The 113,807-nt window shown below is 61.9% G+C and carries 101 protein-coding genes, 1 tRNA gene and 2 pseudogenes (2 of these 104 cut by a window edge); 62 read left to right on the forward strand and 42 right to left on the reverse strand.

The features are described from left to right. The 3 genes in view from ELH03_RS17990 to ELH03_RS18000 are tightly spaced (each overlapping or abutting the next) and all read right to left on the reverse strand, a layout consistent with a single transcriptional unit that may run on beyond the window. Window positions 1–586, reverse strand: the beginning of a protein-coding gene (locus ELH03_RS17990) for a chemotaxis protein CheA (RefSeq protein ID WP_130766557.1). The gene continues 1,457 nt to the left of window position 1, outside the view; only the first 586 of its 2,043 coding nucleotides appear in the window; its start codon is at window positions 584–586; the stop codon falls past the left edge of the window. Then, on the reverse strand, window positions 583–951 hold the full coding sequence (locus ELH03_RS17995; RefSeq protein ID WP_128402892.1) for a response regulator: 369 nt from the start codon (window positions 949–951) through the stop codon (window positions 583–585). Before ELH03_RS17995 ends, ELH03_RS17990 begins: the two co-directional genes overlap by 4 nt. Further along, window positions 948–1,277 carry an STAS domain-containing protein gene (locus ELH03_RS18000; protein WP_130766558.1) on the reverse strand — a complete coding sequence of 110 codons (330 nt, stop codon included), beginning with the start codon at window positions 1,275–1,277 and terminating at the stop codon, window positions 948–950. The genes ELH03_RS17995 and ELH03_RS18000 overlap by 4 nt, the downstream gene beginning before the upstream one ends. 339 nt (window positions 1,278–1,616) lie before the next feature. Between ELH03_RS18000 and ELH03_RS18005 the strand changes: the two genes are divergently transcribed. Beyond that, entirely contained in the window at window positions 1,617–3,359 is a 1,743-nt protein-coding gene (locus ELH03_RS18005) for a methyl-accepting chemotaxis protein (RefSeq protein WP_130766559.1), read from the forward strand. Window positions 3,360–3,374: 15 nt separating this feature from the next. On the opposite strand, the gene ELH03_RS18010 is transcribed toward ELH03_RS18005, so the two are convergent. Continuing rightward, the gene (locus ELH03_RS18010; protein WP_130766560.1) at window positions 3,375–4,457 is read right to left on the reverse strand and encodes a tetratricopeptide repeat protein; all 1,083 of its coding nucleotides are present in this window, start codon (window positions 4,455–4,457) and stop codon (window positions 3,375–3,377) included. 10 nt (window positions 4,458–4,467) lie between these two features. Next, entirely contained in the window at window positions 4,468–5,121 is a 654-nt protein-coding gene (locus ELH03_RS18015; RefSeq protein WP_128402888.1) for a thiamine phosphate synthase, read from the reverse strand. A gap of 107 nt (window positions 5,122–5,228) precedes the next feature. On the opposite strand from ELH03_RS18015, the gene ELH03_RS18020 reads away from it, so the two are divergent. Together ELH03_RS18020 and ELH03_RS18025 are read left to right on the forward strand one after the other, a co-directional pair. Next, window positions 5,229–5,993, forward strand: coding sequence for a sulfite exporter TauE/SafE family protein (locus ELH03_RS18020; protein WP_027683166.1), 765 nt, complete (start codon window positions 5,229–5,231; stop codon window positions 5,991–5,993). A 67-nt stretch (window positions 5,994–6,060) separates the two neighbouring features. Continuing rightward, window positions 6,061–6,321: an ArsR/SmtB family transcription factor gene (locus tag ELH03_RS18025; protein WP_003542830.1), complete on the forward strand. Its 261-nt coding sequence runs from the start codon at window positions 6,061–6,063 to the stop codon at window positions 6,319–6,321. 206 nt (window positions 6,322–6,527) lie between these two features. Here ELH03_RS18025 and ELH03_RS18030 read toward each other — a convergent pair whose 3' ends face one another. Next, the gene (locus ELH03_RS18030) at window positions 6,528–6,701 is read right to left on the reverse strand and encodes a YdcH family protein (protein WP_003542831.1); all 174 of its coding nucleotides are present in this window, start codon (window positions 6,699–6,701) and stop codon (window positions 6,528–6,530) included. 228 nt (window positions 6,702–6,929) lie between these two features. Here ELH03_RS18030 and ELH03_RS18035 point away from each other — a divergent pair, with 228 nt between their 5' ends. From ELH03_RS18035 to ELH03_RS18060, 6 genes are all read left to right on the forward strand, one after another. Beyond that, window positions 6,930–7,133, forward strand: coding sequence for a YdcH family protein (locus tag ELH03_RS18035; protein ID WP_017968168.1), 204 nt, complete (start codon window positions 6,930–6,932; stop codon window positions 7,131–7,133). An 18-nt stretch (window positions 7,134–7,151) separates the two neighbouring features. Then, window positions 7,152–7,646, forward strand: a complete 495-nt coding sequence (gene purE / locus ELH03_RS18040) for a 5-(carboxyamino)imidazole ribonucleotide mutase (RefSeq protein ID WP_011653459.1) — start codon at window positions 7,152–7,154, stop codon at window positions 7,644–7,646. Beyond that, entirely contained in the window at window positions 7,643–8,719 is a 1,077-nt protein-coding gene (locus tag ELH03_RS18045) for a 5-(carboxyamino)imidazole ribonucleotide synthase (protein ID WP_130766561.1), read from the forward strand. Before purE ends, ELH03_RS18045 begins: the two co-directional genes overlap by 4 nt. A 163-nt stretch (window positions 8,720–8,882) precedes the next feature. After that, window positions 8,883–9,008, forward strand: coding sequence for a type B 50S ribosomal protein L36 (gene ykgO, locus ELH03_RS18050; RefSeq protein ID WP_003566454.1), 126 nt, complete (start codon window positions 8,883–8,885; stop codon window positions 9,006–9,008). 112 nt (window positions 9,009–9,120) lie between these two features. After that, window positions 9,121–9,756, forward strand: coding sequence for a tetratricopeptide repeat protein (locus ELH03_RS18055; protein ID WP_128402886.1), 636 nt, complete (start codon window positions 9,121–9,123; stop codon window positions 9,754–9,756). 121 nt (window positions 9,757–9,877) lie between these two features. Continuing rightward, window positions 9,878–10,927, forward strand: a complete 1,050-nt coding sequence (locus ELH03_RS18060; protein WP_128402885.1) for an alpha/beta fold hydrolase — start codon at window positions 9,878–9,880, stop codon at window positions 10,925–10,927. Here ELH03_RS18060 and ELH03_RS18065 read toward each other — a convergent pair. Both ELH03_RS18065 and ELH03_RS18070 read right to left on the reverse strand, forming a co-directional pair. Further along, window positions 10,879–11,682, reverse strand: a complete 804-nt coding sequence (locus ELH03_RS18065) for an SDR family oxidoreductase (RefSeq protein WP_130766562.1) — start codon at window positions 11,680–11,682, stop codon at window positions 10,879–10,881. The genes ELH03_RS18060 and ELH03_RS18065 overlap by 49 nt on opposite strands. Beyond that, a complete protein-coding gene (locus ELH03_RS18070) occupies window positions 11,679–12,008 on the reverse strand; it encodes a nuclear transport factor 2 family protein (protein ID WP_128402883.1) in 330 nt (109 codons plus the stop codon). Before ELH03_RS18070 ends, ELH03_RS18065 begins: the two co-directional genes overlap by 4 nt. 104 nt (window positions 12,009–12,112) lie before the next feature. On the opposite strand from ELH03_RS18070, the gene ELH03_RS18075 reads away from it, so the two are divergent. Next, window positions 12,113–12,478, forward strand: a complete 366-nt coding sequence (locus ELH03_RS18075) for a winged helix-turn-helix transcriptional regulator (protein WP_064651160.1) — start codon at window positions 12,113–12,115, stop codon at window positions 12,476–12,478. A 71-nt stretch (window positions 12,479–12,549) separates the two neighbouring features. On the opposite strand, the gene ELH03_RS18080 is transcribed toward ELH03_RS18075, so the two are convergent. Then, on the reverse strand, window positions 12,550–13,266 hold the full coding sequence (locus tag ELH03_RS18080; protein WP_130659297.1) for an SDR family oxidoreductase: 717 nt from the start codon (window positions 13,264–13,266) through the stop codon (window positions 12,550–12,552). A 116-nt stretch (window positions 13,267–13,382) separates the two neighbouring features. Here ELH03_RS18080 and ELH03_RS18085 point away from each other — a divergent pair, with 116 nt between their 5' ends. The 3 genes from ELH03_RS18085 to ELH03_RS18095 all read left to right on the forward strand — a co-directional run bounded on the left by ELH03_RS18085 (window position 13,383) and on the right by ELH03_RS18095 (window position 17,246). Continuing rightward, window positions 13,383–14,240, forward strand: a complete 858-nt coding sequence (locus ELH03_RS18085; RefSeq protein ID WP_130766563.1) for a helix-turn-helix transcriptional regulator — start codon at window positions 13,383–13,385, stop codon at window positions 14,238–14,240. A gap of 138 nt (window positions 14,241–14,378) precedes the next feature. Then, complete coding sequence (gene ggt / locus ELH03_RS18090) at window positions 14,379–16,115, forward strand: gamma-glutamyltransferase (RefSeq protein ID WP_130766564.1); 1,737 nt, start codon at window positions 14,379–14,381, stop codon at window positions 16,113–16,115. A 156-nt stretch (window positions 16,116–16,271) separates the two neighbouring features. Further along, the gene (locus ELH03_RS18095) at window positions 16,272–17,246 is read left to right on the forward strand and encodes a threonine ammonia-lyase (RefSeq protein WP_128402879.1); all 975 of its coding nucleotides are present in this window, start codon (window positions 16,272–16,274) and stop codon (window positions 17,244–17,246) included. A gap of 66 nt (window positions 17,247–17,312) precedes the next feature. Here ELH03_RS18095 and ELH03_RS18100 read toward each other — a convergent pair whose 3' ends face one another. After that, entirely contained in the window at window positions 17,313–18,110 is a 798-nt protein-coding gene (locus tag ELH03_RS18100) for an SDR family NAD(P)-dependent oxidoreductase (RefSeq protein WP_128412031.1), read from the reverse strand. A gap of 125 nt (window positions 18,111–18,235) precedes the next feature. On the opposite strand from ELH03_RS18100, the gene ELH03_RS18105 reads away from it, so the two are divergent. Beyond that, the gene (locus ELH03_RS18105; RefSeq protein ID WP_128402877.1) at window positions 18,236–19,183 is read left to right on the forward strand and encodes a GlxA family transcriptional regulator; all 948 of its coding nucleotides are present in this window, start codon (window positions 18,236–18,238) and stop codon (window positions 19,181–19,183) included. 38 nt (window positions 19,184–19,221) lie between these two features. On the opposite strand, the gene ELH03_RS18110 is transcribed toward ELH03_RS18105, so the two are convergent. Both ELH03_RS18110 and ELH03_RS18115 read right to left on the reverse strand, forming a co-directional pair. Then, on the reverse strand, window positions 19,222–20,028 hold the full coding sequence (locus ELH03_RS18110) for a phytanoyl-CoA dioxygenase family protein (RefSeq protein WP_128402876.1): 807 nt from the start codon (window positions 20,026–20,028) through the stop codon (window positions 19,222–19,224). Between the two features lie 230 nt (window positions 20,029–20,258). After that, window positions 20,259–21,155 (reverse strand): LysR substrate-binding domain-containing protein, encoded by an 897-nt coding sequence (locus ELH03_RS18115; RefSeq protein WP_128402875.1) that lies wholly within the window; start codon window positions 21,153–21,155, stop codon window positions 20,259–20,261. 117 nt (window positions 21,156–21,272) lie between these two features. Between ELH03_RS18115 and ELH03_RS18120 the strand changes: the two genes are divergently transcribed. Genes ELH03_RS18120 through ELH03_RS18130 form a run of 3 tightly spaced genes read left to right on the forward strand, consistent with a single transcriptional unit; the run spans window position 21,273 to window position 22,647 of the window. Continuing rightward, on the forward strand, window positions 21,273–21,692 hold the full coding sequence (locus ELH03_RS18120; RefSeq protein WP_128412033.1) for a tautomerase family protein: 420 nt from the start codon (window positions 21,273–21,275) through the stop codon (window positions 21,690–21,692). Next, window positions 21,689–22,093: a cupin domain-containing protein gene (locus tag ELH03_RS18125; protein WP_130766565.1), complete on the forward strand. Its 405-nt coding sequence runs from the start codon at window positions 21,689–21,691 to the stop codon at window positions 22,091–22,093. Before ELH03_RS18120 ends, ELH03_RS18125 begins: the two co-directional genes overlap by 4 nt. After that, entirely contained in the window at window positions 22,090–22,647 is a 558-nt protein-coding gene (locus ELH03_RS18130) for a DUF4865 family protein (protein WP_130766566.1), read from the forward strand. The genes ELH03_RS18125 and ELH03_RS18130 overlap by 4 nt, the downstream gene beginning before the upstream one ends. A gap of 2 nt (window positions 22,648–22,649) precedes the next feature. Here ELH03_RS18130 and ELH03_RS18135 read toward each other — a convergent pair whose 3' ends face one another. The 3 genes from ELH03_RS18135 to ELH03_RS18145 all read right to left on the reverse strand — a co-directional run bounded on the left by ELH03_RS18135 (window position 22,650) and on the right by ELH03_RS18145 (window position 25,349). Beyond that, window positions 22,650–23,285 carry a LysE family translocator gene (locus ELH03_RS18135; RefSeq protein ID WP_130766567.1) on the reverse strand — a complete coding sequence of 212 codons (636 nt, stop codon included), beginning with the start codon at window positions 23,283–23,285 and terminating at the stop codon, window positions 22,650–22,652. Window positions 23,286–23,424: 139 nt separating this feature from the next. After that, complete coding sequence (pyk, locus tag ELH03_RS18140) at window positions 23,425–24,864, reverse strand: pyruvate kinase (RefSeq protein ID WP_018243516.1); 1,440 nt, start codon at window positions 24,862–24,864, stop codon at window positions 23,425–23,427. Beyond that, complete coding sequence (locus ELH03_RS18145; RefSeq protein ID WP_018481077.1) at window positions 24,864–25,349, reverse strand: DUF1036 domain-containing protein; 486 nt, start codon at window positions 25,347–25,349, stop codon at window positions 24,864–24,866. The genes pyk and ELH03_RS18145 overlap by 1 nt, the downstream gene beginning before the upstream one ends. A gap of 200 nt (window positions 25,350–25,549) precedes the next feature. Between ELH03_RS18145 and ELH03_RS18150 the strand changes: the two genes are divergently transcribed. The 3 genes from ELH03_RS18150 (at window position 25,550) to ELH03_RS18160 (ending at window position 27,031) form a co-directional block, all read left to right on the forward strand. After that, window positions 25,550–26,338, forward strand: a complete 789-nt coding sequence (locus tag ELH03_RS18150) for an N-formylglutamate amidohydrolase (protein ID WP_130659601.1) — start codon at window positions 25,550–25,552, stop codon at window positions 26,336–26,338. 32 nt (window positions 26,339–26,370) lie between these two features. Beyond that, a complete protein-coding gene (locus ELH03_RS18155) occupies window positions 26,371–26,676 on the forward strand; it encodes a DUF1244 domain-containing protein (protein WP_128402870.1) in 306 nt (101 codons plus the stop codon). A 91-nt stretch (window positions 26,677–26,767) separates the two neighbouring features. Further along, window positions 26,768–27,031: a DUF2312 domain-containing protein gene (locus ELH03_RS18160; protein ID WP_008533181.1), complete on the forward strand. Its 264-nt coding sequence runs from the start codon at window positions 26,768–26,770 to the stop codon at window positions 27,029–27,031. Between the two features lie 240 nt (window positions 27,032–27,271). Here ELH03_RS18160 and ELH03_RS18165 read toward each other — a convergent pair whose 3' ends face one another. Together ELH03_RS18165 and ELH03_RS18170 are read right to left on the reverse strand one after the other, a co-directional pair. After that, the gene (locus tag ELH03_RS18165) at window positions 27,272–29,134 is read right to left on the reverse strand and encodes a peptidoglycan L,D-endopeptidase MepK (RefSeq protein ID WP_128412037.1); all 1,863 of its coding nucleotides are present in this window, start codon (window positions 29,132–29,134) and stop codon (window positions 27,272–27,274) included. A 178-nt stretch (window positions 29,135–29,312) separates the two neighbouring features. Then, entirely contained in the window at window positions 29,313–30,857 is a 1,545-nt protein-coding gene (locus ELH03_RS18170) for a sigma-54-dependent transcriptional regulator (protein ID WP_018243519.1), read from the reverse strand. Between the two features lie 310 nt (window positions 30,858–31,167). Here ELH03_RS18170 and ELH03_RS18180 point away from each other — a divergent pair, with 310 nt between their 5' ends. The 12 genes and pseudogenes from ELH03_RS18180 (at window position 31,168) to ELH03_RS18235 (ending at window position 43,074) form a co-directional block, all read left to right on the forward strand. Next, window positions 31,168–33,024: a M3 family oligoendopeptidase gene (locus tag ELH03_RS18180; RefSeq protein ID WP_128402868.1), complete on the forward strand. Its 1,857-nt coding sequence runs from the start codon at window positions 31,168–31,170 to the stop codon at window positions 33,022–33,024. A 91-nt stretch (window positions 33,025–33,115) separates the two neighbouring features. After that, a complete protein-coding gene (locus ELH03_RS18185; RefSeq protein WP_128402867.1) occupies window positions 33,116–34,276 on the forward strand; it encodes an aminodeoxychorismate synthase component I in 1,161 nt (386 codons plus the stop codon). Beyond that, complete coding sequence (locus ELH03_RS18190; protein ID WP_128402866.1) at window positions 34,273–34,902, forward strand: aminotransferase class IV family protein; 630 nt, start codon at window positions 34,273–34,275, stop codon at window positions 34,900–34,902. Before ELH03_RS18185 ends, ELH03_RS18190 begins: the two co-directional genes overlap by 4 nt. Before the next feature lie 2 nt (window positions 34,903–34,904). Further along, window positions 34,905–35,096, forward strand: a pseudogene (locus ELH03_RS18195) (YciI family protein); the annotation flags it as partial. Window positions 35,097–35,135: 39 nt separating this feature from the next. Next, entirely contained in the window at window positions 35,136–35,501 is a 366-nt protein-coding gene (locus ELH03_RS18200; RefSeq protein WP_128402864.1) for a nuclear transport factor 2 family protein, read from the forward strand. Window positions 35,502–35,696: 195 nt separating this feature from the next. Further along, the gene (locus tag ELH03_RS18205) at window positions 35,697–37,148 is read left to right on the forward strand and encodes a homospermidine synthase (protein ID WP_128402863.1); all 1,452 of its coding nucleotides are present in this window, start codon (window positions 35,697–35,699) and stop codon (window positions 37,146–37,148) included. A gap of 171 nt (window positions 37,149–37,319) precedes the next feature. Next, window positions 37,320–37,688 (forward strand): outer membrane lipoprotein Omp10, encoded by a 369-nt coding sequence (gene omp10 / locus ELH03_RS18210; protein ID WP_018243526.1) that lies wholly within the window; start codon window positions 37,320–37,322, stop codon window positions 37,686–37,688. A gap of 27 nt (window positions 37,689–37,715) precedes the next feature. Then, on the forward strand, window positions 37,716–38,036 hold the full coding sequence (locus ELH03_RS18215) for a hypothetical protein (RefSeq protein ID WP_130766568.1): 321 nt from the start codon (window positions 37,716–37,718) through the stop codon (window positions 38,034–38,036). A 174-nt stretch (window positions 38,037–38,210) separates the two neighbouring features. Further along, the gene (locus ELH03_RS18220) at window positions 38,211–40,127 is read left to right on the forward strand and encodes a bifunctional metallophosphatase/5'-nucleotidase (RefSeq protein ID WP_128402861.1); all 1,917 of its coding nucleotides are present in this window, start codon (window positions 38,211–38,213) and stop codon (window positions 40,125–40,127) included. Between the two features lie 126 nt (window positions 40,128–40,253). Continuing rightward, the gene (gene hemH, locus ELH03_RS18225; RefSeq protein ID WP_128402860.1) at window positions 40,254–41,288 is read left to right on the forward strand and encodes a ferrochelatase; all 1,035 of its coding nucleotides are present in this window, start codon (window positions 40,254–40,256) and stop codon (window positions 41,286–41,288) included. A gap of 286 nt (window positions 41,289–41,574) precedes the next feature. Further along, window positions 41,575–42,615, forward strand: a complete 1,041-nt coding sequence (locus tag ELH03_RS18230; RefSeq protein WP_011653489.1) for an SPFH domain-containing protein — start codon at window positions 41,575–41,577, stop codon at window positions 42,613–42,615. Between the two features lie 3 nt (window positions 42,616–42,618). Next, window positions 42,619–43,074, forward strand: a complete 456-nt coding sequence (locus tag ELH03_RS18235; RefSeq protein ID WP_003542867.1) for an NfeD family protein — start codon at window positions 42,619–42,621, stop codon at window positions 43,072–43,074. A gap of 28 nt (window positions 43,075–43,102) precedes the next feature. Here the strand turns inward: ELH03_RS18235 and ELH03_RS18240 are convergent, their stop codons facing one another. After that, window positions 43,103–44,098, reverse strand: a complete 996-nt coding sequence (locus ELH03_RS18240) for a KpsF/GutQ family sugar-phosphate isomerase (RefSeq protein ID WP_130766569.1) — start codon at window positions 44,096–44,098, stop codon at window positions 43,103–43,105. 143 nt (window positions 44,099–44,241) lie between these two features. Here ELH03_RS18240 and ELH03_RS18245 point away from each other — a divergent pair, with 143 nt between their 5' ends. Continuing rightward, window positions 44,242–45,783, forward strand: a complete 1,542-nt coding sequence (locus ELH03_RS18245) for an outer membrane beta-barrel protein (RefSeq protein WP_130659303.1) — start codon at window positions 44,242–44,244, stop codon at window positions 45,781–45,783. A 424-nt stretch (window positions 45,784–46,207) separates the two neighbouring features. Here the strand turns inward: ELH03_RS18245 and galU are convergent, their stop codons facing one another. After that, a complete protein-coding gene (gene galU, locus ELH03_RS18260) occupies window positions 46,208–47,095 on the reverse strand; it encodes a UTP--glucose-1-phosphate uridylyltransferase GalU (RefSeq protein ID WP_018072820.1) in 888 nt (295 codons plus the stop codon). 204 nt (window positions 47,096–47,299) lie between these two features. Here galU and ELH03_RS18265 point away from each other — a divergent pair, with 204 nt between their 5' ends. Both ELH03_RS18265 and ELH03_RS18270 read left to right on the forward strand, forming a co-directional pair. Then, entirely contained in the window at window positions 47,300–48,523 is a 1,224-nt protein-coding gene (locus tag ELH03_RS18265) for a lytic murein transglycosylase (protein ID WP_128402857.1), read from the forward strand. Window positions 48,524–48,697: 174 nt separating this feature from the next. Continuing rightward, the gene (locus ELH03_RS18270) at window positions 48,698–49,933 is read left to right on the forward strand and encodes an SGNH/GDSL hydrolase family protein (RefSeq protein WP_197727762.1); all 1,236 of its coding nucleotides are present in this window, start codon (window positions 48,698–48,700) and stop codon (window positions 49,931–49,933) included. Window positions 49,934–50,077: 144 nt separating this feature from the next. Here the strand turns inward: ELH03_RS18270 and ELH03_RS18275 are convergent, their stop codons facing one another. From ELH03_RS18275 to gltB, 3 genes are all read right to left on the reverse strand, one after another. Then, window positions 50,078–50,710 (reverse strand): hypothetical protein, encoded by a 633-nt coding sequence (locus ELH03_RS18275; protein WP_130766570.1) that lies wholly within the window; start codon window positions 50,708–50,710, stop codon window positions 50,078–50,080. Between the two features lie 267 nt (window positions 50,711–50,977). Continuing rightward, window positions 50,978–52,432: a glutamate synthase subunit beta gene (locus ELH03_RS18280; RefSeq protein WP_128402854.1), complete on the reverse strand. Its 1,455-nt coding sequence runs from the start codon at window positions 52,430–52,432 to the stop codon at window positions 50,978–50,980. Window positions 52,433–52,659: 227 nt separating this feature from the next. Further along, entirely contained in the window at window positions 52,660–57,384 is a 4,725-nt protein-coding gene (gltB, locus tag ELH03_RS18285) for a glutamate synthase large subunit (RefSeq protein WP_197730000.1), read from the reverse strand. A gap of 538 nt (window positions 57,385–57,922) precedes the next feature. On the opposite strand from gltB, the gene ELH03_RS18290 reads away from it, so the two are divergent. Beyond that, window positions 57,923–58,975, forward strand: coding sequence for a threonine aldolase family protein (locus ELH03_RS18290; RefSeq protein ID WP_128402853.1), 1,053 nt, complete (start codon window positions 57,923–57,925; stop codon window positions 58,973–58,975). Window positions 58,976–59,030: 55 nt separating this feature from the next. On the opposite strand, the gene ELH03_RS18295 is transcribed toward ELH03_RS18290, so the two are convergent. Continuing rightward, window positions 59,031–59,885: a LysR substrate-binding domain-containing protein gene (locus ELH03_RS18295; protein ID WP_128402852.1), complete on the reverse strand. Its 855-nt coding sequence runs from the start codon at window positions 59,883–59,885 to the stop codon at window positions 59,031–59,033. A gap of 45 nt (window positions 59,886–59,930) precedes the next feature. Between ELH03_RS18295 and ELH03_RS18300 the strand changes: the two genes are divergently transcribed. Then, window positions 59,931–60,980 carry a bile acid:sodium symporter family protein gene (locus ELH03_RS18300; protein ID WP_130806773.1) on the forward strand — a complete coding sequence of 350 codons (1,050 nt, stop codon included), beginning with the start codon at window positions 59,931–59,933 and terminating at the stop codon, window positions 60,978–60,980. 164 nt (window positions 60,981–61,144) lie between these two features. Here ELH03_RS18300 and ELH03_RS18305 read toward each other — a convergent pair whose 3' ends face one another. Beyond that, complete coding sequence (locus ELH03_RS18305) at window positions 61,145–61,615, reverse strand: Hsp20 family protein (RefSeq protein ID WP_018072811.1); 471 nt, start codon at window positions 61,613–61,615, stop codon at window positions 61,145–61,147. 518 nt (window positions 61,616–62,133) lie between these two features. Between ELH03_RS18305 and ELH03_RS18310 the strand changes: the two genes are divergently transcribed. Continuing rightward, window positions 62,134–63,108 carry an alpha/beta fold hydrolase gene (locus ELH03_RS18310; protein ID WP_130659307.1) on the forward strand — a complete coding sequence of 325 codons (975 nt, stop codon included), beginning with the start codon at window positions 62,134–62,136 and terminating at the stop codon, window positions 63,106–63,108. A 44-nt stretch (window positions 63,109–63,152) separates the two neighbouring features. On the opposite strand, the gene hisN is transcribed toward ELH03_RS18310, so the two are convergent. Beyond that, entirely contained in the window at window positions 63,153–63,926 is a 774-nt protein-coding gene (gene hisN, locus ELH03_RS18315) for a histidinol-phosphatase (protein ID WP_128402849.1), read from the reverse strand. 276 nt (window positions 63,927–64,202) lie between these two features. After that, the gene (locus ELH03_RS18320; RefSeq protein WP_027682907.1) at window positions 64,203–65,084 is read right to left on the reverse strand and encodes an N-formylglutamate amidohydrolase; all 882 of its coding nucleotides are present in this window, start codon (window positions 65,082–65,084) and stop codon (window positions 64,203–64,205) included. Between the two features lie 187 nt (window positions 65,085–65,271). Between ELH03_RS18320 and cpdR1 the strand changes: the two genes are divergently transcribed. The 5 genes and pseudogenes from cpdR1 to ELH03_RS18345 all read left to right on the forward strand — a co-directional run bounded on the left by cpdR1 (window position 65,272) and on the right by ELH03_RS18345 (window position 68,656). Next, on the forward strand, window positions 65,272–65,634 hold the full coding sequence (cpdR1, locus tag ELH03_RS18325; RefSeq protein WP_003542883.1) for a response regulator CpdR1: 363 nt from the start codon (window positions 65,272–65,274) through the stop codon (window positions 65,632–65,634). Window positions 65,635–65,718: 84 nt separating this feature from the next. Next, a tRNA-Val gene (locus tag ELH03_RS18330) sits at window positions 65,719–65,793 on the forward strand. A 186-nt stretch (window positions 65,794–65,979) separates the two neighbouring features. Then, a pseudogene (locus tag ELH03_RS38650) lies at window positions 65,980–66,175 on the forward strand (hypothetical protein). Between the two features lie 500 nt (window positions 66,176–66,675). Next, window positions 66,676–67,716 (forward strand): porin, encoded by a 1,041-nt coding sequence (locus ELH03_RS18340; protein ID WP_128402848.1) that lies wholly within the window; start codon window positions 66,676–66,678, stop codon window positions 67,714–67,716. A 445-nt stretch (window positions 67,717–68,161) separates the two neighbouring features. After that, a complete protein-coding gene (locus tag ELH03_RS18345) occupies window positions 68,162–68,656 on the forward strand; it encodes a hypothetical protein (RefSeq protein ID WP_105007354.1) in 495 nt (164 codons plus the stop codon). Between the two features lie 6 nt (window positions 68,657–68,662). Here the strand turns inward: ELH03_RS18345 and ELH03_RS18350 are convergent, their stop codons facing one another. Next, entirely contained in the window at window positions 68,663–69,388 is a 726-nt protein-coding gene (locus tag ELH03_RS18350; protein ID WP_128402846.1) for a hypothetical protein, read from the reverse strand. 233 nt (window positions 69,389–69,621) lie between these two features. On the opposite strand from ELH03_RS18350, the gene ELH03_RS18355 reads away from it, so the two are divergent. Continuing rightward, on the forward strand, window positions 69,622–70,134 hold the full coding sequence (locus tag ELH03_RS18355; RefSeq protein ID WP_128402845.1) for an MgtC/SapB family protein: 513 nt from the start codon (window positions 69,622–69,624) through the stop codon (window positions 70,132–70,134). A 54-nt stretch (window positions 70,135–70,188) separates the two neighbouring features. Here ELH03_RS18355 and ELH03_RS37475 read toward each other — a convergent pair whose 3' ends face one another. Both ELH03_RS37475 and ELH03_RS18360 read right to left on the reverse strand, forming a co-directional pair. After that, entirely contained in the window at window positions 70,189–70,365 is a 177-nt protein-coding gene (locus tag ELH03_RS37475) for a hypothetical protein (protein ID WP_164902099.1), read from the reverse strand. 61 nt (window positions 70,366–70,426) lie between these two features. Continuing rightward, entirely contained in the window at window positions 70,427–70,657 is a 231-nt protein-coding gene (locus tag ELH03_RS18360; protein WP_105007357.1) for a hypothetical protein, read from the reverse strand. Between the two features lie 353 nt (window positions 70,658–71,010). On the opposite strand from ELH03_RS18360, the gene ELH03_RS18365 reads away from it, so the two are divergent. Continuing rightward, entirely contained in the window at window positions 71,011–72,102 is a 1,092-nt protein-coding gene (locus tag ELH03_RS18365; RefSeq protein WP_128412709.1) for a DUF475 domain-containing protein, read from the forward strand. 2 nt (window positions 72,103–72,104) lie between these two features. Beyond that, window positions 72,105–72,353, forward strand: a complete 249-nt coding sequence (locus ELH03_RS37480) for a hypothetical protein (protein ID WP_164902113.1) — start codon at window positions 72,105–72,107, stop codon at window positions 72,351–72,353. A gap of 280 nt (window positions 72,354–72,633) precedes the next feature. Here ELH03_RS37480 and ELH03_RS18370 read toward each other — a convergent pair whose 3' ends face one another. From ELH03_RS18370 to ELH03_RS18395, 6 genes are all read right to left on the reverse strand, one after another. After that, window positions 72,634–74,151: a tripartite tricarboxylate transporter permease gene (locus ELH03_RS18370; protein WP_128403374.1), complete on the reverse strand. Its 1,518-nt coding sequence runs from the start codon at window positions 74,149–74,151 to the stop codon at window positions 72,634–72,636. Between the two features lie 88 nt (window positions 74,152–74,239). After that, complete coding sequence (locus ELH03_RS18375; RefSeq protein ID WP_018072799.1) at window positions 74,240–74,731, reverse strand: tripartite tricarboxylate transporter TctB family protein; 492 nt, start codon at window positions 74,729–74,731, stop codon at window positions 74,240–74,242. Continuing rightward, window positions 74,728–75,672 (reverse strand): Bug family tripartite tricarboxylate transporter substrate binding protein, encoded by a 945-nt coding sequence (locus tag ELH03_RS18380; protein WP_018483552.1) that lies wholly within the window; start codon window positions 75,670–75,672, stop codon window positions 74,728–74,730. Before ELH03_RS18380 ends, ELH03_RS18375 begins: the two co-directional genes overlap by 4 nt. Window positions 75,673–75,924: 252 nt before the next feature. After that, window positions 75,925–76,971 carry an ABC transporter substrate-binding protein gene (locus ELH03_RS18385; protein ID WP_128403373.1) on the reverse strand — a complete coding sequence of 349 codons (1,047 nt, stop codon included), beginning with the start codon at window positions 76,969–76,971 and terminating at the stop codon, window positions 75,925–75,927. Between the two features lie 95 nt (window positions 76,972–77,066). Next, window positions 77,067–77,579: a GNAT family N-acetyltransferase gene (locus tag ELH03_RS18390; protein WP_128403372.1), complete on the reverse strand. Its 513-nt coding sequence runs from the start codon at window positions 77,577–77,579 to the stop codon at window positions 77,067–77,069. A gap of 67 nt (window positions 77,580–77,646) precedes the next feature. Continuing rightward, the gene (locus tag ELH03_RS18395) at window positions 77,647–78,516 is read right to left on the reverse strand and encodes an ornithine carbamoyltransferase (protein WP_128403371.1); all 870 of its coding nucleotides are present in this window, start codon (window positions 78,514–78,516) and stop codon (window positions 77,647–77,649) included. Window positions 78,517–78,952: 436 nt separating this feature from the next. On the opposite strand from ELH03_RS18395, the gene ELH03_RS18400 reads away from it, so the two are divergent. The 14 genes from ELH03_RS18400 (at window position 78,953) to ELH03_RS18465 (ending at window position 102,965) form a co-directional block, all read left to right on the forward strand. Further along, entirely contained in the window at window positions 78,953–80,821 is a 1,869-nt protein-coding gene (locus tag ELH03_RS18400; protein ID WP_128403370.1) for an adenylate/guanylate cyclase domain-containing protein, read from the forward strand. Window positions 80,822–80,916: 95 nt separating this feature from the next. After that, complete coding sequence (locus ELH03_RS18405; protein WP_128403369.1) at window positions 80,917–81,594, forward strand: response regulator; 678 nt, start codon at window positions 80,917–80,919, stop codon at window positions 81,592–81,594. Then, window positions 81,591–82,973 (forward strand): sensor histidine kinase, encoded by a 1,383-nt coding sequence (locus tag ELH03_RS18410; RefSeq protein ID WP_128403368.1) that lies wholly within the window; start codon window positions 81,591–81,593, stop codon window positions 82,971–82,973. Before ELH03_RS18405 ends, ELH03_RS18410 begins: the two co-directional genes overlap by 4 nt. A 103-nt stretch (window positions 82,974–83,076) precedes the next feature. Next, window positions 83,077–86,403: a transglutaminase family protein gene (locus ELH03_RS18415; protein WP_128403367.1), complete on the forward strand. Its 3,327-nt coding sequence runs from the start codon at window positions 83,077–83,079 to the stop codon at window positions 86,401–86,403. 39 nt (window positions 86,404–86,442) lie between these two features. Beyond that, window positions 86,443–88,860 carry a circularly permuted type 2 ATP-grasp protein gene (locus ELH03_RS18420; protein ID WP_128403366.1) on the forward strand — a complete coding sequence of 806 codons (2,418 nt, stop codon included), beginning with the start codon at window positions 86,443–86,445 and terminating at the stop codon, window positions 88,858–88,860. 5 nt (window positions 88,861–88,865) lie between these two features. Next, a complete protein-coding gene (locus tag ELH03_RS18425; RefSeq protein WP_128412444.1) occupies window positions 88,866–89,744 on the forward strand; it encodes a transglutaminase family protein in 879 nt (292 codons plus the stop codon). Window positions 89,745–89,860: 116 nt separating this feature from the next. Then, window positions 89,861–91,084, forward strand: coding sequence for a TadE/TadG family type IV pilus assembly protein (locus tag ELH03_RS18430; protein ID WP_128412452.1), 1,224 nt, complete (start codon window positions 89,861–89,863; stop codon window positions 91,082–91,084). 277 nt (window positions 91,085–91,361) lie between these two features. Next, window positions 91,362–93,824, forward strand: a complete 2,463-nt coding sequence (locus ELH03_RS18435; RefSeq protein WP_018243566.1) for a glycogen/starch/alpha-glucan phosphorylase — start codon at window positions 91,362–91,364, stop codon at window positions 93,822–93,824. Then, the gene (gene glgB / locus ELH03_RS18440) at window positions 93,821–96,028 is read left to right on the forward strand and encodes a 1,4-alpha-glucan branching protein GlgB (RefSeq protein ID WP_128403363.1); all 2,208 of its coding nucleotides are present in this window, start codon (window positions 93,821–93,823) and stop codon (window positions 96,026–96,028) included. The genes ELH03_RS18435 and glgB overlap by 4 nt, the downstream gene beginning before the upstream one ends. Window positions 96,029–96,047: 19 nt before the next feature. Further along, entirely contained in the window at window positions 96,048–97,310 is a 1,263-nt protein-coding gene (gene glgC / locus ELH03_RS18445) for a glucose-1-phosphate adenylyltransferase (protein WP_018497547.1), read from the forward strand. 3 nt (window positions 97,311–97,313) lie between these two features. Continuing rightward, on the forward strand, window positions 97,314–98,756 hold the full coding sequence (gene glgA / locus ELH03_RS18450) for a glycogen synthase GlgA (protein ID WP_128403361.1): 1,443 nt from the start codon (window positions 97,314–97,316) through the stop codon (window positions 98,754–98,756). 6 nt (window positions 98,757–98,762) lie between these two features. Beyond that, window positions 98,763–100,394: an alpha-D-glucose phosphate-specific phosphoglucomutase gene (locus ELH03_RS18455; protein ID WP_128403360.1), complete on the forward strand. Its 1,632-nt coding sequence runs from the start codon at window positions 98,763–98,765 to the stop codon at window positions 100,392–100,394. 12 nt (window positions 100,395–100,406) lie between these two features. After that, complete coding sequence (gene glgX, locus ELH03_RS18460; protein WP_128412445.1) at window positions 100,407–102,386, forward strand: glycogen debranching protein GlgX; 1,980 nt, start codon at window positions 100,407–100,409, stop codon at window positions 102,384–102,386. Window positions 102,387–102,476: 90 nt separating this feature from the next. After that, window positions 102,477–102,965, forward strand: coding sequence for a MaoC family dehydratase (locus ELH03_RS18465; RefSeq protein ID WP_033179655.1), 489 nt, complete (start codon window positions 102,477–102,479; stop codon window positions 102,963–102,965). A gap of 15 nt (window positions 102,966–102,980) precedes the next feature. On the opposite strand, the gene ELH03_RS18470 is transcribed toward ELH03_RS18465, so the two are convergent. The 6 genes from ELH03_RS18470 to ELH03_RS18495 are packed head-to-tail and all read right to left on the reverse strand — an operon-like array spanning window position 102,981 to window position 108,964. Then, a complete protein-coding gene (locus ELH03_RS18470) occupies window positions 102,981–103,379 on the reverse strand; it encodes a VOC family protein (RefSeq protein ID WP_130766572.1) in 399 nt (132 codons plus the stop codon). Window positions 103,380–103,424: 45 nt separating this feature from the next. Next, on the reverse strand, window positions 103,425–103,973 hold the full coding sequence (locus ELH03_RS18475) for a sarcosine oxidase subunit gamma (protein WP_128403358.1): 549 nt from the start codon (window positions 103,971–103,973) through the stop codon (window positions 103,425–103,427). Next, a complete protein-coding gene (locus ELH03_RS18480; protein ID WP_128403357.1) occupies window positions 103,966–106,959 on the reverse strand; it encodes a sarcosine oxidase subunit alpha in 2,994 nt (997 codons plus the stop codon). The genes ELH03_RS18475 and ELH03_RS18480 overlap by 8 nt, the downstream gene beginning before the upstream one ends. Continuing rightward, a complete protein-coding gene (locus ELH03_RS18485; RefSeq protein WP_128403356.1) occupies window positions 106,956–107,297 on the reverse strand; it encodes a sarcosine oxidase subunit delta in 342 nt (113 codons plus the stop codon). Before ELH03_RS18485 ends, ELH03_RS18480 begins: the two co-directional genes overlap by 4 nt. Before the next feature lie 12 nt (window positions 107,298–107,309). Continuing rightward, a complete protein-coding gene (locus ELH03_RS18490) occupies window positions 107,310–107,711 on the reverse strand; it encodes a hypothetical protein (RefSeq protein ID WP_128403355.1) in 402 nt (133 codons plus the stop codon). Beyond that, window positions 107,711–108,964, reverse strand: a complete 1,254-nt coding sequence (locus tag ELH03_RS18495) for a sarcosine oxidase subunit beta family protein (RefSeq protein WP_018243577.1) — start codon at window positions 108,962–108,964, stop codon at window positions 107,711–107,713. Before ELH03_RS18495 ends, ELH03_RS18490 begins: the two co-directional genes overlap by 1 nt. A 253-nt stretch (window positions 108,965–109,217) precedes the next feature. On the opposite strand from ELH03_RS18495, the gene ELH03_RS18500 reads away from it, so the two are divergent. Beyond that, window positions 109,218–110,255: a FecR family protein gene (locus tag ELH03_RS18500; protein ID WP_130766573.1), complete on the forward strand. Its 1,038-nt coding sequence runs from the start codon at window positions 109,218–109,220 to the stop codon at window positions 110,253–110,255. Between the two features lie 5 nt (window positions 110,256–110,260). Here the strand turns inward: ELH03_RS18500 and ELH03_RS18505 are convergent, their stop codons facing one another. After that, complete coding sequence (locus tag ELH03_RS18505; RefSeq protein WP_130766574.1) at window positions 110,261–112,432, reverse strand: CHASE2 domain-containing protein; 2,172 nt, start codon at window positions 112,430–112,432, stop codon at window positions 110,261–110,263. 275 nt (window positions 112,433–112,707) lie between these two features. Between ELH03_RS18505 and ELH03_RS18510 the strand changes: the two genes are divergently transcribed. Next, window positions 112,708–113,807 carry the 5' portion of an adenylate/guanylate cyclase domain-containing protein gene (locus ELH03_RS18510; protein ID WP_128412448.1) on the forward strand. The gene runs 502 nt beyond the window's last position, so 1,100 of the gene's 1,602 nt are visible here — the first part of the coding sequence; its start codon is at window positions 112,708–112,710; its stop codon lies beyond the right edge, outside the window.

Raw genomic sequence — 113,807 nt, forward strand, 5'->3', positions numbered from 1 at the left:
CGAGGGGCGGAATGGCCGAGGTATTGGCGTGCACGCTGCATTCGCCGAGATCGCGCAGCTCGTCCAGCAGGCCGAGCGGGTTGGTGCCGTTGGCCATCGAATTGGCGGGCAGGCTGAAGCGGATGCGCCAGCTGTTCTTCTTCTTCGCCGGCGCCTCGCGCCCGGCCGCAGTCGTAGGAACAGCGGCGGGCGCTGCTGCAGCCGCCGCTTGCTTGCCGCCGACGGCAGCCTGCAACTGCGCCAGAAGCTTATGCCCGGTATCGCCGTAGTCGGCGTCCGGCTGGTCGACGAGGGCACGCATATGGTCCTGGGCGGCGAGAACGGCGGCGACGAGTTCACTGGTCGCCGCGACCTCGCCCTTGCGGACGCGGTCGAAGGCTGTTTCGCAATGATGGGTGAAGGCGGCGAGCGCCTCGAAACCGAACATCGCGCCGGAACCCTTGAGCGTGTGGAGCCCGCGGAACACGGCGTCGACGAGATCCTTGTTGTCGAGCTGGTGGGTCAGGTCGAGAAGACCGGCCTCGATCGCTTCGAGGCATTCGGCAGCTTCCGTGCGGAATACGGCGACCGGATCGAGCGTACTCATCGTCCGAGAACCTTCTTCACGATCTTCACCAGACTTTCCGGGTCGAACGGCTTGGTCAGCCAGCCCGTCGCGCCGGCGGCCTTGGCGCGCGCCTTGAGGTCGGCGTCCGATTCCGTCGTCAGGAAGATGATCGGAACGCCGGCCTGCGCCGGCAGCTTGCGCAGTTCCTCGATCATCGTCAGCCCGTCCATCACAGGCATGTTCAGATCGGTCACGATCAGATCGAAGTTGCTGCCCTTGGCGGTCGCGAGGCCCTCTGCCCCATTGACCGCCTCGGTGACGCTATAGCCGGCATTGGTCAGCGTGACCTTGGTGGTCAGACGAATGCTGGCGGAATCGTCGACGGTCAGGATATTTGCACTCATAACGTCACCTCTTTATGCAACCAGAAATTTGCGTCTTCTTGATCGAAGGATTCGATGAAACCTGCGCGTTCAAGTACCTTCAAGACCGAGCCATTGGCCGGAGAAGAAAGCTTGAATGTCTTTCCCCTGGTCTTTGCTTGACGACGCGAGGATTCGATAAGTTGAATGAAACTCAGATCCGCTTCCGCACCTTCTGGAATGCTGACAATGATTGTATCACGGCTATGAAATTCATAATTAAACTTGGAATATAGTTCGGTCACGTTACGGATGCTGAGCACGTCTGGCAAATTTATAGATTCGTAATATTGTTTCTGAGTATCCAATGCAGCCTCCTGGGCCAGTAAATACTTGACGACCCTAAAAGGACTCTCACGGCAGCGTTAATGCGGGGTAAACAGCGGTTGTAGGAAACTGCCGTATAGCGCATTCCGCGACTCCCAATTCTCATCCGGGATAAGTTGTATTTTTTTCTCAAAATTTAGAAATAAATAAAATAAAAACAATATGTTGAATCATCAAGGCGAGCGTTGGGCTTTCACCGACACGCCATCAACATCTTTCGTTAATCACAACGCTGGCGAGTCCGGCGCGTTTACCGGACGTTTCCATCCTGCCCGTAAAAATAGAGTCGAATTGCCTGGATTTTAAGAAAAGGTATAAAAGTGGCACACGCTCTGGTATCGCCGAACGCTGCAGCCTACACATCAGGACGGGACATCAGCCAGACCCTGGAATCCGCCCGCGGCCAGGTCGAGGAACGTTTCCTCGAAGGCGGCACCGTGCTGCTGTCGGTGATGGATGTCCTCAACCGCTTGCTGAACTCGCTCGAGAGTGTCACCACGACGCTCGACAACAAGGAGGCGAGCGACACCAGCGCCGATCTCCGCGCCACGGTCGAGAGCCTGACGGCGCTGCCGGTCACCGAGGAAAACCGCCAGCAGGCGCTCGTCTCGCTGGCGCATACCGGCAGGGAGCTGCGCAAGCACGTCTCCGACATGCAGGAAACGATGCGTTATCTCAGAACCTTCGCCGTGACCGTGAAGATCACCGGTGCCGGCCTTGCCGAATTCGCCGGCTTCGCCCAGGAGATCCTGGAGCGCATCTATTCCGGCACCGATGAGGTCAACCGTTTCGCCACGCATCTCGACAGTCTCGATAAGGAGGTCAAGCTCGCCACCTCCTTTGGCGCCAGCGTTTCCAAGGGTTATGCCGATACCGTTCCGGCCGTCGCCGGAGCCCTGCGCGATGATGCCGCCAAGATCGCCCAACATCGCAAGGATCTCGGCGTCATCGCCCGCGAGGTCGGCGCGATTGCGCGCGCCGTCCAAAGCAAGGTCGCCTCGACGCTATCTGCCCTGCAGATCGGCGATATCACCCGCCAGCGTATCGAGCATGTACAGGCCACCTTTTCGCTGCTTGAGGATTTCTTTGCCGGCGAGGATGGCGCCAGACTCGACGCCGGCGCCCGTCAGCGCCTCCAGAACGTCATTCACCATCTGACCGCAGCGCAGATGAGCGACATGTGCGCAAATTTCCAGCGGGATTCTGAGAACGTCGTCAAGACGATCGCGAGTTTCGACCACGACATGCGAGAGATCCTCAAGCTGCGCGATCAGATGAGCGGTCAAAGCGACGAGGCCGGCGGCAACTTCATGCGCGCGCTGGAATCCAGCGTTTCAGCCGCCCACGAAATCGTCAAACAGGTCGACACCGCAAGCCGCCAGGCCGATCAGGTGAGCCAGTCGACGATCGGCACGGCCGCCAAGCTCTCCGAAGCGATCGGCAACATCCGCGCCGTCAAGACCGACATTCACTATATGGCTTTGAATACCAACCTGCGCTGCAGCCGCCTCGGCGAGGAAGGCAAGTCGATCAACGTCGTCACCGCCGAGCTGCGCATCTTCGCCGGCAAGCTCGACGATTCCGCTGACGCCATCGTCACCGGTCTGCCGGCGCTCGAAGCCGCGGCCGGGCGCGTCGCCCCCGCCACGGATGCCGGAGCCGGCGGCCTGGGGGAAAGCCTGACGTCGGCCGTGGTCAACATCCGCACTGCAGCCAACGTGATGGAAAACGAGTTGAAGGTGCTCGCCGAGAACGGTCGCGAGGTCGCCACCAAGATCAGCCTCCTGATCGGCAAACTCGATTTCCAGCATGATCTCGGCGAAGTCCTTGCCGGCTGCGCCGATCTGCTCGAAGGCGTCGCCGGCACCGATATCGCCGATATCTCCGATCTCACCGAGACGATCGCGCCGCTCGACCGCAAGATCTTCAAGCACTACACGATGGTCCAGGAACGCAACATTCATCGCGGCATCATTCCGGCGAGCGAGGACAGCGCGCCCGCTCCCGCCGAGACCGCCAAAGCCGAAAACGACGAGGATCTTTTCGCCGACGCGCTTTTCTAAGTTAGGATAGGGTCGCTATCGCCGCCGGAACTTGTTGGCGGCTTCGATCGCCGCCTTCTGCTGGTCGTCCTCAATGCCGAGATAGAAATCCTCGAGCGACGGATCGGCAAGCCCGGCACGCCGAGACAGCACGTACCACTTCGCCGCTTCGATCGGATTGGGCGGCGTGCCGATGGCGTTGATGTAGAGATGAGCGAGCTTGTTCTGCGCGGCGACATTACCGCCATTGGCGGCAAGTTTCAGCCATTCGAAACCCTTGACGTAATCCTTCGGCCCACCGACGCCGTTGACCAGCCAGATGCCGAGATCGAGCTGGGCGGTGTCGAAGCCGGCGCGCGCCGCACGTGCCATCCATTCGCGCGCGAGCTGCTTCTTTTCCTCAGGCAGGTCCTTCAGCGTCGCATAGATCTGCGCCACGGCATATTGCGAATCGGCAATTCCCTGCTCGGCCGATTTCTCGTAGAACGGCAGCGCAAGCTTCAGTCCCTTCTCGCCGGGATTGTCGGCGATGAGAAGCTGCGCCCAGTTGAATTCCGCCGAAGGATTGCCGCCCTCGGCCGCCTTGCGCATGTAGTCGTCGGCCTTGACCTTGTCACGCGGCACGCCCTCACCTTCCATCAGGATCAACGCATATTTGAACATCGCCGCCGCATCGCCGCCTTCGGCCGCCTTGCCGTACCAGAAGGCAGCATTCTTCACGTCCTTCTTGACGCCGAGACCCTGCGAGAGGATTTCGCCGATCAGCGTCTGCGCCGCCGGATCGCCGAGCTGGGCGCGCGGCAGCGCCTTGTCCATTGCCGTCAGATAATAACCGCGCTGGAAGGCGCCGTAGGCTTCGTCGATCGGCCCCTTATAATCCTTCTCCGGCGGCAGATCCGGCAGCTTCGCGCCCATGCGGTCGAACACACCGACGCCATCGGAGGGCCCCACGTCCGGGCCGGAGGGCCGGTCGGTGCGGAAAGTCGAAGCCGGCGCCGTGCCCGGCTGGCTGATGACGCTGTCCGGCGCCTGCGCCAAGGCGACATTCGGCCCGGCCGCAACGAGGGCGGCCGTGCTGGCAAGGATATATTTCAAAAGGCGGGCGGGCGGGATCGGCATGAGCGCGATTTCAATCCTCAAACCGTGGCGCTTTTTCGTCAAGCAACGCATTGATTTCGGCGACGACTGACGGCGCCCGGGCGGGCTCGCCGAAGACCGCCAGCCGCAGCGCCACGAACTCCGCTCCAGTTTCGGCGACGGCGAGCGCCGAGGCCGGATCAGTGCCGCCCATGACGATGCAGGGGATCTCGATCATCGAGGCCCACCATTCGCCGAGCGCAAGGTTCTTCGGATGCGCCTCCGGCTTGATATCGCCGTCGAGCTTGCCGAAGAAGATATAGTCCGGCCTGACTTCGCCGATCTCCAGCGCATGGTGCCGGTCGGCCGCGTTGCCACCGCCGACGATCAGCTTCGGCGCATGTTTGTCGATCGCTTCCGAAAGCGCCCCGGCATTGCTGGAAAGGTGCAGACCATCGGCCTTTGCCCGGCCTGCGACACGGCTGTCACCTGCAATCAACGCGGCTGCTCCAGCATTCTGGATCAGCGGCACCAGCTTTTCGGCATGTTTCTGGAAGGTGCCGTCGTCGAGCCCGTATTGCGGCACGATCACCGAGGCGACATCGCCGCCCTTCAGCGCATCGGCGACGATCTTTGCCTGTTCGTCGGCATCGGCGATATCAGGCACGATGAGCACAAGGCGGCAGCGATTTTCCGGTTCGGTCATGAGGTCTTTCCGTTTCCGGCGAATTCCCCTTCGAAATGAGAGATCCGCACTCGTTTTGTGTGAGTAGTTCCGTTAGACGAGGCTTGCAAGAGGAGGACGTCGAAAGCATGCCGCAGGATTTGTCATTCTACTACGCCGCCGTGCCCGCCGTTCTGCTGGTGGGCCTCGCAAAGGGTGGCATGGGCGACGCTTTGTCGCTGATCGGCCTGCCCTTCCTCGCCCTCGTCGTCTCACCGGTCGAGGCGGCGGCCATCCTGCTGCCGATCCTGGTCTTCATGGACATGATCTCGCTCGTCATCTGGCGCAAACATGGCGACTGGGCGACGTTGAAGATCATGCTGCCTGGCGCCATCTTCGGCATCGCGCTGGGCTGGGCGACCTCGGCCCTGGTTCCGGGCAACATGCTGCGCATCGTCATCGGCGCGGTGACCATCCTCTTTTGCCTGCGCTATTTCTGGAACAATTTCGGCCCGGGCGCCGGCAAGGTGATCCCACCGCGCGGCCAGCGGCCGGTGGCCGCCAGCCTCTGGGGGACATTTTCCGGTTACGGCAGCTTCGTCGCCCATGCCGGCGGTGCGCCCTTTCAGATCTATGCCCTACCGCTCAAATTGCAGCCACGCGAATATACCGGCACCAGCGTGCGCTTCTTCGCGATCCTCAACGCCATCAAGCTGATCCCCTATTTCGCGCTCGGCCAGCTCGACACCCAGAACCTTGCGACCTCCGCGACGCTTCTGCCCTTTGCCCCGCTCGCCACCATCGCCGGCGCCTGGTGCGTGCGCCGCATGAGGCCACAGATCTTCTATCCTTTCATGTATGCGATGGCGCTGATCGCCGCCTTTCTGATCGTGCGCGAGGGCCTTGGCTGGTAGAAACCACGGCACGCTGCAATGCACAATTTCCTTGCTGGCGCGGCCGGTTTGACGTAGCGTTCCCGCCATGTCGAACACGGACCCTTTCTCTGCGATTGCCGATCCGAACCGGCGGTTTCTGCTGGAGGAATTGCGTCGCGCGCCACGGACGGTCAATGAGCTCGCCGAAGGCCTGCCGATCAGCCGCCCTGCTGTTTCGCAGCATCTGAAGGCGCTACTCGACAGCAATCTCGTCTCCGTGACCTCGGAAGGCACCAAACGTATCTATACGGTCAACAACCGCGGCTTCGACAAGCTCAATTTGTGGCTGGATCAGTTCTGGGCCTGATGCATGTTCCCATGAGATCTGGGGACATGATGCGAATCATAAGAACGCGATGTGAGACGTGGCGGACCCAAAAGCGCCAGCCACGATGCCGGATGCATCGGACTGGCGCAAATCTGGTGTCAAATCACCGGTTCTTGCTAATTTTTGGCGGAATGGATGGATTTACCTTGTTGCGCAAGATGATCGCCCGGCGACCCTTGGGAAGATTAGTGGACGGATGACTTAAGACGCTGAATCTCGTCCTTGATGCGCAGCTTGCGGCGCTTGCATTCGGCAAGTTCCGTATCGGAAATAGAGGGAGATGTTCTGAGCGCGTGCAACTCCTCCTCGAGAGCAACATGCTTTTTCTGGAGTGACTCAAGATGAGCTTGAACAGTCATATGACCCTTCCTTCCTCTTTACCCTCCCCGGCCATCATCGTCGGGGATCAAGGTGTCAACGGCCGGACTGTGACATATTTTTGAAGGCTTGTCGAAGGCCAAAAGATGGAGACTGGATGGCAATTTCATGATCAAGACTAACTAGCCGTTACCTGTATTTGGTGATAGGAGCTTGCGGAAATCATCGGCAGATCGGACAAGGTCCAGGGACGGTAACGGGGAATGCATATGGCCGATCAGGAACAGGCGGAAATCAGGCTCACTGTGGCGCGTCTGCGTCAGGAGCACGAGGATTTCGACGCCGCGATCAACGCCATGATCCAGACCGGATGCGATGCTCTGCGGATCCAGCGTATGAAAAAGAAAAAGCTCGTCATCAAGGACAGGCTCTCCAAGCTGGAAGATCAGATCATCCCTGACATCATCGCCTGAGAGGGAATAGCAGCAACGATGACAGACAGACCACCCGTCGCCATCATCATGGGCAGCCAGTCCGACTGGGAGACCATGAAAAACGCCGCCGACACGTTGGAGGCGCTAGAAATCCCTTATGATGCGCGCATCATTTCGGCGCACCGCACAGTGGACCGGTTGGTCAATTTCGCCAAGGGCGCACGCGCGGAGGGCTTCAAGGTCATCATCGCCGGCGCCGGCGGCGCTGCCCACCTGCCGGGCATGACCGCCGCGATGACACCGCTGCCGGTTTTCGGCGTGCCGGTCCAGTCGAAAGCCCTGTCCGGCCAGGACAGCCTCCTTTCCATCGTGCAGATGCCGGCCGGTATACCTGTGGGCACGCTCGCCATCGGCAAGGCCGGCGCGGTCAACGCCGCCCTTCTCGCCGCCGCCGTGCTCGCCCTTTCCGACGAAGAAATTGCCGACCGGCTCGACGAATGGCGCGAGCGCCAGAGTGCTGCCGTCGCCGAATACCCGATGGACGACCTATGACGGCAAGAACGATCGGCATTATCGGCGGCGGCCAGCTCGGCCGCATGCTGGCGATTGCCGCCGCCCGGTTGAATTTTCGCACGGTCATCCTCGAGCCGCAGGCGGACTGCCCGGCCGCCCAGCTCGCCAACCGGCAGATTACCGCCGCCTACGACGATCCGGCGGCACTGGCTGAACTCGCCGATATCTGCGATGTCGTTACCTACGAATTCGAAAACGTGCCCGTCACAGCCGCCGAAAGGCTCTCGGCGAGCGTATCGGTCTATCCGCCACCGAAGGCGCTGGAAGCCGCCCAGGACCGCCTTGTCGAAAAGCATTTTCTCAATGACTGCGGCATATCAACCGCCCGCTTCCACGCGATCGACAGCCAGGCCGATCTCGAGACGGCACTGAAGGATTTCGGCGGCCAGGGCGTGCTGAAGACCCGCCGTCTCGGTTATGACGGCAAGGGCCAGAAGGTTTTCCGCTCGGCCAGCGACAGCCCGGATGGCGCCTATGCCGCGCTCGGCGGCGTGCCGCTCATCCTCGAAAGTTTCGTCGCTTTCGAGCGCGAGGTCTCGATCATCGCCGCGCGCGCCACCGACGGGACGGTCGTCTGCTTCGATCCCGCCGAGAATGTGCACCGCAACGGTATCCTCCACACCTCGACGGTTCCCGCCGCGATCTCTGTAGCGACGGCGGACGCCGCGCGCCAATCGGCCGAAAAGATCCTTGCCGCGTTGAACTATGTCGGCGTCATCGGCATCGAATTCTTCGTGCTTGCCGATGGCGGCCTGATCGCCAACGAGATGGCGCCGCGTGTGCACAACTCCGGTCACTGGACGGAAGCCGCCTGCGTCGTCAGCCAGTTCGAGCAGCATATCCGGGCCGTCGCCGGCCTGCCGCTCGGCAGTGCCGAGCGCCATTCCGACTGCATCCTGCAGAACCTGATCGGCGACGATATCCTTGCCGTTCCCGACTGGTTGCGGCGCCCCGACACGCTGGTTCATCTCTATGGCAAGACCGAGTGGCGCCCCGGCCGCAAGATGGGTCATGTCACCACCTTGACGCCGAAATCGCTGGTTTTGGCCTGAGAAAACACCCTTGTGCCTTTGGAAAAACACCTTCATGTGGTTGACACGGAAAAGGTGACGAGTTATCTGCTCCCCACCTAAACAGCGCGCCCGATGGCGCGCTTTTGATTGTTAAAGATACGGGCGAATGTGAATTCCCCCATAGAGATCGCGGATCAGAAAAATGAAGATCAAGAATTCGCTCAAGTCGCTCAAGGCTCGTCACCGTGACAACCGTCTGGTTCGCCGCAAGGGCCGCATCTACATCATCAACAAGCTGAACCCGCGCTTCAAGGCTCGTCAGGGCTGATTTCGCGCGGCCGGATCGCCTTGCCGCGTGAGCTTGCGCCGGCAGATATATCCGGTGGGTCGCTGCGGCGATCACGTCAAATTTGTTTGATCTTCGGCGTTGGCGGGCTAATATGTCCGCCATGCGCTTTTTTGCTTTGACGTCAGCGGCACTGCCGCTCGCCCTCATCCTGCTCACCTCCCCCTTTTCGGCCGCCGCCGCGGAAAACCCGGCTGCCGCCACGAAAAAGGATGTCATCGTCGAGCAGACGGATGTCAACGGTTCGCCCAAGCAGCACCTCGACCAGCTCTTCAGCCAGTTGAAGCGTGAACGCGACCCCGACAAGGCCAGTGGCATCGCCAATGAAATCCGCATGGAATGGAACGATTCTGGCAGTGCCACCGTCAATCTGCTGATGCAGTGGGCCGACAAGGCGATCGAGGAAAAGCGCAATCCCGCTGCCCTCGATTTCCTCGATGAGGCGATCGCGCTGAAACCCGATTATGCCGAAAGCTGGAACCGCCGCGCCACGCTGAATTTCGTCATGGGCAATTACCGCAAGTCGATGTCCGACATTGAACGTGTGCTCGATCTCGAGCCGCGCCATTTCGGCGCGCTCTCCGGCATGGCAGCGATCCTCAGCAATTCCGGCAACGACCAGCTGACCTTGAAGGCTTGGGAGCGTTTCCTCGATGTCTATCCCGCCGAACGCACCGCGCAGGAACAGGTCAACATGCTTGCAGAAAAACTCGCCGGCAATCGCACCTGATTCCCGGGCTAATATCTTGACGTCGGATCGTGCCGCGCAATTTAAAGCATGGAATCCAGAGGGAACGATGTAGCGGTTTGTCCGCCCGCAGGTCATCCCGCAATTGTCGTTCGTTGAGATCATGCTTGCAGAAGTTTCCGCTCTTCTCGCCCCGCTCGCCGCCGCCATCGGTTACTCATCCTATAAGGCGCGGCAATTCGAACAGGCTTATCCGAATATCGGCGAACTGACGGATGTCGGCGGCTACCGCATGAATGCCGTCCACATCGAGCGTCCCGAAAATGCGGATCTTCCGGCATTGGTCTTCATTCACGGCGCCAGCGGCAACCTGCTCGATCAGGTCGTCGCCTTCCGCGCCGCACTCGAAGGCCGGGCAGAAATGCTGTTCGTCGATCGTCCCGGCCATGGTTATTCCGAGCGCGGCGGCCCCGAGAACGCCGTCCCCTCCGGCCAGGCCGATGCGATCGCCAGGCTGATGGAAAAGCGCGGTATCGAAAAGGCGATCATCGTCGGCCATTCCTTCGGCGGCGCGATCACCGCCGCCTTCGGCCTGCGCCATCCTGACAAGACCGCCGGTCTGCTCTTCCTCGCGCCGGCCACCCATCCCTGGCCGGGCGGCATCGACTGGTATTATCATGTCGCGACCGTGCCGGTCCTCGGCTGGCTCTTCAACCATGCGATCGTCGTGCCGCTCGGGCTGAGCCGGCTGGAGCGCGGCACGCTGAACGTCTTCCGTCCCAATCCGCGCCCGGCCGATTACATTGAAAAAACCGGTCCGTCGCTCGTATTGCGCCCCAGCGCCTTCCAAAACAACGCCGCCGATTTCAAACGTCTGCTCGCCTATGTGAGGGAGCAGTCGCTGCTCTATTCGCAGATCACCGCTCCGACCGTCATCATAACAGGCGACAGCGACGAGATCGTCTGGGAACACTTGCACTCGCGCGGCCTTGCCCGCGATATATCAGGCTCAGAACTCATCACCGTCAGCGGCGTCGGCCACAAGCCGGATTATCTCGCGACCGACGTCGCCATCGCCGCCATGGAGAAGATTGCCGGCAAGCCGCGCGACCTGCAAGCGATCGCCCGCAGGGCCGAAGAGAGGCTTGCCGCCTCTTCACGCGATCAGACGGTCGGAACCGTACCGCCGTCGATCGTATATTCGGCGCCGTGAATGAAGGCCGCACGCGGCGACGCCAGAAAAGCAACAAGTTCGGCCACGCCGTCGGGGCGCCCCGGCTTGCCGAGCGGAATGCCGCCGAGCGAATCCATCAACATTTGCCGGCCGCCCTCCTCATCTGTGCCCGCCTCGTCGGCGATGCGCTGGATCAACGCCGTGGCTGCCTTCGTTTCGATAAAGCCCGGTGCGATAGTATTTACTCTGACGCCCTTCGGTCCAACCTCCTTCGATAGCCCCTTGCTGTAATTCGAAAGCGCCGCTTTCGCCGCCGCATAGGCAAGTGTCGCCTCGTAGAGCGGCAGCCGCCTCTGGATCGACGATACATGGATGATGACGCCATGGCCGCGCTCGATCATGCCGGGCAGAAAGGCCCGGTCGAGTCGCACCGGCGTCAGCAGGTTGGCGGCGATATCCGCCTGCCAATGTTCGTCGGCAAGGGCTGCAAAGCCACCGCTCGGCGCCGACGATCCGCCGACATTATTGATAAGGATATCAAGCCCGCCGAATGCCTCGAACACCCGTTGGACGAGGGTCTTAACGCCGGCAGTGGTGCTGATGTCGGCTTGCACGAACAGATCAGGCGCCTGACCCTCCGGCAGCGACGAACGCGCCGTCGTCGCGACCTGGCCGCCGGCCGCCGAAAGGCGAGCAACGATCGCCTCGCCCATGCCCTTGGTGCCGCCGGTGACGAGAATGCGCTTGCCGGAAAATTCGTTCGGCTCGAAGGGGAATCCTGGAGCGATCGTCATGCGCCGATCTCCAGATGAATGATGGACTGGTCGTCGAGCGTGAAGTGATAATGAAGCGTTGCCGGGCTGCCTGGAAAATTGCCAGCCACGAGAGCGGAGACGATCGGCTGAGTCTCCGTCCCGGCCAGACCGGTAACCTCGACAGTCACGCCGTATTTGCGCGTCGTCTTTTCCATCCAGCCGCGGATCGCCGCATGGCCGTGCATGTCCTCGCCCTCGTCGCGCACATCTGCGTCCTCGCCAAAGGTCGAAAGCATGCCATTTATGTCCTTGCGGTTCTTCGCAGCGAAATAGGTCGCCAGCGGTTTCGGGAGTTCTATAGTCATGAAAGATCCTCTCTTCTTGCCTTGGAAAGAGGATGGCGATAGGCTTACGAAATAACAAGAACCTACAAAAAAGTGCGGTACTTACCAAAAAGTAAGGTAGTCGGATGACACCCTATTCCGCCGCGACCGGCGTCGAAAACGTGCTGAAAATTCTGGAGGGACGCTGGAAGCTGATCATTCTCTTCCACCTCTTCGGCGGCAAGACCCTGCGCTTCTCCGATCTAGAACGGGCCATTCCGGCGATTTCGCAGAAGATGCTGATCCAGCAGCTCCGGCAGATGGAGGCGGACGGCATCATCCGCCGTATCGTTCATCATCAGGTGCCGCCCAAAGTCGAATATTGTCTGACCGATTGGGGCCAGGCGCTCTGCCCGGCGCTCGATGCGCTGCTGAAATGGGCGGCACTTAAGGACCGTGATCTCTCCGGCATGGAATTTCCCGCCGACGAAACCATCGGCGGGACCGTTTGAACCCTGTTCCAAATTAAATAGTTAGAGCGTGATGTTGTCCGAAGACGGCTCGCACTTTTCGGCATCATGCGCTAGGCGCTGAGACGCACACCGCCGTCGCAGGTGATGACATGGCCGCTCATGAAGCCGTTTCCGATCAGGAAGGCAATCGCCTCCGCAATATCCTCCGGCCTGCCGACACGGCCGACCGGCGTGCGGCCGGCGAAATCCGCAAAGACGCTGCTGCGCTGCTCGGGCGGCAGGAAACTCCACCACGGCGTATCGACGACCCCAGGTGAAACGCCGTTGACACGCAGCGGCTTCAACTCGGCGGCAAGCACCGGCACCATCGCCTCGATGCCGGCATTGACGGCCGCAAGTCCAGCCGTGCCAGGCATCGCCGCCTGCGCGCTGACCGCCGAAACGAAGGTGATGCTGCCGCCCGGCTGCAGCAGCGGCAGTGCCGCCTGGGCTGCCGCGGCATGCGGGATGAGCTTGGTCTGAAACCCGGCAAGCAGATCCGCCATGTCGAGCGTCGCGAAGGGTCCGGCGCCGTGACCGCTGCCCATCGCCAGCACGAGATGACCGAATGCGCCGATCCCGGCAAAAGCCTCCCCGAGGCCGGAAAGCTCCGCCGCATCGAGCACGAGGCTGCGGAGCTCGCCGTCGAGCGATGCCGTCGCCGCGGCAAGCTTTTCGCTGTCGCGGCCCGCAATGGTGACCGTATATCCCTGTTCCAAAAGTAATTTCGCCGTGGCAAGGCCGATGCCGGAAGAACCGCCGATGACGACCACATGCTGCAAAGACATGATGCTGCTCCTAGAATTGATCGAGCCGCAGGCGCTTCAACAACCTGCGACGCCGGCATCATGCGCGGCCCGGAAACGGCAAACAGTTCCGGTTTTATCCTGGTATCAATACTGATATGATCCCCGCCATGGACCAGAGATCCGACACATTCGAAGCCCGCCGCCGTGAATTGGCAGCCTTCCTGCGCTCCCGTCGCGAGCGGCTGACGCCCTCCGAGGTTGGCCTGCCGGAGGGGTTTCGCCGGCGCACGCCGGGTCTTCGCCGCGAGGAGCTCGCCATGCTCGCCGGCGTCGGCACCACCTGGTACACCTGGCTGGAACAGGGCCGTGACATCAGGCCCTCCATACAGGTGCTCAACGCCCTTGCCGATGCGCTGCGCCTCGACGAGGCCGAACGCCGGCATCTCTTCACCCTCAACAATCGCCATGCGCCGCAGGCAGTCTCGTCCGCACCCGAATGCGTCGACGAGCCGCTGCAACGCATGCTCGCCAACCTGACCCACCAACCGGCCTATGTGCTTGGCCGCCGGTGGGACGTGCTCGCCTGGAACCGTGCCGCCGAGGTGCTGTTCGGCGGTTACGACACGCTCGACCGCGACGAGCGCAATACCATGCATCGCCTCTTTGCCGACCCCGCGCATCGCAAGCTGCTCGTCGACTGGGAGGCGGTTGCCCGCGTCTCGCTGGCGATGTTTCGCGCCGACAGCGCGCGTTATGCCGGCGATCCGGATTTCGAGCGGCTGATCGCGCTGCTGAAACAGGCAAGCGCTGAATTTCGTGACTGGTGGCAGCGCCACGAGGTCGTCAATCCGCTGTCCGGCATCAAGCGCATCGACCATCCCGTCAAGGGCCGCATGTCCTTCGAACATACCGGCCTGACACTGACCAGTCGGCCGGAGATGAAGCTCATCGTCTATACGCCGCTCGATGACGACGACACCAACCGGAAACTCGCCGAACTCCTCACGCTTTAGGTTCTGTTTTTACGCATATCGTCGTCGCAAAACCGCTGCACACTTTTGCGCGACATGTTTTAAAGCCACCCCCCTGCATTGCCTCAGGCTGTCGCAGTCCCATATGTTTTTTCATCATTGTCCATAGGAGGGGAAATCATGGGCCGCCTGTATATCGGGACGATCTCCGTCATATCAGCATTGTCGCTGAGTTTTACCTCGGCTTTCGCCGCCTCGCCTGCGCCCGTCGAAGCCGAGCACGGCATGGTCGTCACCGCCCAGCATCTGGCGACCGATGTCGGCGTCGAGGTACTGAAAAGCGGCGGCAATGCCGTCGATGCAGCGGTCGCCGTCGGTTATGCATTGGCAGTCGTCTATCCCTCGGCCGGCAATCTCGGCGGCGGCGGCTTCATGACCATCCGCTTGAAGGACGGTACCAAGACCTTCCTCGATTTTCGCGAACGCGCACCGCTTGCCGCAGCGAAGACCATGTATCTCGATGCCAAGGGCGATATCGTGCCACGCGCCAGCCTCGACGGGTATCTCGCCGTCGGCGTGCCGGGCTCCGTCATGGGCTTCGAGACCGCGCGCGAGAAATACGGCACCAAATCGCGCCAGGATCTGATCGCGCCGGCACTTCGCTTCGCTAAAGAGGGTTTCACGCTGGAACAGGGCGACGCCGCAAGTTTTGCCAGCAATGCCAAGCGCCTCGCCAAGGATGAGGCGGCGGCAAAGATATTCCTTAAACCGGACGGCAAACCCTATGCATCCGGCGAAAAACTCCAGCAGCCAGACCTTGCTTCGGTCCTGGCAGACATCTCCGAAAAAGGCCCCGACGCCTTCTACAAGGCCGCGCCCGCTGAGGCGATCGTCAAGGCGAGCCAGGCCAAAGGCGGTATCCTTGCCAAAGAGGACTTCGAGCAATATGCCGTGCGCGAATTGAAGCCGATCGAGTGCAATTACCGCGGCTACGACATCATCTCCTCGCCGCCGCCTTCCTCCGGCGGCGTGATCATCTGCGAGATCCTCAACGTTCTCGAAGGCTATCCGCTCTCCTATCTCGGCTATAACTCGGCCGAAACCGTGCACATTATGGTCGAGGCGATGCGCTACGCCTATGTCGACCGCAACGCAGCACTCGGCGATCCCGATTTTGTCGAGAACCCGGTCGCCAAGCTTCTCGACAAGAAATATGCCTTGGAGACTGCCGCCAAGATCGACCCCTACAAGGCCGGCACCTCGACGAACCTGAAACCGCTCGGCGGCAAGGAAAGCACCGAGACGACGCATTATTCGATCATCGACGACGAGGGCAATGCGGTTGCCGTCACCTATACGCTGAACGGCTCCTTCGGCGCCGGCGTCGTGGCACCCAGCACGGGCGTCCTGCTCAACAACGAGATGGACGATTTCACCTCCAAGCCCGGCGTGCCGAACCTCTACGGACTGGTGCAGGGCGAAGCCAATGCCATCGCGCCGAAGAAGACGCCGCTCTCCTCGATGAGCCCGACCATCGTCACCCGGGACGGCAAGCCCTTCATGGTGATCGGCAGCCCCGGCGGCTCGCGCATCATCACCATCACGTTGGAAGCGATCCTTAACGTCGTCGATTTCGGCATGGATATCAGTCAGGCGGTCAACGCCCCGCGTCTCCACCACCAATGGCAGCCCGACAAGGTCTTTCTCGAACCCTATGCGCTTTCGCCCGATACCGAAAAGACGCTTGCCGCCATGGGCTACAGTTTCGATGGCGGCAATGACGCGCCGCAATGGGGCCAGGCCGCCGGCATCCTCGTCGGCGGCAAAAGCCTTGCTGCCATCGCAAAAGGCGGCGGCGCCCGCTACAACGGCGCCATGGATAGCCGCGCAGCGGAAGGGTCGGCAAGCGGCTACTGACGCTTCGGGGATCGCCTGATCAAACAGTCGGCGGAAGCGCAACGCGGCTCGAGAAGCAGCGGTGGCACCATTCATGTCACGGTGACAAAGTCGCCGTTCACAATTGGCTTGCCGCGCCCTATGCATGGGCGAACCCGCAAGCAGAAAGATTCCCCAATGGCCAGCATTGAAATGATTGTCGCAGCTCGCGCCCGTCTGCGCGGTCATGCAAGGCGCACGCCGCTTCTCTCCTCCCCTTTCCTCGATGAGATCGCCGGCCGGCGTCTGTTCGTGAAAGCGGAATGCCTGCAGCATTCCGGCTCGTTCAAGTTTCGCGGCGGCTGGTCGGCCGTCTCCGGCCTCGATGCTGCGGTACGCTCGAAAGGCGTCATCGCCTTCTCCTCCGGCAACCACGCCCAAGGCGTTGCGCTTGCGGCCAAGCTGCACAATATCCCTTCCGTCATCATCATGCCGAGCGATGCGCCGAAGCTGAAGATCGCCAACACCCGCGCCTTCGGCGCTGAAGTGGTGCTCTACGACCGCGTCAACGAGGATCGCGACGAGATCGGCGCGAGGCTTTCGGCCGAGCGCGGCCTGACGCTGATCAAGCCCTTCGACGAACCGCTTGTCATCGCCGGTCAGGGCACGACCGGTCTCGAAATCTCCGAGCAGGCTGGGGAGGAAGGCGTGACATCAGCCGAAGTCCTCGTTCCCTGCGGCGGAGGCGGGTTGACCTCCGGCATCGCGCTCGCCCTTGAAGCCAGCGCTCCCGGCTTTCGTGTCCGCCCCTGCGAGCCCAAGGATTTCGACGACACCACCCGCTCGCTTGCCTCCGGCAAGATCGAACGCAACGCGGCGGTATCGGGCTCGATCTGCGATGCGATCGTCACGCCGCAGCCCGGCAACATCACCTTCCCGATCCTCAAGCGCCTCGCCGGCGCCGGCATCGTCGTCACCGACGAGGAGGCGCTACGCGCCATGGCGCTGGCCTTCACGCGGTTGAAGATCGTCGTCGAGCCCGGAGGCGCGGTGGCACTTGCCGCCGCCCTCTTCCATGGCGATGCTCTGGAAAGCGACACGGTCATCGCCGTCACCTCGGGCGGCAATGTCGATTCCGATATCTTCGCCATGGCTCTGGAACGGTTCGGCTGAATATCGTGCAAGTGAACGCCATCGACCATCCGCAGCAGAGCCGCGGATGGTTTCTATCTGTGATCGTTATGCGATCTCGTAGCGTTTCGCCGGCGCGGTGCGAGATAGGTTCGGCATCAGTGCCTGGCGCGCGTGCTCGTAAGCGGCAAGCTGGCCGGCATCTTCGAGCGACGGGATCGTCGCGAACTCGCCCTGCTCGAGGCCTGCAAGCGACGCATCGACCATGTTTTCCGCCGACATCACGATCTCATTCGGCAGATGCTCGACCGGCGTGCCGGCGATGTCCCAGAATTCCGTCGCAGTGGCGCCAGGCAGCACGGCCTGGATGCGGATGTTCTTCTCCGCCAGCTCATGCTTCAGCGACTGGCTGAAGGCGAGCACGAAGGCTTTCGTACCGCCATAGACGCCGTTCAGGAGCTCCGGCGCGATCGCGACAATGGACGCAATATTGATTATCGTGCCGCCGCCACGCGTGACGAAGCCGGGAACTGCGGCATAGGTCAGCCGCATCAGTGCTGTGACGTTGAGCTCGATCATCTCCTGCATCTTGTCGACATCGGCCGCAAGCAGCGGTGCCGTTCCGCCGACGCCGGCATTGTTGACGAGAAGCGTGATGCTCCGGTCTTCCTTCAGCACGCCTTCGATGCGGGCAAGATCGGCCTTGTCGCCGAGGTCGGCCGCCACAGTCTCGACCGTTCGGCCGGTCTCATCAGTCAGCCGGCTTGCCAGTGCCTTCAGCCGCTTACCGTTGCGGGCGACAATAATGAGGTCGTAGCCCTGCTTTGCCAGCCTGTGGGCATAGATTGCGCCGATGCCCGAGGATGCGCCGGTTACCAGCGCCGTGCCCTTATGTTCCTGTGTCATGATCCGTCTCCTTGCATGCGCCGGCCCGATGCCTTGCGCTTGAGGAGAGTCTTACGCCCGATTGCGAATGTCCTAAATGTCATATATACCACCTTTCAGGACATCCTCTTTTCAGGACGATGGTCATGCAGCAAATCGGCTTTCTTCTCTATCCCGGCTTCCAGATCATGAGCCTCGCTGCCGTCTCGGCCTTCGAGTTCACCAATGTCGAACTCGAGGAAAAGGTTTACGAGGTCCGCTATCTCTCCGAACACGGCGGGCCGATTGCCAATTCGCTTGGCATGGTGATGGAGACGGAGCCCTTTGGGGACCCGGCGGCCCTCGACACGCTGATCGTGGCGGGAGCGCCCGGTATCAGACTGCCGAATGCGGCGGAAACCGACTTCGTTCGCGCCGCCCTGCCCGCCACACGTCGCCTGGCGTCGATCTGCACCGGCGCCTTCTTCCTTGCCGAAGCCGGCATCCTCGACGGCCGCCGCGCAACGACGCACTGGTATGTCTCCCGCGAGCTGCAAAGCCGCTATCCCAAGATAAAGATAGAAGAGGACCGGATCTTCATCATCGACGGTTCGGTCTGGACATCGGCTGGCATGACGGCCGGGATCGATCTGGCACTTGCCATGGTCGAGAAGGACCACGGCATTGAAGTCGCCCGCGCCGTGGCCCGAATGCTTGTCGTCTATCACCGCCGTTCCGGCGGCCAGTCGCAATTTTCCGCGCTGCTGGAGCTGGAACCGAAATCCGACCGCATCCAGAAGGCGCTCGACTTTGCCCGCGGCAATCTGAAATCGCAGCTTTCGGTCGAAGAACTGGCGGAAGCAGCCCATCTCAGCCCCCGCCAGTTCAGCCGAGCTTTCCGCGCCGAAACCGGGCAGTCACCGGCCAAGGCCGTGGAAAATCTCAGGCTCGAAGCCGCCCGGCTGATGATGGAGCAGAGTCGCCATCCGATTGACGTCGTCGCCGACGAGACCGGCTTTGCCGACCGCGAGCGTATGCGCCGCGCTTTCCTGCGCGCCTTTGGCCAGCCGCCGCAGGCAATACGCCGCAACGCCCAGCAAGAACTGCAAAGGTGAGCACCCAGCCTGCGACGGCAGGGTGCTTTCTGTCCTCGCTACTGTTGTTGAAGCGCCCGGCGGATCGCGATCTCGACCGGCGAATAGGCGCCGTCCTCCCGTTCGAGCCGGAGAGGTTCAGAAGGCGCAAGGCCGGGCTGCGCCATGAAGCGCGGCTGCCTGCCGCGATGCATCTGCGCTGCATGGATGACGAACGGATGGCACAGATAGACCGTGCCCGCCGGACCTGTCGCTAACGCCAGCGGCCGGTTTTCTCCGACATGCTCCAGCCAGAGATGCGCCATCCCCGCTGCCCCCGCCGGGGCCAGAAGACGGGCGATATCGTTGTGCGAACCGACGCGGATGCGGGTCGGCGCATCCTCTTCCCCGACATCCGAGAACAGGAAGAGCATCAGCAACGCCCGCCCGCGCGAGGTGATGTTCACCCGCCAGGCGGAAAAGTCCCGTTGCTCGTTCGGATCGGAACCCTCGTCGGAAAAGCTGAGGTCGACATGCCAGCCGGCATCACCGGGATCATCGGGATGGGGGAAGCGCACGGGAAAACTGCCAAGCCCACCGCGCGGCTCCCAGCGACCGGTGCCGACGAGCTGATCGAAGGCCGAATGCAATACCGGCGTGTTGACGGCTTTCTCGAAAGGTCCGCCGCCATAACCGGCAAGCCGCACGACGGGCTGCGTCCACGTGCTTGGATCATCCGCAGCGAAGGGAATGTCACGCCACATGATGACACGGGCTTCCTCGGCCAATGCGCGGGGAAAAGCGTCGTCGATCCTGACGAAACCGTCCTCGATGAATCGCTCGATCTGCGCAGCACTCAGTGCCGGCGGGTTAACATCTGATGTCATGAAATATCTCTCTATCGCCAAACCTGCCGGCTCTTTCCTTGGCCAGATGCAGGGTGGTTACATCCACGGCAACGCACCAGCCACGAAGGGCTGGTCAGCGGCCGCATCTTCTGATGCCCGAAGGCAGAGCCTTAGAGGCTCAAGAAGAAGACCGAAGCGATATTGAGGGTGAACATCTTCATAGCGGTTCGAGGCTACAGGCTTGCGCCCGAGGGGTCAATGCGGAGATGTCAAGCCAACACCTCGCGCACCGCGCCATGCACCGACTGAAGCACGAGCTCGGCAAGCCGGGCCGCAGCCGGTTGCGGTTCGGCTTCCGCCCGATGCAGGACCAGACCGAGCTTCGGCAAATCCGGCAGGCCGATTGTCTCCGGCGCGAGCGGCCGGACCTTCGCCGGCAGGCCGATCGGCGTGCGGATGGTGAGACCGAGGCCTGCCGCGGTCGCGGCCCAGAGACCGCCGAGACTGGGACTGACGAAGGCGAGCCGCCAGGAGATGCCCGCCTCATCAAGTGCCTTGGTCGCTGCACTCCGCAGCAGGCACGGCGCCTCCAGCGAAGCGAGCGGCATCGGCTCGCCGCTTGCGGCTTGCCAGCCCGGCTGCCCCTCGGCAGGTCCGATCCAGCGCATCGGCACTTCGCCGATCCGCTCGCAATGCGCCGTCAGCGTGCCATCGCTCCAGGCAAGCGCCAGATCGAGCTTGCCTGAGGTGACGCGCTCGAGAAGTTCGGCATTGCGCACCACCCGCGCCTCGATCCGGACCTTCGGATGGGCTCGCGCGAAGCGGCCGAGCACATCAGGCAGCAGGGTCTCGCCGAAGTCCTCCTGCAGGCCGAGCCGCACCCAGCCTTCCAGCTCGACGCTGTGCACGGCCGCAGCCGCCTCGTCGTTGAGCTCCAGCAGCCGCCTGGCATAACCGAGCATCGTCTCGCCGGCATCGGTCAGCGCCAGCCCGCGACCCGCCTTGCGGAAGATCGGCGTGCCCGCTTGTTCCTCCAGCCTCTTCAGCTGCGCACTCACTGCCGAGGTCGAACGCCCGAGCCGCTCGGCCGCCTTGGCGAAATTACCGAGCTCCATGCCGGTCGAAAAGGTTCGAAGCACATCGAGATCGAAGATCGTCCGTCGCATTGCATAATCCCATTTTTCAGGATCATTAATCCATAAAATTCTGATTTTCGGCATCATCGTGCCGTGCGATGGTTCTGCTGTCAAGGTCGACGGACGGCCTGAACCATGGAGATCCCGATGCCCTTCGTTCGCATTTCCCTTCGCAGAGGCAAGTCGCCGGACTACCTCATGGCGCTGGCCGACAACATCCAGCGCGCTCTGGTCGAGACCTTCGACGTGCCTGAAAACGACCGCTTCCAGACCATTCACCAGCATGACGAGCCCGAGCTGATCTTCGACCGCAGCTATCTCGCCGGCCCGCGCTCGGACGACTTCGTCTATATTTCGATCACGATCGGCAGGCCTCGCACCGGCGAGATGAAAGCGGCGCTCTATCGGCGGCTCGCCGATCTCCTGGCGCAATCGCCGGGCCTCCGGCCTGAGGATGTGATGATCGTCATCAGCACCAGCGCACCGGAAGACTGGTCCTTCGGCGACGGCATTGCCCAGATGACCGACCCAGACTGGCGGCTTCGTGTGGCTGGAGGCCGGCAATGAGCGCTTCGAACCCGAAGACCATGACCATCAGGCGGCCCGGCAACGCAATCCGCTCGCCGGAGGGCGTCGCGACTGCGCCCTTCTGGGTCGAGATGCTGCTCGAAGGCAGCGCCGATGGCGAGAACACCGCAATGCGCGCCGCGCTCGATCCCGGCACCATCACCCGCTGGCACACCCACCCCATGGGTCAGCTGCTTTATGTGCTTTCGGGCCATGGGTTGGCGCAGAACGAGGGTGGCCCGATCGAAGCATTGCGTGCCGGCGATGCCGTCTGGTTTGCGCCCGGCGAGCGTCACTGGCATGGCGCGGCCGATGACAGCCCCTTCAGCTATATCAGCGTCCAGCCGACGGAAAACGGCATCGTCGTCGAATGGCTGCAACCGGTGGAGGGACAGTCATGATCACCATGCAGTACAGCTTCACCCTGCCCGCCGATTACGACATGTCGATCATCGACCGCCGCATTCGCGACAAGGGTCCGTTGCTCGACGGCTTTCTCAATCTCGGTTTCAAAGCCTATCTCAGCACCCGCAAGGGAGAGTTCGGCAGCCATGACAATCTCTATGCGCCCTTCTATCTCTGGCAGAGGCCGGAAGGAGCAAGCGACTTCCTCTGCGGCCCAGGTTTCGAGGCTCTCACCAGAGCCTTCGGCTGGCCACAGGTGAGGACCTGGATCGTCTGGCAGGCAGAAATCTCGCCTGATATCGCCTCAGCCAAGTTCGCCACACGCGATGTCCTGCAGACAAAGCCTTATGCGCCGCTCGCCGACATCCGCCGCGCCGAAAGCGCGCAGGCTGGAGCCGACGTAGAGACAGGCAACGCACTCGCCTCCGTCTCCGGCTTCGAACCGACGACCTGGACGCGGGTGCGCTTCAGACTGTGGCGAGAAATTCCCGAGATCGGCGAGCACACGCAGGCCTATCGCGTCGGCCACCTATCCCTGCCTCAACCCTGAACTCAGACGGTTGCCCGGCGATACAAGGCCAGCGAGCCGGCAAGCGCCAGCAGCGCGCCACCGCAGGCCCGCTCCAGCCACATGGCGCCTGAGGTCTTGAGGAAACGTACCGCCTGCGAACCGAAGAAGGCGTAGCCGAACATGATGAGGAAATCGAGCACGGCAAAGACGAGCGCAAGCAGCGCATATTGCGTTGCCTGCGGCAGGGTCGGATCGATGAACTGCGGCAGGAAGGCCGAGAAGAACAGGTAGCCCTTCGGATTGGTCGCCGCGACCATGAAACTCTTCAGTCCGATCGAGAAGGGCGAAGTCGCGCCCGCAGGCGCTCCGGACTTCAACGCCGCATCGATCGTGCCCTTCGAACGCAGCAGCATGATGCCGAGAAAGGCGAGATAGGCGGCACCCGCCCATTTCAGCATCGAGAACCAGAATTCCGATGCAGCGAGCAGCGCACCGAGCCCGATCGCGACGGCGCCGATCAGCACGAAATCGGACAGCACCGCGCCGATCATGCCGGCAACTGCGCGGCGCAGGCCATGCCGAGAACCATTGGTCAGCGCAAGCAGCACTGTTGGCCCCGGCGTCGCGATGCCGACAAAGGAAACGACTGCAAAAGCCAGAAGCGTGACGATATCCATGATGCTCCTCCGAACCCAGAGCATGTCCTGCTCCAGGGACCGAAACTTGCACGCGTCGCCAAGCTTGGCAATGCCGGTTCGTCAACGAAAAAACCCGCCGCCTCTTCAGGCAGCGGGTTTTCGAAGGGATGCGATTGGATCAGACGCCGCTCTGGCCGTCAGAGCCGATATAGGCAATGCGGATCATATTAGTGGCACCGGGCGTGCCGAGCGGCACGCCGGCCGAGATGATGATGCGATCGCCCGGCTTGCCGAAGCCTTCGTCCGCGACGATGCGGCAGGCACGGTTGACCATGTCGTCGAGATCGGTCGCGTCATGGGTGACAACGCAATGCAGGCCCCAGACGACAGCAAGGCGGCGTGCCGTCTTGATGATCGGCGACAGCGCCAGGATCGGCACCTGCGGACGCTCACGCGAGGCACGAAGGCCTGTCGTACCCGACGAGGTGTAACAGACGATCGCCGACAGCTTCAGCGTCTCGGCGATCTGACGGGCAGCAAGCGAGATTGCATCGGCACCGGTCGCTTCCGGCTGGGCACGCTGGGCATAGATGATGCCGGGATAATGCGGCTCGCGCTCGATGGCAGTGGCAATCGACGCCATCGTCGCGACAGCTTCGACGGGATAGTCGCCCGAGGCCGACTCGGCCGAGAGCATGACGGCATCCGCACCTTCGAAGACGGCGGTCGCGACGTCGGAAACTTCGGCGCGTGTCGGCACCGGCGCTGAGATCATCGATTCCAGCATCTGTGTGGCGACGACCACCGGCTTGCCCGAACGGCGGCAGGCACGGATCAGCTGCTTCTGGATGCCGGGAACCGATTCGAGCGGCATTTCGACGCCGAGATCGCCGCGGGCGACCATCAATGCGTCGGAAAGCTCGATGATTTCCTCGATGCGCTCGAGAGCCTGCGGCTTTTCGATCTTCGACATCAGGCCGACACGGCCACGGGCGATCTTGCGCACTTCGGCAAGGTCGTCGGGACGCTGGACGAAGGAAAGCGCCACCCAGTCGACATCGTCGGTGGCGAGCACGGCGTCGAGGTCGGCGCGGTCCTTATCCGTCAATGCGCCGACGCCGAGCAGCGTATCGGGAAGGCTGACACCCTTGCGGTCGGAGATGCGCGTGCCCGAAATAACAGTGGTGACGATGCTCTTGCCGTCGCATTTTTCTGCGCGCAGGGCGAGCTTGCCGTCATCGATCAACAGACGGTGGCCGGGCTGCACCGACTCCAGGATTTCGGGGTGCGGCAGATAGACGCGGTTCTGGTCGCCGAGCGCTTCGTTGTTGTCGAGCGTGAAGGTCTGGCCGGGCTTCAGGTCCACCTTGCTGTCGACGAACTTGCCGACACGCAGTTTCGGTCCCTGCAGGTCGGCGAGAATGCCAATCGGCCGGCCGGAGCGCGCCTCGACCGAGCGAATGCGCTGGATAAGCGTACGCATCAGGTCGTGGCTCGCATGGCTCATATTGATGCGGAAGACATCGGCACCGGCCTGGTGCAGCTTCTCGATCATCGATTCCTCGGAGGAGGCTGGCCCGAGGGTGGCGAGGATTTTAACTTTGCGATTACGCTTCATCAATTCTGGCTTTCTTGCGTCCCTGGGGTGTCGGAGAGCTGAACCATCCAGCTACCCTGGCGGCCCGTATCATATTCCTTGAATCCCATCTTCTGGTAACCGCGGGCATAACAATCCTGCACACCCGTGATCTTGAATTCGTTTTCCGCCACGCACATCTGCACGTCACCCGTCCATCGTCCTCCCCGGGCGGCGTCCTCTGCGTAGAGGTAGTAATAGCGCGACTGCAATTCTCCCTCGATCAGCGTGGCGCAGGTCGTTGCCGGCACCTGCCACCAGCCCTCGGTCACCCAGCCATCCTTGGCCCGATATCCAATCGCGACGCCGACGAGATTCTGCGTTCCGTTGCAGACGCGAAAATCGGCGCGTGCGGCATCTGCAATGAAAAACGGCATGGCGGCTGCAAAAGCGAACAGAGCGAGACGGACCAGCGGTCCGGACCGCGTGAGGAAACTTGGCGCGGCTTGGATCAACACGGCTCCCAAATAGCTCCACGGTTATTCGTATCCGTGTCTTCTTGCGCCGCCGTCAAGCGAAAGTCAACGCAATGCTAATCGATTATATTTCCTTTCATAACCCCCGTCGAGGGTCCGGCTCAACCTCTCCCCGCCTGCCGCGCTTGAACCTGCCGCAGGCGCATGCGATCACTGCGCCCGACGGCGCAATGACAAACGGCAATTCCCTGATGGACGACTTCCAATCCTTCGAAATCCTATCCGGCAAACATGACAAAGGCATGGTGATCCTCGCAGATCACGCGATGAACCGCCTTCCCGCACGATATGGCCGGCTCGGACTGCCCGACGCGGCCTTCGCCCGCCACATTGCCTATGACATCGGCATCGAGGGCCTGACGCGGCAGCTCTCGGCAAAACTCGGCGTTCCCGCCGTGCTCGGCGGCTTTTCGCGCCTGCTGATCGACCCGAACCGCGGCGAAGACGATCCGACGCTGATCATGAAAATATCAGACGGCGCCGTCATATCAGGCAATCATCCGATCACGCCGCAGGAATGGGACTACCGCATCGAAACCTTCCATCGCCCCTATCACGACGCCGTGGCCGCAACGATCGACAGGGTGGCGAATACCACCGGCAGGGCGCCGCTTGTGCTGTCGCTGCACTCCTTCACCCCGGCCTGGAAAGGTATTCCCCGTCCCTGGCACGCCGCCGTGCTCTGGGATAGCGACCATCGCGCCGTCGGCCCGCTGCTCGACATGCTGCGCGCCGATCCCGATCTCGCCGTCGGCGACAACGAACCCTATGACGGCGCGCTGAAGGGCGATACCATGTACCGCCACTGCATGATCACAGGCATTCCGCATGCGCTGCTCGAGGTGCGCCAGGATCTGATCGGAGACGAAACCGGCATATCGGCGTGGGCCGAACGCCTGGGGCCGATCTTTGCGGCGATGAATGCCGATCCCGCCTTGCACGGATACGATGTTCACCTGTCGCGCACCGGTCCCTATTGAAAGCCGGCCCCTATTGAAAGAGAGGAAGCGAGATGACCGAGCTCAGCAAGGAACAACAGACCGAATTCGAAGCTGCCGCCTTCCGCCGCCTCGTCGCACATCTTCGCGAACGCAGCGACGTACAGAACATCGATCTGATGAATCTGGCCGGCTTCTGCCGCAACTGCCTGTCGAACTGGTATCGCGAAGCCGCCGAGGCCGAAGGTGTCCCGGTGACCAGGGACGAATCGCGCGAGATGGTCTATGGCATGCCCTATGAGGATTGGAAGAATCTTCACCAGAACGAGGCCTCGCCTGTGCAAAAGGCTGCTTTTGAACTGAACAATCCACACAAATAGCTTGGCTGGCCGCGAACAGGCTTGACCATGACGCCGCTTCGCGGCAGTCACTGGCATCCAAAATTGATCACCGAAAAATCAGGAGAACACGATGTCTGATGCTCATGGCGTCGCCCGCGATCAGCTTCGCGCTTTCATCGAGCGCATTGAACGGCTGGAAGAAGAAAAGAAGACCATCGCCGACGACATCAAGGACGTCTATGGCGAAGCCAAGGGAATGGGCTTCGATACCAAGATCCTGAAGAAGGTCGTGGCGCTGCGCAAGAAGGACGAGCAGGAGCGCATGGAAGAGGAAGCAATCCTCGACACCTACCTGCACGCGCTCGGCATGATCGAGGCGCCGCCGGAAGGCTGATCCACCGACATCGCCGATATCGACAAGCCGCCGAGCCTTTCGGCGGCTTTTCTTTTGCGCAGGATGCGCCGGGCTGCTGCATAATTCCTTAAATCGGAATCGATTTAAGGAATTATGCAGCGTCCTTTGCGCGTCTAAAAGAGGCGCGGCGCTGTAAACAACCACCTCGCCGGATCGAAACAGCAAAAAGAAAAACCGCCGGATCGCTCTGGCGGTTTCGATATTCCGTAATCGGCAGGCTCAGTTCGTGTTGAACTTGCGCACTTCCATGAAGTTCACAGCCGTGCCGCTGAAGCGGGCCGGGTCGACCGAAGCGGTCTTGATGTTGAAGCCCTCGGCATAGACGGCGGTCGGCTGGGCGCGCATCGTCTGGCTGACGAAGCGCGGCGCCTTGACCTGCTTGGAGGCCATTTCCAGGCGGGCATTGGTAAGGGCCCACTGCGAAATCATCTTTTCCGTCAGCTTCGGCTCGGTGCGTACCGTCGTGCGGCTGGCATCCGCTGCCGCGGCTTCCTTCTGCGTCGGGCGACCACCCTTGGCGGGAAGCCCCTGTGCCACCGCGCTTTCGGCCGCCGGTTCGTCAAAGCTGTCGCCAAAGCTTGCCGATTTGGTCATCGGCGCCAATGCGGCGAGCTCGAGCGGCGGCTTTGCGGCAGGCGTCTTTTGCGTCATCGCAGCGTTGATCGCCTGCTCCACCGTGACCGGCGGCGCCTTCGACGCGATCTGGCTTTCCCCTTCGTTCCGCTGCTGGTCGAGCGCGTCGGCCACGGCAGGAGACAGTGCGTCCTGATCGGCTTCGTCGGCCTCTGCCTCCGGATCGGCATCGGCCGCAGCAAGAAGGTTCTCGGCAACGGAAGGGCGCTCGATCGGCGTCGGAACCGGCAGTCTATTCGCGCCCGTCAGCACGGGATCGGTCGACGCGACCTCGGCGTCGCCAGGCGCGCGGCGCTGGCCGAGAAGCGAGGGAACCGGAATGCTGTAGGCGCTAAGATCGGCGAACTGCTGCGGCTGAGCCTGATCGGCTGGAAGGGCCGCCGCGAGAGCCTGCTGTGCAGCATTACCCGAAGGCGGCGCTACGAGCGCACTCGCCACTTCGCTGCCCGCCTGCTGGTTGCTAAATGCCGGGCGAACCTGCGGCACCGGCGCATTCAGATCGGCGACTTCGGTCGGCTTCGGCTCAGCAAGAGCAGGCTCGGCAGGAGCAGGCTCGGCCTTCGGCGGCGTCGCCTTGGCGATTGCAACAGGCGTAGAATCGTCCGACTCGTCTTCCTGCTCATCCGCTCCGCCGCCAAAGAGCGCGGCAAACAGCGTCTTGTGCTTCGGCGCCTCCGATTCGGAAGCGCTGGCGATCTGGATCTGCGTGCCGCTGGCGCGGCGCTTATAGTCGGCCATCGCCTGCTGGTAGCCCGGCAGCGGCTTGCCATCGGCCGGAATATGGATGGTGTTGCCGTTCGGGAAGAGCCGGACGAGCTCGTCGCGGCTCATGCGCGGCCAGGCGCGAACCCCGCCGACATCCATATGCACGAAGGGCGAGCCCGACTTCGGATAAAAGCCGACGCCGCCGACCTGCATCTTCATGCCGATGCCACGCAACGTCGCCAGCTTGACGTCGGGAATGAAGAAGTCCATCGCCTTGCCAAGCATATGCTGGCTCTTTTCGGCGACACCGGAATTGCGCGAGCGGCCGCGCAGCATCTCGTTGGTTCCCGGCGAACGGAAACCGCAGACGACGTTGATGTAGTCCCTCGAACCACTCTGGCGATAGACTTCCCAGATCAGGTCGAACAGGCGCGGATCCATCTTCGTTGGCTGGTTCTTGCGCCAGTCGCGCAGGAAGCGGTTCAGCTGCTCCAGACCCTTGGGGTCGAACTTGCCATTCCGCTTGTAAGTGATGACGGCTTTTTCGCCGGTATGAATGAAATAGAGCTTGAGGCTGCGGGTGTCGCCCGCTGCCTGCGAAGGCGTACCAACGAATACCGGTGAGGAAACCGCGAGCGCAAGAAGGGCGGCCGCTACCGTCCTTATTGCCTTTCCGCAAATGTCGGCGCACAACAAACGCCAGCTCAAGCGCGAAGGCTTGGAATTCCCATTCAGATTCGGCAACTCGATCCCCGTCAGACAGACAATGTCCCGTACTGTCTCAGATGACTGTCAAATGCGGTCACACGATGGCAAAAATGCCACACATGATCAACCTTTTCTTTACATAGTGAACGCACCACTAACAAGTGGTTTATGACTAGTAACAAAACGTGGTTGCCTTAATCTTAATGAAAAGCGCTTAAGCCGCATCTTTCTGGGGATTGTCAGGGTCTATGCCGTAATCCTTGAGCTTGCGATAAAGTGTGGATCGGCCGATGCCAAGCTTGCGCGCTACTTGACTCATCTGTCCGCGATAGAATTTGAGTGCGAATCGGATAAGTTCCTCCTCGACATCGGCAAGCCTACGCACGTCTCCGGCAGGATTGACGCTGGCGATTGCGTTTTCCGAGACCTCGGACAGGCGGTGGTGCACCTCTCCCGACATCGACGCCCTGAAGTCCTCGCCATAGCCATTGTCGGGATCGAGGCCGGTATTGTCGGCAACGAGCGCCAGATGATCCACCACGTCATATTCCGGAAGCTGGGCGGCGATCTGCGGGAAATCAGCCTCGGTCAGCTCCGGCCCTTCGGCCAGAACGACCGCGCGGAAGATCGCGTTTTCGAGCTGGCGGATATTGCCCGGCCAGTCATAAGCCGTCAGCAAAGCCAGCGTGCCGGCATTCACCGTCATGCGGCGGCCACTTTTCTGCTCGCTGGAAAAGCGGTCGGCAAAGACGCGCACCAGATGCGGAATGTCTTCCTTGCGTTTGCGCAGCGCCGGAATGGTGATCGGGAAGACGTTGAGGCGATAATAGAGATCCTCGCGGAAATGGCCGTTCTTGACTTCCTCGATCAGATCCTTGTTGGTCGCCGAGATCAGTCGGACGTTGACCTTGTGTGCGGTGCGTGCACCGACGGTCTCGATCTCGCCCTGCTGCACGGCGCGCAAGAGCTTCACCTGCACCTCGAGCGGCAGGTCGCCAATCTCGTCGAGGAAGATGGTGCCGCCATCGGCTTCCATGAATTTGCCGATGTGGCGCTCGGTCGCGCCGGTAAACGCGCCCTTCTCGTGACCGAAGAGAATGCTCTCGACCAGATTATGCGGGATCGCCCCGCAATTGACGGTGACGAAGGGCTTGTTCGAGCGGTCTCCGCCGGACTGGATGGCGCGCGCCACCAGCTCCTTGCCGACGCCGGATTCGCCTTCCAGCACGACGGGGATGTTGGACTGAGCCGCCCGCTGGGCGAGATCAATGACGCGGAGCATCGCCGGGCTCGCCGAGACGATATCGTCGAAGCCAACCGAACCGGAACGAGACCGGCGTCCGGCCCGCGCCTTCACCTCGCGCTGGTCGAGCTTCATCGCGTTCGATATCGAAGTGGCGATGCGTTCGGGCGAGACCGGCTTGACGACGAAATCGAAGGCGCCGGCGCGCATCGCCTGCACCACAGTCTCGATGCCGCCCTGCCCCGTCTGCACGATGACGGGGATCTGCGTGCCGAATTCGTGAAGCGCGTCGAGGAATTCGAGGCCGGTCATCTCCGGCATCATCAGGTCGAGCACGATGACATTGAAAAGGCCGCTGTCGCGTTTGACCATTTCCAGGCCGATGCGGCCGTTTTCCGCCTGGTGCACGACATGGCCGTGACGCTCGATTGCGTTCTTGAGCAGGCGGCGCTGCACGGGGTCGTCTTCGACCACGAGGATTTGCCCTGCTCCCTTGAGCTCATTGTAACCGGTCATTGTCGCCTCACTTCATGCGAAACCATAAAGCGCACTCTGACAGGAAGGCTTGAACATCCAGTTTTGAGAAACAATTGCATTTTAACAATTGCAACAGGTCGTTTTCGTGCCGAAGCGAGCCTTTTCATGCGCCGAAAGCCCCTTGATGCCGGGCCTTGGCACGCTGACAGCGCCGCGCGTCTTTCAGACGCACAAAGGTCGCTGTAACACTTTCAATCAACGCATCATGCTTTCCGAAAATCGATTCCGATTTCCGGGCCGATGCGCTAGACAATCAGACCTGTTATAAAAGTGGAGAGGAATTGCACCCATGAAAATCACGCTCCCGCATGCCGGCCTTCATTTGTCGGCAGCAGCACCGGCTGGGGCCGCCGACCCGGCGCTCGGCGATCTGCCGGTCTGGAAGCTGCAGGATCTTTATCCCTCCGCTACCTCCACCGCCTTCGTCGCCGACATGGAAAAGGCCGGCAAGGCCGCAATCGCCTTTGAAGAAAAATGGAAGGGCAAACTCACTGAGGCGGCGGCGAAGACCGGCGCTGAGGGCATCGGCGCGGCCCTGAAGGAATATGAGGCGCTGGACGACATCATCGGCCGCCTCGGCTCCTTTGCCGGCCTCACCTATTTCTCCGACACCACCAACCCGATAAACGGCAAGCTCTATGGCGACGTACAGGCCAAGATCACCGAATTTTCCGGCCATCTCCTGTTTTTCGCGCTGGAACTGAACCGAATTGACGACGCGGTGATCGACGCCTGCATGGCGAATGATCCCGCCGCCGGGCACTATCGTCCTTGGCTGCTCGACCTCAGGAAGGACAAGCCCTACCAGCTCGACGACAGGCTGGAACAGCTCTTCCTCGAGAAATCGATGACATCGGCCGCCGCCTTCAACCGCCTCTTCGACGAAACCATGGCGGAACTTCGCTACGACATCGATGGCGAGAAAGTGCCGCTCGAAGTGGCGCTGAACAGGCTGCAGGAAAAGGATCCTGAGGCGCGCCGCAAGGCAGCCATGGCGCTCGCCGAAACCTTCAAGGCGAATATCCGCACCTTCACGCTGATCACCAACACGCTTGCCAAGGACAAGGAGATCGCCGACCGCTGGCGCGGCTTCGAGGACATCGCCGACAGCCGCCACCTGGCAAACCGCGTCGAGCGCGAGGTCGTCGATGCGCTGGCCGCAGCCGTCCGCGAAGCCTATCCCCGCCTTTCGCATCGTTATTACAAGATGAAGGCGAAATGGCTCGGCATGGAGCAGATGAATTTCTGGGACCGCAACGCGCCCCTTCCGGAAACCTCCAGCGCCATCATCTCCTGGCCGGAGGCGAAGGACACGGTGCTTTCGGCCTACGGCAATTTCGCTCCCGAGATGGCTGATATCGCCAGGCGCTTCTTCGACGAACAGTGGATCGATGCCCCGGTCCGTCCCGGCAAGGCGCCCGGTGCCTTCGCCCATCCGACGGTTCCCTCGGCCCATCCCTATGTGCTCGTCAATTATATGGGCAAGCCGCGCGACGTGATGACGCTCGCCCACGAACTCGGGCACGGCGTGCATCAGGTTCTCGCCGGTGCGCAGGGGGCACTGATGTGCCAGACGCCGCTGACGCTCGCCGAAACCGCGTCCGTCTTCGGCGAGATGCTGACCTTCCGCGCGCTTCTGCAAAGGACCACCGACACGCGCGAGCGCAAGGCGATGCTCGCCCAGAAGGTCGAGGACATGATCAACACGGTCGTGCGCCAGATCGCCTTCTACGAATTCGAGCGCAAGCTCCACACCGCCCGCAAATCAGGTGAGCTCACGGCTGACGACATCGGCGAACTCTGGCTCTCCGTTCAATCGGAAAGCCTTGGGCCGGCGATCAGCATTTCCGAGGGATATGAGACCTATTGGGCCTATATCCCCCACTTCATCCACTCGCCCTTCTATGTCTACGCCTATGCCTTCGGCGATTGCCTGGTGAATTCGCTCTATGCCGTCTACCAGAAGGCCGAGAAGGGCTTCCAGGAGAAGTATTTCGAACTGCTGAGGGCCGGCGGCACCAAGCATCACTCAGAACTGCTGAAGCCTTTCGGCCTCGACGCCACCGATCCGTCGTTCTGGAGCCAGGGCCTGTCGATGATCGAAGGGCTGATCGACGAGTTGGAAGCGTTGGACCGAGCGGCCTGATCAGCCCTGTCCCCACGCCAAGCCTCTTCCCGCAAGCGGGGAGAGGCACCGGCTGGCAGACGAGGGTCGCGCTCCAAGAAAGACGCCGCCGATGGCCGAAACCCAACCCTATATTCTGTTCCGCGACGACGCGACCGGACAGGTGATGCTTTTCGCCGAGCCGGCAGAGATCATCCTTGCCAGGACGCGCGCCGAGTTCTTTGCAGGCCTTGCCCGGATGGAGCAGGCCAAGACCGCAGGCAAATGGCTTGCCGGCTACATGGCCTATGAGGCCGGATACCTCTTCGAAGAAAAGCTCGCTCCCTTCGCCGGGGAGCATCGCGAAACCCCGCTACTCTGTTTCGGTGTGTTCGACGCTCCGCAGCCGGCTGCGCATCCGCTTGCCCAACCAAAACAACGCCCCGAAAACGAGGAGTTTCTCACCGCTCCGAAAGCCGCCTGGGATTTCCCTATATATAAGGAGCGCTTCGACCGCCTCCATGAGCACCTGCGGCTTGGCGACGCCTATCAGGCGAACCTCACCATGCCGGTCGAGGCCCGCTGGAACGGTGATCCCCGTGCCGCCTTTTGGTCGCTGATCGAACGCCAGCCAGTCAAATACGGCGCGCTGGTCGATCTCGGCGGTCCGGTCATCCTTTCACGGTCGCCCGAACTTTTCTTCCGCACCGATGAAGAGGGCTGGATCGAGACCCATCCGATGAAGGGCACGGCAAAACGCGGCACGACTGCCGCCGAGGATGCCGAAATCATCGAGGCCATGCGCCGCGATATCAAGACGCAAGCGGAAAACCGCATGATCGTCGATCTCCTGCGCAACGATATCTCCCGCATCACCGAGGTCGGCACGCTTGACGTCCCGAAGCTCTTCGACATCGAGACTTATCCGACCGTCCACCAGATGGTGAGCCATGTGCAGGCAAGGCTCCGCCCGGATCTTTCGATCCGCGACATCTTTTCCGCGCTCTTCCCCTGCGGTTCGATTACCGGCGCGCCGAAGATGCGGGCAATGGAAATTCTCCATGCGCTCGAGGATGTCCCGCGCGACGCCTATTGCGGCGCGATCGGCATGATCTCGCCCACCGGCGCCATGCGTTTTTCCGTCGCCATCCGCACCATCACGCTTTTTGAGGGCGGCAGGGCCGTCTTCAATGTCGGCGGCGGCATCGTCTTCGATTCGACCGCCGAGGCCGAATATGAGGAATGCCTGCTCAAGGCCCGCTTCGCCGTCGGCGACCAGTGGATTGCGCGATGATCGATTTTTCGCTGATCGAGACGCTGCGCTGGCAGCCCGGCGAGGGCTTCATCCGCCTGCGGCTGCATCTCGCCCGGCTTTCCCGCTCCGCCCGTCGCCTTGGCTTCCCGCAGCCGATCGAGGCGGCGGCCAAGCTCGACGAAGCCGTTGCAGGTGCTGCCGGTCCGCTGCGCATCCGCCTGACCTTCGATGCGCAAGGCCGCATCGAGGTGACGCGCGCCGCCTTCGTCCCGCTGGCGCCCGATACTACCTGGATCGCCCGCCTCGCCGAAACCCGTCTGAATTCCGCCGACAAGCTGCTGCGCGTCAAGACCACGCGCCGCGCCGTCTACGAGGCCGCGCGCGCCGAATATAGACCTGATGAGGCCGATGAAGTCATCCTTTTGAACGAACGCGGCGAAGTCTGCGAGGGCACCATCACCTCGATCTTCCTGGACGACGGAACCGGCATCCTGCGTACCCCGCCCATCTCCTGCGGCCTGCTCGCCGGTGTGCTGCGCACCGAGCTCATCTGCCGGCGCCAGGCTCGCGTCGGCCGCCTCACGCTTGCCGATCTCGATGACGGCACGCTTTATATCGGCAACTCGCTGCGCGGCCTGATCCGCGCAAACCTTCTGAGGAACTGACCATGTTCATTCTTTCCCTCACCTATGTAAAACCCAACGATGAAGCCGACAGGCACATGGAACCGCACATGGCCTGGGTGAAGGAGGGTTATGCAAAGGGCTGGTTCCTCGCTTCCGGCCGCAAGGTGCCGCGCACCGGCGGCGTGATCCTCGCAATCGGCGATCGCGCTGCGATCGAGACCTATGTCGCCGCCGCTGGAAACCCTGAAGCGCTGATTTGACAGGAGCCGATCATGGATGATCTCGCCGCCCATCTGAAAGAGCTCGAGGAAAAACTCGTCGACCCGTCGGTTCGCGCCTCGCGGGAGATGCTGACTGCGCTCCTCTCTCACGATTTCCGGGAAATCGGCAGTTCCGGACGGCTCTATACCTTCGACATGATCGTGCCTGCTCTTTTGGTCGAGCATCGGATGGGAACGTCACGCGGCGAGCATTTCGAAACCCAAAGACTTGCCGAGCACATCGCGCTCGTCACCTATCGCGCCATTTACACAGAGGCCGACGGAAGCGAAAGACGAACGCTGCGCAGCTCCATCTGGCGGCTGGAAGAAGATGGGCACTGGCGCATGCTCTTCCACCAGGGCACCGTCATCAGTTAAGCCAAGCCGTGCCGGCTCCCGATCCCAGGACGGCTTCGCCGGCCTCTATCGCCGCTCGATATTTGGCCTTTCCCCCTCAATGCTCTTTATTGTGACGTCGTTTTATGGTTAGAGCCGGTCACCTCGCACTCTCTGCGGCAATTTCAAAACAATTCTCGGGCTGAACGCCTTCGTCCCCTTCCACAGGAGAAAAGAATGACGGAACAGAATTATCCGGTATATGCCGAAATTACCGGTCCGATCGTGATGATCGGCTTTGGCTCCATCGGCCGCGGCACACTGCCCCTGATTGAGCGCCATTTCAAATTCGACAAGAGCCGGATGGTCGTCATCGACCCGCGCGAAGAGCCTTCCGACATGGAGATCCTGAAGAAGCACGGCGTTCGCCACATCAAGGAATATGTCACCAAGGACAACTATAAGGAACTGCTGAAGCCGCTGCTGACGGAAGGCGAAGGCCAGGGCTTCTGCGTCAACCTCTCGGTCGACACCTCCTCGCTCGACATCATCAAGCTCTGCCGCAAACTCGACGTTCCCTATGTCGACACCGTCGTCGAACCCTGGCTCGGCTTCTATTTCGACAAGGGCATGAGCAATGCCGACCGCACCAACTATGCGCTGCGCGAAACTATGCGCAAGGAAAAGGCGAAGAACCCGGGCGGCGCCACCGCCGTCTCCACCTGCGGCGCCAATCCGGGCATGGTCTCCTGGTTCGTCAAGCAGGCGCTCGTCAACCTCGCCAACGACATCGGCCTCAAATTCGAGGAACCGGACCAGCACGATCGCGAAGGCTGGGCAAAGCTGATGAAGAAGCTCGGCGTCAAGGGCGTCCACATCGCCGAGCGTGACACCCAGCGCACCAAGCATCCGAAGCCGCTCAACGTCTTCTGGAACACCTGGTCCGTCGAAGGCTTCATTTCTGAGGGCCTGCAGCCGGCCGAACTCGGCTGGGGCACACATGAAGAATGGATGCCCAAGAACGCCAAGAAGCACAAGAAGGGCAACAAGGCGGCGATCTACCTGGAACAGCCGGGCGCCAACACCCGTGTGCGGACGTGGTGCCCGACGCCCGGCCCGCAATATGGCTTCCTCGTCACCCACAATGAGTCGATCTCGATCGCCGACTTTTTCACGGTCCGCGACAAGGACGGCGAAGTGACCTTCCGCCCGACCTGCCACTATGCCTACCATCCGGCCAACGACGCCGTGCTCTCGCTGCATGAGATGTTCGGCAATGGCGGCACGCCGCAGCCGGTCCACCACGTTCTCGATGAGGACGAGCTGGAGGACGGCATCGACGAACTCGGCGTCCTGCTCTACGGCCATGAGAAGAATGCCTACTGGTATGGCTCACGCCTGTCGCTGGAAGAAACCCGCCGCATCGCGCCTTACCAGAACGCCACCGGCCTGCAGGTCACATCAGCCGTCCTCGCCGGCATGGTCTGGGCGCTGGAAAACCCGAATGCCGGCATCGTCGAAGCCGACGAGATCGATTACAAGCGCTGCCTCGAAGTGCAGATGCCCTATCTCGGCCCGGTCGAGGGCCACTACACCGACTGGACCCCGCTCGACGGCCGCCCGGGCCTCTTCCCCGAGGATATCGATACCAAGGATCCCTGGCAGTTCAGGAACATCCTCGTTCGCTGAGATCGCCTGTACGGCTTCGACAATGCCCGCCGCAAGGCGGGCATTTTTGTAACGCCGGCTGTCTAAATGCCGCCCGCTGCCCTTCCAAGGCTTGCCTTCATGCCGGGCGCGCGCCATGTTTTGCCCGAACTTGGCGGGTGTCCGCCGCGCCGATTCGCCGGGAGAAGCCTTATGAAAATCAGAACTGGTCTCGTTCTTGTCGGTGCAGCGGCCGCTCTTGCCGCCTGCGTTTCATCAGAGCCGCGCCGCCTGCCGGTTGCAACCGCGCCGGCCGCCACCGGCGTCGAAGGCAACTGGAGCGATCCGAACGGCATCGTTTCGACCTTCCAGGGCGGTACTTTCACCACCCGCACGACCGACAGCAACCAGCTTCTTGCCTCGGGCACCTATATCAATACTTCACCGACCCTGGTGGAGATCAACATGACCTCGCTGGTGCGCAAGACCCAGTCCAAGGTCAATTGCGCCCTCGTCAACCCGAGCCAGCTCAATTGCACCTCCGATTCCGGTGCACAGTTCACGCTTTCCCGCCGCGGCTGAAAGATGAGACGATAGGCTAAGCATATAATGCGAGCCTTCGCCGGTTATCTCATTCTGATGCTCGCAATGCCGCTTGCGGCAATTGCGGTCGTTTTGCCGGCCAATGTCTATCGTGCCCAGGGCATCGCCGCTCCCGATTGCGACGGGCCGGCGCAGGTGCTGATCTTCGCCGTGCCTGCTGTGCTGATCTATGGCGCAGGCGCGCTCCTTGCCCATCGGGCCGGCCGGCGCTTTCATCGCCTTGTTTCCGTTCTCTGCTTGGTCATAGCACTCGCTGCAGTTCCGAATATTGCAGAGGCCGTGCACGAACTCTATCGAAACGCCGCCGATGGCGAATGCCGGGGATAAGCAACCCGGCTTTTTTACCCTGCCCCCTTGGAAAGCGTCCCGCCTGGCCCAGCTTTCTCTTGCGGTCGTGCATCGTCTGATGGAACATCCGCAGGCCGGGAAACCGCCCCGGCGCACGATGAAAAAGATCGGCGAGGATCAGGGGGATCTTTCGCCTCAATCAGGAGAACAGGGATGACGAAGTCTTTCAGCTTCGGTCTTTTGACCGCGTCCATGCTGGCGCTGAGCGCGGGCGCCGCCTTTGCGGATTACGAACTCAATATTCTTCATATCAACGATTTCCATTCACGCATCGAATCGATCAATAAGTTCGACTCTACCTGCTCGGCAGAGGAGGAAGGCAAGAAGGAATGCTTCGGCGGCGCCGCCCGCCTGAAGACCGCGATCGACCAGCGTCGTCAGGCGCTATCGGGCAAGAACGTCCTCCTCCTCAATGCCGGCGACAATTTCCAGGGCTCGCTCTTCTACACGACCTACAAGGGAGCGGCCGAAGCCGAATTCCTGAACCTGATGAAGTTCGACGCCATGACTGTCGGCAATCATGAATTCGACGATAGCGAGGACGGGCTTGCGACCTTCCTCGACAAGGTGCAGTTCCCTGTCGTGACGGCGAATGTCAAGGCGACAGCCGCCTCCAAGCTCGGCGACCGCATCAAGCCCTCGCTGGTGCTCGATGTCGGCGGCCAGAAGATCGGCATCGTCGGCGCCGTCACCAATGATACGGCAGAGCTTTCCTCCCCCGGCCCGAACGTGACGATCGCCGATGACGTCCAGGCCATTACTTCAGCCGTTCAGGATCTGAAGGGCCAGGGCGTCAACAAGATCATCGCGCTGACCCATGTCGGTTATCCCCGCGATCTTGCCCTGATCGCCAAAATCCCGGATGTCGATGTCGTCGTCGGCGGCCATTCCCATAGCCTGCTCTCCAACACCGACCCCAAGGCCGAAGGCCCCTACCCGACGATGGTCGACAATCCCGGCGGCTATAAAGTGCCGGTCGTCCAGGCCGCCTCCTACAGCAAGTATCTCGGCGACCTCGTCGTCAATTTCGACGATAGTGGCGTCGTCAAGGATGCCAAGGGCGATCCGATCCTGATCGATTCCACCTTTACGCCCGATCCGGCCGTCATCACCCGCATTGCTGAATTGGCAAAGCCGATCGAGGAATTGCGCAAGAAGGTGATCGGCGCCTCCGAAAGCCCGATCGAGGGCGACCGCAAGGTCTGCCGCGTCAAGGAGTGCTCGATGGGCAATCTGGTGGCCGACGCCATGCTCGATCGTACCAAGAATCAGGGCGTCACCATCGCCGTTCAGAACGGCGGCGGTCTGCGTGCTTCGATCGATGGCGGCGAGGTCACCCAGGGCGAAGTCATCACCGTCCTGCCTTTCCAGAACACGCTCGCCACGTTTGAACTGACCGGCGCAAACGTCGTCAAGGCGCTCGAAAACGGCGTCAGCCAGATCGACCAGGGCGCCGGCCGTTTCCCCCAGGTCGCCGGCCTGAAATTCTCCTTCGACCAGTCGAAGCCCGTCGGCAGCCGTGTCAGCGATGTGCAGGTGAAGGACGGCGACAATTTCGCTCCGATCGATCCGGCCAAGACCTACAAGGTCGCGACCAACAACTTCATGCGGGCCGGCGGCGACGGCTATGTGATCTTTAAGGAAGGCCAGAACGCTTATGATTTCGGCCCGGATCTTGCCGATGTGACTGCCGAATACGTCGCCGCGCATTCGCCTTACAAGCCATACACGGATGGCCGCGTCACGGAACTGGCGCAGGTAGCGCCCGCTCCTTCCACTTCCGAGCCGGCGCCTGCCGCACCGGCTGCCCCCACACCTGCTGCCCCGGCACCAGCAGCACCGGCTCCAGCTCCAGCACCCGCGCCCACCGCGGAACCCGCACCGGCAGCCTCCGCACCTGCCGCAACGACGCCTTCCACCCATGTCATCGCAGCGGGCGACACCTTCTGGGATCTCGCCGTGACCTTCTATGGCGACGGCACGTTGTGGCGGAAGCTTTCGGATGCCAATGGCAAGCCAAACCCGCGTCACCTGACGGTCGGCAAGGAGATCGAGGTCCCCGCCAAGTAAGACGATTTGTCCCGATGCCACTGGCCGGTCCGGGGTTTCCCGGGCCGGCTTTTGTTTCTATAGGGTGAACCACGATCTCGAGCCTACGTATAAGCCGACGAGACAGAAAGAGCTTTTGGGGCCAGAATGACAGCAGATATTTCACTCCGCCCGGCGGACCATGCGGCCGTCAAGTCAGGCAAGGTCGGTGTCCTGCTGGTCAATCTCGGCACGCCTGATGGCACCGACTATACCTCGATGCGCCGCTATCTCAGGGAATTCCTGACCGATCGCCGGGTTATCGAATGGTCGCCCTGGAAGTGGTATCCGATCCTGTTCGGCATCGTCCTCAACACCCGCCCGCAGAAGGTCGGCAAGGCCTATGAGCTGATCTGGAACAAGGAGAAGAACGAAAGTTATCTGCGCACCTACACCCGCAACCAGTCGGAGCTGATGGCCGAGCGCCTGAAGGATCTTGATAACGTCAAGGTCGACTGGGCGATGCGCTACGGCACGCCGTCGATTGCCTCGCGCATCGACGCGCTGAAAGAGGAGGGTTGCGACCGCATCGTGCTCTTCCCGCTTTATCCGCAATATGCGGCGGCAACGACCGCCACCGTCAACGACAAGGCCTTCCAGAAGCTGCTCTCGATGCGCTGGCAGCCGGCGCTACGCACCGTTCCCGCCTACCATGACGACGAGACCTATATCGAAGCGCTCGCCGCGTCGGTCGAAAGGCATCTTTCGACCCTCGACTGGAAGCCCGAGATGCTGCTCGCCTCCTTCCATGGCATACCGATGTCCTATTTCAAACAGGGCGACCCCTACTACTGTCAATGCCAGAAGACCGGCCGGCTGCTGCGCGAGCGGCTCGGGCTGACCAAGGAAAACTTCACGGTCACCTTCCAATCCCGCTTCGGACCGGAGGAATGGCTGCAGCCCTATACCGACAAGACCGTGGAAAAGCTCGCCAAGGACGGCGTCAAGCGCATCGCCGTCATCAATCCCGGCTTCGTCTCCGACTGTCTGGAAACGCTGGAGGAAATCGCCGAACAGGCCGCCCATTCCTTTCACGAAAATGGCGGCGATAAGTTCGCGCATATTCCCTGCCTCAACGACGGCGAGGACGGCATGAAGGTGCTGGAAAAGGTCGTCCGTCGCGAATTGCAGGGCTGGGTCTGAGAGACTCCTTCAGAAAGCGGCGTCGGACGAGTAGCTAAAGCATGTCGCGCAAAAGTGTGAAGCGGTTTTGCGATAACGACATGCGTAGAAACAACGACTTAAAGCGCGGGAACGAATCAGAAAGATCGCGACGCGTTTTAGCAACAGCCCAATGACTTCGCCGAAACGAAACCTCCTTTTCACTTGGAGCCCAGGCGGTTGCGCCCTCATTTCTTCCTCGCAAATAACGTGCTAACTCACCACATGAGTTGGGCAGGCGCGCATGCGCCGATAGGAGGAATTTTTCATGCTGTTCGGCGGCTTCGACATCGTCGTGATCGTGCTGGTCATCTTCGTCATCCTGGTGCTCTTTGCCGGGATCAAGACCGTGCCGCAGGGCTACCGCTATACGATCGAGCGCTTCGGGCGTTATACCCGCACGCTGGAGCCTGGCCTCAACCTCATCACCCCCTTCATCGAGCGCGTCGGCGCTAAGTTGAACGTGATGGAGCAGGTGCTGAACGTGCCGACCCAGGAGGTGATCACCAAGGATAATGCCTCGGTTTCGGCCGATGCCGTCTCCTTCTATCAGGTGCTGAACGCCGCCCAGGCTGCCTATCAGGTCTCTAACCTCGAAAACGCCATCCTCAATCTCACCATGACCAACATCCGCTCGGTCATGGGTTCGATGGATCTCGACGAACTGCTCTCCAACCGCGATGCGATCAACGACCGGCTGCTGCGCGTCGTCGACGAGGCCGTGCATCCCTGGGGCATCAAGGTCACCCGCGTTGAGATCAAGGACATCCAGCCGCCACGCGACCTCGTCGACGCGATGGCCCGCCAGATGAAGGCCGAGCGCGAGAAGCGGGCGCAGGTGCTGGAGGCTGAAGGCTCGCGCAACGCGCAGATTCTGAGGGCCGAAGGCGCCAAGCAATCCGCCATTCTCCAAGCCGAAGGCCAGCGCGAGGCCGCCTTCCGCAACGCCGAAGCCCGTGAACGCCTGGCCGAGGCCGAAGCCAAGGCGACGAAGATGGTCTCCGAGGCGATCGCCGCCGGCGACATCCAGGCGATCAATTATTTCGTCGCGCAGAAATACACCGAAGCGCTCACCTCGATCGGTTCGGCGCCCAATTCCAAGATCGTGATGATGCCGATGGAAGCCTCTTCTATCCTCAGCTCGCTTGGTGGCATCGGTGCCATTGCCCGCGAAGTCTTCGGCGATGCCGGCAACAGCCCGTCGACACCGCTGCCCGTGCCGCCGCGTCCGCGCCCCGCACCGGCGCGCTCGACGCCGCCGATCAATCCGTCGACCCCCAATCCTTTCAATCCCGAGCAGGAGCGATAAGCCATGCTGGCGAAGATCGTCGCCGAACTCGGTCCGTGGAGCTGGTGGGTCGCAGGCCTCGTGCTGCTCGCAGCCGAGATGATCGTTCCCGGCTTCTTCCTGGTCTGGATCGGCCTTGCCGCCTTGATCGTCGGCGCGCTGTCGCTGCTCTTCTGGGACAGCGCTTTCTGGGTCTGGGAGTTGCAGGCGATCCTTTTTGCGCTTCTCGCCGTTGCCACGACCTTCGCCGGCCGCCGGCTGACGCTGCGCAATGCGACGACCGACGAGCCCTTCCTCAATCAGCGTGGTGCAAGCCTCGTCGGCCGCACCGCCACCCTGCACGAACCGATCCGTGAGGGCCGCGGCCGCATCCGTCTCGACGATACGCTGTGGCAGGTGATGGGGCCTGATCTGCCCGTCGGAACACAGGTAAAGGTGGTTTCGAGCAACGGCCGCGACCTGACGGTCGAGCCCGTCTAATCAGATGCCCCTGATCGAACGAGCCTGATCAGGCGACGCCGATGCGCAGCAGGTCGTGGAAATGCACCAGCCCGACCGGCCGGCAGTCATCGTCGATGACGATCAGCGCGCCGATGTGATGCTGGTTGAGCAGCGCCAGGGCTGCGGTCGCCAGCACCGTCGGCTTCACCGTCTTCGGTGTTTTCGTCATGATGTCGTCGACGGCAAGCTCTGAAAGATTGCGTGTCAGGTTGCGCGCCATGTCGCCTTCGGTGACGATGCCGCAGAGCCGCCCATCTTCATCAAGCACCCCGACGCAGCCGAAATGCTTGCGCGACAGCACGGTGATCGCCTCCGGCATCGGTGTGCCCTTGGCAACGAGTGGCAGCCGCTCGCCGGTATGCATGACATCGGCGACATGCATCAGGCTCGCACCGAGTTTGCCGCCGGGGTGGAAGACGTGGAAATCCGTGGCGGTAAAGCCGCGCGCCTCCAGAAGCGCCACCGCCAGCGCGTCGCCGATTGCAAGCTGCATCAGCGTCGAGGTCGTCGGCGCCAGCCCATTCGGGCAGGCCTCCTGCTCGTTCGGTATCAGGAGGACGATATCGGCGGCGGTCGCCAGCGAAGAACGGTCGCTGCAGGTGATGGCGATCAGCGGAATGGAGAAGCGCCGCGTGAAGGAAATGATGCTCTTGAGCTCGGCGCTCTCGCCGCCTTTGGAAATCGCCAGCACGACGTCGTCGCGCGCGATCATGCCGAGATCGCCGTGATTGGCCTCCGCCGCATGCACGAAAAAGGCGGGCGTTCCGGTTGACGCGAATGTCGCCGCGAGCTTGGCGCCGATATGCCCGCTCTTGCCGACGCCAGTGACGATGACGCGTCCGGAGATGTCGCCGATGACTTCGACGGCGCGGGTGAAAGGACCGGCCAATCCATCGTCAAAAGCCTGTTCGAGCGCTTCGAGACCGCGTCTTTCAGTCTCTATCGTGCGTTTTGCCGACTCAAGCACACTGTTTTCGACGAGGTTGATCGCTCTTCTGTTCATGAAATTGCGTTAGACCTTTTCACTTTCCAAGTCCACCCCGCAGTCTTTCCGAATTGTGAACAGCGCCCGCCGACGGCAACGAATGGTTAACCACAAGGCTTTACCTTTGGGTAAGAACCGAAAGCATGTCAGGCGCGAATTGCATGGGCCAGCCAAAACAGACGAGCAGTGTGATGCCGCTCCGCGCCATGAGCCGTGCCGTCTCTTTTGCCGTGCTGAGTACCCTGCTTTTCAGCCAGACCGGAGCCTTCGCGCAGTCCGCTTCGCCGCAACCGGCAAACAGCAGCTTCGCCACCTCCCAGGATAACCGCGCCACCAACAATGCCGCATCCGCCGCCGGTTTCGATGACGAGACCGACGATACCGCCACTCCTGCGGCAAACGGCACGACCGCGAATGCGGACGATACCCAGCAGCGGCCCGCCATACCGGACGCACAAGCCGGCGACGACATTACCGGTTCCATCCTCGACGAGGACATACGCCGGCTGAACACCCGTGAAGCGCCGCTCGACGAGACGCTGCCACGTCGCAGGGCTGCCGAAAGCGCCTCGACAGCGGAAACGCCGGGAATCCCGATCGGCACGTTTGTCCTCCGCCCGAGCGTCACCCAGAGCATCAACACCGAAACCACCAAGGACGGCAATACCAGGCAACGGCGCGCCTTTCTCGAAACGGATGCGGCAGCGACCCTGACCTCCGACTGGGGCCGGCATCAGCTGACCGTAACCTCGGAAGGCGCCTGGCAGAAGAACATCAGCGGCGAGGGCGAGGAACAGCCCTCCTTTAAAGTCAACGGCGACCTCAGGCTCGATCTTCCCGACGATACGACCGCGCACCTCACCGCCGGTTATAATTTCTACCGCGAGGATACGGACGATCCCGACGCCATCGCCGACGCCGCGCAGCAGTCGGACGTCCAGGAATTTTCGGCCGGCGCCTCCGTCCAACGCGATTTCGGCATCCTGCGCGGCACGACGGCACTGGCGCTGACCCGCTCGATCTATTCGGATGCCAAGCTTGCGAACGGCACGACCGTCGCCCTCAGCGATCGTAACCAGACGACGGGCACGCTGCGCGGCCGCGTCGGTTACGAGCTGTCTCCCGCGCTCATTCCCTTCATCGAGGCGACGATCGGCCGTTCGGTCTACGACGAGACGCGCGATTCTGCCGGTTATGAGCGTTCCGGCCATAGCTATGGCGCCAAGGCGGGCGTCGAGGTCGATCTCGGCGAAAAGCTGAAGGGTGAAGTCGGTGTCGGCTACGAGATGGCGGATTTCGAAGACAGCCGACTGTCCTCGATCGATACCGCCACGCTCGATGCAAGCCTGCTCTGGTCGCCGATCCGCGGCACCGATGTCAATCTCGACCTACAGACGAGCATCCAGCCCTCGACCACGGCAGGCGAGAGCGGCTACGTCTCGCACGCGCTGACGACGACAGTCACTCACCAACTGCGCGACAATCTGGTCGGGACGATGATCGGCGGGGTGATATGGCGCGATTATCCCACGGATAGCACCATCAACGACGAGCTCGTCTATACCGCCGCAACCGGCCTCACCTGGAACATCAACCGTTATCTCGATCTGACCAGCACGCTCGGCTACGAGCTGACGACCCGCAAGGAAGGCACCGATTCGCAGCAATGGCGAGCCGGGGTCGGTCTCAAGCTGAAACGCTAGAGCCTTTCCTGGTCAGATTGAAGCATTCTGCCGGAGCAGGTTTTCGTCAGGGCAGAGGGGATTGGCGAAGGGCATACCCCTTGGTACGTCCGAGCCGATCGCCTCTGATCCTGGCGCAAAGATGCCCGGCCCTTCGGGTTGGCTGAAACGGGCCGGCTGATCGACCGGCCGGCTTGGCCGTAGAGCTTGGCTACGACGCGCGCCGGCCGGTCGACCATCCGACTCCGTTTCAGCCAACAGAATGCTGCAATCTGACCAGGAAAGGCTCTAGAGCATTCCAGCAAAACTGCGCAGCGGTTTTGCGTCCGGGATTGCGTGAAGACAAAAAGATAGAGCATTCTGTGATCCGCAGAAAAACGGAAATGCTAGAGCGCCGCGCACCCGATTGGACGCGCGGCGCTCATTTATATGCTGAGTGGAACCCTTACTTCAGGCCGGCCAGCAGTTCCCTGAAACCGCCTTCGACGGAGGGGCGGATATCGGCGCGTTCGAGGGCGAAGGCGACGTTTGCCAGGATGAAGCCGTCCTTGGCGCCGCAGTCGTAGGTCGCACCGCGGAAGTGGTAACCGGCGAAATCCTGTTCCTTCAGCAGCTTCAGCATGCCGTCGGTGAGCTGGATCTCGTTGCCGGCGCCGCGCTCCTGGGTTTCGAGGATCTTGAAGATCTCAGGCTGGAGGATGTAGCGGCCGTTGATGAAGAAGTTGGAAGGCGCCGTCCCCTTGGCGGGCTTTTCCACCATGCCGGTGATGCGGAAGCCGTCGCCGATCGCCTCGCCGACGCCGACGATGCCGTACTTATGCGCCTGGTCTGGCGCGCATTCCTCGACGGCGATGATATTGCCGCCGCTCTGGCCATAAAGGTCGATCATGCCCTTCATGCAGCCCTTGTCGCCCTTCATGATCATGTCGGGCAGCAGCAGTGCAAAGGGCTCGTCGCCGACGATCTCACGGGCGCACCACACGGCGTGACCGAGACCGAGCGGCTCCTGCTGGCGGGTGAAGCTCACCGTGCCTGCCTTCGGCAATTGCTGGGCGAGAAGGGTAATTTCCGCCTTCTTGGCACGCTCGCGAAGCGTCTGCTCCAGCTCGAAATGAATGTCGAAATAATCTTCGATGACGTGCTTGTTGCGTCCGGTGACGAACACCAGATGTTCGATCCCGGCCTCGATCGCCTCATCGACGACATATTGAATGATTGGCTTGTCGACGACGGTCAACATTTCCTTCGGAACAGCCTTTGTCGCCGGCAGGAATCGCGTTCCCAACCCGGCAACCGGAAATACTGCTTTACGAACTTTGTTGTGTTGAGCCACACCCGGCCTCCTGCTTCGATCATATCGCTTTGGAAATAGAGCTTTTTAGCTTTAACTAGTATAGAATTGCTACTGTTTTGCAAATGGTGACCGCAGCGGATCGCCATGGTAAAGAATTTGTTGACTCCGTTCCTGTAGTCTCGGGTCTGGGCGGAAATGATGCCCCGCTGCACCAGAAACTGAAGATGACGGATACGACTGTCGATGACCCAGAATCACAAAAACTCCCTTCGTGGTCTTGCTCTCGCCCTCATTGTCGCTGCCCAGGTGGCACTGGTCCCCGACAACGCGAAAGCTGATTCCCGCTTCCAGAAATGGATCGCGGATTTCTACCAGACTGCCGCTCAGAGTGGCATCAGTAAGGCAACCTATCAAAAGGCCTTTTCCGGGGTGAGCGAGCCCGATCCGACCGTGCTCGAAAAGGCTGCCTACCAGCCGGAATTCACCTCGAAGATCTGGGACTATGTCGATTCCCGCGTCAACCCCTATACCGTCAAAATCGGCCGCGAGATGGCCGCCAAGCACGCAAGGACGCTCGCTGCGATCGAGCAGCGTTTCGGCGTAGACAAGACCATTCTGCTGGCCATCTGGTCGATGGAATCGAATTACGGCGCGGTCCTCGACAAGGACGACCGGCTGCACTACGTGCCGCGCGCCCTGGCAACGCTTGCCTATGCCGATCCGAGCCGCGCCAAATTCGCCAAGAAGCAATTGGTCGCCGCGCTGAAGATCCTGCAGAACGGCGATGTGCCGGCACGCGAGATGACCGGCTCCTGGGCCGGCGCCATGGGCCACACCCAGTTCATCCCGACAAGCTACCTGCTTTATGCCGTCGATGCGGACGGCAACGGCCATCGCGATATCTGGAACTCCGTGCCTGACGCGCTGGCGACCTCGGCCAATCTCCTGATGAAGAACGGCTGGGACACCGGCAAGACCTGGGGCTACGAGGTCGTCGTTCCCGCCGCAGCCGCCAAGCAGGCCGGCAAGAGCCACACGCTGGCCCAATGGGCGGCACTCGGCCTGACACGTCCGAACGGCAAGGCCTTCCGCGAGAGCGCCACCAAAGCCGTGCTGAAGATGCCGGCCGGAGCCGGCGGCCCAGGCTTCCTGATGACCGCCAACTTCTACACCATCAAGAACTACAATGCCTCGGATAGCTACGCGCTTGCCGTCGGCCTGCTGGCCGACCAGATCGCCGGCTACGGCGGTATGCAACAGCGTTGGCCGCGCCCGGACGGCGCACTCGACATCACCGAGAAATTCGAGCTGCAGACCCGTCTGAAGACGCTCGGCTATTACAATGGCGAGGTCGACGGCAATTTCGGGTCGGGTTCGAAAGCGGCGATATCGGCCGTGCAGTCGCGCATTGGCATGCAGCCGGACGGTGAACCCTCGTTGCCGCTTCTGAACGCACTGCGCCGCTAGATCGGGATGATCCCGGCCGGACCGGCCGGAAATCTCAATCCGCATTTGAATCAAGGAAGTAGGGCATGATACCGCCCGAAAACCCCACACACTTTTCGGCATCATGCTCTACAACAGGCAGAACCGTGACCTAGATAATAGCGGGAGTGGACGCTGGCCTACCCTGCGTGCAAGATGCCGGCAGATGCGGAACTGCCCATGACGAAGAAAACTGATCGGACCCGTAAAATCCGTTGGCTGGTGCTTGCCTTGGCAGCGGCTTCGCTATGCCTTGGCGCTCTTGCACCGGTGCATGTCGCCGAAGCCCAGGAGCAGCGCTACCAGCGCCGGTCGATCCTCGATTTTTTCCTCGGCCGACGCTATCTCGACGACGGGCCGCAAGCCCCTGACGTCCAGCAGCCGAGACGCCAGCAGCGCAAACGCCCGCCGGCACCAAAGGCCATAGTCAATACCCGCACCACGCCGCCCGTACGGACCGTCGAAGAGGAGCCGGCGGTGCAGAAGCTCGGTGACGCCCGAACGATCCTCATCGTCGGCGATTTCCTGGCCAGCGGCCTCGGCGACGGCCTCACCGCCGCCTTCGAGACCTCGCCAGGCGTCGTCGTCGAAGCCCGCGGCAACGTCTCCTCCGGCCTTGTCCGCGACGATTATTACGACTGGCCGGAACAGCTGCCGAAGATGATCGACGAGCTGAAGCCGGCAATGGTCGTCGTCATGATCGGCGCCAACGACCGCCAGCAGATGGTGACCGACACCGCCAAGGAGAAATTCCGCACCGATGGCTGGTTCACCGAATACCGCCGCCGTGTTCTTTCTTTCGGCAAGGAGGTCACCGGCCGCAAGATCCCGCTGCTCTGGGTCGGCCTTCCCGCCTTCGAATCCGATTCAATGACGGCCGATGCCGTCCAGATGAACCAGCTCTACCGCAACCAAGTCGAAAGCATCGGCGGCGAATTCGTCGATATCTGGGATGGTTTCGTCGACGAAAACGGCAACTTCATCGTCACCGGTTCGGATGTGAACGGCCAGCAGGTACGCCTGCGCACCTCTGATGGCATCAACCTTACCCAGGCCGGCCGGCGCAAGCTGGCCTTCTATGTGGAGAAGCCGGCTCGGCGTCTTCTCGGCACGCAGGCAAGCCCCGATCTGGTCCGCCTCGACTCTAGCAATCTGCCCGGTCTCGGCCTTCCCGACAATCCGGTCGAACATACCGTCCCGATCAGCCTCTCCGATCCCAATCTCGATGGCGGCGCCGAGCTTCTCGGCGCCAGGCCGCCGCCTATGGCTTTGACGCGGTCGCCGCGCGACCTCCTGGTCGAGCAGGGCGAAATGACGCCCGCGCCTCCAGGCCGCGTCGATGATTACCGCCTGCCTGTGGCAAAGGCGCCGGCCGAAGTCTCGGTCAAGTGAAAAGGCCGCGCGAGCATGATGCCGAAAAGTGTGAGCGGTTTTCGGACGACATCATGCTCTAACTTTCTAATGTAGAACAGGATGATTTTAGGCCGACCCGGCCTAAAATCATCCTGTTCTATGTGGACATCCGCTTCGTCCCGTCTACTTCGCCGTCGCCTGCGGCCAGCTCAGATAATAGTAGTTCGAGCCGATCAGGCCGAAGAAGGCGTTGCTGTCGTTCGTCTGATCGACATAGCTGCCGTTTTCCTTGACAAAGGTGCCGTCGGCGCCGCGCTCGAGATGCGCATCGAGGAAGTCGCTCCAGCCGCTGACATCAATCTCCTTGCCGGCCTTGCTCTCAATGTCCGCCTCATCGGGATCATCGACATCCCAGGCGTTGATCGACACACCCTGCGTCGGATCAGTGATGGTGAGTGTGCCTGCTTCCAGGGCAGCCAGCATGTCGTGAGCCTTGCCGCTCTCGCCTTCGGCCGCAGCCGCGTCCTGCAGCTGCTGCTTCAGCATCGACATGAAGGAGGCGCTGGTCACGTCGGCGCTGTCACTCGTCGTGTCGGACTCATCAGACGTGTCACTCTGGGCCGAAAGCGTGTCGAGCAGGCCGGAAAGGGCCTGGTTGGAAAGAAGTGAGGCGGAGCTCGAATCGAGCCCATAGCTGCTCAGAATGCTGGCGGCCGACGAACTCTGCGTGTCCTGCGAGCTGTCGTCGGAACTGCGAAGATTTTTCAGGGCATATTGGGCCGAAACCAGCCGCGTGCTGTCAAGTGCGGAAACCATTTGAAGTATCCTTGTCGATCATTCGCGGCCTCACGCCGCGGCCGATGGTGAAATGCGTTACGGCCAAAACGGCGGGGCACCTCCGCTTCGGTCGCCGCCGGCTCCTCCTGAGCCCGCGTCCGACGAAAAATCTCGCCTTCCGGCATTGCCTGAGGCTTGCGGCGCACGGCCTCCGCGTCAAGCGGTCGCACTACAGCGCAGGGCACCATAAAAAACTCCGCCGGAGGGGCGGAGTTCGTGGTCTTCGGGAAGCTGTGCGGCCGACGGTCAGTTCGGCAGGACAGTCGAGCCCATCAATTCCTCGTCGATGGCGCGCGCTGCCTGGCGGCCTTCACGGATCGCCCAGACCACCAGCGATTGGCCACGGCGCACGTCACCCGCCGTCCAGAACTTGTCGACCGAAGTCTTGTAGTCACGGTCGTTGGCGACGACGTTGGTCGAGCCGCGCTTGTCGGTGTTGAGCGTCAGCTTGCCCTCGAGCTCCTTCAGCACGCTGCCGGTGGACGGCCCGCGGAAACCGATGGCGATGAAGGCGAGATCGGCCCGGATGACGAATTCCGTACCTGGAACCGGCCGCCGGCGTTCGTCGACCTCGCAGCACTTCACGCCGGTCAGCACGCCGTCTTCGCCGACGAATTCAAGTGTCGCCACCTGGAATTCACGCACGGCGCCCTCGGCCTGTGAGGAGGAGGTGCGCATCTTCGTCGCCCAGAAGGGCCAGACGGCAAGCTTGTCTTCCTTCTCCGGCGGCTGCGGCCGGATGTCGAGCTGGGTGACCTTGACGGCCCCCTGGCGGAACGCCGTGCCGACGCAGTCCGAAGCCGTATCGCCGCCGCCGACGACGACGATATGTTTGGCGCCGGCAAGGATCGGGTCCGACGGCCAGCCGACGCTGTCGATGTTCTCCCGCCCGACGCGGCGGTTCTGCTGCACCAGATAGGGCATCGCATCATGCACGCCCGCAAGGTCGGTGCCGGGAATGCCGGCCTCGCGCGGCGTCTCGGAGCCGCCGCAGTAGAGGACGGCGTCGTGATCGGCGAGCAGCTGCTCGACCTTGACGTCGACGCCGACATTGACGCCGCAATGGAAGGTGACGCCCTCACCCTTCATCTGCTCGACGCGGCGGTCGATGAAGTTCTTCTCCATCTTGAAATCGGGAATGCCGTAACGCAGCAGGCCGCCCGGCTTGGTCTCGCGCTCATAGAGATGAACCTCGTGGCCGGCGCGGCCGAGCTGCTGGGCGGCCGCCATGCCGGCGGGGCCGGAGCCGATGACTGCCACCTTCTTGCCGGTATGGACCGTGGCCGGCTGCGGCCGGATGAAGCCGAGCTCATAGGCCTTGTCGGCGATCGCCTGTTCGACCGTCTTGATGGCGACCGGCGCATCCTCGAGATTCAATGTGCAGGCTTCCTCGCAGGGTGCCGGGCAGACGCGACCGGTAAACTCGGGGAAGTTGTTGGTGGAATGCAGGTTCTGGATCGCCGCTTCCCAGTTGTTGTTGTAGACGAGGTCGTTCCAATCGGGAATCTGGTTGTGAACAGGGCAACCGGTCGGGCCGTGGCAATAGGGGATGCCACAGTCCATGCAGCGCGCGGCCTGTTTCTGCACTTCCGGGTCCGACATCGGGATCGTGAACTCGCGGAAATGGCGGATACGATCCGACGCCGGCTGGTACTTCGCCACCTGCCGGTCGATTTCCAGAAACCCTGTTACCTTACCCATGTTTTCGTCCCTTACCCTCATGACCGCCTCACCGCAGCCAATCTGTCTATCGTCAGTCCCGGTACCCGGGGCAAGTTGCTTGTCTTGACCGTCATTGGACCATATCCCCTGCAAGACATCCGTGCGATCTGGACAGCCTTCGCCGTCGGCGTGGTCGTCACGGGTCATTGAGATATTTTCGACATCCGTCACCTGCGGTCAGCAGGTGACGGATGTCCCGGTGCAATTCATTCCGCGGCGATGCCCATCCGGCTGCGCTCCATTTCCTCGAGCGCACGACGGTATTCGACCGGCATGACCTTGCGGAACTTCGGACGGTAGTCGGCCCAGTTGTCGAGAATCTCAGTGGCGCGGGCCGAGCCCGTATAATGCAGATGGTTGGAGATCAGCTGGTAGAGGCGCTCCTCGTCATGGCGCGTCATGTCGCCAGAGACGTCGACACGTCCCTTGTGCATGAGGTCACCACCGTGATGATGCAGCTTCTCCAGCATATCGTCCTCCTCGGGCACCGGCTCGAGCTCGACCATCGCCATGTTGCAGCGGCTGGCGAAATCGCCGGTCTCATCGAGTACGTAGGCGACACCGCCGGACATGCCGGCCGCGAAGTTGCGGCCCGTGGCGCCGAGCACGACGACGACGCCACCAGTCATGTATTCGCAGCCATGGTCGCCGACACCCTCGACGATGGCGATCGCGCCCGAATTGCGCACGGCGAAACGTTCGCCCGCCACACCGCGGAAATAGCATTCGCCCTCGGTCGCACCATAAAGCACGGTGTTGCCGACGATGATCGAGTCCTCGGCCACGATCCTCGAATTCTCAGGCGGCCGGATGATGATCTTGCCGCCTGAAAGGCCCTTGCCGACATAGTCGTTGCCGTCGCCGATCAGGTTGAAAGTGACGCCGCGCGCCAGGAAGGCGCCGAAGCTCTGCCCCGCCGTGCCGCGAAGCGTCACATTGATCGTGTCTTCCTTCAGCCCGCGGTGGCGGAAACGCTTGGCGACTTCGCCGGAAAGCATCGCGCCCACCGAACGGTCGACGTTCTTGATGCCGACCTCGAAGGCGACGGGCGTCTTGGCCGTCAGTGCCGGCTGCGCCTGCTCGATCAGCACGCGGTCGAGAATATCGTCGATCGGGTGCTTCTGTCGGCTCGTCCAGAAGGTCTCTTCCTTGGGAGCGTCGACCTTGTGGAAGATACGGCTGAAATCGAGGCCCTTTGCCTTCCAGTGGTTCAGCATCTCGTCCTTCTCCAGAAGCTCCGAGGCGCCGATGATCTCGTCGAGCCGGGTGAACCCGAGTGAGGCGAGGATTTCGCGCACTTCGTTGGCGACGAAGAAGAAATAGTTGATGACGTGCTCCGGCGAGCCCTTGAAGCGCTTGCGCAGCACCGGATCCTGGGTCGCCACGCCCACCGGACAGGTGTTGAGATGGCACTTGCGCATCATGATGCAGCCGGCGGCAATCAGCGGCGCGGTGGCAAAGCCGAACTCGTCGGCTCCAAGCAGTGCCCCGATAATGACGTCGCGGCCGGTCTTCAGCCCGCCGTCCACCTGCAGGGCGACGCGCGAGCGCAGCCCGTTCAGCACCAGCGTCTGCTGGGTCTCGGCAAGGCCGATTTCCCAAGGGCTGCCGGCATGTTTGAGCGACGTCAGCGGCGACGCACCCGTGCCGCCGTCGAAGCCGGCGACCGTGATGTGGTCGGCGCGTGCCTTGGCGACACCGGCGGCAACCGTGCCGACGCCGACTTCAGAGACGAGCTTGACCGAAACATCGGCGGTCGGGTTGACGTTCTTCAGATCGTAGATCAGCTGCGCCAGATCTTCGATGGAATAGATGTCGTGGTGCGGCGGCGGCGAAATCAGGCCGACACCCGGCGTCGAATGGCGGGTCTTGGCAACGGTCGCGTCAACCTTGTGACCCGGCAGCTGACCGCCTTCGCCAGGCTTGGCGCCTTGCGCCACCTTGATCTGCAGCACGTCGGCATTGACGAGATATTCGGTGGTCACCCCGAAGCGGCCCGAGGCGATCTGCTTGATCGCCGAACGTTCCGGGTTCATCGAACCATTGGCCAGCGGTATATAGCGGTCGGATTCTTCGCCGCCCTCGCCGGTGTTCGACTTGCCGCCGATCCGGTTCATGGCGATCGCCAGCGTCGTATGCGCCTCCCTGGAAATCGAGCCGAAGGACATCGCCCCCGTCGAGAAACGCTTGACGATATCGGCCGCCGGCTCGACCTCGTCGATCGATATCGGCTTGCGGCCGAGCGCCTCGGCGCTCTTCATCTTGAAGAGCCCGCGGATCGTGTTCATGCGCAGCGCCGAATTGTTCACCATATCGGCGAATTCGCGGTAGCGATCTTCGGCATTGCCGCGCACGGCATGCTGAAGGGCGGCGACCGCATCCGGCGTCCAGGCATGGCTTTCGCCGCGCATGCGGTAGGCATATTCGCCGCCGATATCGAGCGTCGTGGCAAGAAGCGGATCGGTGCCGAAGGCCGCGTTATGGCGGGCGACGGTTTCCGCCGCGATCGCCTCGAGGCCGACGCCTTCGATCATCGTCGCGGTTCCGAAGAAATACTTGTCGATCAGTTCCGACTGCAGGCCGATCGCATCGAAGATCTGCGCGCCGCAATAGGACTGGTAGGTCGAGATACCCATCTTCGACATGACCTTGAGGATGCCTTTGCCGACGGCCTTGATGTAGCGGTAGACAACTTCGGAAGCATCCACTTCCTTCGGGAATTCGCCCTTGGCATGCATGTCGAGCAGCGTGTCGAAGGCGAGATAAGGGTTGATCGCCTCGGCGCCGTAGCCGGCGAGCAGGCAGAAATGGTGGACTTCGCGCGGTTCGCCGGTCTCAACGACGAGACCGACCGAGGTGCGAAGCCCCTTACGGATCAGGTGATGGTGCACGGCAGCCGTCGCCAGCAGTGCCGGAATGGCGATCCGGTCCGGCCCGATCTGGCGGTCGGAGAGCACGATGATGTTGTAGCCGCCCTTGACGGCCGCTTCCGCGCGCTCGCAGAGCCGGTCGAGCATCTCGGGCATGCCTTCGGCGCCACGTTCGATATCATAGGTGAAATCGAGCGTCTTGGTGTCGAAACGGTCTTCGGTATGGCCGATCGAGCGGATCTTCTCGAGATCGCCATTGGTCAGGATCGGCTGGCGAACCTCGAGCCGCTTTGCGTTCGCCGCGCCCTCGTGGTCGAGAATGTTCGGCCGCGGCCCGATGAAGGAAACCAGGCTCATGACCAGTTCCTCGCGGATCGGGTCGATCGGCGGGTTGGTCACCTGCGCGAAGTTCTGCTTGAAATACGTGTAGAGCAGCTTCGGCTTTTCCGACATCGCCGAGATCGGCGTATCCGTGCCCATCGAGCCGATCGCCTCCTGGCCCGTCGTCGCCATCGGCGACATCAGGATGCGGGTATCCTCGAGCGTGTAGCCGAAGGCCTGCTGGCGGTCGAGCAGCGACACGTCGCGGCGCAGCGCCCGCGGCTCCACCGGCTTGAGGTCTTCGAGGATGAGCTGGGTGCGGTTGAGCCAGCTGCGATAGGGATGCGCCGTCGCAAGCTGCGACTTCACCTCGTCGTCGGAGATGATGCGGCCTTCTTCCATATCGATCAGCAGCATCTTGCCCGGCTGCAGGCGCCACTTCTGGATGATCTTCTCCTCCGGAACCGGCAACACGCCGGCTTCGGACGCCATGATGACGCGGTCGTCATCGGTGACGAGGTAGCGTGCCGGCCGCAGGCCGTTGCGGTCGAGCGTCGCGCCGATCTGCTTGCCGTCGGTGAAGGCGACGGCAGCCGGCCCGTCCCAGGGCTCCATCAGCGCCGCATGATATTCGTAGAACGCCTTGCGTTCGGCCGCCATCGACTGGTTGCCGGCCCAGGCTTCCGGGATCAGCATCATCACGGCATGCGCCATCGAATAACCGCCGCGCACGAGGAATTCGAGTGCGTTGTCGAAGCAGGCCGTGTCCGACTGCCCCTCGTAGGAGATCGGCCAGAGCTTGGAGATGTCCTCGCCGAACAGCGGCGAGGAGACCGAGGCTTGGCGCGCCGCCATCCAGTTGACGTTGCCGCGCAGCGTGTTGATCTCGCCGTTATGGGCGACCATGCGGTAAGGGTGCGCAAGCTTCCACGACGGGAAGGTGTTGGTCGAGAAGCGCTGGTGCACCAGGGCGACCGCGCTTTCGAAACGCGGATCCGACAGGTCCTTGTAATAGACGCCGACCTGATAGGCCAGGAACATGCCCTTGTAGACCACCGTCGCCGACGACAGCGACACCGGATAGAAATTGCTCTCCTCGCCGTCGAACTCGTCATAGATGCGGTTGGAGATTACCTTGCGCAGCGTGAACAGCCGACGCTCGAACTCGTCGTTGTTTTCGGCATCCTCGCCGGCGCCGATGAAGACCTGCACATGGTGCGGCTCGGTTGCAGCAATGGCCGGCGCCTTGGAGAGCGAGGAATTGTCGACGGGCACGTCGCGGAAGCCGATGAAGACCTGACCTTCCTCGGTGATGACGTCCTTGATCACCTTCTTGAAGTGCTCGATCTGCTTTTCATCGCGCGGCATGAAGATATGGCCGACGCCATATTCGCCGACCGGCGGCAGGGTGATGCCCTGCTCGGCCATCTCCTCGCGAAAGAAACTGTCGGGGATCTGCACCAGGATGCCGGCGCCGTCACCCATCAGCGGATCGGCGCCGACGGCGCCGCGATGCGTCAGGTTTTCAAGGATGAAAAGGCCATCCTTGACGATCTGGTGTGATTTCTGGCCCTTCATATGCGCGACGAAGCCGACGCCGCAGGCATCATGTTCGTTGCGCGGATCATAGAGGCCCTGTTTCTTCGGCAGGCCGGAGGCGGATTTGGACATATTGGCCGTCGCGCGCAGCTCAGCAGCAGCAAACCGGTCAACTTCCATGGATGGCGTCTTCGTCATCATCTTTCCTCCTGTCGAAGCCCGCGGGGCCGCGGGCGGCTTTTCGTCCCGCGCCGCAACCCGAAGATAGGTTCGGCGCATGACAGCGCTGTTGCATTGTGAAGATCGGCCGCAGACATCTGCTTTAAAGGAAAGCAAACCGTCGCGTTCCGCGCCTGCCATTCGCCTCCGCGCGCCGCCCTTGAGGCTTGGCGCTCGGAAGAACTATAGCGTGAAAGCCGGTCTGTTCCAGGGCTTTCGGCGCCTCTTCGGTCATAAAGGCCAAAATAGGACAGCAACACTGTCCTAATTCATCAGTTCTATGCCAGAAAGCATCCGGCTCTGCAAGAGCGCTCCGGCAAAAAACGTCAATTTGCGACGGAAGATTGCCTGCGTAGCGGCGATGACGAAAGAAAATTACGTTGTGCCGTATTATTTTTTTTATTGATTGCGTAGTTCAATTTCCGTGATGTGTCGCGGGCGACAACCTTGATCCTGTGAAGCTTTGGCGTAATGTCCGCTGCGGACTTGCCAACCCCTTCCTTTCTCACGGTTTCCCCACATGTTCTTTGCTTCCGATAACTGGGCCGGCGCCCACAAATCCATTGCCGAACGTCTGCTGACGGAATCGACCGGCTTTGCCGCCGCCTATGGCACCGGCGATCTCGACAGAAAGGTCGAAGCCCGTTTTTCCGAGATCTTCGAGCGTGAGGTTTCGATCTTCTTCGTCGCCACCGGCACGGCCGCCAACTCGCTGTCGCTGGCAAGCGTCCAGCGGCCCGGCGGCATCACCTTCTGCCATTCGGAGGCCCATGTGATCGAGGATGAATGCGGTGCGCCGGAATTTTTCTCCGGCGCCGCCCGTCTCGTTGCCGTTGACGGCGAAGCCGGCAAGATCGACCCGGCGAAGCTTTCGGCGAAGATCGCAAGCTTTCCCGAGGACGCGGTCCATCACGGCCGCGCCAGCGCGGTGACCATCACCCAGGCGACCGAAATCGGCACCGTCTATTCCCTGCCGGAGATCGGCGAGATCGCCGCCATATCAAGGAAGCGCAATCTGCCGCTCCACATGGATGGCGCCCGCTTCGCCAACGCCCTGGTCGCACTCGGCGCCACCCCGGCCGAGATGACCTGGAAGCGCGGCGTCGACATGCTGTCCTTCGGCGGCACCAAGAACGGCTGCTGGTGTGCCGAAGCGATCGTCTTCTTCAATCCGGATCAAGCCCGGGAAATGCCGTTCATCCGCAAGCGCGCCGCCCAGCTCTTCTCCAAGTCGCGTTTCATCGCCGCCCAGTTCGATGCCTATTTCGAAGACGGCCTCTGGCTCGATCTCGCCCGTCATTCGAACGGCATGGCCGACAGGCTGCGCGCCGGCATCGGCACGAGCAACTCGGCTCGCCTGGCCTGGCCGACCGCATCCAACGAAGTCTTTGCCGTCGTCAGCAAAAGTGCCGCAAAAATTGCGGAGGAAAAGGGCGCGAAATTTTACGAATGGCCAGTCCCGGCGGCAACGCCCGAACTCGTTTCCGAAAGCGAAACCCTGATCCGTCTCGTCACCAGCTTCGCGACCACCGAAGCGGATGTCGATGGCTTCTTGAAGTGCCTGGCTGCCTGATCGCCTGCCCGAAAGGCTTGCCGGTCCGGCAGGCCTTTCGGTGACGGGCAGGGATTCACGCCGACCTCAGTCCCCTCACCTTTTGCAGAATATCCTCCGACAGTGCTGAAACCAGTGCCTGGTCCGCGCCCTTACGCGGCACCAGCACGAATTCCACGTCCTCCAGCATCGGAAGTTTTCCCGCAGCGATCTCCTTCAGGCCGGACGGCGCCATGCTGCGCGGCTGCACCAGCACGCCCATCCCGGCCCGCGCCGCTGCCGTCAACCCGCTCAGGCTGCCGCAGGTGCAGACGATCCGCCACGGCACCCCGTTTCGCCCGAGCGCTTCGAGCGCGATCACCCGTGTGACGCTCGGCGGCGGAAAGGCGATCAGCGGCAGAGGGCCTGAGGCGAGCACACGCTCGGGATCGCGCGCCAGCCAGACGAGCGGCTCGCGATAGACGAGTTTTCCGCGCGCATCGCCGAGCCGACGTTTGGCGAGCACCAGATCGATCTCGCCATTGTCCTGCATCTCGTAAAGCACACCGGAAAGCGCAACCGTCAGCTCCAGGTCGACCGATGGATGCGAACGCACGAAATCCTCCAGCACCGCCGGCAACTGGCTGGTGACGAAATCCTCCGATACGCCGAGCCGCAGACTGCCGCGCAGGCTGTTGCTCTTAAACAGCGACTGCACCTGCCCCTCGATCGAAAGCATGGCGCGCGCATGCGACAGCAGCGCCTCGCCATCGCCGGTCAACATCACCTTATGGGTGTCGCGCGCCAGCAGCCTGCGCCCGAGCGCCGTCTCCAGCCGCTGGATGTGCTGACTGACCGTCGACTGCCCGAGGCCGAGCCTTTCTGCGGCTAGCGTGAAACTGCCCATCTGCTCTACGGCGACGAAACTGCGCAATTGCGAAAGGTCCAGCATGATCCAGCTTCTCGATAACTGTTATTCCTTGCATCCTGGATCATAATGGACGACAGAACAATGACTGTTTTATCACGCCGCGAGATCGCCATGCGCCGCTTTCTGCCCGATACATTCACCATCCTGCTCGTCTGCACCGTCATCCTCGCTTCGCTGCTGCCGGCAAGCGGCACATTCGCGGATTATTTCGGCATCGCCACCGACCTTGCCATCGCACTGCTGTTCTTCCTGCATGGCGCCCGCCTCTCGCGCGACGTCGTCATTGCAGGCCTGCTGCACTGGCGCCTGCATATCATCATCCTGCTGACCACCTTCGGCATCTTCCCGCTGCTCGGCATGGCGCTCGGGCTGATCCCCGACACGATCCTGCCGCAGCCGCTTTATCTCGGCATCCTCTTCCTCTGCGTGCTGCCGTCGACGGTGCAGTCGTCGATCGCCTTCACCTCGATGGCGGGCGGCAACGTACCGGCCGCCATCTGCTCGGCCTCGGCATCCAACATCTTCGGCATGTTCCTGACACCGCTGCTCGTCGGCCTGCTGTTTTCCGTCGGCGGCCATGGCGGCTTCTCCTTCGACGCATTGGAGCAGATCCTGCTGCAGCTGCTTGCCCCCTTCATCGTCGGCCAGATTCTGCAGCCCTGGATCGGCGACTGGATCCGCGCCAAGAAGAAGATCCTGATGCCTATCGACCGCGGTTCGATCCTGATGGTCGTCTATCTCGCCTTCAGCACGGCAGTCGTCGAGGGCCTGTGGCACACTTTCTCGATCGCCGATATCGTCGTCGTCATCGTCGCCGACATGGTTCTGCTGGCAATTGTCCTGGTGCTGACGATGTTCGGTAGCCGCTGGCTGGGCTTCAACAAGGCCGACGAGATCACCATCACCTTCTGCGGCTCGAAGAAGAGCCTCGCAAGCGGCGTACCGATGGCGAACGTCATCTTCGCCGGCCAGTCGATCGGCGCGATCGTGCTACCGCTGATGCTGTTCCACCAGATCCAGCTGATGGTCTGCGCCGTCATCGCCCAGAAATACGCCGCCGCCGCGGCCCGCCGCGCAATGGACAAGGAAATCGACGAAGCCGCCAGCCCGGCATAAAGCATGTCGCGCAAAACTGTGCAGCGGTTTTGCGACAACGACATGCGTAAAAATAAAGAGCGAAAGCGCGAGGAGCGAATCTGAAAGACCGCGACGCGCTTTAAGCCGAAATAGAAAACGGCGCCCCATAGGAGCGCCGTTCATTTTATCCGACAAGGATCTGATTAGCCGTTGATGATCTGCGCTTCGATGGCCTTCGGAGCCTCGACCGGTTCTGCAGCAATCGTAATCTTGCGGGGCTTCATGGCCTCGGGAATATTGCGCAGAAGGTCGATGTGCAGAAGGCCGTTCTTCAGCGAAGCGGCGGTCACCTCAACATGGTCGGCAAGCTGGAAGCGGCGCTCGAAGGCGCGCTTGGCAATGCCGCGGTAGAGGAATTCGCCGCTTTCGGCAGGTTCCTCGTTCTTTTCACCCTTCACCGACAGGACATGGGCATGGGCTTCGATCGAAAGTTCGGTCTCGTCGAAACCGGCAACCGCCATGGTGATGCGATAGGTGTTTTCACCGGTGCGCTCGATATTATAGGGCGGATAGGTCTGCGCCTGCTCCGGCTGGGCAAGGCTGTCGAGCATGGTGAAGAGCCGGTCGAAACCGACGGTCGAACGATAAAGGGGAGAGAAGTCTACGTGACGCATGATGTCCTCCTGTGGAAGCGACGTGTTGCGATGCCCCTGAGACCCCATCTTTGGCGGCCTTGGGACGGTTGCGCAGGCCCTGTTCGGCACCCGCAGAAAGGAGATGGTGATGGGATTCGAGGAGTTCAAGACCTTTCCGGAATCGCCTTGATCGACCCGTGAACCCCGCATGAACGACCGGTTCGGAACGCATTCAGGCGCATTCGCCTAGGAATTTCGGTGTCGGGTGAATCTGGTCCCGATGGCTGAAGTGCATCGTCCCTTCTTCTTCAGCCTCAACTTCGGCCGGCCGCGAGCACCCTCATGCTCCTGCCGGCCCTTTTCCTGCACTACAGCGCCGCGCGTCTGAAAAGACGCGCGGCACTGCAACACTTTGAAATGCTGCATAATTTATCCTTAAATCGATCCCGATTTAAGGAATTGCGCAGTGTGCCTTGCGGGCGTCCCCGCTTTCCAATCCGCATGCCGTGCGCTATCCCTGAAGCCGAAGCAGTCAGCAGCGGCGCATTGGCAAAGTCATGGATCAGGTTCTCTATTCGACGCCCGACAATCCCGCCCCGGAAAACCGCACCGAGGGGTTCTTCGAAACCCATGACAGCCACCAGCTGCGTTACGCCGTCTTCCGCTCGAGCGCTCAGGTCGCCAGGGGCACGGTCGTCATCCTGCATGGCCGCAACGAATATATCGAAAAATATTTCGAGACGATCCGCGACCTGACGGCCAAAGGCCTCTGGGTCGCAACCTTCGATATGCGCGGCCAGGGCGGTTCGCCGCGGCTCCTGAAGAGCCGCAACCACGGCCACATCCGCCGCTTCGTCGATTACGAGCGTGATCTCGACACCTTCCTCGAAAAGGTGGTGCTGCCGGATACGCGCCTGCCCTTCTATCTACTCGCGCATTCCACAGGCGGCCTGATTGCGCTGTCGGCCGCGCCCTATCTCACCACCCGTATCGATCGCATGGTGCTGTCGGCGCCTTTCATCGGCCTGACCGGCCAGTCGGCCTCGCCCCGCGTCATCCGCGCTCTTGCCGGCACGCTGACCGCCCTCGGCCTCGGCTTTCTGCCGCTGACCTCGAAACTGAAAGAGCCGAACTTCAGCGACAATCCGCTGACCTCGGACGAACACCGTTTCGAGCGCAATGTCGCAATGATGAAGGCTCATCCGGAACTGACGCTCGGGCCGCCGACGGCCCGCTGGCTGATCGAGGCCTTTCGCACGATGGACCGGGTCACCTCGCCCTATCATCTCTTCTCGATCACCATCCCGACCATCGTCATCGCCCCGACGCGTGATGGTGTCGTGCCCTACACGGCGCAGGAGCGGCTTTCGCGTTATTTCCGCGCCGGTCAGCTGGTGCCGATCAACGGCGCCCGTCACGAGATCTTCCAGGAACGGGATATCTACCGCGCCGCCGCCCTTGCGGCCTTCCACGCCTTCATTCCCGGCAGCGATGCCGAAGAAAACCAGGACGTCGCCGCCCTTGGCACGTGACCGGCCAGCGCTGCTGACCGCGGAATCAGCACGGCCGATCGGGATCAGCGCTGCAGGACGGCGATCGCCTGTTCGTAGACCGCCCGGCTGCCGGCGGCGATGATCGAGCCGCCGTTTTCCGGCCGTCCGCCGTCCCAGGTGGTGATGATGCCGCCCGCCCCCTCGATGACGGGAATGATGCCGCCGACGTCATAGGGTTTCAGACTGTTTTCGATGACGAGATCGATATGGCCGGCGGCAAGCAACGCATAGGCATAGCAGTCGCAGCCGTAGCGGAAGAGCCGTACCTGGCTCTCGATCTCGCGGTATTTCTCCATCTCCTCGCCGGCAAAGAGATGCGGCGAGGTGGTGAACAGGATGGCGTTCGAAAGCGCATCACACTGGCGCGTCGCCAGGCGCCGCTCGCCCTCCGGCCCGGTATAGATCGAGCCGTTCTGGTCGGCGAAATAGCGCTCGCCGGTAAAGGGTTGCTCGATCATGCCCATGATCGCCCTGCCATCCTTCTGCAGGCCGATCAGCGTTCCCCATACCGGCACACCGGAGATGAAGGCACGCGTGCCGTCGATCGGATCGATCACCCAGACATATTCGCGGTCGAGCCCGACATTGCCATGCTCCTCGCCGAGAATGCCGTGGCCGGGGAAACTCTCCTCGATCAGCGCCCGGATGGCGAGTTCGGCCGCCCGGTCGCCCTCCGTTACCGGATCAAAACCGGAGGAAAGCTTGTTCGTGACATCGAGGCCGGAGCGGAAGCGCGGAAGCGTCTCGGCTCGGGCGGCTTCCGCCAGGCGGTTGAAGAACGAACGGTCAGGAAACATGATGGATCCGTTTGGCTGGCGGGAGTGGCGCTTTTCATAGCGAAAAGCAACGGGAATGCAAACGCAGCAGGCAATTTGGCTCTAACTGCCCAAAGATATCGCACCGCAATATATTGCTTGACATTTGTGCAATGCAATAGTAGCGTCTTCATACAGTCTTCTGACTGTAAATACCCTCCTTGGGTGTTTCCTCCCTAGACTTAGCCGCGCTCACAAGCGCGGTTTTTTTTGGCCGGGAAGACGAAGGCCAGACGTCAGCGACATCGAAAAAGAGATCTATTCGGCGGCCAGCGCCCGCTCGCCGGCAAATTTCTCGACATATTCCGCCATCTGCCGCATGAAGTCCGTGACGGCATCAGCCACTGCAGCGAAATCCTCGCGCTTCTCCAGCGTCAGCTCGTCGACATAGATCGCCCGGTTCACCTCGATCTGCAGCGCGTGCAGGCCGCGCGAGGGGCGGCCGTAATGTTCGGTGATGAAGCCGCCGGCATAGGGCTTGTTGCGGATCGCCGCAAAGCCCATTTCCTCGAGGATGGCGATGGCCGCGCGCGAGAGTTCGGCCGAAGCGCTGGTGCCGTAGCGATCACCAATGATGAAATCGGGTCGCGCCGTGCTGCCGGCAACGCGCACATTGCCGGGCATCGAGTGGCAGTCGATCAGCACGCCGAAGCCGAACTGCACATGCGTTCGCGCGATCAGCCGGCGAAGCGCCGCATGATAGGGCTTGTAGACCGCCTCAACGCGGTCGAGCCCCTCCTGCACCGGCAGGCGCCGCGCATAGATCTCCATGTTCTCGGCGACGATGCGCGGAATGGTGCCGAGCCCGCCGGCGACCCGCAGCGAATTGACATTGGCATAGGGCGGCAGCAACCCGTCGAACATCCGCGGATCGAGCTCGTAAGGCTCGCGATTGACGTCGAGATAGGCGCGCGGGAAGTTGGCTGCCAGAAGCGGCGCACCGAGTGCGACGGCCGAGCCGAAGAGCTCGTCGACATAGTGATCCTCGGAACGGCGGATGGCGATGCCCTCGAGCCTGGACTGAGCGATAAATTCCGGTGGATAAATGCGGCCGCTGTGGGGGGAGTTGTAGACGAAGGGAATGGTCTGCGACACGGGCTCATGGACCTCAAAAAGCTCGTATTCGCGTATTTCCGGCACTTTCGGCCCTCTTTACCATGTCATGAACTGACTGCTTGGCCCATGTTGCCAGTTGCCCGGCCGCAAGTCCATACTATGTAGAAGGGACGGCGGTCACGCACAGGCAATTCACCGGTTGTTTACCGGGTAAAGACTAGTGTAAACGGCTGGCAGCCCACCAAAAACCTATGGATCGCGGTCTAATTTGATGACTCAGAAGATACTTCTCGCCGAAGACGACAACGACATGCGCCGCTTCCTGGTGAAAGCGCTCGAAAAGGCCGGCTACAAGGTCCTTTCCTATGACAATGGCGCCAGCGCCTATGACCGGCTGCGCGAGGAGCCGTTTTCCCTGCTGCTGACCGATATCGTCATGCCCGAGATGGACGGCATCGAGCTGGCGCGACGCGCCACCGAGCTCGACCCCGACCTGAAGGTGATGTTCATCACCGGTTTTGCCGCCGTGGCGCTGAACCCTGATTCGAAGGCGCCGAAGGATGCCAAGGTCCTTTCCAAGCCTTTTCACCTGCGCGATCTCGTCGATGAGGTCAACAAGATGCTTGCCGCGTAAGGCTTGCCGGGCGGCGCGTCACAAAACTGAAAAAAGCCTATTGACGGCTCCGAAGGTTTTGTGATCTATGCGCCGCCATCGGATGGGCGTGTAGCTCAGCGGGAGAGCACTACGTTGACATCGTAGGGGTCACAGGTTCAATCCCTGTCACGCCCACCATCCGATCTCCCTGACATCGTTGACAAATCCCCGCCTTGGGGATTTTCTGTTGCCTGGGCCTGGCACGCGCTCCAGATCCAGCACTTTGCGGAGCGAGGGCTTGCACGTGATTGGTCCGCGACCATGATCCGGGCCGGATTTCAATGGCTGTGGGATAGCCCCCACACGTGGGAATTGGGGGGACGTATGACGCAAAGGACGCGGACACGGAAAGCGATATCCATAATCCTCGGCCTCACCCTAGCTGGGGCTGGGCCTCCTCGGCTTCGGTTATATGCAGTTTCATGTCGTCGAACCTATTAGCATCAAGCTTTGGCTAATTCCGATCACGATCCTCGCGGCTGGGGTAGCGATCCTCTGGGACGATTTCAAAAATCCCTAGCGAGACGACCGCTCTCCCTCAAAGCGCTTGCCGGATCTTCGTCGCCTCCCGTCGAGGCGACATTCGCCAGTCACCGATCACTGCCAGTGAGAAGCTGTGGCCCGACATCGGTATGTCCTGGGGTATTGTCCGGCTTTGCCCGATTCGTGCAGATTGCGGCGATGGCGTTTTCGCATATGAGGACGTGCTCACGCGATCATCAATTGCATACCGTTGCCGAGGTTCAGCCCCTCGTTGTTCAAGCATTCAGAAGCGCGAGCTTTGTGACGGATAGATGACGAGTTTATGACAAAATGCGTGTGATTTCAGCAACATAGCAATGCCCTCCCGCTGTCACGATCGACAATGTCGTTGCAGTGCAACATACCCTATGTAACTTCAGCGGCGAGGCAGGCACCGAGCCAAAAAGGGGCCGCTTCGGTCACACGGGGTGAAGACACGTAGGGACTGCCGAGCGCAGACGGTCTTCATCCTCTTGCATCTGAACTGGAGGTTATTCCATGAACATCAAGAGCCTTCTTCTCGGCTCCGCTGCTGCACTTGCAGCAGTATCCGGCGCTCAGGCTGCTGACGCTATCGTTGCTGCCGAGCCGGAACCGGTTGAATACGTTCGCGTCTGCGACGCCTACGGCACCGGCTACTTCTACATCCCGGGCACCGAAACCTGCCTCAAGATCAACGGTTATATTCGTTTCCAGGTTGACGTTGCTCCGCACGCTAGCTCGATCGGCGCCGCCGGCGGCGGTTCTGTCGCCAACGACTCGGACTGGGATGCCCGTACGCGCGGTCAGGTTCAGTTTACGGCCAAGAGCGACACTGAATATGGTCCGCTGACCGGCGTCATCGTCATGCAGTTCAATGCTGACAACGCTTCTGCCCAGAAGGCCCAGCTGGACTCTGCTTACATCGACATCGCAGGTTTCCGCGCTGGTCTCTTTTACTCCTGGTGGGACGATGGTCTCTCCGGCGAAACGGACGATATCGGTTCTCCGGTAACGCTGCATAACTCTATCCGTTATCAGTACGAAACCGACGCCTTCTACGCTGGCATCAGCGTTGACGAGCTGGAAGACAGCCCGTTCTATGATGGCGAAACCGCTAACAACTTCGGCGTCGCAGTCGGTCTCGGTGGCAAGGCTGGTGCATTCAGCTACCAGATCACTGCCGGTTACGACACCGACAACGAAGAAGGCGCCGTCCGCGCTATGGGTACGGTCGCTGTCGGTCCGGGCACGCTCGGCCTGGCGGTTGTCTACGCGACCAACCCCAACGCCTACTACAACAAGGCTGAATGGGCGATCGCTGCTGAATACGCCATCAAGGCGACGGACAAGCTGAAGATTACCCCGGCTGTCCAGTACTACAGCGACTACGGCGTCACTGCTGGCGAGTTCAACGACGGCGATGCCTGGAAGGCCGGCGTGACGATCGACTACCAGATCGTCGAGAACCTCTCCACGAAGATTTCGGTTCAGTACCTCGATCCGGAAGATGCTGACGACGTCACCTCGGGCTTCTTCCGCCTGCAGCGCGCGTTCTGATAAAAGGCTGCCGGCTAGAACAGGATGATTTTAGGCCGGGTCGGCCTAAAATCTGAATCCTGTTCTAAATTATCCGGCATCTACAAATTCCTGATCTGACTGACCTCCGATCGGGAAAGAATGGGCCTGGACTTCCCTGCCTCGGCCCATTCCCCTTGACCAGACATGCGTCCAACACGGCACGCTCGATAAGCGCCTTGCCCCTGTCGTCTCACATCGGTTCGTTGCCGATGTCCGGCAGCCTATGCCATTGCTGGACCCCGTAACCAGCAAGCTCAACCAACTTTTGACTCATCTGCCGCCGATCGCCGAACCAGCCCGGTGGCCGACGAAATTTTTGTGCCTCAGGAATAATGGAGCCAAATTCGGACACAGAGCCATGCCATGGCGAACCGAGGATGAGGTAGTGATTCGCCTCGACAGAACATGGGGTTTTGAGATCGAAATGAAGTTATCCGCGCTTGCAGCCGCCGCAATTTTTTCCGCTGCCTTCGCCTTGCCGGCCTCTGCCGCGCCGGCCGTACCCGTCGAGACCTTTCCCGGCGCGCCCGGCGTCATTACGCTTTCCGGCAAATGCGCCAAGCTTGTTGTCGCCAAGTTCGACGCCACCAAGGGCTGCAAGAACGAGCTTGCCAGCGTCACGCTGGTCAATGGCCTGGTGACCTTCATCTTCACTTCGGACGGCAAGGCGCTCGGCTTCCAGGGCGACGGCGGCGGCATCAAGCCCGCCTCCAACGGCAATGCCCGCCTGCCGCTCAGCCTCGTCACCACGGGTGTCGGCAACAAGATGACCGGGGAGGTCAAGGTTGCCGGCTTCTGCACCTTCGGCAATCCCTATGCCGGCAAGCCGATCGCGATCGAATGCACCGCCGAAAGCAAGGATTCCTCGTTTACCGGCAGCTTCCGTACCGGCGGCAAGCTGGTGAAGAAGGGTAAGTAGCCGCTCTCAAGCGCACCAGGCGCTGCCGGCGGCCCCTGGCTTGCGTGCCAGTCCCTCATTGATCAGTTGCGCGCCGAAAGAGCGCCCGTCGCGCGAGACGACGCGCGGCGCGCCAGAGGGCTCGCCCTTGCCCGCCGCATTCATGGTGAAGGGTCCGGCGTTCAGAAGCGCCAGCAGCCGCGACTTGGCGGCAAAGGCCACCCGGCGCTCGCCGTCACAGCGCGCCTGGTCGACGACAGGGCTTGCCATGTCGGCAATCACGATCTTTTCACCCTTGTACCAGAAGACGCCGCCGTCGCCGACGCAATTGATATGGGCGCCCTGCCCGCAATAGCCGAAGGCAACTGTCCCGGTCTCCGAAGCGGCAGGAGAAGCCGGGGACGGCACTGCCTTTATCGGCTGGATCACCGGCGTCGGGATCGCGGCCGGTGGCAGCGGCTGCGACTGTGGCACCGGCGATACGGCTTTCGGCGTGGGTGCGGCAAGCGCCACCTGCTTCGGCGGCACGTCCTTCCTGACTAGGGGTTTCTGCTCCGCCGTTTCCCGCGCGATCGGCGTTGATTGCCTTGCAAGCATCGGCTGGATGCTCTTCCAATGGTCATGGGCGACGATGCCGCCGATCGCTGCAATGCCGATCACCGCCCAGGGCAGCAATCCGCCACCGCTGCTGCGCGCTTTGCTCTTTCCTCTGGCCGGCGCCTTGCGGCGGCCGCGTGTCGCTGTCTTGGCCATTTGTCTGATTCCCGTGAGGCCGGGATTATCGCTGCCCAATCCTTTCCGAAAGGTTGGCGCAGCGACAGGATGATGCCTGCTTCGGCGATCTTTTCCTCCAATGACATCAAAGCGCCGGGTGCACCGGTGGGGCTTGTGCGGCTCCTGAAACACACGACGAGGAAAAAGCTGAACAAATTCCGCGCTTACACGTTAGCCAGCGAAAAATTCCATCTATTCTGGGGGAGAAATCCATGGATCTCATCATCGCCGACATGATACCGGCGTCGCGCATCCATTATCCGGTCATCTTCGCTCGCCTGCTCGGCGCCATCATCTTCGGCGGGCTGATCGGCTTCGAGCGCGAGGCGCGCGACCGCCCGGCAGGCTTCCGCACCCATATTCTGATCAGTCTTGCCGCTGCCCTCTTCGCCATCATCTCGATCGAGGCAGTGCACATGCCGGGTTTCGCCGATGACGAGCAGGTGCGTATCGATCCGCTGCGTGTCATCGAAGCCGTAACTGCCGGCGTCGCTTTCCTTGCCGCCGGCATGATCGTCTTTGCAAGAGGTCGGGTGCACGGGCTGACGACGGGTGCCGGCATGTGGCTTTCCGGCGCGATCGGCCTCGCCATGGGCTTCGGCTATTGGCCGATCGCCTTCTTTACGACGCTTGCCGCCATCTGTGTGCTCTTCGCTTTCGGTAAGCTCGAACAACGGTTCGGCTATAATTCCGGACAGCGTGTCGATCGGGATGAACATCAATAGAAAACAAAACGCCCGGCATCATGCCGGGCGTTCGTGCCAGCGTGACTCTGTTGGTCATTCGGAGCGTGCGGCCGAAGGATCGTTTTTCCCAACCGATGCCGGACCGCCGATGGACGAAAGCGGCTTCTGGCGTTCGCCGATATTGATGCGCTCGTCCGCCGCCTCGCGTACGGCCTGCCATTCACTTTCGTGCCGGATGAAGATCTCGCGGGGCACAAAGTTGATCGTCATATGTTTCTCACCCTGTTTCAAATCTACCGTCAGCGCGCCAAAGAGGCTTCCGGAATGCCCGTTATTTCTTGGTCTCTGCATTGCCTTTGATGTCGGGACCACCCTTGGAAAGGTCCGCGCCGGAAACATGGGCCGGCACGTGAATGTCGTGATAGACACCGGGCGTCAGCGTCAGATCGACATGATGCGGCGGCAGCACCTGCGCCTTCTGCATGCGGTTTGGCTTCGCCCGCTTCATGCGGTCGGACGCCTCCGTGCGTTTGTCGGGAACATGGGTCGAAGTGTGCATCATCGGCCTCCTTTTTTAAGCTCAACAGTGCCTAACGGGCTGGCATCAGGATGGTTCCAAAAAAATTACCCAATCTCGATATGCCTGTCGGCCTTGACTGGCCCGGGAAGCTCATTACCTAGAGCCTATCCTGCAGCCTTCCAGACATCGGCTGACGGGGGAACTTTGGTGCCGGGCCCCTCTGGCGAGAGTTTTTACGGCGCTCTCGTGATGTCGGTACCGCCTGCAGCTTAGCCGGCGGATTTTTCATCGATGAACAAGCTCCCCATGCCTGACCCGCATGCCCGTTGTGGCATGTCGCGTTTTTCCAATATATCACCCCTCTTCAATGCGATTTGCGGCCGCGAGGTGCGGCCATGAACCAGTCCGCGACCCATAAATCTTCGCTCAGCTATTTCCGCTGGGCTTTCATCGTTACTGCCCTCGGCCTCGTTCTCGGCGCAGTGCTCGGCTGGCAGACGACCGGCACGATCGGCGGCATGGCGACCGTCTTCTTCATCTGCACGGTGCTTGCCGTGCTGGAGATCTCGCTTTCCTTCGACAATGCCATCGTCAACGCCAACAAGCTGAAGGAGATGACGCCGGTCTGGCAGAAGCGCTTCCTCACCTGGGGCATCATCATCGCCGTCTTCGGCATGCGCATCGTCTTCCCGCTGGCGATCGTCGCGATCGCGGCACAGATCGGCCCCTGGGATGCTCTGGTGCTTGCCGCCCGCGAGCCGGCCGAATATGCCCGCATCATGAACGACGCGCATCTGCCGATCGCAGCTTTCGGCGGCACCTTCCTGATGATGGTCGGGCTCAACTACTTCTTCAATCACGAGAAGCAGGTGCACTGGATTGGCGGCCTTGAAAAGATGATGGCGCGTTCCGCCACCATCAAGGGTATCGAGATCGCCTTCGTGCTGGCGCTGATGCTGGTTTTCTCCTGGCTGATCGGCGGCGAGGAAGCCACCGTCTTCGTCCATTGCGCCATCTACGGCCTGCTCACCTTCCTCGCGGTCGAGGTGGTCGGCGGGCTGCTCGATGCTTCGCAGCAGACGATGAGCGCTGCCGCCAAGGGCGGCCTCGGCGCCTTCATCTATCTGGAGGTGCTGGACGCCAGCTTCTCCTTCGACGGCGTCATCGGCGCCTTTGCGCTGACGCAGAACCTCTTCGTCATCGCGATCGGCCTCGGCATCGGCGCCATGTACGTGCGCTCGATGACGATCATGCTGGTGGAGAAGGGAACGCTTGCCGAATACCGCTATCTCGAACATGGCGCCTTTTACGCCATCCTGATCCTCTCGGTGATCATGTATGCGCAGACCATGGTGCACATCCCCGAAGTCATCACCGGCCTCGGCGGCGCGGCGCTGATCGGCCTGTCCCTCTGGTCATCCATCCGCCACAACAGGCGCGAAAAGGTCGAGGATCACGTCGCCCGGCAGGAGGAGCTTCACGCCTGACGATGCAAGAAGCCGCAGTGCGCGGCACCTTGCGGATAAAAATAAAGCCCGCGACCATCCGGTTGCGGGCTAATTCATTCATGCATGGCTTGAAGGTGTTAGCGGGAGACCTGACCGAAGGAGGCTGGGTCGATGCCGAGTTTCGTCAGATCGTTGGCGCGCGGGCGGCGACCTGCTTCAACGGCGGCACTGACAGCATTTGCAGCACCAAGGACGGCGAATGCGCGGCCAAAGAAACCCGTACGGATTGAATTGCGGAGTGCGGACATTGTCCTTTTCCTTTTGCTCTATGATTGACCACTCATACATGGCATCGCGCACAGACCACCACAATGCTCAGAAAATCACCTCAGCCATGCAAAAAACAGCAGGCCGGCACATGTCTCCATGGCCGGCCTCGAGGGAGGGGGTGGGTCGTCTTTTTCTTCTTAGACCGCCGTGCGTCCTTTTGGACGGGCAAAGGACGTTCTAACACTTTGAAATCTGCGCATCGTGCTTTCCGATAATCGATTCCGATTTCGGGCCGATGCGCTAGTCTTCGTTTGCCGCCAGTTGCGAGAGCACCTGGCCCCTGCCACGCAGCCGCAGGATCAGCGGGATGAGGAAGGCAGCGGCCGCAACGATGAGCAGACCCGCCGCGATCGGCGACATCACCAGCGTCGTCACATCGCCCTGGCTGATCGCCAGCGCCCGGCGCAGCTGCTGTTCGGCAAGCGGCCCGAGGATCAGGCCGACGACGGTAGGCGCAATCGGATAGCCGAAGAGCCGCATCACATAACCAAGCAGGCCGAAGGCGAGCAGCATGCCGAGCTCGAACACGGATGGATTGGCACCGATTGTCCCAAGCGTTGCAAACAGCAGGATGCCGGCATAGAGCCATGGCTTTGGAATGGTCAGCAACCGCACCCAGAGCCCGATCATCGGCAGGTTCAGCACCAAAAGCATCGCATTGGCGATGAGCAGGCTGGCGATCAGTCCCCAGACGAGCTGCGGATTGGTGGCAAACAGCAGCGGCCCCGGCTGCAAGCCGTATTGCTGGAAGCCGGCGAGCATGATCGCCGCCGTCGCCGTCGTCGGCAGGCCGAGCGTCAGAAGCGGCACCAGCGTGCCGGCGGCCGATGCGTTGTTTGCTGCCTCGGGACCGGCCACGCCTTCGATCGCGCCATGGCCGAACTCTTCCGGGTTCTTCGCCAGCCGCTTTTCGGTCGCATAGGATAGGAACGTGCCGATTTCGGCGCCGCCAGCCGGCATCGCGCCGATCGGGAAACCGATCAACGTGCCGCGCAGCCAGGGTTTCCACGAGCGCGACCAGTCCTCTGCGGTCATCCAGAGCGAACCCTTGACCGCCTCGACCTTCTCCGCGATCCGGTTGCCCTGCGCGGCGATATAAAGCGTCTCGCCGATCGCAAACATCGCCACCGCCAGCGTCGTCACCTCGACACCGTCGAGCAGGTCGGGGATGCCGAAGGAAAGCCTGGCCTGCCCGGTCTGCTGGTCGATGCCGACCATGGCAAGCGCAAAGCCGATGAACAGCGAGGTCAGGCCCCGCAAGGCGGAGTCGCCGAAGGCCGAGGAGACGGTGACGAAGGCAAGCACCATCAACGCGAAATATTCGCGCGGCCCGAAGACCAGCGCCAGCTTGACGACATAGGGAGCGATGAAGGCAAGCCCGAGCGTCGCGATCAGGCCGGCGACGAAGGAGCCGATCGCCGCCGTCGCCAGCGCCGGTCCGCCGCGCCCGGCGCGCGCCATCTTGTTGCCCTCGAGCGCGGTGACGATCGAGGCGCTTTCGCCCGGCGTGTTGAGCAGGATCGAGGTCGTCGAACCGCCATACATGCCGCCGTAATAGATGCCGGCGAACATGATCAGCGAACCGCCGGGATCGAGCTTGTAGGTGACGGGCAACAGCAGCGCCACGGTGAGTGCCGGGCCGATGCCGGGAAGCACGCCGACGGCGGTGCCGAGCGTCACGCCGACCAGCGCATAAACCAGGTTCATCGGCTGCATCGCAACCAGGATACCCTGCCATAGGAATTCGAATGTGCTCATCTTGGTGTCCCAAGCGGCGTTCCCGACCATCCGATTTCGGGGTCAGGCGCCGCGCAAAATCAAAAGAGCTGACAGCGCGTCCGCGCGGTCAGAAGAACAGATGTTCGAGCGGGCCGGCCGGCAGCGTCAGTTGCAGCAGCTGCGAGAAGATCGCCCAGACGACGAAGCTGAGGACGATGCCAAGCGGTAGCGAGATCCAGAGCTTGCGTTTGCCGAAGCCGCGTGCCGTCAGCGCGAAGAGGATGCCGGTCGCGATTGAGAAGCCGGCGACGCGCAGGAGCAGCATCTGGCCGGCAAGACCGGCGACGATCCAGATGACGGGTGCGACTTCCTGCCGGTCACGTTCGGGAAAATCGCCGCGCCAGGCTTCGAAGGCGGTCCAGATCCCGAGACAGAAGAGGCCGAACGCCACCACTTGAGGCACTGTCGCCGGACCGATGCGGTCGTACTGCGCGATGGTTTTCAGATGCAAGGCATCCCAGGCCATTACGCCGGCAACGACGAAGAGAAAAACGGCAATGATGAACGCCGCCCAATCAGGGCGGCGCTCGGTTGCCGAGGAGGTGTTATCCTCGCTCATTGAACAAGTCCGATATCTTTGAGAATGCCTTCAGTGGCGGAGACATCCTTCTCGAGCTGCGCCTTGAAGGCATCGCCGGAGAGATAGGTGTCGGCCCAGCCCTTGGTCTTCAGGGTTTCCTGCCAGGTGGCGGAGCTGTGCAGCTTCTCGAAATCGGCAGTGACGCTTGCCACCTGCTCTGCCGACAGGCCGGGGGCTGCGGCGACCATGCGCCAGTTCTGGATGGTGACGTCGGTGCCGGCTTCCTTCAGCGTCGGGGCATCGACGCCGTCGATACGCTTATCGCTGGATACGGCAAGAAGACGGAGCGTGCCCGACTTCACCTGCGATTCAAACTCGCTATAGCTCGAGACGCCGGCCGTGACCTGGCCGCCGAGAATGGCGGCGAGCGCTTCACCACCGCCGGAGAAGGCGACATAGTTGATCTTGGTCGGATCGACGCCGGAAGCCTTGGCGATCAGGCCGACGGCGATGTGGTCGGTGCCGCCGGCAGAGCCGCCGCCCCAGGAAACCGCACCCGGATCCTTCTTCAGCGCCGCGACCAGATCGGCCATCGTCTTGATCTCGGACGCGGCAGGAACGACGACGGCCTCATATTCGCCGGTCAGACGGGCGATCGGCGTGACATCCTTGAGCGTCACCGGCGACTTGTTGGTGAGGATCGCGCCGACCATGACATAGCCACCGACGATCAGCGAATTCGGATTGCCGGCAGCCTGGCTGCTGAACTGCGCAAGGCCGATGGTGCCGCCGGCGCCCGGGACGTTCTGGACTTGCACGTTGCCGGAGATCTTCTCCTGCTGCAGCGCGGTCTGCAGCGAACGAGCCGTCTGGTCCCAGCCGCCGCCGGGAGCGGCCGGCGCGATGATGGTGTAATCGGCCGCATAGGCCGGCAGCGCGATGGTCGCTGCAAAAAGGGTTGCGATGAACGTATGCTTCACGATGTGTCCTCCGTAGCGGCTGAGCAGACCGCCTGTTGTTCTCTGGGAATCGGGAGGAATGGCCGGCCAGCGGACGCAAGGGTCCTGAATGACGAGCGGAATACCTCCCAAGGCTTCAGCTCTCCGCCTCCACGGAGAAGAAGTAGCCAAAGCGACCACAACAACCTGTCATTTAGCTGACATCGCCGAGATATCCAGAAGGACAGGACACTTTTTTGCCGTAATTGGCAGGTGCCGGTCCAAATCCCACCTTCACTGCGTCCGCAGAACCTCGTTCCAGTGCGCGATCAGCCGCGCCCGCTTCACCTGATCGAGATAGACCATCAGCCCGGGACTGACCGGCACCGGCCGAAGTTGGGCGCCGAGCAGTTCCTGCAGCGTATTGGCGGTATTCTCCCCCGCGACCTCGGGGCTGACGGCCGGAATCTGCAGCTCGCGCGCCAGGATCGTCTGCCCTTCCCTCGACATGAAGAAGGTGAGATAGCGCCGCCCGAGCTCCGGCTCGGCGGCCGCCTGCGGCACCAACCCGATCCGCGACATCACCACGGTATAATCCTTCGGCAGCACGATGCCGACATCGGGATACCGCGAGGCCCAGTCGGCCGCATAGGAACCGAGAATATTGTAGCCGAGCACGAAGCGCCCGTCGGCAACGCGTTCGAGGATCGCCGAACTCGTCGAATAAAGCTTGACGCCGGCAGCCCCCATCGCCCCGATCACCGACCAGATGTCGCCGAACTGTTCCTGGTCGCGCGCCATGAAAAGAAACCCGACGCCGGAGCGCTCGATATCGTAGGTGCCGATCCGCCCATAGACGTCGTTGCCCTTGCGTTTCAGATAATCGACGAATTCAGCCCGCGAGCTCGGCACCGGCTCATGCGCAAAGCTCGGCTTGTGATAGACGAACACCGCCGGCTCGAAGGTGAGCGCATAGGCGGTGTTGCGCCAGTTCGCCCATTTCGGCCATGCAGCACTCATCGGCAGGTTGCTGACCTGCGCATATCCATCGTTGGAAAGCTTCACCTGCAGGTCCATCGCCGAGGAAAAGGCAAAATCCGCCGTCTTCTTGCCGGCATCCGTCTCCTTGACGATCCGGTCGTAGATGTCGCCGGTTAGCATGTCCTCGTATTTGACCGCGACATCGGGATTGGCCTCCAGGAAACCCCGGATCATCGGCTGCGCCAACGGCTCGTCGAGCGAGGAATAAACCGTCAGTACCGGCGCATCGGCATTGCCCGATTTTGCCGGATAGAACACCTGATCGGCCAGGGCAAAGCCCGGCCAGAGCGCCAGCAGCAAGATGAAAACTCTCCTCATGCAGCAACAATGCCCGAGCGCGCCGGGAGGAGCAAGGGCGCCGGCCAGACGGTGGCCCCGCTGCCTGTTTTACGGGATCAGAGATCGCGCTCGAAGAAGATCAGGATCTGCTCGAGTCCCGGCGGGACCGGATAATAGGCATCCCGTTCGCGGAAGCCGAGGCGGCGATAGAGCCCCTGCGCTGCCGTCTGCAGAATGCCGGTATCGAGCCGCATCGAGAGGTAACCGTCGGCTTTTGCCTTTGCCATCGATGCCTCGCAGAGGGCCGCGGCGACACCGCGACCGCGTGCCGCCGCCGAGACGAAAAGCCTTTTCATCTCGGCAATGCCCGGCGCCTGCTCTTGATGCATGACGCAGCCGACAGGCTCTCCATCAAGCCGCGCCAGGAAGATTGCGCCCTTCGGTCTTTCGTGAATCTGCGGCAGGCCGGCGAGCAGCGCCTCGAATTTCTGCGGATTGTAATAGAGATCGACCACCGACCGATGCTGGGGGTAGTTGTCATAGAGCCATTGCCGGAACGATCGGCAGAGATCCCGCACGGCGGCAACCTCCGTCGGGCTTTCCGCGAGTTCGATCGTCAACTCTCCCATCTGCCCAACCTCCCGATCCCCGCCCTTCTATCACGAACCTGTTGCGCAGTGGAGATCGAGTCTGGAGCTAGGGGGCGACCCACTCCATCAGCGCATTCTGCGCATGCAGCAGAAAGGTCTTGGCGGCGCGGCTCAGGCAGCGCGGATGCTCCATTGCAGCGGCCGTCACCTCCTGACCGCGCGTGACCGGCGGGCACGGCAGGAAGATCACATCCTCCCGCAAACGATCGAGCACGTCGGTCCCGATCCGATAGCTGGCGAGTGCGTCCGGGGGGCCATCGCCCGGCCATGAATCGGTGATGACGACATCGGCATCCGATAGCTCGCCCATATCGGTACTCACGCGGAAGCGCCCGTTGAACAGTGCGGCGTCACGGATGTGCCAGCGTTCGGGATAGACCTGCACCACCTCAATCGGCAATACGATCGACGCTTCGGCCCAGGAGCGGAGGATATTTGCGTCCGCCGCCACGCCAACGACCTTTAACCCGTCGATCGAGCCGCGCCGGCTCTTGATATAGGCAAGGTCACCGAGCGTCTCGCAGGGATGGTTGGAGCGTGTGCGCGCATTGATGATAGGCACCGGCGCGGCTACCGCCACCGCCTTCAATGTCGCAAGCTCCTTCGTGCGGATCACCAGCATGTCGAACCAGTTGCCGAGATAACCCGAGAGATCGCCGGTTTCCTCCCTGATATTGAAGCCGATCGGCACATGCACGCAGATACCACCCATCTCCTGGATGCCGAGATCAAAGGCGGTCGTATTGCGCCAGCCGCCGTCGTCGACAATCAGCGCGACGCGTTTTCCCGCAAGGCTCTGCGGCATCGCACGCTCATCCCAGGCTTCGGCGAGATCGCCGGCGCGAGCGACAATCGATCGAAGCCCGGCCTCCGGAATATCATGAAACTCCAGAAAATTCCGGGCCGAACCTGTCATCCAAAAATCTCCGTCAGGTATGAAACGTCGCCACAATACCCTTCACCGGCCTCACGGCAATCGCCGAAACAACCGCGAATCACATTGCATACCGCGTTGGATAGCGTTGCGATTCGTCTTCCAAGACATGCCCTGGGTCCGGCCCAAGCCCCAAATCGATCGGCGATCGGATTTATGATGCCGATACAGAAAGTATCGGCCAAAGCAGAATACTCCGCCTTTCTCCGAAACGAATCGCCTTTTCATCACAAAGGATTAGGGATTGGCTCCATCCTTCACCCGTTTAGAGTATTGATGAAGATCGACGACGTTATATGGTCGCGCTGCCGCGTCAAAAACGTCGAAACCGCCCGAATTTCTTATTCGGGGGACGACTCTACGCGACAAAAACTCTATAAAAAGCTAGATTAAACTGGGAAGATCCATGGGAGGGGTCATGGAACGACGACTGAGCGCTATTCTCGCTGCTGATGTCGTCGGCTACAGCCGGCTGATGGGCATCGATGAATCCGGCACGTTGCAGGCGCTGAACCGCCATCGCTGCGAGCTGGTCGATATTCGTATTTCAGACTACAAGGGCCGGATCGTCAAACTCACCGGCGACGGCATTCTTGCCGAATTCCAGAGTGTGGTGAACGCGGTCGCCTGCGCCGCCGAAATCCAGCGCAGCATGGCGGCCCGCAACGAGAACGTGCCCAAGGACGAGCGCGTCGAATTCCGCATCGGCATCAATCTCGGCGACGTCGTGGTCGAGAACGGCGACATATTCGGAGATGGCGTCAATCTCGCCGCCAGGCTTGAGCGTATCGCAGCGCCGGGTGGCATCGCCGTGTCGGCCTCGGTGCGCGATCAGGTCGGCTCACGCCTCAATCTCGGCTTCGAATTCATCGGCGAACATATGCTGAAGAACATCAGGCAGCCGGTTCAGGTCTATACCGTCAGCTTGGCGCCGCCCTCCTCCGCCAGATTGGTGGCGCAGAACCGCAATACCTGCTTCATCGCGGTGCTGCCCTTCACCAATATGAGCGGCGATGCCGATCAGGATTATTTCTCCGACGGCATTACCGAAGACATCATCACCGATCTCTCCAAGATCTCCAGCCTGCACGTCGTGCCGCGCAATACGATCTTCACCTACAAGGGCATATCGGTGAAGGTGAAGCGGCTCGCCCAGGAGCTTGGCGTGCGCTACGTGCTCGAAGGAAGCGTCCGCATCTCCGGCAATCGCGTGCGCATTTCCGGCCAGCTGATCGATACCGCCAATGGCGACCATCTCTGGGCCGAGCGTTACGACCGCGACATGACCGACATCTTCGCCATCCAGGACGAGATCACCCATGCGATCGTCGGCCAGTTGAAGGTGCGTCTGTTGCCGGAAGAGAAGAAGGCGATCGCAACGGAGCCGACCGCCAATGTCGAGGCCTACACCTATTATCTCAGGGGCCGCCAGCTCTCCCACACCTGGACCAAATCCTATCTCCAGCTCGCAAGGCGCATGTTCTGCAAGGCGGTCGAGCTCGACCCGGATTATGCTCGCGCCTATGCCGGCATCGCCGATTGCGACGCGGCGATCCGCGATTGGGCTCCTGATGACGTGCCGCTGAGGCGCATCCTCGAGATGAGCGCCCGCGCCCTGGCGCTCGATCCTGACCTTCCCGAGGCCCATGCCTCGCACGGCCTGGCTCTGCATCAGAGCGGCTATGATGATAGGGCGGCGGCGGCCTTCGAACGCGCCCTGGCGCTCGACCCGAACCTGTTCGAGGCGAATTTCCACTATGCCCGGTTCTTCTTCATGCGCGGTAACTTTGCCGAATCCGTTCAATATTTCACCCGCGCCGCCGAAATCCGCCCGGATGACTACGTCTCACCGATCCATCTGATGTCCGCCTACCGCTCGCTCGGCCGTGTGTTGGACACGGAAAACTGGGCGAGCCTCGGCCTGCTGCGCGCCGAACGTGCGCTGAACCTCAATCCGGAAAATTCAGGCCCCGCCCATCGCGGCGCGCTGGCGCTAGCTCATCTCGGCGATGCGGCAAGGGCACGCGACTGGGCTGCCCGCGCGATTGCCATCGATCCTGATGACATCGTCGCGCAGTATAATCTCGCCTGCGTCTATTCCGTCCTCGGCGACGCCGACCAGGCGATCGACCTTCTTGAGAAGCTGCTACCGAACAGCTCCGTCTATCATATCAAATGGTTCAACAATGATTCCGACCTTGACAACATCCGCGACGATCCCCGCTTCCGGAAACTCCTCGCCGCCGCGATGACGCAGCGCGAGCTGATCGAAAGGACTGGGAGCTGAGGTCGAGCCTTTCCCGGCGTTCACTGAATCTTCAAAATCGCTGTGACATCGCTCCGCCACCTCTGTAATCTCCTTTGAAAAACAGGGGAACATCCGTGCGCATCCTGCTCACCGAAGACAATATCGCGCTGGCCGACGGCCTGTCGGCGATCTTGCGCGGCACGGGTCATGCTGTCGATGTCGTGCATGATGGGGCGTCTGCCAATGCGGTCATCGCCGCGGAAAATTTCGATCTTGTCATTCTCGACCTCAACCTGCCCGAGATGGACGGGCTCGACGTGCTGCGCGCCATGCGCGCCCGGCAGAACCAGGCAGCCGTTCTCATCCTGACCGCGCGCGGCACGCCGGAAGAACGGGTGAAGGGTCTCGATCTCGGCGCCGACGACTATCTCATCAAGCCCTTCGACATCGCCGAATTCGAGGCCCGTGTGCGCGTGCTCCTGCGCCGCCAGGCCGGGCTTCGCTCGGCGACGGTCAGCTTCGGCGGCATCTGCTTCGATCTCAATTCCCGCACCTTTTCATCGGGCGCCACGCCCCTCGATATTCCCGCCCGCGAGCTCGGCCTGCTCGAAATCCTCTTCATGCGAGCCGGCAAGGTCGTCGCCAAGGAGGCGATCATTCAATCGCTGACCGCCTTCGACGACGACATTTCGGCAAACGCCATCGAGCAATATGTCAGCCGCCTGCGAAAGCGCCTTTCGCCGCACGGCCTGACCGTGAAGACCGCCCGCGGCATCGGCTATTATCTCGACAAGCTGCCCGAGGCCTCATGAAAGCAGCCTATTCCCTCAGGCGCCGGCTGCTCTTCTGGCTGCTCGTCTCGACAGCCGTCATCGGCACACTGGCGCTCGCCGATACCTATCGCGAGGCGGTCCAGACCTCGAACATCGTCTCTGACCGCGTGCTCGCCGGCTCCGCGCTGGCGATCGCCGAGCGCGTCGTCGTCGCCGAAGACGGCACGCTGCAGGTCGATATCCCCTATGTTGCCCTTGAAATGCTGACCTCGGCCGCACAGGATCGCGTCTTCTACCGCGTCGACGGCCCGCCGGGCAAATTCATCACCGGCTACCAGTCCCTGCCGGTTCTGAAGAAGACACCCGGCGATGGCGCAGCCTTTGCCGACGACACCTTCCGCGGCGAGCCGATCCGCGTCGCCACACTCGAACGCTCCGCCTCGACAGGCATCCGCTCCGTGCCCTTCGTGGTGACGGTCGCCGAAACCACCATCGCCCGCCGGCAGCTGGCGCAGGCGATCCTCGTCCGCTCCGCACTTCGCCTCGCCTTCATGATCGCGGGCGCCGCCGTCATCGTCTGGATCTCGGTCACGGTGGCGCTCCGCCCGCTCTACAAGCTCGGCGACGCCATCGGCGAACGCAGCCCCGATGACCTTCATCCGATCAAGCAGACCGTGCCGAGCGAGGTCGAGCCGCTGGTCGATACGGTGAATTCCTTCATGGTCCGCCTGCAATCGGCGCTCGATGCACTTCGCCATTTCACCGGCAATGCCAGCCATCAGCTGCGCACGCCGCTGACGATCATCCGTACCCAGCTTGCCCTTTCTGCCCGCGCCGGCTCGCTTGATGAGGCGCAGTCGGCGGCGCTGAAGGGCGACCAGGCGGTGGCGCATGCCGAACGCATCCTCGCTCAACTTCTCCTGATGGCCAAGATCGACGCCGCCACCGCCAAGGAGGCACTGACCGCCTCCGCCATCGATCTCGCCGCCATCGCCCAGGAAATCACCGGCGAGCAGATCCCGACGGCCGCCGTCGCCGGCATCGATCTCGGCTTCGAGGGCGAGAGCCCGGCGATGGTCCGCGCCGAGCCGCTGCTGATCGGCGAAATGCTGCGCAACCTTGCCGGCAATGCCATCGCCTATGCCGGCAAGGGAGCTGAGGTCACCGTCCGCATTATCGCCGCGTCAGAGACGATCCGCCTCGAAGTCGAGGACAATGGCCCCGGTATTCCCCGCGAAAAGCTGGAGGCCGTGCGCAAGCGTTTTTCGCGCGGCAATGAGTCCGGTGCGCCCGGCGCCGGCCTCGGCCTGCCGATCGTCGAAGAAATCGCCAATCTTTTCAACGCCGACCTGACGCTGGAGCCGGGCGCTGACGGCAAAGGCCTGAAGGCGGCCGTCACCTTTGCCAAGGCAGCATAAAAGCCGTCGACCTTTCCGCCTTGCTTTCTTTCGCTGCATTGCACACACTGATTTTCGGGAACAGCAAGCCGCACGACGATGCGCGCCGGATAAAAAGAGAAATATGTCGATCAAAGCCAGCATCTATCATCTGACCCATTACACCTATGACAAGCCGGTCCGCCTCGGCCCACAGATCATCCGGCTGAAACCTGCCTCGCATTCGAAGACACGGGTGCTCAGCCATTCGCTGAAGGTCACGCCCTCCAACCATTTCGTCAACCTGCAGCAAGACCCATACGGCAATTACCTTGCCCGCTACGTCTTTCCGGATCCGGTGACGGAATTCAAGATCGAGGTCGATCTCGTCGCCGACATGACGGTCTACAATCCCTTCGACTTCTTCGTCGAGGAAGAGGCGACCAAGTGGCCCTTCGGATACCCTGAAACGATCCAGGAGGATCTGTCGATCTACATGACGCCGGAGCCGGCCGGTCCGCGCCTGAAGGCGCTGCTGCCGACGCTCGACTGGTCGCCCGACCAGCCGACGGTCGATATGATCGTCGGCCTGAATGCCCGCCTGCAGCGGCAGATCGGCTATGTCATCCGCATGGAAACCGGCGTGCAGACGCCGGAGGAAACGTTGGAAAGCGCCAAGGGCTCCTGCCGCGACACCAGCTGGCTGCTCGTCCAAATCCTTCGCCATCTCGGCCTCGCCGCCCGCTTCGTCTCCGGTTATCTCATTCAGCTGACGCCGGACCTGAAGGCGCTCGACGGCCCCTCCGGCACCGAAGTCGATTTCACTGACCTGCATGCCTGGGCGGAGGTCTATCTGCCCGGCGCCGGCTGGGTTGGCCTCGATCCGACGTCCGGCCTGCTGACCGGCGAAAGCCATATCCCGCTTGCAGCAACGCCGCATTACCGCAACGCCGCCCCGATTTCCGGCGGTTATTTCGGCGAGGCCGAAACCGAGTTCGCCTTCGACATGAAGGTCTCGCGCGTCGCCGAACACCCGCGCATCACCAAGCCCTTCTCCGATGAAAGCTGGGACGAACTCAACGAACTCGGCGAGAAGGTCGACCGCGTCCTCGAAGCCGAGGACGTGCATCTGACGATGGGCGGCGAGCCGACTTTCGTTTCGATCGACGATTTCCAGTCCGAGGAGTGGAACACCGCCGCCGTCGGCCCGACCAAGCGCGAAAAGGCCGACATCCTGATCCGCAAGCTGCAGGAACGCTTCGCCCCCGGCGGCTTCCTGCATTACGGCCAGGGCAAATGGTATCCGGGCGAAAGCCTGCCGCGCTGGACCTTCTCGCTCTACTGGCGCCGCGACGGCAAGCCGGTCTGGCAGAACCTCGATCTGGTCGCCGCCGAAGGCAAGGATACCGGCGTCACCGCCGAGGATGCCGAGAAGCTGCTGACGGCGATCGCAAAGGAACTGGCGATCAAACCTGACATGGTGCAGCCGGCCTATGAGGATCCAGCCGACTGGATCATCAAGGAAGGCAACCTTCCCGAAAATGTCGATCCGGCGAATTCGAAGCTGAAGGATCCCGAGGAACGCAACCGCATCGCCCGCGTCTTCGCCCGCGGCCTCACCGTCGCGACAGGTTACGTCCTTCCGGTCCAGGCATGGAACGCCAAGGCGGCCGAAAGCCGAGTCTGGGTCAGCGAGAAATGGCGCACCCGCCGCGGCAAGATTTTTCTCGTCCCGGGCGACAGTCCGATCGGTTACCGCCTGCCGCTCGGCACGCTGCCCTATGTCCCCCCGGCGCGTTATCCCTATATCCACCCCGCCGATCCGACGATCCCGCGCGAACCGCTGCCTGATGTCTTCGTACCGGCCGGCCGCACCATGCCGGAAGCCTCCTTCCATGCCGACGAAAGCAATCGCGGTCGGATCGAACAAACGCTCGGCGAGCTCCGCGGTGCCGTGCGCACCGCCATGTCGGTCGAGCCGCGCGACGGCAGGCTCTGCGTCTTCATGCCGCCGGTCGAGCGCATCGAGGATTATCTCGAGCTGATCGCGGCTGCCGAAAACGCCGCAGCCGAACTCAAGCTTCCGGTCCATATCGAAGGTTATCCACCGCCGCAGGACGAGCGCATCAACGTCATTCGTGTCGCTCCGGATCCCGGCGTCATCGAGGTCAATATTCATCCGGCCTCGAACTGGAAGGACTGCGTCGACATCACCACGGCGATCTACGAAGAGGCCCGCGCCACCCGGCTCGGCGCCGACAAGTTCATGATCGACGGCCGTCATACCGGCACCGGCGGCGGCAACCATGTCGTCGTCGGCAGCGCCAATCCGAACAACAGCCCCTTCCTGCGCCGTCCCGATCTCTTGAAGAGCGTCGTCCTCCACTGGCAGCGCCATCCCTCGCTCTCCTACCTCTTCTCCGGCATGTTTATCGGCCCGACCAGCCAGGCGCCGCGCATCGACGAGGCTCGTCACGACAGCCTCTACGAGCTGGAAATCGCCATGGCGCAGATCGCCGCTCCCGGCCGCGGCCAGCAGCCGCTGCCCTGGCTCGTCGACCGCCTGTTCCGCAATCTGTTGACCGACGTCACCGGCAACACCCACCGTGCCGAGATCTGCATCGACAAGCTGTTCTCGCCCGACGGCCCGACCGGACGGCTCGGCCTCATCGAGTTCCGCGGCTTCGAGATGCCGCCGAACGCACGCATGTCGCTTGCCCAGCAATTGCTGGTGCGCGCGCTGATCGCCCGCTTCTGGGTCAACCCGGTCGACGGCAAGTTCGTCCGCTGGGGCACGACCCTGCATGATCGTTTCATGCTGCCGCATTTCGTCTGGGCCGATTTCCTCGACGTGCTTGCCGACCTTCGTGAAAACGGCTTCGATGTCAGCCCGGAATGGTTCAAGGCCCAGCTCGAATTCCGCTTCCCCTTCTGCGGTGAAGTCGAATATGAGGGCTCGAAGCTGGAACTGCGCCAGGCGCTGGAACCTTGGCATGTCATGGGCGAGGAAGGCGCGCCGGGCGGTACTGTCCGCTACGTCGACAGCTCCGTCGAGCGCCTTCAGGTGCGGCTCGAAACCAGCAATACCGCGCGTTATACCGTCACCTGCAATGGCCGCACCCTGCCGCTGACGCCGACCGGCACCGCTGGCGTGTCGGTCGCAGGCGTCCGCTACAAGGCATGGCAACCGTCCTCCGGCCTGCATCCCGTCCTGCCGATCAACACACCTTTGACGTTTGACATTTATGATACATGGTCGAAGCGTTCGATCGGCGGCTGCATCTATCATGTTGCCCATCCGGGCGGCCGGACCTATGACACCTTCCCGGTTAACGGCAACGAGGCGGAAGCAAGGCGGCTCGCCCGCTTCGAGCCGTGGGGACATACGGCGGGCGGTTATATCCCGCGCGCCGAGACAGGTTCGCTTGAATTCCCGCTGACGCTGGATTTGAGGCGACCCGCCGGAATTTAAGGCCGAGGGTTGAGGCCGGGGGTTAGGGCTTGAGTTTTGATGGGTAAGAGGCCGGCAGCGGAGCGCAGGGGAGAGGTAGAGGACCGCATCGGCAAGGGTGCGGCCTTCGACTATGCGCCGCTTCCTGGTTCCGCTGACGAGATGGTCGACAACAAAGGCGCTGTCCGCCCGGTCTGGCAGCGTTTCCTCTCGCATCTGAGCGCAATGCCGGAAAAGGATCTTGCCGAGCGCTTCGCCCGCGCCGACCGCTACCTCAGGGATGCCGGGGTCTTCTACCGCGCCTATGGCAGCAAAGGCACCGGCGAACGCGAATGGCCGATCTCGCATATCCCGGTGCTGATCGACGAGCGCGAATGGAAGACGCTGTCGGCGGGCCTCGTCCAGCGCGCCGACCTGCTGGAGGCGATCGTTGCCGATATCTACGGCGACAACCGACTGGTGGAGGAAGGGGTCCTGCCGCCGGCGCTGATGGCCGCCAATCCCGAATTCCAGCGCCCGCTCGCCGGCATCCGGCCGGGCTCCGGACATTATCTGCATTTTTGCGCCTTCGAGATCGGCCGCGGACCTGACGGCAACTGGTGGGTGCTGGCCGACAGGACGCAGGCGCCCTCAGGCGCCGGTTTCGCGCTGGAAAGCCGCGTCGCGACAACCCGGGCCTTCTCGGATATCTACGCCGAAACCCCGGTCCACCGTCTCGCCTCCTTCTTCGGTGCCTTCCGCGACGCGCTTCAGGGCATGAAACATTCGGGCGACGACCGCATCGCCGTACTGACGCCCGGCCCCGCCAACGAGACCTACTACGAGCACGCCTACATCGCCCGCTATCTCGGCTTCATGCTGCTCGAGGGCGAAGACCTGACCGTCGTCAAGGGCCGTGTCATGGTGCGCACCGTCGCCGGTCTGAAGCCGATCGGCGTACTCTGGCGCCGTCTCGATTCGGCCTTTGCCGATCCGCTGGAGCTGAACCAGAATTCGCATATCGGCACGCCCGGCCTGGTGGAAGCGCTACGCGCCGAAAGCGTCACCATCGTCAATGCGCTTGGCACCGGCGTTCTCGAAACCCGGGCGCTTCTGGCTTTCATGCCGACCATCTGCCACCGTCTGCTGGGGGAGGATCTGCAACTGCCCTCGATCGCCACCTGGTGGTGCGGCCAGAAGGAAGAGCGCGAGCACGTCGCAAAGAACATTGAGAAGATGGTCATCGGCCCGGCCTATTCCCGGGCACCCTTCTTCGACGACAACGGCGAATCCGTGCTCGGCTCCTCGCTGCGTGCCACCGCCCGGGATTCCATCACCGACTGGCTGAGTTCGGACGGCCCCAAACTGGTCGGCCAGGAGGTCGTCACGCTGTCGACGACGCCCGCCTGGGTGGACGGCAAACTCGTGCCGCGGCCGATGTCGCTGCGCGTCTTCGCCGCCCGCACCGCAAATGGCTGGCAGATCATGCCCGGCGGTTTTGCCCGCATCGGCTCCGGCGCCGATGTCGCAGCGATCGCCATGCAGTCGGGCGGAGCCGCCGCCGACGTCTGGATCGTCAGCGACAAGCCGGTCGAGCGCCACACGCTGCTGCCGGCCGAGGGCAGCTTCACCCGCAACATGCCGGGCAGCCTGCCAAGCCGGGCAGCCGACAATCTGTTCTGGCTCGGCCGTTACATCGAACGCGCCGAAGGCGCACTGCGCATCCTGCGCGCCTGGCATGCGCGTTACGCCGAAGCTGCCGATCCGAACCAGCCGCTGCTTGCCGATGTCTCCGAGTATCTCACGGCCGTCGATATCGATACCGCCGAGGCCGTGCCGGAAACGCTTTTGCGCAACATCGACAGCGCCGTCTATTCGGCGAGCAACATCCGCGACCGTTTCTCGCCGGACGGCTGGCTGGCACTCAACGATCTCGCCAAGACCGCCCGCCGCTTTCACGTCACCGTCGCTGCCGGCGACGATGCCAGCCATGCGATGACGATCCTTCTGCGTAAACTCGCGGGCTTCGCCGGCCTCGTGCACGAGAACATGTACCGCTTCACCGGCTGGCGCTTCCTCTCGCTCGGCCGCTATATCGAGCGTGGCCTGCACATGACGCGCCTGCTCGGCCACATGTCCGGCCCGGAAGCGCCCGACGGCGCCCTCGACATGCTGCTCGAGATCGGCGACAGCGTCATGACCCACCGCCGCCGCTACAACGTCAACACGGCACGGCTGACCGTCACCGACTTGCTGGCGCTCGACCCCCTGAACCCCCGCTCGGTCCTCTTCCAGGTGAACGAGATCCACCACGAGGTCGAGCAACTGCCGAATGCCCTGATCAACGGCCAGATGTCGCCCTTCTACCGCGAGGCGATGCGGCTCCATTCCGGCCTGGCGGTGATGACGCCGGAGGGCATGGGGGTCGAGGTCTATCAACGGCTCGAACGCGAATTGGAGCAGCTTTCCGATCTGCTCGCCCAGACCTATCTCGGGTGACGGCGATGCTCTACGATCTCTCCCTCCACATGGGTTACAGCTACGACGTGCCGGCCTCCGGCGCCCGCCACGTCATGCGCCTGATGCCGCTGTCGCTGCCCAACCGGCAGCGCCTGGTCGCCGGCTCGATCACCATCTCGCCGACGCCGGACGAGCAGTCACATTTCGTCGATTTCTTCCATCATCCCACCACCTCCTTCATGCTGCGCGCGCCGCACGAGACGCTCGACATTCGCATGCAAGCCCGCGTGCAGGTGGAAAGCCAGCCGATCGCCGCCGATTTCTCGCCGTTGCTTGCCGACTTGCCGGAGGAGATATCAGGCATCTGGTCGTTGGCGCCGGATTCGCCGCACCATTTCCTTGGCGACAGCCCGCGCCTGACCCAAGCGCGCGAGATCGCCGATTATGCGCGAAGCTGTGCCATGCCTGAGCTGACGGCGATGCAGATCGCCCATGCGCTCTGTGCCCGCATCAACAAGGATTTCACCTACGACCCCGACGCGACGACGGTGGACACGACGCCGCTCGAGGCGTTCAAGTTGAAGCGCGGCGTCTGCCAGGATTTCACCCACATCATGATCCTGGCGCTCCGAAGCCTCGGCATTCCGGCCGGCTACGTCTCCGGTTTCCTGCGCACCATCCCACCCCCCGGCAAGGAACGGCTGGAAGGAGCGGACGCCATGCATGCCTGGGTGCGGATCTGGTGTGGTGAGACGATCGGCTGGATCGAGCTCGATCCGACCAACAACATCCCCGCCGGCACGGACCACATCGTCGTCGCCTTTGGCCGCGACTATTCCGACGTCGTTCCCGTCATCGGCGTGTTGAAAAGCTATGGCGGTCAACGCGCCGTCCAGGCGGTCGACGTGATCCCGCTGAAATAATCCCAAAACTGGAAAAATCCGACGATTCGTTAAAATTCTATTGACGCCGTAAGGACAGCGGAAAGGAGGAGCGTGCCTAATATCACCCATAGGGCCTCCATATACGGGTGAACATGATGAGCACCTCCTTTTTACAAAATCCCTGCCTGCGTCGCATGCTTGGCGACCGTGGCGGCAATTTCGGAATGATGACGGCGATCCTGCTGCCCGTCCTTTTTGGGGCGGCCGGCATGGCGATCCAGGTGGGCGATATGCTGCTGTCGAAGCAGCAGTTGCAGGAAGCAGCCGATTCGGCGGCGCTAGCAACCGCCACCGCGCTGGCGAACGGCACGATCTCAACCGCTGAGGCCGAAACGTTTGCACGGAATTTCGTCGCGGGGCAGATGGCGAATTACCTGCAGAGCGGCACCGATATCAAGAGCTCAACGGGCGTGAATGTCCAAACAACGACATCGGGCAAATCGACATCCTACCAAGTAACGGTTTCGCCGAGTTACGACCTCACGGTCAATCCGCTGATGCAGGCGGTTGGCTTCAAGACACAGCATCTCTCGACCTCTGGCACGACGGTCGGCGGGCATTCACAGACCCAAGGCTCGATCTCCATGTTCCTCGCACTCGATAAATCGGGGTCAATGGGAGATGATACCGCCACCGTCATGACGGAATCATTCACCTATAAATGCAACCCTCACCTCAACAAAAACGGTAAGACAATCTACGACACCTGCACCGGCACGCGTACGCGTTATTACACAAAAATAGAAGCACTGAAGCTCGCCGCCGGCAATCTCTTCGGCCAGCTCAATAGCGCGGATCCCAATGCCGAATATGTACGCACAGGCGCGGTATCCTACGATATCATTGAATACCCTGCCAGCAGTCTGGCTTGGGGAACTACCGCTGTCACGAGCTATGTCAACGCGCTTCAGTCGGGAGGTGGCACGAATTCAAGCGGCGCAGTGAATACGGCTTACACGTCTCTCACCGCCAAGAACGCCGCGGGCAATGACGCCGAAGACGCCGCCCACAAGCAGAAGACCGGGCAAGTGCCCAAGAAGTACATCGTCTTTATGACAGACGGCGACAATAACAACGATAGCAACAACGGCCGTTCCTACGACACTGCGACCAAGAAGACATGCGACGCCGCCAAGTCCAAGGGCATTGAAATCTATACGATCGCCTTCATGGCACCCGAGGGTGGGCAGGCGCTGCTGCACTATTGCGCTTCCGATGACGCCCATTATTTCCAGGCGGAAAAGATGGAAGACCTGCTTGCCGCCTTCAAGGCGATCGGAGCGAAAGCCTCCGCACAGCTGACGCGCCTGACGAACTGACGATCGGTCCCGGCCAAAAGCCGAACAAAATAGCCGCTCCGGAACAAACCGGAGCGGCTTTTCGTTATCCTCGTTCGGCCCATCAGATCGAGAAAAGCGATTGAAATCAACCCCCTCAACCCGTGTGAATATGAAGGTTTCGCAAATTTTTCGTTTGCCCAAATCCTTTGTTGCAAGTGCTTAGTAACGATGCATAAACTGTCGGCTGCGCAAGCGACAAATTGATTGAATCAGGCATAACATCCTGAAACAAAATTAAAATTGGCGAGACCTGACGATGAACACTGTTTCCAAGCCGATCATCCCCTCCCCCGCCCCTCGCAGTTCAAGGCCGGAAATTCTCGCTGAAGAAATCATCGAACGTCTGACCTACCGCATCGGCAAGGATGCCAAGGTGGCAAAGCCACATGACTGGCTGACGGCGACGATCCTGGTGGTGCGCGACCGCATTATCGACAGGTGGATGGCGTCCACACGCGAGGTTTATGCAACCGGCGCCAAGCGCGTCTATTATCTTTCTCTTGAATTCCTGATCGGCCGCCTGATGCGCGACGCCGTTTCGAACCTCGGCCTGATGGAGGAAGTGCGCGACGCACTCGCCTCGCTCGGCGTCGACGTCAACGTCATCGCCGGCCTGGAGCCGGATGCCGCACTCGGCAACGGCGGCCTCGGCCGCCTGGCTGCCTGTTTCATGGAGAGCATGGCGACGGTCGACGTTCCGGCCTATGGCTACGGCATCCGCTATGTTCACGGCCTCTTCCGCCAGCAGCTGGCCGACGGCTGGCAGGTGGAACTGCCGGAAAACTGGCTCGCCCATGGCAATCCCTGGGAATTCGAGCGCCGCGAAAGCTCCTATGAAATCGGCTTCGGCGGCGCCGTCGAATTCATCACCACCCATGACGACCAGCCGCGCTATGTCTGGAAACCGGCCGAGCGCGTCATTGCCGCGGCCTTCGACACGCCGGCCGTCGGCTGGCGCGGCAAGCGCGTCAACACGCTGCGCCTCTGGTCGGCGCAGCCGATCGATCCGATCCTGCTCGATGCCTTCAACGCCGGCGACCACATTGGCGCGCTCCGCGAAAGCAACAAGGCCGAAAGCCTGACCCGGGTTCTCTATCCTGCCGACGCCACCCCGGCCGGCCAGGAACTGCGCCTGCGGCAGGAATTCTTCTTCTCGTCGGCCTCGCTGCAGGACATCCTGCGCCGCCATCTGCAGCAATATGACGATTTCACCTCGCTGCCGGACAAGGTGGCGATCCAGCTGAACGACACCCACCCAGCCGTCTCGGTCGCCGAGCTCGTGCGCCTGCTCTGTGACGTGCATGGCATGGATTTCGACCAGGCCTGGGAAATCACCCGCCATACCTTCTCCTACACCAACCACACGCTTCTGCCCGAAGCGCTGGAAAGCTGGGCGGTGCCGCTGTTTGAGCGTCTGCTGCCGCGCCATATGCAGATCATCTATGCGATCAATGCCAAGATCCTGATCGACGCCCGCAAGGGCAAGAACTTCTCCGATGGCGAAATCCGATCGATCTCGCTGATCGATGAAAGCGGCGACCGCCGCGTGCGCATGGGCAACCTGGCTTTCGTCGGCTCGCATTCGATCAATGGCGTCTCGGCGCTGCACACCGACCTGATGAAGGTCACCGTCTTCGCCGACCTGCACAAGCTCTATCCCGACCGCATCAACAACAAGACCAACGGCATCACGCCGCGCCGCTGGCTGCAGCAGTGCAATCCCGGTCTCACCGGCCTGATCCGCGAGGCGATCGGCGACGAATTCCTGGATGACGCCGAGAAGCTGCGTGCGCTCGACGTGCATTCCTCCGATCCGGCTTTCCAGCAGAAGTTCGCAGCGGTAAAGCGCGCCAACAAGGTGGCACTCTCCAACCTCGTCGCCAGCCGCATGGGTGTGAAGCTCGATCCGTCGGCGATGTTCGATATCCAGATCAAGCGCATCCACGAATACAAGCGCCAGCTGCTGAACATCATCGAGGCCGTCGCGCTCTACGACCAGATCCGCTCGCATCCCGAGCTCGACTGGGTGCCGCGCGTGAAACTCTTCGCCGGCAAGGCGGCGCCGAGTTATTACAATGCCAAGCTCATCATCAAGCTGATCAACGACGTCTCCCGCACGATCAACAACGATCCGTCGGTACGCGGCCTGCTGAAAATCGTCTTCGTGCCGAATTACAATGTCTCGCTCGCCGAAGTCATGGTTCCGGCCGCCGACCTCTCGGAGCAGATCTCGACCGCCGGCATGGAAGCCTCCGGCACGGGCAATATGAAGTTCGGCCTGAACGGCGCGCTGACGATCGGCACGCTCGATGGCGCCAATGTCGAGATGCGCGACAATGTCGGCGAGGACAACATCGTCATCTTCGGCCTCAAGGCCGACGAGGTGTCGAAGGTCCGTAGTGACGGCCACAATCCTCGCGCCATCATCGAGGGATCGCGCGAACTCGCCCAGGCGCTTGCCGCTATCGGTTCTGGCGTCTTCTCGCCTGATGACCGCAATCGCTACACGGCGCTGATCGACGGCATCTATTCGCATGACTGGTTCATGGTCGCTGCCGACTTCGACGCCTATGCCCAGGCCCAGCGGGAAGTCGACCAGATCTGGACCAACCAGTCCGCTTGGTACACCAAGACGATCAACAATACGGCGCGGATGGGCTGGTTCTCTTCCGATCGTACCATCAGGCAATATGCAGACGAAATCTGGAGAGCCGGATGAAAACGCCGAAGACCGTCCCTGAAGTAAAGCTTTCCTGGGAAATTTCGGCAGATGAAATCACGGCAATCCTTGCCGGCTCGCATTCCAATCCCTTTGCCGTCCTGGGTGTGCACCAGGCCGGCGACGCTTTCGTCGCCCGGTGTTTCATCCCGGGCGCGGAGGAGGTAACCGCCATGACGCTTGACGGCAGCGTCATCGGCGAACTGAAACAGCTCCATGCCGACGGCATCTTTGCCGGCCCGGTTTCCCTCACCAAGCTCCAGCCGGTGCGTTACCGCGCCCGGCGCGGGGATGCCGAATGGGCAGTCACTGATCCCTACAGTTTCGGTCCGGTGCTCGGACCGATGGACGATTATTTCGCCCGCGAGGGTTCGCACCTGCGCCTGTTCGACAAGATGGGCGCCCACCTCATCAAGCATGACGGCGCCCAGGGCATCCATTTCGCCGTCTGGGCGCCGAATGCGCAGCGCGTCTCCGTCGTCGGTGATTTCAACAATTGGGACGGCCGTCGCCACGTGATGCGCTTCCGCTCCGATAGCGGCATCTGGGAGATCTTTGCCCCTGACGTACCGATCGGCGTCGCCTACAAGTTCGAGATCCGCGGCCAGGACGGCGTATTGCTGCCGTTGAAGGCCGACCCCTTTGCCCGCCGCAGCGAACTCCGACCGAAGACCGCTTCCATCACCGCCGCCGAACTGGTGCAGGAGTGGGAAGACGAAGCCCATCTGAAGCACTGGCGCGAGACCGACAAACGCCGCCAGCCGATCTCGATCTACGAGGTGCATGCCGCCTCCTGGCAACGCCGACAGGACGGCACAATGCTGTCGTGGGACGAGCTCGCCTCCAGCCTCATCCCCTATTGCGCCGACATGGGCTTCACCCATATCGAATTCCTGCCGATCACCGAGCACCCCTATGATCCCTCCTGGGGTTATCAGACGACCGGCCTCTACGCGCCGACCGCTCGTTTCGGCGAGCCGGAAGGTTTCGCCCGTTTCGTCAACGGCTGCCACAAGGTCGGCATCGGCGTCATCCTCGACTGGGTGCCGGCGCATTTCCCGACCGACGAGCACGGCCTCGGCTGGTTCGACGGCACAGCCCTCTACGAGCACGAAGACCCGCGCAAGGGCTTCCACCCGGACTGGAGCACGGCGATCTACAATTTCGGCCGCACCGAGGTCGTTTCCTATCTCGTCAACAACGCGCTCTACTGGGCCGAAAAATTCCATCTTGACGGTCTGCGCGTCGATGCCGTCGCCTCGATGCTCTACCTTGATTATTCACGCAAGCACGGCGAATGGATCCCGAACGAATATGGCGGCAACGAGAACCTCGAAGCGGTGCGTTTTCTGCAGGATCTCAACATCCGCATCTACGGCAAAAATTCCAACGTCATGACCATCGCCGAGGAATCGACCTCCTGGCCGAAGGTCTCGCAGCCCGTCCATGAAGGCGGCCTCGGCTTCGGCTTCAAGTGGAACATGGGCTTCATGCACGACACGCTGAGCTACATGAGCCGCGATCCCATCTACCGCGGGCACCACCACAACGAGCTCACCTTCGGCCTACTCTACGCCTATTCGGAAAATTTCGTCCTGCCGCTCTCCCATGACGAGGTTGTCCACGGAAAAGGCTCGCTGATCGCCAAAATGCCAGGCGATGACTGGCAGAAATTCGCCAATCTGCGCGCCTACTACGCCTATATGTGGGGCTATCCCGGCAAGAAGCTGCTGTTCATGGGCCAGGAATTCGCCCAGTGGAGCGAGTGGAGCGAGGAGAAGGCACTCGACTGGAACCTGCTTCAGTATCGCATGCACGAGGGCATGCGGCGCCTGGTGCGCGACCTCAATTTCACCTATCGCAGCAAGCCGGCACTGCATGAGCGTGACTGCGAGGGCGAAGGTTTCGAATGGCTGGTCGCAGACGACCACCAGAATTCCGTCTTTGCCTGGCTGCGCAAGGCGCCGGGCCAGAAGCCGGTCGCCGTCATCACCAATTTCACCCCTGTCTATCGCGAGAACTACTCGATCCGCCTGCCGTCCGCAGGCCGCTGGCGGGAAATCCTGAACACCGATGCCGACATTTACGGCGGCAGCGGCAAGGGCAATGGCGGGCGCGTGCAGGCCGTCGATGCCGGCGGCAACATCACCTGCTCGATTACCTTGCCGCCCTTGGCGACAATCATGCTTGAACCTGAAAATTAGTGACTGGTGGGAGGAGAAAATGGTAGAAAAGCGCGTTCAGCCACTTGCCCGCGATGCAATGGCTTATGTCCTGGCAGGCGGTAGGGGAAGCCGTCTCAAGGAACTCACCGACCGGCGTGCCAAGCCGGCCGTCTATTTTGGCGGCAAGGCCCGCATCATCGATTTCGCCCTGTCGAACGCCCTGAATTCCGGCATCCGCCGCATCGGCGTCGCGACGCAATACAAGGCGCATTCGCTGATCCGTCACATGCAGCGCGGCTGGAACTTCTTCCGCCCCGAGCGTAACGAGAGCTTCGATATCCTGCCGGCCAGCCAGCGCGTCTCCGAGACGCAATGGTATGAAGGCACGGCCGATGCCGTCTATCAGAACATCGACATCATCCAGGATTACGGCGTCGAATACATGGTCATTCTCGCCGGTGACCACGTCTACAAGATGGACTATGAATGGATGCTGCAGCAGCACGTCGATTCCGGCGCCGACGTCACCATCGGCTGCCTGGAAGTGCCGCGCATGGAAGCGGTCGGCTTCGGCGTCATGCATGTCAACGACAAGGACGAGATCATCGCCTTCGTCGAGAAACCGGCCGATCCGCCGCCCATTCCCGACAAGCCGGATTTCGCCCTCGCCTCGATGGGCATCTACGTCTTCCACACCAAGTTCCTGCTCGATGCGCTACGCCGCGACGCCGCCGACCCGACCTCGAGCCGCGACTTCGGCAAGGACATTATCCCCTATATCGTCAAGAACGGTAAGGCGGTCGCCCACCGCTTCGCCAAGTCATGCGTCCGTTCGGATTTCGAGCACGAGCCCTACTGGCGCGACGTCGGCACGATCGATGCCTATTGGCAGGCCAATATCGACCTGACGGCGATCGTTCCGGAGCTCGACATCTACGACAAGTCCTGGCCGATCTGGACTTATGCCGAGATCACCCCGCCGGCGAAATTCGTCCATGACGACGAGGATCGCCGCGGCTCGGCCACCTCCTCCGTCGTGTCAGGCGACTGCATCATCTCGGGCGCCATGCTCAACAACAGCCTGCTCTTCACGGGTGTCAGGGCCAACTCCTTCTCCAAGATGGAAGGGGCCGTCATCCTGCCGAACGTGAAGATCGGGCGGCGCGCGCAGCTCAAGAATGTTGTGATCGACCATGGCGTCGTCATTCCGGAAGGCCTGGTCGTCGGCGAGGATCCCGAGCTCGATGCCAAGCGCTTCCGGCGGACGGAAAGCGGCATTTGCCTGATCACGCAACCGATGATCGACAAGCTGGATATCTGACTTATGAAAGTTCTTTCGGTTTCGTCCGAAGTCTTCCCTTTGATCAAGACAGGGGGTCTGGCCGATGTGTCCGGCGCCCTGCCGATTGCTCTGAAAGCCTTCGGGGTCGAGACCAAGACCCTTCTGCCCGGCTATCCCGCCGTCATGAAGGTCATTCGCGACCCGGTCGTCAGGCTCGAATTCCCTGACCTGCTCGGTGAGCGAGCGACCGTCCTCGAGGTCCAGCACGAGGGCCTCGATCTGCTCATCCTCGATGCGCCGGCCTATTACGACAGGCCGGGCGGGCCCTATCTCGATCCGCTCGGCAAGGACTATCCCGACAACTGGCGTCGGTTCGCCGCTCTGTCGCTCGCCGCCTCCGAGATCGCCGCCGGCCTGCTGCCCGGCTGGCGGCCGGATCTCGTCCACACCCACGACTGGCAGGCGGCGCTGACGTCGGTCTATATGCGCTATTATCCGACGCCGGAACTGCCGAGCGTGCTGACTATCCACAACATCGCCTTCCAGGGCCAGTTCGGTTCCGAGATCTTTCCCGGCCTGCGCCTGCCTGCCCATGCCTTCGCCACCGACAGCGTCGAATATTACGGCACTGTCGGCTTCCTCAAGGGTGGCCTTAAGACCGCGCATGCGATCACGACAGTCAGCCCGACCTATGCCGATGAGATTCTGACGTCGGAATTCGGCATGGGGCTGGAGGGCGTCATCGCCAGCCGCATCGACGATCTGCACGGCATCGTCAACGGCATCGACGCCGATATCTGGAACCCGGCGACCGATCCCGTCGTCCACACCCACTACGGCCCGACGACGCTGAAGAACCGCGAGGAGAACCGTCGCTCGATCGCCGAATTCTTCCACCTCGACAATGACGACTCCCCGATCTTCTGCGTCATCAGCCGCCTCACCTGGCAGAAGGGCATGGATATCGTCGCTAACGTCGCCGACGAGATCGTCGCCATGGGCGGTAAGCTCGTCGTGCTCGGCTCCGGCGAAGCCGCACTTGAAGGCGCGCTGCTCGCCGCAGCTGCCCGCCATCCCGGCCGCATCGGCGTCTCGATCGGCTATAACGAGCCAATGTCGCACCTGATGCAGGCCGGCTGCGATGCGATCATCATCCCCTCGCGCTTCGAACCCTGTGGCCTGACCCAGCTTTACGGCCTGCGTTACGGCTGCCTGCCGATCGTCGCCCGCACCGGCGGCTTGAATGACACGGTGATCGACGCCAATCACGCCGCACTTGCGGCGAAAGTCGCAACCGGCATACAATTTGCGCCCGTAACCGAAACAGGCATGCTACAGGCAATCCGCCGTGCGATGCATTTTTATCAGGACCGAAAACTCTGGACCCAATTGCAAAAGCAGGGCATGAAATCGGATGTCTCCTGGGAGAAGAGCGCCGAACGCTACGCTGCCCTCTATTCAAGCCTCGTCTCGAAAGGCATGTGAACTAAAATGATCAAGTCCGTCCCCACCACGCCCTATCTGGATCAGAAACCCGGCACGTCGGGCCTGCGCAAGAAGGTTCCGGTCTTCCAACAGCCGAACTATGCGGAGAACTTCATCCAGTCGATCTTCGATTCGCTGGAAGGTTATCAGGGCAAGTGCCTCGTCATCGGCGGCGACGGACGCTACTACAATCGCGAGGTCATCCAGAAGGCGGTCAAGATGGCCGCGGCCAATGGCTTCGGCAAGGTCATGGTCGGCAAGGGCGGCATCCTGTCGACGCCGGCCGCTTCCCACATCATCCGCAAATACAAGGCTTTCGGCGGCATCATCCTCTCCGCCAGCCACAATCCCGGCGGCCCGACCGAAGACTTCGGCATCAAATACAACATCAACAATGGCGGCCCGGCGCCGGAAAAGATCACCGACGCGATCTATGCGCGCTCCAAGACGATCGACAGCTACAAGATCGCTGATTTCGCCGACGTCAATCTCGACCGCATCGGCAAGGACGAGCTTCCCGGCGGCACGATCCTCTCGGTCATCGACCCGGTCGAGGACTATGCTGCCCTGATGGAAGAGCTGTTCGATTTCGGCGCCATCCGCAATCTGATCAGCCTCGGCTTCCGCATTGCCTTCGATGGAATGAGCGCTGTCACCGGCCCCTATGCCAAGGAAATCTTCGAAAATCGTCTCGGCGCGCCCTCGGGCTCGGTGCGCAATTTCATGCCGCTGCCGGATTTCGGCGGCCATCATCCGGACCCCAACCCGGTTCACTGCAAAGAACTCTTCGATGAGATGATGGGCGATGACGCGCCCGATTTTGGCGCCGCCTCCGACGGCGACGGCGACCGCAACCTGATCATCGGCCGCGGCATCTTCGTCACCCCTTCCGACAGCTTGGCGATCCTTGCCGCCAACGCCAATCTCGCCCCCGGCTATTCCGGCGGCCTTGCCGGCATCGCTCGCTCGATGCCGACATCAGGCGCGGCCGACCGCGTCGCCGAAAAGCGCGGCATCGGCATGTATGAAACGCCGACCGGCTGGAAGTTCTTCGGCAACCTGCTCGACGCCGGCATGGCGACGATCTGCGGTGAAGAAAGTTCCGGCACGGGCTCCAGTCACGTCCGCGAAAAGGATGGCCTCTGGGCGGTGCTGCTGTGGCTGAACATTCTTGCCGTGCGCGGCGAGAGCGTCGCCGATATCGTCACTCAGCACTGGCAGACCTACGGCCGCAACTATTACTCACGCCATGATTATGAAGGCCTCGACACCGATGCCGCAAACGGGCTAGTGGACAATCTGCGCAGCCAGCTTTCCACCCTGCCCGGCGAGAGCTTCGGCAACCTGAAGGTCGAGAAGGCCGACGACTTCGCCTATCACGACCCGATCGACAAATCGGTGAGCGAGCATCAGGGTATCCGCGTGCTCTTCGAGGGCGGCTCCCGCGTCGTCTTCCGCCTGTCCGGCACCGGCACGTCTGGCGCAACCTTGCGTGTCTATATCGAACGTTACGAGCCGGATTCGACTCGCCACAACATCGAAACGCAGGAAGCGCTCGCCGATCTGATCGCGGCCGCCGAAAGCATTGCCAGCATTCGTGAACGCACGGGACGCGATGCGCCAACCGTGATCACCTGATCCGGGGGGAACATGCGGGGAAGCAGTTCGGCGCAAGCCGGAGCGATCGTCTTCGAGACCGGCGTCGAATTTGCCGTGTGGTCGCATCATGCCGCACAGATCGAACTCTGCCTCTTCGAGGATGACGGCAACAGGGAATTCGCGCGCCTGCCGATGGCGCGCGACAGCAACCACATCCATCGTCTCTTTGTCGACGGATTGAAGGCGGGCGCGCGCTACGGCTATCGCGCCGACGGTATCTACGCGCCTGACAACGGCCTCTGGTACGATCCCTCCAAACTGCTGATCGATCCCTACGCCAAGGAGATCGATAGGCCGTTCCGTTACGATCCCCGCCTCGGCATCTATGGCGAGGACAGCCAGGATCTGATGCCGAAGGCGATCGTCACCACCGATACCCCAGCCGCGATCAGCAAGCCGCTCTTCAAACCGGGCGGCTTTATCTATGAGGTGGCGGTACGGCCCTTCACCATTCTCCATCCCGACGTGCCGGAGGCCCAGCGCGGCACGGTCGCAGCGCTTGCCCATCCCTCCGTCGTCGCGCATCTGAAGCGGATTGGTGTCGATGCCGTCGAACTGATGCCGATCACTGCCTGGATCGATGAACGCCACCTGCCGCCGCTCGGCCTTACCAACGGTTGGGGCTACAATCCCGTTGCCTTCATGGCGCTCGATCCGCGGCTTGTCCCCGGCGGCATGACGGAATTGCGCGAGACGGTCGCGGCCCTCCATGCCGAAGGCATCGCCGTCATCCTCGACCTCGTCTTCAACCATACCGGCGAGAGCGACCGTTACGGCGCGACGCTGTCCCTGCGCGGCCTCGACAACCTGCATTATTATCGCCACGCCCAGAATTGGCCGGGCGAACTCGTCAACGACACAGGCACCGGCAACACGCTCGCCTGCGATCATCCTGAGGTCCGTCGTCTCGTCATCGACAGTCTGCGCCATTTCGTGCTGAACGCCGGCGTCGACGGTTTTCGTTTCGATCTCGCCCCGGTGCTCGGCCGCACCGCGACAGGCTTCGAGCGTGACGGCGGAACACTTGCCGCGATCCTGGCCGACGATGCGCTGGCCGACCGGATCATGATCGCCGAACCCTGGGATATCGGCCCGGGCGGGTACCAGCTCGGCAATTTCCCGCTGCCCTTCCTTGAATGGAACGACCGGGTTCGCGACGACCTGCGCTGCTACTGGCGCGGCGACGATTGGAAGACCGGCTCGCTGGCAGCCGCACTTGCCGGCTCCTCCGACATCTTCTCCCGCAACGACGGCAAGGAAACACGCAGCGTCAATTTCCTCGCCGCCCATGACGGTTTCACGCTGATCGATCTCGTCTCCTACGCCGGAAAGCACAACGACGCCAACGGCGAACACAATCGTGACGGCCATAACGAGAACCACTCCTGGAACAACGGCGTCGAGGGGGAAACCGTCTATCCGACGATCCGCAAGCGTCGCCGGGACGATGTGATGGCGCTGATATCAACGCTCTTTGCCACCCGCGGCAGCATCATGCTGACGGCGGGCGATGAGGGTGGCCGCAGCCAGCACGGCAACAATAACGCCTATTGCCAGGACAACGAGATCACCTGGCTGGACTGGAAGGCGTTGGACGAGAGTCTCATCGCCCATACCGCCTTCCTTGCAGGGTTGCGTCGCCGCTTCACCGTCTTTTCCGAAATGGGCTTCCTGGCGGGAAATGGCGATGTCGAATGGATTTCGCTTTCCGGGGAGCCGATGACCGTTGCCGATTGGGAGACGCCGTCGCTTTCCACCCTCGGCATGTTGCTATCGACCGGTGACCGCTCCGCGCGCGGCAGGCAGACCCGGCTTGGCGTGCTTTTCAACCGCTCGGGGAGCCGCCAATTTTTCACGATTCCGTCTAAGAGCGAACCGGCCTGGCGCCAGTTGACGCCGGATGGTGCAAAGAAAGCCGGTGGCCGCGCAACCGTCGAGCCGCGCTCCGTCGCCTTTTTTGTAGAAAATTGACCGCCTCCCCTCCCTCACCCAAATCCTTGTCGCAATCGTCACAAATGCACGATAAGGCTTTGCCGCGGCGGCTTATTTTACGAGGAATTCATGGTCACGGAAATTTCACTCTCCGACGTGCGGGGATTGATCGGTATGGAAACGGGCCTTTCGGATTGGGTCACCGTCGACCAGACGATGATCGACGCTTTCGCGTCGGCGACCGACGACCATCAGTTCATCCACGTCGACCCTGAGCGAGCGGCCGCCGAGAGCCCCTTTGGAGGAACCATCGCCCATGGCTTCCTGACACTGTCTCTGCTGTCGACGATGAACTACAATTGCCTGCCAAAAGTGCGCGAGCAGACCCTGGGCATCAATTACGGCTTCGATCGCGTCCGCTTCATGACGCCGGTGAAAAGCGGCGCCCGCGTCCGCGGCCGCTTCCTGCTCTCCGAAGCCCGCTTCCGCGGCGCCGGCATGCTGATGACCACCTATGACGTCACGATCGAGATCGAAAACGAGAGGAAGCCGGCGCTGACGGCAAAGTGGATCACCATCATCCAATTCGACCCAAAGGACCGTCCCGAGGACGTTTGAGCAAAACTGCTTTTGTTACTCAGCCGAATTGAACACAGCTTCGAGAGCGTGTCCGTCGGGATCCATGACGAACGCCGCATAATAGTGCTCACCGTAATGAGATCGCAAGCCGGGACGGCCATTGTCACTGCCGCCTTGCGCGATTGCCGCCGCATAAAACTGATCGACTGCCTGGCGGCTCGGCGCGGCGAACGCCAGATGAAAACCCGGGCCAGGCGCACGCTGGCCGTCCGGACGATGCTTGATCGCCAGTTTGTCCCCGCCGCCGGGAAGGCCGTAGCCGATTGCCTGCCCTGTTTGCCCCGGCCTGAGATCGTCCCAGACCCTGATATAACCGAGCGCGGCAAGGGCAGCATCGTAAAATGCCGCCGACCGCTCGATATCGGAAACGCCGAGTGAGGCATGGTGCAGCATTTCGCTTACCTCATGAATGAGCGCATACCCGCGATTCGCTGAGACTCAGTGTCCCGCGTCTTCAGCCGCCTCGTTCAGCAGCCCGAAGACATAATCCGAAAACGACCGCCAGCATTCCACCCGGAACGTGTCTTCTTCCGTACGGAAAAGCACGATCTCCGCCTTGCCGAAGACGGTGCGCGATGCGGCCCCGACCGGAAAGGAAGAAAGCGACAGATCCTGCGGGCAGCCGGCCGAAAGCGTCGCCTCCGCACCCGGTCCCGAGACGATGATCGCGAGATTGCGGTGGGAAACGTCGGTCGCCGAATGCAGCGTGCCGGCGCCCGAAAGTGTTGCCATCAGATCGGCGCCGGCCTCGTCGATCACCAGCCACTCGTCCGGCCCAATCCAGAGCGCCGATCGGGCGCCGGCCCGGCCGGATGTCTTCGGAGCATCCGGCAACGTCAGGCCGAGAGCAGAGGAAAGTGCCGAGAGCGATTCCGCCGGCGCGCGCAGCGCCACCCGGCTGGCAGTGGGAGCGGTCGTCAGCCGCACCGTTGCGGAGCCGCCGAGACGTCCGGCAAGCGCCGGTTTGCGAATTGCGACATCAGCCATGGATGCGGCCCCCTTCCTTGTCAAAGAATACCAGATCCGTCACTTCGACGGCAATCGTCCGGTCCGGCATCGGCACATAGAGCGTCTCGCCCATCCGCACCCGGCCGCCGACGACGAGCGCGAAGGCGATTGACCGGCCGCAATTTTCCGACCAGTAGGCAGATGTGACGTGCCCGAGCATGGTCATCGGCTTCGGCTCGTTCGGGCTTGCGACGATCTGCGCGCCTTCTTCGAGCACCAGCTTCGGATCTTTGGTGACGAGGCCGACGAGCTGCTTGCGCCCGTCCTTGACGAGATCCGGCCGCTTCAGCCCGCGAATGCCGACGAAATCCGTCTTTTTCTTCGAAACCGCCCAGGAAAGTCCGGCGTCATCGGGGGTCACGGTCCCGTCCGTATCCTGCCCGACGATGATGTAGCCTTTCTCGGCGCGAAGAACGTGCATCGTCTCCGTGCCGTAGACGCAGGCGCCGAGCGGTTCGGCATTGGCCCAGACCGCTTCGAGTACCGACTGGCCGTAATCGGCCGGCACATTGATTTCGAAGCCGGTTTCGCCCGTGAAGGAGACGCGGAAGAGCCGCGCCGGCACGCCGCAGACCGTGCACTCGGCCACGCTCATATGCGGGAAGGCCTCGTTCGAAAGATCGAGCCCTTCGACCAGCGGCGCGACGATCTCGCGCGCCTTCGGTCCCTGCACGGCGATGACAGCCCATTGTTCGGTCACCGAGGTCAGCCATACCTTCAGATCCGGGAATTCCGTCTGCAGGTAATCTTCCATGTGGTGCAGAACGCGCGGCGCACCGCCTGTCGTCGTCGTCACGTGGAAACGGTCGTCCGCCAGGCGTCCGACGACACCGTCGTCATAAACGAAGCCGTCCTCGCGGGTCATGATGCCGTAGCGGGCCTTGCCGGGCTTTAGCGTGTCCCAGGCATTGGTGTAGATGAGGTTGAGGAACTTCGCCGCATCCGGACCGACCACCTCGATCTTGCCCAGCGTCGAGGCGTCGAAGATACCGGCCGCCTCGCGCGCCGTCCGGCATTCGCGAGCAACCGCCTGATGCAGTGTTTCGCCGGCCTGCGGATAGAACCAGGCACGCTTCCAGTTGCCGACATCCTCGAAGACCGCACCATGGGCTTCCTCCCAGGCATGCAGCGGCGTCTTGCGTGTCGGGTCGAACAGTTCTCCGCGCGAATGGCCGATCAGCGTACCATAGGTGACCGGCGTATAGGGCGCACGGAAAGTGGTGAGCCCGACCTGCGGGATTTCCTTGCCGAGCATTTCGGCGGCGATCGCCAGGCCATGCATGTTGGAGAGCTTGCCCTGGTCCGAGGCCATGCCGTTGGTCGTGAAGCGCTTGATATGCTCGATCGAATGCATGCCCTCTCGCACAGCAAGGCGGATATCCTTGGCGCAGACGTCATGCTGGAAATCGATGAAGGCCTTGGCGTTGGTCTTCGGCCCGGCACCTTCGGCAGCGCCGATCATGCCACCCGTCCAGTCATAGGCCTGCTCGGCCGAAATCGCGATCTTCTCACCGCTGCTTCTGCCGGTGGCCTGCGCCATCAACTCGCCGGCGGCAAGCGACTCCTCGATCGTCCGCTGCAGGTCGTCAGTGCCGTTACAGGCGCCGACCGAAAGGCAGTCCTGCGCATAGGAGCCGGGCAGGAAACGCTGGCTTTCGGCATCGAAGGCCACTTTGCCGCGCGACTGCGAGAACAGATGGACGGACGGCGTCCAGCCAGCCGAAACCAGCAGCGCATCGACCGCGATCTTGCGCGGCGAACCGCCGCCGTTGCGCGCCACCGTCATCGAGGAGATGCGCAACCGCCCCGACGTATTGACGACCGACTGGCCGGCCAGAACATCGATGCCGAGCGCCCGCGCCTCGGCCAGCACCGCCGCTCCCGGCGCCTGCCTGCTATCGACGATGGCGGCGATCGAAACACCAGCGCGCTTCAGATCGAAGGCCGCCTCATAGGCCGAGTCGTGCGCCGTGTAGATGCCGACCTTGGTCCCGACGGCGACGCCGTAGTGATTGAGATACATCCGCCCCGCCGAGGCGAGCATGATGCCCGGCCGGTCATTGTTCGGAAACACCATGTGCCGCTCGATCGCGCCGGTGGCGAGGATCACGCGCTTCGCCCGGACCTGCCAAAGCCGCTCGCGCGGCAGATCGCGGGAAGGCTTGGCGACATGATCGGTGACGCGCTCGGCAAGACCGACGAAATTGTGGTTGTAGTAGCCGAAGGCGGTCGTGCGGGTGAGCACTTCGACATTGTCCATCGCCTCCAGCCGCGCCACGGCCTTCTGTGCCCAGCTATTGCCGTCCTGTCCGTCGACGGTCACGCCGGTATCATAACGCAACGCGCCGCCCGCTTCCGCCTGCTCGTCGCAAAGGATAACCCGGGCGCCGGTTTCGGCCACGGCCAGCGCCGCCGAAAGCCCGGCCACACCGGCGCCGACCACCAGCACGTCGCAATGGGCATAGCGGCTGGCATAATGGTCCGGATCCTCCTCCGTCGGCGCGACGCCGAGGCCGGCGGCGCGACGGATGAACGGTTCGTAGACGTGTTTCCAGGCGGCGCGCGGCCACATGAAGGTCTTGTAGTAGAAACCGGCGGCGAAGAACGGCGACATCAGATTGTTGACCGCGCCGACATCAAAGGCAAGCGACGGCCAGCGGTTCTGCGAGCTGACAATCATCCCGTCGAAGACTTCCTGCACGGTGGCGCGCACGTTCGGCTGCTTGCGCGCCGTATCGCGGGAAACGTCGATCAGCGCGTTCGGCTCCTCGGCCCCAGCCGACAGAATACCGCGGGCCCGGTGATATTTGAACGAACGGCCGACGAGATGTATGCCGTTGGCGATCAGCGCCGAGGCGACGGTATCGCCTTCGAGCGCCGTATAGCTCTTGCCGTCGAAGCTGAAGCGCGCGGTTCTGGCCGGTGTCAGGCGCCCCTTGCCGGCGATACGGTTCACGCCGCTCATTGCGCCTCTCCTTCCACGGCTTCATATGTTTCGACAGGCCCATGCTGCCGAGCCGCCGCGCCGATCTCAGGCTTCGGCTCACCCGCCTTGTAGGTCACGATGAACTTGTCGGTCACCGTATCGCGCGCCGCATTGAAGAAGCGCCCACAGCCGTGAATGTGCCGCCAGCGTTCGAAGATCAGCCCCTTCGGATTGTCGCGCAGAAAGAAATAGGCCTCGAATTCCTCGTCCGAGATCGAGGCGATCTCGGCGGGCCGCGCGATATGCGCGTCACCCGCGCCACGGAATTCGAGCTCGGAGCGCTCTTCCTGACAGTATGGGCAATAGATCAGCAGCATGTGTTACCCGTCTTAGAGTTCCGACCCGGAAACATTGGTTCCCGGAGGTTGATTGCAGAGACGCTTTCCCATCGTCACATAGGGAATGAGGCGCTTGAGAAGCTGTTCGAAATTGTCGTAGGGCTCCAGCACATCGGTCATGCCGATATTCGCAAAAGCCATCTTGGTGATATCGTTGTCGATCACGAAGGCACGTCCCGGCGCTCCGCCGACCTCAGGCACGAAATAAACGGCTGGTTTGCGCAGGATGAGCGCGCAAAGCAGCGTGCCGCTCTCGGCGACGAAGGGCCACTCGCTTTCGCCGGCAGCCCTGTGGATCTTCTGCAGGCGGAAATCCCCGACGCCGGGAAAGACGTCACTGGCCGGCATGGCCGCGCCGTCGATCCCGATTGCGAGGAGAGCCGCCGTCCACATCAGTGCGCCACCGCCGCCGCCGCCGCTTCGTCGATCAGCCGGCCGCTGCGGAAACGATCCAGCGTCAGCCCGGCATTGAATTTGTGCGGCTCATCGCGGGCAATCAGATGCGCGAAGAGATTGGCCGAGCCCGGCGTCGCCTTGAAGCCGCCGGTGCCCCAGCCGCAATTGACGTAAAGCCCGGGAACCGGCGTCTTCGACTGGATCGCCGAACGATCCGGCGTGTTGTCGACGATGCCGCCCCATTGCCGCATCATCTTGACGCGCCGGAACATCGGGAAGAGCTCGCAGATGGCGTCGAGCGTGTGCGTGATGATCTGCAGCCCGCCGGTCTGGGAATAGGAATTGTACTGGTCGGTGCCGGCGCCGATGACGAGCTCTCCCTTGTCGGACTGGGAGATATAGGCATGCACCGTGTTCGACATGACGACGCAGGGAAAGATCGGCTTCAGCGGTTCGGAGACCAGTGCCTGCAGCGGGCTCGATTGCAGCGGCACGCGCACGCCAGCCATCTGCATGACAGTGGTCGTATGGCCGGCCGCCGACACCGCCACCTTCCTGGCGCCGATGAAGCCACGCGAGGTCTCGACCCCGGTCACCCGTCCGTCCGGACCGCGCCGGATACCGGTCACTTCGCAATTCTGAATGATGTGCACGCCGCGGTCTGAAGCCGCCCGCGCATAACCCCAGGCAACCGCGTCGTGCCGCGCCGTGCCGCCGCGCCGCTGCAGTGCCGCCCCATTGATCGGGTAGCGCGCGCTGGCCGAGATATCGAGCGGCGGACAATAGGCCTTCGCCTGCTCCGGTGTCAGCCATTCATTGTCGATGCCGTAGAGCCGGTTGGCATGGATATGCCGCTTGAAGGACTGCTGGTCGTGAATATTGTGCGAGAGCATCATCACGCCGCGCGGCGAATACATCACATTGTAGTTGAGCTCCTGGGAAAGCCCCTCCCAGAGCTTCATCGAATGCTCGTAGATGTGCATGCTCTCTTCGTAGAGATAATTCGAGCGGATGATGGTGGTGTTGCGCCCGGTATTGCCGCCGCCGAGCCAGCCCTTCTCGATCACCGCGACATTGGTGATGCCGTGCTCCTTGGCGAGATAGTAGGCAGCACCCAGCCCGTGGCCGCCGGCACCGATGATGACGACGTCGTATTCGGCGCGTGGCTCAGGCGAAGTCCACTGCTTCTCCCAACCCTTGTGGCCACGAAGGGCCTCCCGTGCCACGGCAAAAACCGAATATTTCCGCATCCGCCTATTTCTCCTTCGGGCAAGGGGCTGTTTTCCGCGCTCATACAAATCGCAAATCCAAATGCGGCACAACGGTTCTTTTGCGACGCGCGAGAGCTTTGGTTTCGACACGCCGAAGAGAATGCCGCTTCAGGCGGCAGACGCAAGCCGCGGCATTTCCGCTAACCGTCGGCCGGCGACCTAACCCAAGAGGGTGAGAAGACAAGCAATTGCTAAAATGTTAACAATCACATGTTGTGGGGTATGTGTAATCATGTGGGGTTGGCGCTCAGTATCAGTCGCGACGCTTTGCATCGCGTTAAGCAGCGCATCGCCGGCACCCGCCGCCGAGCCGGTCGGCCAGGCTGTCGTCATAAAGACGGAAGTGACGGGACAGAGCGGCCCGATCGAGGTCGACACCAGCGTCCATCGCAACGAGCGCATCAAGACATCGCCATCCGGGCTTGGCCAGTTCCTGTTTCGTGACGGCACGAAACTTGCGGTCGGCTGGGGTTCGTCGGTCGTGATCGACAAATATGTCTTCGATGATTCCCAATCGGTCAAGAAACTGACCATCAGGGCGGCAAAGGGTACATTCCGCTGGGTCAGCGGCAGTTCCAATTCTTCGGCCTACCAGATCCTGACGCCGGCCGGCACGATCGGCGTACGCGGCACCGCTTTCGATTTCTACGTCGGCCCGGATGGCACGACCGCCGTCGTCCTGCTGAGCGGCGCAGCCCGTTTCTGCGGTCCGGGCGGCTGCCGGCAGTTGCAACAGCGCTGCGACTGCGTGGTAGCCAAGCCGAACGGTGATATGTCGGCAGCACGCCGGGTCGATCCCAGCATCCTCGAAACGCTCGGAAATCAGCGCGCCCTTCCCTTCCTCTCCGGCAATCAGCGGCTTGCGGGCGGCATCGGGATGCTCGGCGGCTGCAATATGGCCTCCGTCGCGCCGGAAAGAAAAGACAGAAAACGGCCCCCGCCTCCTCACGATCCGGCCCCGACACCCAGTCCGCCGAGACAAGATCCGCCGCAGCGGCAGGCCGAGCCGCAGAAGGAGCGGCCGGCCAAGCCTGACATGCCTGGCAAGCCTGACAAGCCGCATCACGACAAACCGGATAAACCCGACAAGCATGATGGCCGTGGCCGGCATGAACATCACGATCAGCACGATGATCACGACTATCACGATCAAGGGCATCATCGTGACCGCGATCACGAGAAAGATCGCGATGGTGATCACGATAAAGGCCGCGATCGTGATGGGGACCGGAACCACGACAGGGGCCGGAATTTCAATCGCAACCGCTGATGCCGTCAATCGGCGACGCTCTTCTCGAATCCATCAGGCACCTCGCGGAAGTGATCGCTTCTGCCGGATATCCGCTGGTAGAATTCCGCCAGCCCGCCGATCACCTGCCCCGCCCTGAGCTTTGCCGTGCCGATAAGCTTGCGCGTGTTTTTCGAATGCGCATGCAGCGCCTGCGTCAGTTGCTCGTGAACGACCGCAAGCGCGGCGAACTCCGTGGAGGCTGCGACGCGCTCGTCGCCGACAACGGCGAGAATCTGCGTTCGGCTACTCTTCCCCTTGAGCGGAATGGCGCCGGCCTCGATCAGCGCCATTCCCTGCACCGATCTCGCCGTGCTGTCTGATATGAGGATATCGAAGCCGACCTCCTTGCAGCACGACTCCAGGCGCGCCGCGACGTTGACGGCATCGCCGACCGCCGAATAGTTGAAGCGGGTCTTGGCGCCCATGTTGCCGACACAGGCGAGACCAGTATGGATGCCGATGCCGATGCCGACCTGCTGTCCAGGCCCGAAGCCGAAGGCGTCGCCGGCGTTCAGTTCGGCCAGCGTTTCACGCATGGCAAGCGCTGCGCGAACGGCCTTGATTTCATGATCCGCCACATCGACGGGGGCATTCCAGAACGCCATGATCGAATCGCCGATGAACTTGTCGAGCGTGCCTTCATTGGCCACCACATGGCGGCTCAGCGCATCGAGCAACGTATTCAGGAACGCGACCACGGCAGTCGGCGCCAGCCGCTCGCTGATCTCCGTGAAGCTTCTGACATCGACGAACATGACCGTCAGCTCGCGATCGTCTCCGCCGAGGCGCAACGCGTCGCGGGAATGCTCGATGCGATGGAGCAGCGACGGGGAAAGATAATGCCCGAAGGCGCGCCGCACCTCGCGCCGCTCCCGGTCGATCACCAGGATCCGGAACGAGGTCGAGGCGAAATGGGTGATCGATCCGCTGATGATCGGAGCCAGGGGATCGAGGAGAAGCCCCGCAAAAAGAAACGAGAGCCAGGACGCCACTACCGCCATGGCCGTGATCAGCAGGCCGCAGGCCAGCGCGACGGCGGGACTGACGAAGGTCGTCACCCCGACGAGCAGGCATCCGAGCACGGCGATCATCAGGATTTCCAACCCGTCCGCCCAGTCGGGCCGCGAGAGAAAGCGGCCGGAGAGGATCTGTTCGACGGCCTGCGCATGCAGCGAAACGCCGGGAACGTTCTCCCCAAGCGCGGTGACGCGGATGTCCTGCAAGCCGGCCGCCGATGTCCCGACGAAGACGATGCTGCCGTCGATGGCGGCGGCGACATCTGGAGAGGCCCCGTCGGCCGCAAGCACCTGCCGGGCGGATATATAACGCTCCGCCCGGTCGGGGGTGACATAGAGCCAGAGTTCGCCGGCCGCCGTCAGCGGCACGACGAAATCCCCGATCTTTACCGATGTCATGATGCCGGCGCGATCGGGCGCGCCTGATAGCACATAGGTCGATGCCCCCTGCGCGACACGCAGCGCCTCGATCGCGAGATTGGGATAGAGCTGCTCGCCGTCGGTCAGGAACAGTGGGACCGCCCGTACCACCGGCGAGGGATTGCCGGGATTGAGGCTGATGTGGCCGAGCCCCGCCGCATTGGCTTCCAATTGCGGCCGCAGCGGCGTCGAAGCACCGAGATAGGGCGGAGCCGTGACAGGGCTTTCGCCTGTAAAGGCAAAGCCCGCCTTGACAGGCGGCCGGTAATTGCCCTCGTTGGAAAGGCCGAAGCCGAGCACGACGGGTTTTTCGCCAATCGATTGAGCGAATATCTCGTCATTGTCGGGCAGTTTCTCGGCAAGCGAAGGGTCTACGCCAGCAACGTCGCGGACAACATTGCGCGGTGACAGCCGGTCCGGCTCGGCGAAAAGAATATCGAAGGCTATGGCCGAGGCGCCCATCTCCGAAAGCCGGTTCACCAGCAGAGCCATCCGGTCGCGCGGCCATGGCCATTGGCCGAATTCGTGCAACGAGGCCTCGTCGATGTCGATCACGCGGACCGGCATCGCCTCGAAGGTCCTGGGAACCAGCCGCTGATACTCATCGAAGGTCACGCCGCGGATCAACTTGAAGATCCCGGGATCACTTGCTCGAAGAATTGTAAGCGCAGTCACGATCGCCAGGCCGAGAACGACACCGATTTGCTGCGCGCGCGTCATGATCTCACCGGGTGTCCCCTCCCACGGCCGGCAGGGCGACCCGCACCTGCCGGCAGACAGGCTACGCCGCTTTCCATCCAAATGCCATTCGCACCTGCATTCCGGGGCACTCTCTTTTCGGCCACCTCCGCCGGGCGGCGGAGAAGTGCCATGAATACGGCCACGCCTCCAATTTTCATCCGGCTTTTGCATGGACGACAAGGCTTCGACCTTGCCCGGTGGGCAGCGAAATGTTCTTGTAACGATCGAAAATCGGATGCTTTTTCGAGAGAAGAATGAAGGTCGCCGTGATTTCCGAAACCGCCGCGCGTCGCAGCGGCTATTGGCTGATTGTCGTCGTGCTGGCAATGCTCGCAGGGCTGCCGCTCGCTGTCTGGCTTGATATCAGCGATCTCTCGGGAAATACCCTGCGCCGCCAGGCCCGCGACATGAGCTCGCTGATATCGAGCATCCGCTCCTATTATTCCACGAATGTCGTGGGGCGCGTTCTGGCCGCTCACGCCAGCGGCACGACTGAGGGCACGGTCGTCTCTCACAATTATGCGAATATTCCAGGCGCCATCCCGCTGCCGGCCACGCTTTCCCTGGAACTCGGCGACGTCATCAAGGAGCAGCAGGCCAATATCACCTACCGTTTCGTCTCCGACCTGCCGTTCAAAAGCCGCGCATCCCACGAGCTCGACGACTTCGAAAAGAATGCGCTCGCTGCCTTGCGCGCCAATCCGCAGCAGACGCTGAACGACCTCACCCGTGTCGGATTGACCGATACCTTGCGGTTCATCACCCCCGTCGTCATGGGCCAGGCCTGCGTTGCCTGCCACAATACCCATCCCGAAAGCCCGAAGACCGATTGGAAGGTGGGCGATGTGCGCGGCATTCAGGAAGTCATCATCCGGCAGCCCTATGCGAGCAACGTCTTCGCCTTCAAATACCTGCTCTGCTATTTTCTTTTCGTCGCCTTCATCGGCATCAGCTTCATTGTGCTCCAGCGGCAGCAGACGCGCACAATCCACAGCGCCAACCAGGATCTGGAGGCGGCGAACGAATTCCTCGCCAGCGTTTCCCTGAAGATCTCGCGCTATCTCTCGCCGCAGATCTACAAGAGCATCTTCTCCGGGCAGAAGGACGTCGTCGTCCATACCGAGCGCAAGCGCCTGACGATCTTCTTCTCCGACATCAAGGACTTCACAGCGACGACCGAGCGCCTGCAGCCGGAAGCCCTGACGGAGATGCTCAACGAATATCTGACCGAGATGTCGAACATTGCCCTGGAGCATGGCGGCACGGTGGACAAGTTCATCGGCGACGCGATGCTGGTCTTCTTCGGCGATCCCGAAACCAAGGGGCCGGAGGAGGACGCGAAAGCGTGTCTGCG

Origin of the sequence: Rhizobium beringeri, assembly GCF_004306515.1 — a bacterium.
GTDB lineage: Bacteria > Pseudomonadota > Alphaproteobacteria > Rhizobiales > Rhizobiaceae > Rhizobium > Rhizobium beringeri.

What these genes read in the sequence shown, in the direction of transcription:
- ELH03_RS18275 (WP_130766570.1), bottom strand. Translation starts at nt 50,710, where the DNA reads ATGGTTTCCGCACTTGACAGCACGCGGCTGGTTTCGGCCCAATATGCC.
- ELH03_RS18500 (WP_130766573.1), top strand. Translation starts at nt 109,218, where the DNA reads ATGTGGGGTTGGCGCTCAGTATCAGTCGCGACGCTTTGCATCGCGTTA.
- ELH03_RS18075 (WP_064651160.1), top strand. Translation starts at nt 12,113, where the DNA reads ATGACACCCTATTCCGCCGCGACCGGCGTCGAAAACGTGCTGAAAATT.
- ggt (WP_130766564.1), top strand. Translation starts at nt 14,379, where the DNA reads ATGGGCCGCCTGTATATCGGGACGATCTCCGTCATATCAGCATTGTCG.
- ELH03_RS37480 (WP_164902113.1), top strand. Translation starts at nt 72,105, where the DNA reads ATGCAAGAAGCCGCAGTGCGCGGCACCTTGCGGATAAAAATAAAGCCC.
- ELH03_RS18130 (WP_130766566.1), top strand. Translation starts at nt 22,090, where the DNA reads ATGATCACCATGCAGTACAGCTTCACCCTGCCCGCCGATTACGACATG.
- ELH03_RS18235 (WP_003542867.1), top strand. Translation starts at nt 42,619, where the DNA reads ATGCTGGCGAAGATCGTCGCCGAACTCGGTCCGTGGAGCTGGTGGGTC.
- ELH03_RS18055 (WP_128402886.1), top strand. Translation starts at nt 9,121, where the DNA reads ATGTCCGCCATGCGCTTTTTTGCTTTGACGTCAGCGGCACTGCCGCTC.
- purE (WP_011653459.1), top strand. Translation starts at nt 7,152, where the DNA reads ATGACAGACAGACCACCCGTCGCCATCATCATGGGCAGCCAGTCCGAC.
- ELH03_RS18300 (WP_130806773.1), top strand. Translation starts at nt 59,931, where the DNA reads ATGGACGACAGAACAATGACTGTTTTATCACGCCGCGAGATCGCCATG.
- cpdR1 (WP_003542883.1), top strand. Translation starts at nt 65,272, where the DNA reads ATGACTCAGAAGATACTTCTCGCCGAAGACGACAACGACATGCGCCGC.
- ELH03_RS18395 (WP_128403371.1), bottom strand. Translation starts at nt 78,516, where the DNA reads ATGACAGGTTCGGCCCGGAATTTTCTGGAGTTTCATGATATTCCGGAG.
- ELH03_RS18410 (WP_128403368.1), top strand. Translation starts at nt 81,591, where the DNA reads ATGAAAGCAGCCTATTCCCTCAGGCGCCGGCTGCTCTTCTGGCTGCTC.
- ELH03_RS18080 (WP_130659297.1), bottom strand. Translation starts at nt 13,266, where the DNA reads ATGTCTTTGCAGCATGTGGTCGTCATCGGCGGTTCTTCCGGCATCGGC.
- ELH03_RS18220 (WP_128402861.1), top strand. Translation starts at nt 38,211, where the DNA reads ATGACGAAGTCTTTCAGCTTCGGTCTTTTGACCGCGTCCATGCTGGCG.
- ELH03_RS18340 (WP_128402848.1), top strand. Translation starts at nt 66,676, where the DNA reads ATGAACATCAAGAGCCTTCTTCTCGGCTCCGCTGCTGCACTTGCAGCA.
- ELH03_RS18245 (WP_130659303.1), top strand. Translation starts at nt 44,242, where the DNA reads ATGGGCCAGCCAAAACAGACGAGCAGTGTGATGCCGCTCCGCGCCATG.
- ELH03_RS18310 (WP_130659307.1), top strand. Translation starts at nt 62,134, where the DNA reads ATGGATCAGGTTCTCTATTCGACGCCCGACAATCCCGCCCCGGAAAAC.
- ELH03_RS18270 (WP_197727762.1), top strand. Translation starts at nt 48,698, where the DNA reads ATGCCGGCAGATGCGGAACTGCCCATGACGAAGAAAACTGATCGGACC.
- ELH03_RS18305 (WP_018072811.1), bottom strand. Translation starts at nt 61,615, where the DNA reads ATGCGTCACGTAGACTTCTCTCCCCTTTATCGTTCGACCGTCGGTTTC.
- ELH03_RS18295 (WP_128402852.1), bottom strand. Translation starts at nt 59,885, where the DNA reads ATGCTGGACCTTTCGCAATTGCGCAGTTTCGTCGCCGTAGAGCAGATG.
- ELH03_RS18200 (WP_128402864.1), top strand. Translation starts at nt 35,136, where the DNA reads ATGGATGATCTCGCCGCCCATCTGAAAGAGCTCGAGGAAAAACTCGTC.
- ELH03_RS18190 (WP_128402866.1), top strand. Translation starts at nt 34,273, where the DNA reads ATGATCGATTTTTCGCTGATCGAGACGCTGCGCTGGCAGCCCGGCGAG.
- ELH03_RS18085 (WP_130766563.1), top strand. Translation starts at nt 13,383, where the DNA reads ATGATCCCCGCCATGGACCAGAGATCCGACACATTCGAAGCCCGCCGC.
- ELH03_RS18010 (WP_130766560.1), bottom strand. Translation starts at nt 4,457, where the DNA reads ATGCCGATCCCGCCCGCCCGCCTTTTGAAATATATCCTTGCCAGCACG.
- ELH03_RS18420 (WP_128403366.1), top strand. Translation starts at nt 86,443, where the DNA reads ATGGGTAAGAGGCCGGCAGCGGAGCGCAGGGGAGAGGTAGAGGACCGC.
- ELH03_RS18430 (WP_128412452.1), top strand. Translation starts at nt 89,861, where the DNA reads ATGAGCACCTCCTTTTTACAAAATCCCTGCCTGCGTCGCATGCTTGGC.
- ELH03_RS18230 (WP_011653489.1), top strand. Translation starts at nt 41,575, where the DNA reads ATGCTGTTCGGCGGCTTCGACATCGTCGTGATCGTGCTGGTCATCTTC.
- hemH (WP_128402860.1), top strand. Translation starts at nt 40,254, where the DNA reads ATGACAGCAGATATTTCACTCCGCCCGGCGGACCATGCGGCCGTCAAG.
- ELH03_RS18215 (WP_130766568.1), top strand. Translation starts at nt 37,716, where the DNA reads ATGCGAGCCTTCGCCGGTTATCTCATTCTGATGCTCGCAATGCCGCTT.
- ELH03_RS18110 (WP_128402876.1), bottom strand. Translation starts at nt 20,028, where the DNA reads ATGACATCAGATGTTAACCCGCCGGCACTGAGTGCTGCGCAGATCGAG.
- ELH03_RS37475 (WP_164902099.1), bottom strand. Translation starts at nt 70,365, where the DNA reads ATGACGATCAACTTTGTGCCCCGCGAGATCTTCATCCGGCACGAAAGT.
- ELH03_RS18185 (WP_128402867.1), top strand. Translation starts at nt 33,116, where the DNA reads ATGGCCGAAACCCAACCCTATATTCTGTTCCGCGACGACGCGACCGGA.
- ELH03_RS18150 (WP_130659601.1), top strand. Translation starts at nt 25,550, where the DNA reads ATGGACGACTTCCAATCCTTCGAAATCCTATCCGGCAAACATGACAAA.
- ELH03_RS18105 (WP_128402877.1), top strand. Translation starts at nt 18,236, where the DNA reads ATGCAGCAAATCGGCTTTCTTCTCTATCCCGGCTTCCAGATCATGAGC.
- glgB (WP_128403363.1), top strand. Translation starts at nt 93,821, where the DNA reads ATGAAAACGCCGAAGACCGTCCCTGAAGTAAAGCTTTCCTGGGAAATT.
- ELH03_RS18505 (WP_130766574.1), bottom strand. Translation starts at nt 112,432, where the DNA reads ATGACGCGCGCGCAGCAAATCGGTGTCGTTCTCGGCCTGGCGATCGTG.
- ELH03_RS18290 (WP_128402853.1), top strand. Translation starts at nt 57,923, where the DNA reads ATGTTCTTTGCTTCCGATAACTGGGCCGGCGCCCACAAATCCATTGCC.
- pyk (WP_018243516.1), bottom strand. Translation starts at nt 24,864, where the DNA reads ATGAAGCGTAATCGCAAAGTTAAAATCCTCGCCACCCTCGGGCCAGCC.
- ELH03_RS18415 (WP_128403367.1), top strand. Translation starts at nt 83,077, where the DNA reads ATGTCGATCAAAGCCAGCATCTATCATCTGACCCATTACACCTATGAC.
- ELH03_RS17995 (WP_128402892.1), bottom strand. Translation starts at nt 951, where the DNA reads ATGAGTGCAAATATCCTGACCGTCGACGATTCCGCCAGCATTCGTCTG.
- ELH03_RS18390 (WP_128403372.1), bottom strand. Translation starts at nt 77,579, where the DNA reads ATGGGAGAGTTGACGATCGAACTCGCGGAAAGCCCGACGGAGGTTGCC.
- ELH03_RS18070 (WP_128402883.1), bottom strand. Translation starts at nt 12,008, where the DNA reads ATGACTATAGAACTCCCGAAACCGCTGGCGACCTATTTCGCTGCGAAG.
- ELH03_RS18475 (WP_128403358.1), bottom strand. Translation starts at nt 103,973, where the DNA reads ATGGCTGATGTCGCAATTCGCAAACCGGCGCTTGCCGGACGTCTCGGC.
- ELH03_RS18280 (WP_128402854.1), bottom strand. Translation starts at nt 52,432, where the DNA reads ATGGGTAAGGTAACAGGGTTTCTGGAAATCGACCGGCAGGTGGCGAAG.
- ELH03_RS18095 (WP_128402879.1), top strand. Translation starts at nt 16,272, where the DNA reads ATGGCCAGCATTGAAATGATTGTCGCAGCTCGCGCCCGTCTGCGCGGT.
- ELH03_RS18240 (WP_130766569.1), bottom strand. Translation starts at nt 44,098, where the DNA reads ATGAACAGAAGAGCGATCAACCTCGTCGAAAACAGTGTGCTTGAGTCG.
- ELH03_RS18125 (WP_130766565.1), top strand. Translation starts at nt 21,689, where the DNA reads ATGAGCGCTTCGAACCCGAAGACCATGACCATCAGGCGGCCCGGCAAC.
- ELH03_RS18455 (WP_128403360.1), top strand. Translation starts at nt 98,763, where the DNA reads ATGATCAAGTCCGTCCCCACCACGCCCTATCTGGATCAGAAACCCGGC.
- ELH03_RS18120 (WP_128412033.1), top strand. Translation starts at nt 21,273, where the DNA reads ATGCCCTTCGTTCGCATTTCCCTTCGCAGAGGCAAGTCGCCGGACTAC.
- glgC (WP_018497547.1), top strand. Translation starts at nt 96,048, where the DNA reads ATGGTAGAAAAGCGCGTTCAGCCACTTGCCCGCGATGCAATGGCTTAT.
- omp10 (WP_018243526.1), top strand. Translation starts at nt 37,320, where the DNA reads ATGAAAATCAGAACTGGTCTCGTTCTTGTCGGTGCAGCGGCCGCTCTT.
- ELH03_RS18135 (WP_130766567.1), bottom strand. Translation starts at nt 23,285, where the DNA reads ATGGATATCGTCACGCTTCTGGCTTTTGCAGTCGTTTCCTTTGTCGGC.
- ELH03_RS18375 (WP_018072799.1), bottom strand. Translation starts at nt 74,731, where the DNA reads ATGAGCGAGGATAACACCTCCTCGGCAACCGAGCGCCGCCCTGATTGG.
- glgX (WP_128412445.1), top strand. Translation starts at nt 100,407, where the DNA reads ATGCGGGGAAGCAGTTCGGCGCAAGCCGGAGCGATCGTCTTCGAGACC.
- ELH03_RS18480 (WP_128403357.1), bottom strand. Translation starts at nt 106,959, where the DNA reads ATGAGCGGCGTGAACCGTATCGCCGGCAAGGGGCGCCTGACACCGGCC.
- ELH03_RS18490 (WP_128403355.1), bottom strand. Translation starts at nt 107,711, where the DNA reads ATGTGGACGGCGGCTCTCCTCGCAATCGGGATCGACGGCGCGGCCATG.
- ELH03_RS18180 (WP_128402868.1), top strand. Translation starts at nt 31,168, where the DNA reads ATGAAAATCACGCTCCCGCATGCCGGCCTTCATTTGTCGGCAGCAGCA.
- ELH03_RS18065 (WP_130766562.1), bottom strand. Translation starts at nt 11,682, where the DNA reads ATGACGATCGCTCCAGGATTCCCCTTCGAGCCGAACGAATTTTCCGGC.
- ELH03_RS18355 (WP_128402845.1), top strand. Translation starts at nt 69,622, where the DNA reads ATGGATCTCATCATCGCCGACATGATACCGGCGTCGCGCATCCATTAT.
- ELH03_RS18400 (WP_128403370.1), top strand. Translation starts at nt 78,953, where the DNA reads ATGGAACGACGACTGAGCGCTATTCTCGCTGCTGATGTCGTCGGCTAC.
- gltB (WP_197730000.1), bottom strand. Translation starts at nt 57,384, where the DNA reads ATGATGACGAAGACGCCATCCATGGAAGTTGACCGGTTTGCTGCTGCT.
- ELH03_RS18465 (WP_033179655.1), top strand. Translation starts at nt 102,477, where the DNA reads ATGGTCACGGAAATTTCACTCTCCGACGTGCGGGGATTGATCGGTATG.
- ELH03_RS18170 (WP_018243519.1), bottom strand. Translation starts at nt 30,857, where the DNA reads ATGACCGGTTACAATGAGCTCAAGGGAGCAGGGCAAATCCTCGTGGTC.
- ELH03_RS18365 (WP_128412709.1), top strand. Translation starts at nt 71,011, where the DNA reads ATGAACCAGTCCGCGACCCATAAATCTTCGCTCAGCTATTTCCGCTGG.
- ELH03_RS18020 (WP_027683166.1), top strand. Translation starts at nt 5,229, where the DNA reads ATGCCGCAGGATTTGTCATTCTACTACGCCGCCGTGCCCGCCGTTCTG.
- ELH03_RS18485 (WP_128403356.1), bottom strand. Translation starts at nt 107,297, where the DNA reads ATGCTGCTGATCTATTGCCCATACTGTCAGGAAGAGCGCTCCGAGCTC.
- ELH03_RS18360 (WP_105007357.1), bottom strand. Translation starts at nt 70,657, where the DNA reads ATGATGCACACTTCGACCCATGTTCCCGACAAACGCACGGAGGCGTCC.
- ELH03_RS18030 (WP_003542831.1), bottom strand. Translation starts at nt 6,701, where the DNA reads ATGACTGTTCAAGCTCATCTTGAGTCACTCCAGAAAAAGCATGTTGCT.
- ELH03_RS18015 (WP_128402888.1), bottom strand. Translation starts at nt 5,121, where the DNA reads ATGACCGAACCGGAAAATCGCTGCCGCCTTGTGCTCATCGTGCCTGAT.
- ELH03_RS18060 (WP_128402885.1), top strand. Translation starts at nt 9,878, where the DNA reads ATGCTTGCAGAAGTTTCCGCTCTTCTCGCCCCGCTCGCCGCCGCCATC.
- ELH03_RS18470 (WP_130766572.1), bottom strand. Translation starts at nt 103,379, where the DNA reads ATGCTGCACCATGCCTCACTCGGCGTTTCCGATATCGAGCGGTCGGCG.
- ELH03_RS18350 (WP_128402846.1), bottom strand. Translation starts at nt 69,388, where the DNA reads ATGGCCAAGACAGCGACACGCGGCCGCCGCAAGGCGCCGGCCAGAGGA.
- ELH03_RS18370 (WP_128403374.1), bottom strand. Translation starts at nt 74,151, where the DNA reads ATGAGCACATTCGAATTCCTATGGCAGGGTATCCTGGTTGCGATGCAG.
- ELH03_RS18045 (WP_130766561.1), top strand. Translation starts at nt 7,643, where the DNA reads ATGACGGCAAGAACGATCGGCATTATCGGCGGCGGCCAGCTCGGCCGC.
- ELH03_RS18495 (WP_018243577.1), bottom strand. Translation starts at nt 108,964, where the DNA reads ATGCGGAAATATTCGGTTTTTGCCGTGGCACGGGAGGCCCTTCGTGGC.
- ELH03_RS18205 (WP_128402863.1), top strand. Translation starts at nt 35,697, where the DNA reads ATGACGGAACAGAATTATCCGGTATATGCCGAAATTACCGGTCCGATC.
- ELH03_RS18160 (WP_008533181.1), top strand. Translation starts at nt 26,768, where the DNA reads ATGTCTGATGCTCATGGCGTCGCCCGCGATCAGCTTCGCGCTTTCATC.
- ELH03_RS18435 (WP_018243566.1), top strand. Translation starts at nt 91,362, where the DNA reads ATGAACACTGTTTCCAAGCCGATCATCCCCTCCCCCGCCCCTCGCAGT.
- ELH03_RS18265 (WP_128402857.1), top strand. Translation starts at nt 47,300, where the DNA reads ATGACCCAGAATCACAAAAACTCCCTTCGTGGTCTTGCTCTCGCCCTC.
- ELH03_RS18425 (WP_128412444.1), top strand. Translation starts at nt 88,866, where the DNA reads ATGCTCTACGATCTCTCCCTCCACATGGGTTACAGCTACGACGTGCCG.
- ELH03_RS18025 (WP_003542830.1), top strand. Translation starts at nt 6,061, where the DNA reads ATGTCGAACACGGACCCTTTCTCTGCGATTGCCGATCCGAACCGGCGG.
- ELH03_RS18100 (WP_128412031.1), bottom strand. Translation starts at nt 18,110, where the DNA reads ATGACACAGGAACATAAGGGCACGGCGCTGGTAACCGGCGCATCCTCG.
- hisN (WP_128402849.1), bottom strand. Translation starts at nt 63,926, where the DNA reads ATGTTTCCTGACCGTTCGTTCTTCAACCGCCTGGCGGAAGCCGCCCGA.
- ELH03_RS18115 (WP_128402875.1), bottom strand. Translation starts at nt 21,155, where the DNA reads ATGCGACGGACGATCTTCGATCTCGATGTGCTTCGAACCTTTTCGACC.
- ELH03_RS18155 (WP_128402870.1), top strand. Translation starts at nt 26,371, where the DNA reads ATGACCGAGCTCAGCAAGGAACAACAGACCGAATTCGAAGCTGCCGCC.
- ELH03_RS18345 (WP_105007354.1), top strand. Translation starts at nt 68,162, where the DNA reads ATGAAGTTATCCGCGCTTGCAGCCGCCGCAATTTTTTCCGCTGCCTTC.
- glgA (WP_128403361.1), top strand. Translation starts at nt 97,314, where the DNA reads ATGAAAGTTCTTTCGGTTTCGTCCGAAGTCTTCCCTTTGATCAAGACA.
- ELH03_RS18035 (WP_017968168.1), top strand. Translation starts at nt 6,930, where the DNA reads ATGGCCGATCAGGAACAGGCGGAAATCAGGCTCACTGTGGCGCGTCTG.
- ykgO (WP_003566454.1), top strand. Translation starts at nt 8,883, where the DNA reads ATGAAGATCAAGAATTCGCTCAAGTCGCTCAAGGCTCGTCACCGTGAC.